The sequence below is a fragment of the Pollutimonas rozaliensis genome (genome assembly GCF_048751585.1).
Lineage (GTDB): Bacteria > Pseudomonadota > Gammaproteobacteria > Burkholderiales > Burkholderiaceae_B.
Genome location: NZ_JAZHOB010000002.1, coordinates 171,281 through 285,472, shown reverse-complemented (window position 1 = coordinate 285,472; position 114,192 = coordinate 171,281). Strand labels below are relative to the sequence as shown.

At 58.2% G+C, this 114,192-nt stretch carries 112 protein-coding genes, 4 tRNA genes and 1 pseudogene (2 of these 117 only partly in view); 41 read left to right on the top strand and 76 right to left on the bottom strand.

Annotated features, from left to right (window positions below; all coding sequences use genetic code 11):
• The 3 genes in view from V0R37_RS04590 to V0R37_RS04580 are tightly spaced (at most 8 nt apart) and all read right to left on the bottom strand, a layout consistent with a single transcriptional unit that may run on beyond the window.
• Positions 1–441, bottom strand: partial view of a deoxyguanosinetriphosphate triphosphohydrolase gene (locus V0R37_RS04590; RefSeq protein ID WP_420373369.1) — the start only. Its footprint begins 690 nt before the window's first position; the window shows 441 of its 1,131 coding nt (coding positions 1–441); the start codon lies at positions 439–441; the stop codon falls past the left edge of the window.
• A gap of 8 nt (positions 442–449) precedes the next feature.
• A complete protein-coding gene (gene aroB, locus V0R37_RS04585; protein ID WP_420373368.1) occupies positions 450–1,538 on the bottom strand; it encodes a 3-dehydroquinate synthase in 1,089 nt (362 codons plus the stop codon).
• Positions 1,535–2,146, bottom strand: coding sequence for a shikimate kinase (locus V0R37_RS04580; RefSeq protein WP_420373367.1), 612 nt, complete (start codon positions 2,144–2,146; stop codon positions 1,535–1,537). The genes aroB and V0R37_RS04580 overlap by 4 nt, the downstream gene beginning before the upstream one ends.
• 115 nt (positions 2,147–2,261) lie before the next feature.
• Between V0R37_RS04580 and V0R37_RS04575 the strand changes: the two genes are divergently transcribed.
• From V0R37_RS04575 to V0R37_RS04560, 4 genes are all read left to right on the top strand, one after another.
• On the top strand, positions 2,262–4,700 hold the full coding sequence (locus V0R37_RS04575; protein ID WP_420373366.1) for a penicillin-binding protein 1A: 2,439 nt from the start codon (positions 2,262–2,264) through the stop codon (positions 4,698–4,700).
• 20 nt (positions 4,701–4,720) lie between these two features.
• On the top strand, positions 4,721–4,930 hold the full coding sequence (gene lptM, locus V0R37_RS04570; RefSeq protein WP_420373365.1) for an LPS translocon maturation chaperone LptM: 210 nt from the start codon (positions 4,721–4,723) through the stop codon (positions 4,928–4,930).
• A 51-nt stretch (positions 4,931–4,981) separates the two neighbouring features.
• On the top strand, positions 4,982–6,250 hold the full coding sequence (gene lysA, locus V0R37_RS04565) for a diaminopimelate decarboxylase (RefSeq protein ID WP_420373364.1): 1,269 nt from the start codon (positions 4,982–4,984) through the stop codon (positions 6,248–6,250).
• A 232-nt stretch (positions 6,251–6,482) separates the two neighbouring features.
• Positions 6,483–9,398 (top strand): putative bifunctional diguanylate cyclase/phosphodiesterase, encoded by a 2,916-nt coding sequence (locus tag V0R37_RS04560; RefSeq protein ID WP_420373363.1) that lies wholly within the window; start codon positions 6,483–6,485, stop codon positions 9,396–9,398.
• A gap of 11 nt (positions 9,399–9,409) precedes the next feature.
• Here V0R37_RS04560 and V0R37_RS04555 read toward each other — a convergent pair whose 3' ends face one another.
• The 4 genes from V0R37_RS04555 to V0R37_RS04540 form a co-directional block, all read right to left on the bottom strand.
• A complete protein-coding gene (locus tag V0R37_RS04555; RefSeq protein ID WP_420373362.1) occupies positions 9,410–10,411 on the bottom strand; it encodes a GGDEF domain-containing protein in 1,002 nt (333 codons plus the stop codon).
• 261 nt (positions 10,412–10,672) lie between these two features.
• Positions 10,673–12,031 (bottom strand): c-type cytochrome biogenesis protein CcsB, encoded by a 1,359-nt coding sequence (ccsB, locus tag V0R37_RS04550; RefSeq protein WP_420373361.1) that lies wholly within the window; start codon positions 12,029–12,031, stop codon positions 10,673–10,675.
• Positions 12,032–12,042: 11 nt separating this feature from the next.
• Positions 12,043–14,103 (bottom strand): cytochrome c biogenesis protein ResB, encoded by a 2,061-nt coding sequence (locus V0R37_RS04545; RefSeq protein ID WP_420373360.1) that lies wholly within the window; start codon positions 14,101–14,103, stop codon positions 12,043–12,045.
• Positions 14,104–14,183: 80 nt separating this feature from the next.
• A complete protein-coding gene (locus V0R37_RS04540) occupies positions 14,184–14,885 on the bottom strand; it encodes a c-type cytochrome (RefSeq protein ID WP_420373359.1) in 702 nt (233 codons plus the stop codon).
• A gap of 154 nt (positions 14,886–15,039) precedes the next feature.
• Here V0R37_RS04540 and yihA point away from each other — a divergent pair, with 154 nt between their 5' ends.
• Positions 15,040–15,663 carry a ribosome biogenesis GTP-binding protein YihA/YsxC gene (gene yihA, locus V0R37_RS04535; protein ID WP_420373358.1) on the top strand — a complete coding sequence of 208 codons (624 nt, stop codon included), beginning with the start codon at positions 15,040–15,042 and terminating at the stop codon, positions 15,661–15,663.
• Positions 15,660–16,676, top strand: coding sequence for a porphobilinogen synthase (gene hemB / locus V0R37_RS04530; RefSeq protein WP_420373357.1), 1,017 nt, complete (start codon positions 15,660–15,662; stop codon positions 16,674–16,676). Before yihA ends, hemB begins: the two co-directional genes overlap by 4 nt.
• Before the next feature lie 493 nt (positions 16,677–17,169).
• Here hemB and dsbD read toward each other — a convergent pair whose 3' ends face one another.
• The 20 genes from dsbD to rplN all read right to left on the bottom strand — a co-directional run bounded on the left by dsbD (position 17,170) and on the right by rplN (position 28,571).
• Complete coding sequence (dsbD, locus tag V0R37_RS04525) at positions 17,170–19,125, bottom strand: protein-disulfide reductase DsbD (RefSeq protein WP_420373356.1); 1,956 nt, start codon at positions 19,123–19,125, stop codon at positions 17,170–17,172.
• A 40-nt stretch (positions 19,126–19,165) separates the two neighbouring features.
• Entirely contained in the window at positions 19,166–19,501 is a 336-nt protein-coding gene (cutA, locus tag V0R37_RS04520) for a divalent-cation tolerance protein CutA (protein WP_420373635.1), read from the bottom strand.
• Positions 19,502–19,645: 144 nt separating this feature from the next.
• Positions 19,646–20,029 carry a 50S ribosomal protein L17 gene (rplQ, locus tag V0R37_RS04515; RefSeq protein WP_130038177.1) on the bottom strand — a complete coding sequence of 128 codons (384 nt, stop codon included), beginning with the start codon at positions 20,027–20,029 and terminating at the stop codon, positions 19,646–19,648.
• A gap of 159 nt (positions 20,030–20,188) precedes the next feature.
• Complete coding sequence (locus V0R37_RS04510) at positions 20,189–21,178, bottom strand: DNA-directed RNA polymerase subunit alpha (protein ID WP_420373355.1); 990 nt, start codon at positions 21,176–21,178, stop codon at positions 20,189–20,191.
• 148 nt (positions 21,179–21,326) lie between these two features.
• On the bottom strand, positions 21,327–21,950 hold the full coding sequence (gene rpsD / locus V0R37_RS04505; RefSeq protein WP_420373354.1) for a 30S ribosomal protein S4: 624 nt from the start codon (positions 21,948–21,950) through the stop codon (positions 21,327–21,329).
• A gap of 11 nt (positions 21,951–21,961) precedes the next feature.
• Complete coding sequence (gene rpsK / locus V0R37_RS04500; protein WP_013743934.1) at positions 21,962–22,363, bottom strand: 30S ribosomal protein S11; 402 nt, start codon at positions 22,361–22,363, stop codon at positions 21,962–21,964.
• A 14-nt stretch (positions 22,364–22,377) separates the two neighbouring features.
• Positions 22,378–22,743: a 30S ribosomal protein S13 gene (rpsM, locus tag V0R37_RS04495; RefSeq protein WP_073104496.1), complete on the bottom strand. Its 366-nt coding sequence runs from the start codon at positions 22,741–22,743 to the stop codon at positions 22,378–22,380.
• Between the two features lie 35 nt (positions 22,744–22,778).
• Positions 22,779–22,892, bottom strand: a complete 114-nt coding sequence (gene rpmJ / locus V0R37_RS04490; protein ID WP_003805360.1) for a 50S ribosomal protein L36 — start codon at positions 22,890–22,892, stop codon at positions 22,779–22,781.
• Between the two features lie 32 nt (positions 22,893–22,924).
• Entirely contained in the window at positions 22,925–23,143 is a 219-nt protein-coding gene (infA, locus tag V0R37_RS04485; RefSeq protein WP_009523889.1) for a translation initiation factor IF-1, read from the bottom strand.
• Between the two features lie 7 nt (positions 23,144–23,150).
• Positions 23,151–24,476: a preprotein translocase subunit SecY gene (gene secY, locus V0R37_RS04480; protein WP_420373353.1), complete on the bottom strand. Its 1,326-nt coding sequence runs from the start codon at positions 24,474–24,476 to the stop codon at positions 23,151–23,153.
• Between the two features lie 9 nt (positions 24,477–24,485).
• Positions 24,486–24,926, bottom strand: coding sequence for a 50S ribosomal protein L15 (rplO, locus tag V0R37_RS04475; RefSeq protein ID WP_420373352.1), 441 nt, complete (start codon positions 24,924–24,926; stop codon positions 24,486–24,488).
• A gap of 11 nt (positions 24,927–24,937) precedes the next feature.
• Positions 24,938–25,123 (bottom strand): 50S ribosomal protein L30, encoded by a 186-nt coding sequence (rpmD, locus tag V0R37_RS04470; protein ID WP_264130576.1) that lies wholly within the window; start codon positions 25,121–25,123, stop codon positions 24,938–24,940.
• A 3-nt stretch (positions 25,124–25,126) separates the two neighbouring features.
• Entirely contained in the window at positions 25,127–25,648 is a 522-nt protein-coding gene (rpsE, locus tag V0R37_RS04465) for a 30S ribosomal protein S5 (protein WP_420373351.1), read from the bottom strand.
• Between the two features lie 15 nt (positions 25,649–25,663).
• Positions 25,664–26,029: a 50S ribosomal protein L18 gene (rplR, locus tag V0R37_RS04460; protein ID WP_264130578.1), complete on the bottom strand. Its 366-nt coding sequence runs from the start codon at positions 26,027–26,029 to the stop codon at positions 25,664–25,666.
• 21 nt (positions 26,030–26,050) lie between these two features.
• Positions 26,051–26,584, bottom strand: a complete 534-nt coding sequence (gene rplF / locus V0R37_RS04455) for a 50S ribosomal protein L6 (RefSeq protein ID WP_420373350.1) — start codon at positions 26,582–26,584, stop codon at positions 26,051–26,053.
• Positions 26,585–26,594: 10 nt separating this feature from the next.
• Positions 26,595–26,990 (bottom strand): 30S ribosomal protein S8, encoded by a 396-nt coding sequence (gene rpsH, locus V0R37_RS04450; RefSeq protein ID WP_420373349.1) that lies wholly within the window; start codon positions 26,988–26,990, stop codon positions 26,595–26,597.
• Positions 26,991–27,001: 11 nt separating this feature from the next.
• Positions 27,002–27,307 (bottom strand): 30S ribosomal protein S14, encoded by a 306-nt coding sequence (gene rpsN / locus V0R37_RS04445; protein WP_420373348.1) that lies wholly within the window; start codon positions 27,305–27,307, stop codon positions 27,002–27,004.
• A gap of 11 nt (positions 27,308–27,318) precedes the next feature.
• Positions 27,319–27,858: a 50S ribosomal protein L5 gene (gene rplE / locus V0R37_RS04440; RefSeq protein ID WP_420373347.1), complete on the bottom strand. Its 540-nt coding sequence runs from the start codon at positions 27,856–27,858 to the stop codon at positions 27,319–27,321.
• A 12-nt stretch (positions 27,859–27,870) separates the two neighbouring features.
• Entirely contained in the window at positions 27,871–28,191 is a 321-nt protein-coding gene (gene rplX / locus V0R37_RS04435) for a 50S ribosomal protein L24 (protein WP_264130583.1), read from the bottom strand.
• A gap of 11 nt (positions 28,192–28,202) precedes the next feature.
• Complete coding sequence (gene rplN, locus V0R37_RS04430) at positions 28,203–28,571, bottom strand: 50S ribosomal protein L14 (RefSeq protein WP_013743946.1); 369 nt, start codon at positions 28,569–28,571, stop codon at positions 28,203–28,205.
• A gap of 428 nt (positions 28,572–28,999) precedes the next feature.
• Here rplN and V0R37_RS04425 point away from each other — a divergent pair, with 428 nt between their 5' ends.
• The 9 genes from V0R37_RS04425 (at position 29,000) to V0R37_RS04385 (ending at position 41,193) form a co-directional block, all read left to right on the top strand.
• On the top strand, positions 29,000–30,427 hold the full coding sequence (locus tag V0R37_RS04425; protein WP_420373346.1) for an NAD-dependent succinate-semialdehyde dehydrogenase: 1,428 nt from the start codon (positions 29,000–29,002) through the stop codon (positions 30,425–30,427).
• Between the two features lie 201 nt (positions 30,428–30,628).
• On the top strand, positions 30,629–31,363 hold the full coding sequence (locus tag V0R37_RS04420; protein WP_420373345.1) for a TetR/AcrR family transcriptional regulator: 735 nt from the start codon (positions 30,629–30,631) through the stop codon (positions 31,361–31,363).
• On the top strand, positions 31,360–33,708 hold the full coding sequence (locus V0R37_RS04415; protein ID WP_420373344.1) for an acyl-CoA dehydrogenase: 2,349 nt from the start codon (positions 31,360–31,362) through the stop codon (positions 33,706–33,708). Before V0R37_RS04420 ends, V0R37_RS04415 begins: the two co-directional genes overlap by 4 nt.
• Positions 33,709–33,719: 11 nt before the next feature.
• Positions 33,720–35,012: an acetyl-CoA C-acetyltransferase gene (locus tag V0R37_RS04410; protein ID WP_420373343.1), complete on the top strand. Its 1,293-nt coding sequence runs from the start codon at positions 33,720–33,722 to the stop codon at positions 35,010–35,012.
• A 5-nt stretch (positions 35,013–35,017) separates the two neighbouring features.
• Positions 35,018–36,970, top strand: a complete 1,953-nt coding sequence (locus V0R37_RS04405) for a 3-hydroxyacyl-CoA dehydrogenase NAD-binding domain-containing protein (protein WP_420373634.1) — start codon at positions 35,018–35,020, stop codon at positions 36,968–36,970.
• Between the two features lie 134 nt (positions 36,971–37,104).
• Positions 37,105–38,376 (top strand): OmpP1/FadL family transporter, encoded by a 1,272-nt coding sequence (locus V0R37_RS04400; RefSeq protein ID WP_420373342.1) that lies wholly within the window; start codon positions 37,105–37,107, stop codon positions 38,374–38,376.
• A gap of 16 nt (positions 38,377–38,392) precedes the next feature.
• On the top strand, positions 38,393–38,917 hold the full coding sequence (locus V0R37_RS04395; protein WP_420373341.1) for a DUF4442 domain-containing protein: 525 nt from the start codon (positions 38,393–38,395) through the stop codon (positions 38,915–38,917).
• Complete coding sequence (locus V0R37_RS04390; RefSeq protein WP_420373340.1) at positions 38,914–39,507, top strand: chalcone isomerase family protein; 594 nt, start codon at positions 38,914–38,916, stop codon at positions 39,505–39,507. The genes V0R37_RS04395 and V0R37_RS04390 overlap by 4 nt, the downstream gene beginning before the upstream one ends.
• A gap of 24 nt (positions 39,508–39,531) precedes the next feature.
• A complete protein-coding gene (locus V0R37_RS04385) occupies positions 39,532–41,193 on the top strand; it encodes an AMP-binding protein (protein ID WP_420373339.1) in 1,662 nt (553 codons plus the stop codon).
• A gap of 100 nt (positions 41,194–41,293) precedes the next feature.
• Here V0R37_RS04385 and rpsQ read toward each other — a convergent pair whose 3' ends face one another.
• Genes rpsQ through rplC form a run of 10 tightly spaced genes read right to left on the bottom strand, consistent with a single transcriptional unit; the run spans position 41,294 to position 46,058 of the window.
• Entirely contained in the window at positions 41,294–41,575 is a 282-nt protein-coding gene (gene rpsQ, locus V0R37_RS04380; RefSeq protein ID WP_264130588.1) for a 30S ribosomal protein S17, read from the bottom strand.
• A gap of 1 nt (position 41,576) precedes the next feature.
• Complete coding sequence (rpmC, locus tag V0R37_RS04375) at positions 41,577–41,768, bottom strand: 50S ribosomal protein L29 (protein WP_013743952.1); 192 nt, start codon at positions 41,766–41,768, stop codon at positions 41,577–41,579.
• A gap of 9 nt (positions 41,769–41,777) precedes the next feature.
• Positions 41,778–42,194, bottom strand: coding sequence for a 50S ribosomal protein L16 (rplP, locus tag V0R37_RS04370; RefSeq protein WP_420373338.1), 417 nt, complete (start codon positions 42,192–42,194; stop codon positions 41,778–41,780).
• 2 nt (positions 42,195–42,196) lie between these two features.
• Complete coding sequence (gene rpsC / locus V0R37_RS04365; protein WP_420373337.1) at positions 42,197–42,994, bottom strand: 30S ribosomal protein S3; 798 nt, start codon at positions 42,992–42,994, stop codon at positions 42,197–42,199.
• 9 nt (positions 42,995–43,003) lie between these two features.
• Positions 43,004–43,333: a 50S ribosomal protein L22 gene (rplV, locus tag V0R37_RS04360; protein WP_165023276.1), complete on the bottom strand. Its 330-nt coding sequence runs from the start codon at positions 43,331–43,333 to the stop codon at positions 43,004–43,006.
• Between the two features lie 3 nt (positions 43,334–43,336).
• Positions 43,337–43,612, bottom strand: a complete 276-nt coding sequence (gene rpsS / locus V0R37_RS04355) for a 30S ribosomal protein S19 (protein ID WP_130011039.1) — start codon at positions 43,610–43,612, stop codon at positions 43,337–43,339.
• Between the two features lie 12 nt (positions 43,613–43,624).
• Entirely contained in the window at positions 43,625–44,452 is an 828-nt protein-coding gene (rplB, locus tag V0R37_RS04350) for a 50S ribosomal protein L2 (RefSeq protein WP_420373336.1), read from the bottom strand.
• Positions 44,453–44,749 (bottom strand): 50S ribosomal protein L23, encoded by a 297-nt coding sequence (gene rplW, locus V0R37_RS04345; protein WP_420373335.1) that lies wholly within the window; start codon positions 44,747–44,749, stop codon positions 44,453–44,455.
• Positions 44,746–45,366: a 50S ribosomal protein L4 gene (gene rplD, locus V0R37_RS04340; protein WP_420373334.1), complete on the bottom strand. Its 621-nt coding sequence runs from the start codon at positions 45,364–45,366 to the stop codon at positions 44,746–44,748. Before rplD ends, rplW begins: the two co-directional genes overlap by 4 nt.
• 2 nt (positions 45,367–45,368) lie before the next feature.
• Entirely contained in the window at positions 45,369–46,058 is a 690-nt protein-coding gene (gene rplC / locus V0R37_RS04335; RefSeq protein ID WP_420373333.1) for a 50S ribosomal protein L3, read from the bottom strand.
• A 346-nt stretch (positions 46,059–46,404) separates the two neighbouring features.
• Between rplC and V0R37_RS04330 the strand changes: the two are divergent.
• A pseudogene (locus V0R37_RS04330) lies at positions 46,405–48,527 on the top strand (TonB-dependent receptor domain-containing protein).
• On the opposite strand, the gene V0R37_RS04325 reads toward V0R37_RS04330, so the two are convergent.
• The 7 genes from V0R37_RS04325 to rpsL form a co-directional block, all read right to left on the bottom strand.
• Positions 48,524–49,357, bottom strand: coding sequence for a betaine/proline/choline family ABC transporter ATP-binding protein (locus tag V0R37_RS04325; RefSeq protein ID WP_420373332.1), 834 nt, complete (start codon positions 49,355–49,357; stop codon positions 48,524–48,526). The pseudogene V0R37_RS04330 and the gene V0R37_RS04325 sit on opposite strands and share 4 nt — an antisense overlap.
• Positions 49,354–51,324, bottom strand: a complete 1,971-nt coding sequence (locus V0R37_RS04320) for a glycine betaine ABC transporter substrate-binding protein (protein ID WP_420373331.1) — start codon at positions 51,322–51,324, stop codon at positions 49,354–49,356. Before V0R37_RS04320 ends, V0R37_RS04325 begins: the two co-directional genes overlap by 4 nt.
• A 127-nt stretch (positions 51,325–51,451) precedes the next feature.
• Positions 51,452–51,763 (bottom strand): 30S ribosomal protein S10, encoded by a 312-nt coding sequence (gene rpsJ / locus V0R37_RS04315; RefSeq protein WP_013743964.1) that lies wholly within the window; start codon positions 51,761–51,763, stop codon positions 51,452–51,454.
• Positions 51,764–51,818: 55 nt separating this feature from the next.
• Positions 51,819–53,012, bottom strand: coding sequence for an elongation factor Tu (gene tuf / locus V0R37_RS04310; protein ID WP_420373320.1), 1,194 nt, complete (start codon positions 53,010–53,012; stop codon positions 51,819–51,821).
• Between the two features lie 76 nt (positions 53,013–53,088).
• Positions 53,089–55,191, bottom strand: coding sequence for an elongation factor G (gene fusA / locus V0R37_RS04305; protein WP_420373330.1), 2,103 nt, complete (start codon positions 55,189–55,191; stop codon positions 53,089–53,091).
• A gap of 15 nt (positions 55,192–55,206) precedes the next feature.
• Entirely contained in the window at positions 55,207–55,677 is a 471-nt protein-coding gene (gene rpsG, locus V0R37_RS04300) for a 30S ribosomal protein S7 (protein WP_420373329.1), read from the bottom strand.
• Between the two features lie 135 nt (positions 55,678–55,812).
• Entirely contained in the window at positions 55,813–56,190 is a 378-nt protein-coding gene (rpsL, locus tag V0R37_RS04295; RefSeq protein WP_041682771.1) for a 30S ribosomal protein S12, read from the bottom strand.
• 423 nt (positions 56,191–56,613) lie between these two features.
• Here rpsL and V0R37_RS04290 point away from each other — a divergent pair, with 423 nt between their 5' ends.
• From V0R37_RS04290 to V0R37_RS04280, 3 genes are read left to right on the top strand one after another with little or no spacing between them, the layout of a single operon-like run.
• Complete coding sequence (locus V0R37_RS04290) at positions 56,614–57,327, top strand: response regulator transcription factor (protein ID WP_420373328.1); 714 nt, start codon at positions 56,614–56,616, stop codon at positions 57,325–57,327.
• Entirely contained in the window at positions 57,324–58,427 is a 1,104-nt protein-coding gene (locus tag V0R37_RS04285) for a FecR family protein (RefSeq protein ID WP_420373327.1), read from the top strand. Before V0R37_RS04290 ends, V0R37_RS04285 begins: the two co-directional genes overlap by 4 nt.
• A gap of 4 nt (positions 58,428–58,431) precedes the next feature.
• Complete coding sequence (locus V0R37_RS04280; protein WP_420373326.1) at positions 58,432–60,396, top strand: CHASE2 domain-containing protein; 1,965 nt, start codon at positions 58,432–58,434, stop codon at positions 60,394–60,396.
• Between the two features lie 69 nt (positions 60,397–60,465).
• Here V0R37_RS04280 and rpoC read toward each other — a convergent pair whose 3' ends face one another.
• From rpoC to V0R37_RS04190, 18 genes are all read right to left on the bottom strand, one after another.
• Positions 60,466–64,710 (bottom strand): DNA-directed RNA polymerase subunit beta', encoded by a 4,245-nt coding sequence (gene rpoC / locus V0R37_RS04275; protein ID WP_420373325.1) that lies wholly within the window; start codon positions 64,708–64,710, stop codon positions 60,466–60,468.
• The gene (gene rpoB / locus V0R37_RS04270; protein WP_420373324.1) at positions 64,710–68,822 is read right to left on the bottom strand and encodes a DNA-directed RNA polymerase subunit beta; all 4,113 of its coding nucleotides are present in this window, start codon (positions 68,820–68,822) and stop codon (positions 64,710–64,712) included. The genes rpoC and rpoB overlap by 1 nt, the downstream gene beginning before the upstream one ends.
• Positions 68,823–68,982: 160 nt before the next feature.
• Entirely contained in the window at positions 68,983–69,363 is a 381-nt protein-coding gene (gene rplL / locus V0R37_RS04265) for a 50S ribosomal protein L7/L12 (RefSeq protein ID WP_013743974.1), read from the bottom strand.
• 72 nt (positions 69,364–69,435) lie between these two features.
• The gene (gene rplJ, locus V0R37_RS04260) at positions 69,436–69,960 is read right to left on the bottom strand and encodes a 50S ribosomal protein L10 (protein WP_420373323.1); all 525 of its coding nucleotides are present in this window, start codon (positions 69,958–69,960) and stop codon (positions 69,436–69,438) included.
• A gap of 258 nt (positions 69,961–70,218) precedes the next feature.
• Positions 70,219–70,914 (bottom strand): 50S ribosomal protein L1, encoded by a 696-nt coding sequence (gene rplA / locus V0R37_RS04255; protein ID WP_420373322.1) that lies wholly within the window; start codon positions 70,912–70,914, stop codon positions 70,219–70,221.
• A gap of 2 nt (positions 70,915–70,916) precedes the next feature.
• Positions 70,917–71,348 carry a 50S ribosomal protein L11 gene (gene rplK, locus V0R37_RS04250; protein WP_264130606.1) on the bottom strand — a complete coding sequence of 144 codons (432 nt, stop codon included), beginning with the start codon at positions 71,346–71,348 and terminating at the stop codon, positions 70,917–70,919.
• Positions 71,349–71,415: 67 nt separating this feature from the next.
• A complete protein-coding gene (nusG, locus tag V0R37_RS04245; RefSeq protein ID WP_264130607.1) occupies positions 71,416–71,949 on the bottom strand; it encodes a transcription termination/antitermination protein NusG in 534 nt (177 codons plus the stop codon).
• 9 nt (positions 71,950–71,958) lie between these two features.
• Positions 71,959–72,339 (bottom strand): preprotein translocase subunit SecE, encoded by a 381-nt coding sequence (gene secE / locus V0R37_RS04240; protein ID WP_420373321.1) that lies wholly within the window; start codon positions 72,337–72,339, stop codon positions 71,959–71,961.
• Positions 72,340–72,389: 50 nt separating this feature from the next.
• Positions 72,390–72,465, bottom strand: a tRNA-Trp gene (locus V0R37_RS04235).
• A 94-nt stretch (positions 72,466–72,559) separates the two neighbouring features.
• The gene (gene tuf / locus V0R37_RS04230; RefSeq protein WP_420373320.1) at positions 72,560–73,753 is read right to left on the bottom strand and encodes an elongation factor Tu; all 1,194 of its coding nucleotides are present in this window, start codon (positions 73,751–73,753) and stop codon (positions 72,560–72,562) included.
• A 43-nt stretch (positions 73,754–73,796) separates the two neighbouring features.
• Positions 73,797–73,871: transfer RNA gene (locus V0R37_RS04225), tRNA-Thr, on the bottom strand.
• Positions 73,872–73,922: 51 nt separating this feature from the next.
• Positions 73,923–73,996, bottom strand: a tRNA-Gly gene (locus V0R37_RS04220).
• A gap of 40 nt (positions 73,997–74,036) precedes the next feature.
• Positions 74,037–74,123, bottom strand: a tRNA-Tyr gene (locus V0R37_RS04215).
• Positions 74,124–74,229: 106 nt separating this feature from the next.
• Entirely contained in the window at positions 74,230–75,150 is a 921-nt protein-coding gene (locus V0R37_RS04210; RefSeq protein WP_420373319.1) for a ParB/RepB/Spo0J family partition protein, read from the bottom strand.
• 25 nt (positions 75,151–75,175) lie between these two features.
• Positions 75,176–75,994, bottom strand: coding sequence for a ParA family protein (locus tag V0R37_RS04205; protein ID WP_420373318.1), 819 nt, complete (start codon positions 75,992–75,994; stop codon positions 75,176–75,178).
• The gene (gene rsmG, locus V0R37_RS04200) at positions 75,991–76,665 is read right to left on the bottom strand and encodes a 16S rRNA (guanine(527)-N(7))-methyltransferase RsmG (RefSeq protein WP_420373317.1); all 675 of its coding nucleotides are present in this window, start codon (positions 76,663–76,665) and stop codon (positions 75,991–75,993) included. Before rsmG ends, V0R37_RS04205 begins: the two co-directional genes overlap by 4 nt.
• The gene (gene mnmG, locus V0R37_RS04195) at positions 76,665–78,581 is read right to left on the bottom strand and encodes a tRNA uridine-5-carboxymethylaminomethyl(34) synthesis enzyme MnmG (RefSeq protein WP_420373316.1); all 1,917 of its coding nucleotides are present in this window, start codon (positions 78,579–78,581) and stop codon (positions 76,665–76,667) included. Before mnmG ends, rsmG begins: the two co-directional genes overlap by 1 nt.
• Before the next feature lie 393 nt (positions 78,582–78,974).
• The gene (locus V0R37_RS04190) at positions 78,975–79,181 is read right to left on the bottom strand and encodes a cold-shock protein (protein ID WP_128355911.1); all 207 of its coding nucleotides are present in this window, start codon (positions 79,179–79,181) and stop codon (positions 78,975–78,977) included.
• Positions 79,182–79,497: 316 nt separating this feature from the next.
• Between V0R37_RS04190 and V0R37_RS04185 the strand changes: the two genes are divergently transcribed.
• A complete protein-coding gene (locus V0R37_RS04185; protein ID WP_420373315.1) occupies positions 79,498–80,667 on the top strand; it encodes a methionine aminotransferase in 1,170 nt (389 codons plus the stop codon).
• Positions 80,668–81,135: 468 nt separating this feature from the next.
• Positions 81,136–81,756 (top strand): Fic/DOC family protein, encoded by a 621-nt coding sequence (locus tag V0R37_RS04180; RefSeq protein WP_420373314.1) that lies wholly within the window; start codon positions 81,136–81,138, stop codon positions 81,754–81,756.
• Between the two features lie 15 nt (positions 81,757–81,771).
• Here the strand turns inward: V0R37_RS04180 and V0R37_RS04175 are convergent, their stop codons facing one another.
• Both V0R37_RS04175 and mnmE read right to left on the bottom strand, forming a co-directional pair.
• On the bottom strand, positions 81,772–81,939 hold the full coding sequence (locus tag V0R37_RS04175) for a hypothetical protein (RefSeq protein WP_420373313.1): 168 nt from the start codon (positions 81,937–81,939) through the stop codon (positions 81,772–81,774).
• 415 nt (positions 81,940–82,354) lie between these two features.
• Positions 82,355–83,782, bottom strand: coding sequence for a tRNA uridine-5-carboxymethylaminomethyl(34) synthesis GTPase MnmE (gene mnmE, locus V0R37_RS04170; protein ID WP_420373633.1), 1,428 nt, complete (start codon positions 83,780–83,782; stop codon positions 82,355–82,357).
• A 152-nt stretch (positions 83,783–83,934) separates the two neighbouring features.
• On the opposite strand from mnmE, the gene V0R37_RS04165 reads away from it, so the two are divergent.
• The 4 genes from V0R37_RS04165 to V0R37_RS04150 all read left to right on the top strand — a co-directional run bounded on the left by V0R37_RS04165 (position 83,935) and on the right by V0R37_RS04150 (position 87,258).
• Positions 83,935–84,231: a YciI family protein gene (locus V0R37_RS04165; protein ID WP_420373312.1), complete on the top strand. Its 297-nt coding sequence runs from the start codon at positions 83,935–83,937 to the stop codon at positions 84,229–84,231.
• Between the two features lie 24 nt (positions 84,232–84,255).
• Positions 84,256–85,161, top strand: a complete 906-nt coding sequence (locus V0R37_RS04160; RefSeq protein ID WP_420373311.1) for a LysR family transcriptional regulator — start codon at positions 84,256–84,258, stop codon at positions 85,159–85,161.
• A gap of 145 nt (positions 85,162–85,306) precedes the next feature.
• Entirely contained in the window at positions 85,307–86,293 is a 987-nt protein-coding gene (locus V0R37_RS04155; protein ID WP_420373310.1) for a Bug family tripartite tricarboxylate transporter substrate binding protein, read from the top strand.
• A 29-nt stretch (positions 86,294–86,322) separates the two neighbouring features.
• Positions 86,323–87,258 carry a M14 family metallopeptidase gene (locus tag V0R37_RS04150; RefSeq protein ID WP_420373309.1) on the top strand — a complete coding sequence of 312 codons (936 nt, stop codon included), beginning with the start codon at positions 86,323–86,325 and terminating at the stop codon, positions 87,256–87,258.
• Positions 87,259–87,289: 31 nt separating this feature from the next.
• Here the strand turns inward: V0R37_RS04150 and V0R37_RS04145 are convergent, their stop codons facing one another.
• The gene (locus V0R37_RS04145; RefSeq protein WP_420373308.1) at positions 87,290–88,723 is read right to left on the bottom strand and encodes a catalase; all 1,434 of its coding nucleotides are present in this window, start codon (positions 88,721–88,723) and stop codon (positions 87,290–87,292) included.
• Positions 88,724–88,894: 171 nt separating this feature from the next.
• Positions 88,895–90,049 carry an iron-containing alcohol dehydrogenase gene (locus tag V0R37_RS04140; RefSeq protein WP_420373307.1) on the bottom strand — a complete coding sequence of 385 codons (1,155 nt, stop codon included), beginning with the start codon at positions 90,047–90,049 and terminating at the stop codon, positions 88,895–88,897.
• Positions 90,050–90,229: 180 nt separating this feature from the next.
• Between V0R37_RS04140 and V0R37_RS04135 the strand changes: the two genes are divergently transcribed.
• Positions 90,230–90,595, top strand: coding sequence for a hypothetical protein (locus tag V0R37_RS04135; protein ID WP_420373306.1), 366 nt, complete (start codon positions 90,230–90,232; stop codon positions 90,593–90,595).
• Here the strand turns inward: V0R37_RS04135 and V0R37_RS04130 are convergent.
• Complete coding sequence (locus V0R37_RS04130; RefSeq protein ID WP_420373305.1) at positions 90,561–91,133, bottom strand: hypothetical protein; 573 nt, start codon at positions 91,131–91,133, stop codon at positions 90,561–90,563. The two genes, V0R37_RS04135 and V0R37_RS04130, sit on opposite strands and share 35 nt — an antisense overlap.
• Positions 91,134–91,185: 52 nt before the next feature.
• On the opposite strand from V0R37_RS04130, the gene V0R37_RS04125 reads away from it, so the two are divergent.
• Entirely contained in the window at positions 91,186–91,539 is a 354-nt protein-coding gene (locus V0R37_RS04125) for a winged helix-turn-helix domain-containing protein (protein WP_420373304.1), read from the top strand.
• A gap of 32 nt (positions 91,540–91,571) precedes the next feature.
• On the opposite strand, the gene yidC is transcribed toward V0R37_RS04125, so the two are convergent.
• The 4 genes from yidC to rpmH all read right to left on the bottom strand — a co-directional run bounded on the left by yidC (position 91,572) and on the right by rpmH (position 94,174).
• Entirely contained in the window at positions 91,572–93,263 is a 1,692-nt protein-coding gene (yidC, locus tag V0R37_RS04120) for a membrane protein insertase YidC (protein WP_420373303.1), read from the bottom strand.
• Between the two features lie 124 nt (positions 93,264–93,387).
• Positions 93,388–93,621 (bottom strand): membrane protein insertion efficiency factor YidD, encoded by a 234-nt coding sequence (gene yidD / locus V0R37_RS04115; protein ID WP_420373302.1) that lies wholly within the window; start codon positions 93,619–93,621, stop codon positions 93,388–93,390.
• The gene (rnpA, locus tag V0R37_RS04110; protein ID WP_420373301.1) at positions 93,618–94,007 is read right to left on the bottom strand and encodes a ribonuclease P protein component; all 390 of its coding nucleotides are present in this window, start codon (positions 94,005–94,007) and stop codon (positions 93,618–93,620) included. Before rnpA ends, yidD begins: the two co-directional genes overlap by 4 nt.
• A gap of 32 nt (positions 94,008–94,039) precedes the next feature.
• Positions 94,040–94,174 carry a 50S ribosomal protein L34 gene (rpmH, locus tag V0R37_RS04105; protein WP_128355903.1) on the bottom strand — a complete coding sequence of 45 codons (135 nt, stop codon included), beginning with the start codon at positions 94,172–94,174 and terminating at the stop codon, positions 94,040–94,042.
• Positions 94,175–94,462: 288 nt separating this feature from the next.
• On the opposite strand from rpmH, the gene dnaA reads away from it, so the two are divergent.
• From dnaA to V0R37_RS04075, 6 genes are all read left to right on the top strand, one after another.
• On the top strand, positions 94,463–95,878 hold the full coding sequence (gene dnaA / locus V0R37_RS04100) for a chromosomal replication initiator protein DnaA (RefSeq protein ID WP_420373300.1): 1,416 nt from the start codon (positions 94,463–94,465) through the stop codon (positions 95,876–95,878).
• Between the two features lie 2 nt (positions 95,879–95,880).
• Positions 95,881–96,990 (top strand): DNA polymerase III subunit beta, encoded by a 1,110-nt coding sequence (dnaN, locus tag V0R37_RS04095; RefSeq protein WP_420373299.1) that lies wholly within the window; start codon positions 95,881–95,883, stop codon positions 96,988–96,990.
• Positions 96,991–97,082: 92 nt separating this feature from the next.
• Positions 97,083–99,536, top strand: a complete 2,454-nt coding sequence (gyrB, locus tag V0R37_RS04090) for a DNA topoisomerase (ATP-hydrolyzing) subunit B (RefSeq protein ID WP_420373298.1) — start codon at positions 97,083–97,085, stop codon at positions 99,534–99,536.
• Between the two features lie 436 nt (positions 99,537–99,972).
• Positions 99,973–100,242 carry a helix-turn-helix domain-containing protein gene (locus tag V0R37_RS04085; protein ID WP_420373297.1) on the top strand — a complete coding sequence of 90 codons (270 nt, stop codon included), beginning with the start codon at positions 99,973–99,975 and terminating at the stop codon, positions 100,240–100,242.
• Positions 100,243–100,316: 74 nt separating this feature from the next.
• Positions 100,317–100,772, top strand: a complete 456-nt coding sequence (locus V0R37_RS04080; RefSeq protein ID WP_420373296.1) for a hypothetical protein — start codon at positions 100,317–100,319, stop codon at positions 100,770–100,772.
• 111 nt (positions 100,773–100,883) lie between these two features.
• Positions 100,884–103,043 carry a nuclease-related domain-containing protein gene (locus V0R37_RS04075; RefSeq protein ID WP_420373295.1) on the top strand — a complete coding sequence of 720 codons (2,160 nt, stop codon included), beginning with the start codon at positions 100,884–100,886 and terminating at the stop codon, positions 103,041–103,043.
• Between the two features lie 13 nt (positions 103,044–103,056).
• On the opposite strand, the gene V0R37_RS04070 is transcribed toward V0R37_RS04075, so the two are convergent.
• The 3 genes from V0R37_RS04070 to V0R37_RS04060 form a co-directional block, all read right to left on the bottom strand.
• Positions 103,057–104,253 carry a hypothetical protein gene (locus tag V0R37_RS04070; protein ID WP_420373294.1) on the bottom strand — a complete coding sequence of 399 codons (1,197 nt, stop codon included), beginning with the start codon at positions 104,251–104,253 and terminating at the stop codon, positions 103,057–103,059.
• Between the two features lie 166 nt (positions 104,254–104,419).
• Complete coding sequence (locus V0R37_RS04065; protein WP_420373293.1) at positions 104,420–104,623, bottom strand: hypothetical protein; 204 nt, start codon at positions 104,621–104,623, stop codon at positions 104,420–104,422.
• Positions 104,620–104,778 carry a hypothetical protein gene (locus tag V0R37_RS04060; RefSeq protein WP_420373292.1) on the bottom strand — a complete coding sequence of 53 codons (159 nt, stop codon included), beginning with the start codon at positions 104,776–104,778 and terminating at the stop codon, positions 104,620–104,622. The genes V0R37_RS04065 and V0R37_RS04060 overlap by 4 nt, the downstream gene beginning before the upstream one ends.
• A 745-nt stretch (positions 104,779–105,523) precedes the next feature.
• Here V0R37_RS04060 and V0R37_RS04055 point away from each other — a divergent pair.
• The 6 genes from V0R37_RS04055 to dcd all read left to right on the top strand — a co-directional run bounded on the left by V0R37_RS04055 (position 105,524) and on the right by dcd (position 109,778).
• Positions 105,524–106,693, top strand: a complete 1,170-nt coding sequence (locus tag V0R37_RS04055; RefSeq protein WP_420373291.1) for a reverse transcriptase family protein — start codon at positions 105,524–105,526, stop codon at positions 106,691–106,693.
• Positions 106,686–106,895, top strand: coding sequence for a cold shock domain-containing protein (locus V0R37_RS04050; RefSeq protein ID WP_420373290.1), 210 nt, complete (start codon positions 106,686–106,688; stop codon positions 106,893–106,895). The genes V0R37_RS04055 and V0R37_RS04050 overlap by 8 nt, the downstream gene beginning before the upstream one ends.
• A gap of 337 nt (positions 106,896–107,232) precedes the next feature.
• Positions 107,233–107,733: a MerR family transcriptional regulator gene (locus tag V0R37_RS04045; RefSeq protein WP_420373289.1), complete on the top strand. Its 501-nt coding sequence runs from the start codon at positions 107,233–107,235 to the stop codon at positions 107,731–107,733.
• Between the two features lie 30 nt (positions 107,734–107,763).
• Entirely contained in the window at positions 107,764–108,084 is a 321-nt protein-coding gene (locus V0R37_RS04040; RefSeq protein ID WP_420373288.1) for a hypothetical protein, read from the top strand.
• Complete coding sequence (locus V0R37_RS04035; RefSeq protein WP_420373287.1) at positions 108,074–109,180, top strand: hypothetical protein; 1,107 nt, start codon at positions 108,074–108,076, stop codon at positions 109,178–109,180. Before V0R37_RS04040 ends, V0R37_RS04035 begins: the two co-directional genes overlap by 11 nt.
• Entirely contained in the window at positions 109,161–109,778 is a 618-nt protein-coding gene (dcd, locus tag V0R37_RS04030) for a dCTP deaminase (RefSeq protein WP_420373286.1), read from the top strand. Before V0R37_RS04035 ends, dcd begins: the two co-directional genes overlap by 20 nt.
• 487 nt (positions 109,779–110,265) lie before the next feature.
• On the opposite strand, the gene V0R37_RS04025 is transcribed toward dcd, so the two are convergent.
• A complete protein-coding gene (locus tag V0R37_RS04025) occupies positions 110,266–111,201 on the bottom strand; it encodes a LysR family transcriptional regulator (protein WP_420373285.1) in 936 nt (311 codons plus the stop codon).
• Between the two features lie 109 nt (positions 111,202–111,310).
• Between V0R37_RS04025 and V0R37_RS04020 the strand changes: the two genes are divergently transcribed.
• Both V0R37_RS04020 and V0R37_RS04015 read left to right on the top strand, forming a co-directional pair.
• Positions 111,311–112,516: a CaiB/BaiF CoA transferase family protein gene (locus V0R37_RS04020; RefSeq protein ID WP_420373632.1), complete on the top strand. Its 1,206-nt coding sequence runs from the start codon at positions 111,311–111,313 to the stop codon at positions 112,514–112,516.
• 44 nt (positions 112,517–112,560) lie between these two features.
• Complete coding sequence (locus V0R37_RS04015; protein WP_420373284.1) at positions 112,561–113,556, top strand: Bug family tripartite tricarboxylate transporter substrate binding protein; 996 nt, start codon at positions 112,561–112,563, stop codon at positions 113,554–113,556.
• A 75-nt stretch (positions 113,557–113,631) separates the two neighbouring features.
• Here the strand turns inward: V0R37_RS04015 and V0R37_RS04010 are convergent, their stop codons facing one another.
• Positions 113,632–114,192, bottom strand: the 3' portion of a protein-coding gene (locus V0R37_RS04010) for a LysR family transcriptional regulator (RefSeq protein ID WP_420373283.1). Its footprint extends 366 nt past the window's final position; the window shows 561 of its 927 coding nt (coding positions 367–927); its start codon lies off the right edge, out of view; it ends in the stop codon at positions 113,632–113,634.

Sequence of the window (114,192 nt, the reverse complement as noted above, 5' to 3'; positions counted from 1 at the left end):
ATTGAAGGCGGCGTAGCGCTCTTCAAGCTCGTCCACCACACGCAGGCTTTGCAGGTTGTGCTCGAAGCCGCCAGCCTTGGGAGCAAGCTCGCGCATGCAGGCGTTCAGCTCGTCCTGCCCGGCGTGCCCGAAAGGCGTGTGTCCCAGGTCATGGGCCAGTGATATCGCCTCAGTCAGGTCTTCATGCAGGCCCAGGTTCCGGGCCAGGGTGCGCGCTATCTGGGCCACTTCGATGCTGTGCGTCAGCCGCGTGCGAAACAGGTCGCCCTCATGGTTGATGAAGACCTGCGTCTTGTACTCGAGCAAGCGGAATGCGTTGCAATGAATGATGCGATCGCGATCCCGCTGGAATTGATTGCGGCCGATCGGCGCCGCCTCGGCATGCCGGCGCCCGCGCGTCTGCTGGGGGTGACATGCGTAAGAAGCCGGCGCCAGCATCATCGCCCGCCTTAGGCCGCCGCCGGAGCAGCGGTTTTCTCGAGGGTGCGCCGCACATGGTCCAGCGGAGCCGCCTGAAGGCGCGCCTGGCCGATTTCGGGCAAAAGGACAAAACGCAATTGGCCGCCCTCGGTTTTTTTATCGACCTGCATCAGGTCTATCCAACGCTCCGTACCCAGATCCGGCGGCTGGATGGGGCAGCCTATGGCCTGGACCAGCGCACGTACGCGTTCCACGCTTTCAAGGGGCAGGCCCAGGGCCAAGGCCGACAGTTCGGCGGCCTGCACCATGCCGCAGCCCACGGCTTCGCCATGCAGCCATTGGCCGTAGCCCATGCCGGATTCAATCGCATGGCCGAAGGTATGGCCAAAGTTCAGAATGGCCCGCAGGCCGGATTCGCGCTCGTCCTGCGACACGACATAAGCCTTGAGCTCGCAGGAGCGCTGAATCGCGTAAGTGATCGCCTGGGGCTCCAGGGCGCGCAAAGCCGCTGCGTTGTGCTCGCACCAGCCGAAAAACTCCGCGTCGATGATTAGCCCGTGCTTGATCACTTCGGCCAGCCCGGCGGAAACCTCGCGCGCCGGCAAGGTCGTCAAGACGTCGGTGTCGATCTCCACGGCTATAGGCTGGTAAAACGCCCCGATCATGTTCTTGCCCAGGGGGTGATTGATGGCGGTTTTACCGCCCACCGAGGAGTCGACCTGCGCCAGCAGGGTGGTGGGAACCTGGACGAATCGTATGCCCCGCATATAGCTGGCCGCGGCAAAGCCGCAGATATCGCCGACAACGCCGCCACCCAATGCGACCAGTACCGCCTTGCGATCCAGTTTATTGTGTAACAAGTTATCGAAGATCAGGTTCAGCGTCCGCCAGTCCTTATGCGCTTCGCCATCGGGCAGCTCGATGCGCAGCACGCGCTTGCCCGTGCGGGCCAGGGATTGCTCGACTCGCTGGGCGTAGTGCGATGCCACCGTCGGATTGGTGACGATGGCAATGGCCGTGGCATCGCCCGGTATGCTTTGCGCCAACGAGTCCAGGCGGCCCGCGGCCACATGAATGGGATAAGCGCCTCCGGGCGTATCGACCTGGACTGTGCTCATGGAAGTACCTCGTGTTGTTGAAGCATGGGAACAAGGACGCGCACGACCTGCGCCACCGGCATCACGCCAGTCTCGACAGTCAGATCGGCAACGCTTTCATACAGCGGCTCGCGCTGGGCAATCAGCTCGCTTATGCGCGCCTGCGGATCGGCGGTCTGCAGCAAGGGACGGCTGCGATCTCGCGCCAGGCGGCGAAACAGTTCTTCGGCGCTGGCGCGCAAATACACTACGACGCCGCGTTCTTTCAGGTAGCGCCGGTTCTGCGGCGACAGCACCGCGCCCCCGCCCGTGGCCAGCACAATGCCCCGTTTTCGGGAGCATTCGTCCAGGGCCGCCATCTCGCGCTTGCGGAACCCTTCTTCACCTTCGATGTCGAAAATCAAGGATACCCTGACGCCGCAGCGGGCTTCCAGTTCGTGGTCCAGATCCATGAACTCGCGATTCAGGATGCGGGCCAGATGGCGGCCTATCGTCGTTTTGCCCGCACCCATCATGCCGACCAGAAACACCGGCTGCTCGAAAGGCAGCAAGGTCGTTTCGGGTGGCTCGCAGGCACCGGCGTCGCGGACTCCCTGAATGGCGGGCTCGAAAGGTAAAGAATCATTCATTTGTGTATTATCCCACTTGCAACCTCGCCGCATGCCCCTACACTGCATTACTCGGTTACATTAACCTGATGCGCAAATCATAGTCTGATCACCGTTAGACTTAAAATCGCCCCTAATGAGTTCTTCTACCAATTCCCCTAAAAAAAATTCCGCCGCGACATCTTCGTGGATTGGCCGCTTTTTCCTCAAGGCTGCAATTTTTGCGGCGGGGCTGGGGCTGTGCGGCGCTTTGCTCGGCTCGCTTGCCCTGGCACTGGCCTGGCCCAATCTGCCCGATCTGAGCGCGATGATCGATTACCGGCCGCGGGTGCCCCTGCGCATCTACACGGCAGACAAGGTGCTTATTGGCGAATTCGGCGAAGAACGGCGCAACGTGCTGCGCTTCAACGAAATACCCGACGTCATGAAATCGGCCATTTTATCAGCCGAGGACGATCGCTTTTACCAGCATGGAGGCATTGACTGGATGGGCGTGGCGCGCGCGGTGGTTGCCAATCTGACGCATATGTCGAAAACCCAGGGCGCCAGCACCATCACCATGCAGGTCGCCCGGAATTTCTATCTGTCCTCCGAAAAAACCTATACCCGCAAGTTCTACGAGCTGCTGCTGACTTTCAAGATCGAAGCCACGCTGACCAAGGATCAGATTCTCGACCTGTACATGAACCAGATCTACCTGGGTCACCGTGCCTACGGGTTCGCGGCTGCATCGCGCACCTATTTCGGCAAGCAGTTGGCCGAGATCACGCCCGCCGAAGCCGCCATGCTGGCCGGCATTCCCAAGGCGCCTTCGCGCTTCAATCCCATTGCCAATTTCGACCGCGCCAAATCGCGCCAGGCCTATGTGCTGGGCCGCATGCGCAACCTGGGCTACCTGACCGAGCCCGAGTACCAGCAGGCCATGCAGCAGAAGATCATCATCCAGTCCGCGCCCGGCACGCCGGCGGGCGGCTACGCCATACACGGCGATTACGTTGCCGAACTGGCGCGGCAATTGCTGTATGGCGTATACCAGGACGATATCTATTCTCGCGGCTTCAATGTCTACACCACGGTCCAATCCAAGGATCAGGAAGTCGCCTATCAGGCGGTCAGGAACGGCATACTGGACTACACCCGCCGCGCGCCCTACCCCGGCCCCGAAGACACCGTGGATCTTCCGGCCGGCATCGAGAACACACCGGTTCAATTGGATGCCATTCTCGACGAGCTGCAGGAAAAATACCCTGACAATGGCGATCTTCTGACCGCCGTTGTGCTGTCGGCCAGCCCCACCAAGATCACCGTGGCGCGCACCTCCAACGAGATCATCGACGTCACCGACAAAGGAGCGCTGCGCATCGTGGCGCGCGGCCTGGTCAAGAATGCCAAGGACAAGGTCCGGATAGAACGCGGCTCGGTGGTCTATATCCACGAAAACGGCGATCACTGGGAAGTCATCAACCCACCCACCGTGCAGGCCGCGTTTGTGTCGTTGCGGCCACAGGACGGCGCGATCCAGTCGCTGGTGGGCGGGTTCGATTTCGAAGACGGCAAGTTCAACCGCGTAACCCAGGCCTGGCGCCAGCCCGGTTCGGCATTCAAGCCCTTCATCTATGCTTCGTCGCTGGAGCGCGGGCTCACGCCGGCCACGCAGGTATCCGACGAGCCCTTCACCCTGACCGCCGCGCAAACCGGTTCGAAGGCCTGGGCTCCCAAGAACTACGGCCGCACCTACGAACCCATGCTGACCATGCGCCAGGGCCTTTATAAATCCAAGAACATGGTGTCCATCCGTATCATGCAGGCGGTCGGCCCTAAATACGTCCAGGACTATGTCACCCGCTTCGGCTTCGACCGTGAACGCCAGCCGCCCGTCCTGCCCCTGGCGCTGGGCGCCGGCAGCGTCACACCCCTGCAATTGGCGGGCGCCTATGCGGTTTTCGCCAACGGCGGCTACCGCATTCCGCCCTATCTGATCGATCACGTCACCGACAGCAGCGGCAAGGTCATCATGCAGGCCAAGCCCACCATCGCCGGCGACGCGGCGGCGCGGGCCATCGATCCGCGCACCGTCTATGTCATGAACGATATGCTGCGCGGTGTGGCTACCTACGGCACCGGCGCCCGCGTGCATCGCGAACTCAAGCGCGACGACATCGGCGGCAAGACCGGCACCACGAACGACTCGCATGATGCCTGGTTCGCCGGTTTCACGCCCAAGCTGGTCGGCGTCGTCTGGATGGGCTACGATCAGCCGCGCTCGTTGGGCTCCAGCGAAACCGGCGGTGGAGCATCGCTGCCAATCTGGCTGGACTATATGCGCTATGCCCTGAAAGGCCAGCCTCAGACGCCACCCGGCCCCATTCCCGACGGGCTAAGCAAGATCGACGGCGAATTTTATTTCGCGGAATTCCCGCCCGGACAAGCCGTCGCCCGCGTGGGCTTGCCTTCGCCCAACGACATCCCCCTGGACGGCGGCGGCACGGACGGCATTACCGACCTGCTGAACCGGCTGACCGGTGGAAGCAGCCCGACCCGGCGCATACAACCGCCACCCGATGTGCCGTTCTAGACGGAAAATGGAGTTTTATCATGCAAGCGCCCCGCACCCCGACATCCGCCCACGCGGCACGCCGACTAGCAGCCTGTCTGGCTTTGCTTTCCATGCTTGCCGCCTGCGGCTACAAGGGGCCGCTGTACATGCCGCCTCCGCCAACCGACGAAACGCTTGCCGCTCCGCCCGCGCCTGCGCCGATTCCCGCGGCCGAGGCCGCCACGCCCGCCCCGATACAAGCGAAATAGGCTTCGGCCGCCCCAGCACAGCCTGACGAACCCATACCAATACTCACAACGATGACTGTAGCTCCTCATTTCCAATTCCTGAACGGTTCCCTGCACGCGGAACGCGTCCCCCTGGCCGACCTCGCCCGCGAACACGGCACCCCCTTGTACGTTTATTCGCGCCAAGCCTTGCACGATGCCTGGGATGCCTATCGGACAGCGGCCAGAGACCGCGATGTGCTGGTGTGCTACGGCATGAAGGCAAATTCCAACCTTGCCGTGCTCAATGAGTTCAAAAAGCTCGGCTCCGGCTTCGATATCGTTTCCGGAGGCGAGCTGGCGCGGGTGTTGGCCGTGGGCGGCGATCCCGCCCGCATTGTCTTCTCGGGCGTCGGGAAACAGGTATGGGAAATGAAAGCCGCGCTGGACGCCGGCGTCAAATGCTTCAATGTCGAATCGGAAGCCGAACTGCTGCGCTTGTCGCAGGTGGCCAACGACATGGGCAAAGTGGCGCCGGTATCGTTGCGCGTCAATCCCGACGTCGATGCGCAGACTCATCCTTATATTTCAACCGGCTTGAAAGAAAACAAGTTCGGCATCGATATCGACACCGCCCTGGCCGTCTACCAGCGCGCCGCGGCCCTGCCCGGCCTTGAGATCGTGGGAGTGGACTGCCATATCGGATCGCAGATCACCGAAGTCAGTCCCTACATCGACGCCTTGGGCAAGCTCATCGCCCTGATCGAATCGCTTGCCGGCATAGGCATTCACCTGAAGCACCTGGACCTGGGCGGTGGCATAGGCATACGCTATACCGACGAAACCCTGCTTTCACCCACAACCCTGCTGGACAAGGTCTTCCATGAACTGGACCGGCACGGCCTGGGCCATCTTCAGATCGTCCTGGAGCCGGGCCGCTCGCTGGTGGGCAATGCCGGCGTCCTGCTGACCACGGTGGAGTACCTGAAGCACAGCGAAGCGAAGAATTTCGCCATCGTCGATGCCGCCATGAACGATCTGATACGCCCTACGCTTTACGACGCCTGGCATAGCGTCGAATCGGTCAATCCGCGCGAATCCGATGCCGACACGCCCGCTTACGACATCGTGGGACCCATCTGCGAAAGCGGCGACTGGCTGGCGCGCGACCGCCGCCTTGCCCTACGGCAAGGCGATCTGCTGGCCATCATGTCAGCCGGCGCCTATGCCTTTACCATGGCCAGCCAGTACAACACGCGCCCGCGCGCCGCCGAAGTCATGGTCGATGGCGATCAGACATATGTGGTCCGCCCGCGCGAGACCCTGGCGAGCCTGTTTTCCGCCGAGATCACGCTGCCTTGACTCACGTTAGCCCTGGCGCTTGCCGCCTGTATAAAGAAACAAGCGAAGCAACCGTTAATATGCTGTAAGCCGAACGACTTATGCCTCGCGTCATACACCTGGGCAGATTCGACATAGGCGAATACCGCCCATGTCGTCGCGAACCAGGCGGCAGCAATAAAGTTAAGTTTTATGCTTCAGCGGCAACCTGGACGGGTAGTTTGCGGGCAAAAAAGGTCGGCCATCGTAGATCATGACGTTTTTAAACACGTTTTGCCATGCTTTTCCCAAGAAGCTCGCTAGCGCCTGCGGCCGGCTGGTCTATTATTTTTCCTTATATGCCGTGCCCGCCGGAATCGTGTTTTTCTCGGTGGCGGCCCTGCTTGTACTGAATAATCGCTATCCGCCCACCACCGGCACCCCGCTTCAGTTTCAAGTGTTCCCCGATCCGGGTTCCGCACATACGCCCGACACCGCATTGACCGCCCTGAAAAGGCGCGATCCCGTTTCGTCCGCCAGAGTCAACGGCCCCACGTGGTTCCTGGTCGACGTTCCGTCCGAGCCGGAGCTGGGCGAAACCGCCATCGACATCCCATCGCGGCTGACGCAGCACATTAGCTGTTGGAGCGCCTCCACCATGCGCTCGTTCGGCAGCGCCGACCAGGATCTTGCAACCGGATCCCTGCGCGCCTCGAAGCAAGGGTATTCCGTCATGCTCGGCCGCTCGGCGCTGCCGGCAAGCCTCATGTGCTTTGCGACGTTTGTCGACAAAGCCACTCTGACCGTGGATCTCTGGTCCATAACCGACCTGCGCAAATCCACCAGCCGCTTCGATCGCGGCGTAAGCCTGCTGGAAGGCGGCCTGCTGACCATCGCGCTGTTCATCCTGGTTATCGCCATCACCAACCGCGAATGGATTTACCTTTTGCTGGCCGCCTGGCTGGTCGGCAACCTGCGCCTGGGCGCCTTGGCCATGGGCTGGGATACCCAATGGCTGGGAAGAAGCATCCCGCTGGATTGGATGCCGTTCATCCGGCAGGTGACCGTCGCCTCTTACTATCTGCTGACCTATACATTGTTTACCCAGCTTTTCCGCGGCAGCCGCGGCGCCAGCTATCCCGCCCTGCTGCGGGCCGCTCAATGGGCCGGACTGGTACAGCTGGCTGCGGCATTCCTGCTGCCCTATGACCAGTTCAGGCCGCTGATGTGGCTGGTTTGCGGCTTTGGCATACTGGTGATGGCATTCCTGCTGGCGCGCACCGTCTACAAGACGCGTTCGCGGGTATGGATGTGGCATATCGTTTCCCTCAGCATGGCGCTATGCGTCATGCTGTCGGGCATTCTGCTGGTGGTTTTCGGCCGCACCCCGTTCGTCGATATATTCAACAGCGTCATCGCCCTGCTGCTTTCCAACGTGATGATCGCGCTAGCCGTCGCCGAACGGATGCGCGAGGACCGCAGGGAACGCATACGAGCCCAGACCGAACTGGTCAGCAACTATGCCGTTACACCCATAGGCATGTTTACGCTGGGATCCGATAACATTTTCCAGCGCGCCAATCCCGTGCTGGAGCAGATGCTGGGCTTTTCCCTGAACAGCGACACCGTCATCCATTGGACCGACTACTTCGAGGAACAGGACTGGCACAAGCTGTCGGAACAGACGCAGGCCGGACAGGAAGTCGAGATCAAAAGGCTGGATCCGTCCAATGACCCCGACCAGCCGCAGCACTTCGTTGTGCGGGCGGCCATTGCCGATGGCCGTATAGAAGGCTCGCTGCAAGACATTACCGCCCGCACCAAAACCATAAATCAACTGCGCTTGCTGGCGGACAATGATCCGCTTACCGATGTACTGAATCGGCGCGGCATAGAAAAAGCGCTGGATAAATCGCTGAACAGCCTTAAAGAGGGCGAACCCTGCGCCCTGGCCTATCTGGATCTTGACCACTTCAAGCGCATCAATGGGCTATTCGGCCATACCGCGGGCGACGAAGTCCTGAAGCAAGTGTGCCAGCGCATCAAGTCGACCCTGTCCGATTCGCAGCAGGTCGGCCGGATAGGCGGAGACGAGTTCATCATTCTGTTTCCCAACACCAAGGTTGGCGAAGCGCGCGAGACCGCCAAGCGAATCATAGAAGAGCTCAGCATGACCGCCTTTCACATCGGCACGCGCGCGTTTCAGATCAAAAGCGCGATCGGGGTCGTGGAAGTCAACCAGAGCATGAGCGCCAAGGACGCCATTTCGGCCGCCAACCATGCTTGCCGCGAGGCGCGCAAACAGCATCAAAGCGTGGTCGTCTACGAACAGGATTCGCAGGAATTGCTGGATCACACCGAAGAGCTGCGCCTGTTCGATCAGTTGGAGGGGGGCGATTCGCCGCGCGGCCTTTATCTGGAACTGCAGCCCATCATGTCGCTGAAAGATCCTTTGCAGTCCTTGAATTTCGAAGTGCTGCTGCGGGTGCGGGACTCCACCGGCGCATTGATTCCTTCCGGCAAGATCGTGTCGTCGGCCGAAGAAAGCGGCACCATCACCATCATCGATAAATGGGTGTTCTCGGCAACGCTTGAATGGCTGGCGAAACACGAAAAGCGGCTGAGCAAAACGCAGTTCATCAGCATAAATCTTAGCGGCGTGTCGCTCAACGACGATAAATTCATCGATGCATTCTTCGCGAATCTTGCGCACCACAGCCATCTCACCAAACGGCTTTGCGTCGAGATCACCGAAGGCGTCGCGCTGCAAGACCTGGACCGCACGCGGCAGTTCATGAAGCGCCTGCAACGCATGGGCGTGCGCATAGCACTGGACGATTTCGGCGCCGGCTATACCTCTTTTTCTTACTTGAAGGAGCTGCGCGCCGACGCCATCAAGATAGACGGCGCGCTGATAAAGGATATGCTGGCGAACGATACCAATATCGCCATCGTGCGCACCATCGTGGAGCTTGCGCGCAACCTGGGCATGAAGAGCATTGCGGAATGGGTGGAAGACAGCGCCACCCTGGAAGCGTTGCAGGATATGGGCGTCGACTATGTGCAAGGGTATATCGTGTCGAAATCGCGGCCACCCATAGACATTTTGAATGCCCTGACGATTACCGATTTGGTGTCGTCCCCCGAAACGCTGGCATTCATTCGCAAGACCGCGGCGCAAGCCCGCTGATAGAGCCCGCCTTATGCGGTGTAGGGGCTTCGGCCGGGCCGATTCCTTGCCGGTATCGGCTTTTTCCGTTTTTCGGCATACATGCGCTCATCGGCCAGGTGCATGGTTTTCTTCAGCGTACCGGCTTCCGATTTAAGCGCCATGCCTATGGATATCTTGATATCCTTTTGCGCAAGGGCCTGGCTTAGCCTGCCCATGAGCGATTCGGCGACCGCCGGCGTGGCATGTTGCACCACCACACCGAACTCGTCGCCGCCAAGCCGTCCGACGGAATCGGTACTGCGCAGCACCGACGAAATGGTCTGGGCGGTAAGACGCAAAAGATCGTCACCCGCCGCATGGCCCCGCGTGTCGTTCACGACCTTCAGGAAATCCAGATCCAGCATGACAATGGCGGCATCATCGTCCGTGCTGGAAGCCAGCGCATCGATATGCGCCAGGCGGTTTATCCAGCCCGCGCGGTTGAATACGCCGGTCAGCGGATCAATGAACGCATCGCGCTGCATTTCAATGACCATCTGCTCGGCCACATCCAGTTCGGCATGCAGGTTCACCACCAGCGCCATCGCCGCCACGCACAGGCTCAGGTTTTGCGCGCATAAAGCCAGTTGGGCCACCATGGGCTCGTAGGCAAGGCCCACCACGCAGCCCATGCTGTTGCCGCTGGATTCTTGAAGGCGGGCCATGATCAGATACCCCTTGCGCGGATCGGCGGGAACGCGCTTGGGCAGATGGAGGTGCTCCGTATCGGTGGTCGTCCTGTACTGGAAGCCGCCGACACATGCGCAATCGTGCCAGTTGCTTTCCAGAAGCACGCCCAGGGCTTCGGATGGAAAAGCGGTCAATGCCCCCCTTGCGGCCAATATGGCGCATGCATCGCCGTCTTGTCTTCCAACAAGCCAGCCGGCGATGGGCAAAAAAATCTGCAGTATGCCAAGTTGGGCTTCGAGTGCTTCGCTGGCCAGAATATTTGCCCGAGCCTTGATGCCAGGGCCTTCTTTGACTACCGACATAATTATTTTTTACAGCGAAAGAAGTTGGCCATGAGCGTGCAAATGCACGAAGTGGTCGCACAACGGCCTGAATGTCTCGACATTAAATTTTACAATATTCACATATATATGCCAGCATTATTTACGATCACGCTCGCATTCGCCGCTAACATGTAAGGCGGCGCAATGATCAGATACAAAACGCCGCGCCCCGGATCCTGAATGGGCCCGGGGCGCGGCGTGGTTGGAATTCTGTCGGTAGGGCCTGTAGAGCGCTGCGGCTTACAGCTCTCCGTAGGAATGCAGGCCGGACAGGAACATATTGACGCCAAGGAAGGCAAAACTGGTAACCAGCAAGCCGCCCAGGGCCCAATAAGCGGCCATCGTTCCGCGCAGCCCTTTCATTAGCCGCATATGCAGCCAGGCGGCATAGTTCAGCCATACGATGAGCGCCCATGTCTCCTTGGGATCCCACTGCCAGTATGTGCCCCAGGCATCGGCGGCCCACAGCGCACCCAGAATGGTGGCGACCGTGAAGAAGGCAAAACCGACCGCAATCGCGCGATACATGATGTCGTCAAGGATTTCCAGCGATGGCAGCTTGCTGGCGATGGGGCCGCGCAAGGCCAGGATGGAGCCGACGATAATCGCCCCTATCCCGAAATAAAGCATCCAGGTGGCGGAAAGCTCGCGGGAACCGAACACCATGGGTTCGGCGCACAGCACCGCGCCCAGCACGAACAGCGGGGCCAACTTGCCCCAGGAGCGGGTCTGCCCGTTCTCTTTGACCAGATAGGCGAAACCCACCATGGCGGCCAGCGAGAAGGTGCCATAGCCGATGAAGTTGGCCGGCACGTGCAGCTTCATCCACCAGCTTTTGAGTGCGGGCACCAAGGGTTGTATCTGGAAGGCATCACGCGTGAACGAATACCACAGCAGGAAGACCACGGCGGAGCTGATGACCAGCAGGACGAAACCGCCCAGCGCCCGGGTCGCATAGCGGCGTTCGTAATAAAGGTAGAACAGCGCGGTGATCAAGGCAAACAGCACGAATACTTCGTACAGGTTGCTGACGGGGATATGGCCGATGTCCGGACCTAGCAGATGGCCTTCACGCCACCGCACCAACAGACCGGTGACCCCGGCATACACGGCGCCCCAGGTCAGCACCGTGCCCAGCCAGGCGGCCGTCTTGCTGAAGATCCCGACCCAATAACAGATCATTGCCAGCACGAAAAGCGAACACATCCACAAGATGGCGGATTGCGAAGAAAACAGGTATTTCAGGAAAAACACGCTCTCGGCGCGCGTAATGTCGCCTTGCTCAAGTCCGCCCCCGCCGCTGTAAAGCCAGATGGCGAAAAGCGCGCTGGCCCCGGCGGCAACCATCAGCGTGCGCAGCGGCCGCCACAGCCATGCCATCCAGCTGAAGCCGGCCACGGCGCCGCAAAGGATGATCTTCTCGTAGTAGTCCATGCTTTGCTGGTAGTGCACCAGGACATACGCCGCGCCCACGGCCAGCGCCAGAAAGAACAAGATATCGGTCCAGTCGGGCTTGCCCCGATGGCCGCGCGAGTCGCCGCTGGCCGTCATGGACTCTTGCCACATCGGGGCGCTCGACGAAATAGTGGACTCGGACATAGAAAACCTCGTTACGTGGAGAGGCGCTTGAACGCCTCTTTGAAGCGATCGAACTCGTGATTGAAATCCAGAGTCCGTCGTTGCGATGTCATGGCCGCCATCAATTCGCTGCCCTGGGCGCTGGGCTTGATCCATATCCAGACGCGGCGGTCCCGGATGTAGAACATGGAGAAAACGCCTATGACCAGGAACAGGCAGCCCAGGTAAACCGTATTCTTGCCAGGACTGCGCGCCACCTGGAACACACTGGCCTCGATCTGTTCAAACCCCTTGAGCGTCATGAAAACCGGCGCGGGATAATCGGGCAGGTTGGCCAACGCCAGCAGGGACATCTGTATCCAGCGGTCGGCGGCCTCGCCCTCGGGGCCCTGGCGCGGCACAGGCGGCTGGCCAGCGCGTTCGCGCACGATGTCGCGCAATTCAAGCAAGGACAGCTGAATCATGGGCACGGCAAAACCAAGCACCTTTTCGCGATCCTGCTCGGGAACCCTTTCGATAATACCGTTAAATCCGGCTTTATAAAACGTTTCCAGGGCACCCTGGGCGGCCTTCTCAAGCAATGGACCCTGCAGATCGCCGTTGGCGTTCTTGGCGGCAAACCGGGCAGCAGCCTGCCGCACCAGCGCGGGATCGGCCAAAGCGGCCCGCAGATTCATGAACTCTACTACCGAATGGTCCGCATCAGCCGGAATCCTGATGTAGCGATAGGGTTGTGCGGCTGTTTCCCGCACTCCGGCCAGGAACACTTGGCTGCCATCGAGCATGATGGGCAGCATGTAATTCGTGAATTCGTGAGCCTGGCCGTCCCGGCCGATAATCCGGTATTGGACGCTGGGGCCCACGTTTTGCAGATGTTCGTTCTTTGCACCCGCCGCGCTGCCCGTGACCGCGGCGACATGATCGATGACGGCCTTGGGCTGCGGCTCGGCATCGCCGCTCATATTCTCGACATTGATTACCCTGAGGCCCGAAAATTCGACCTGCAAGGGTGCTTGGCTATTATCGCCGCCGACCGTTATATCGATGCTTTTCCCAACCGTGCCGTCAATGGCGAAAGGCCGGCTGGCCGCGCCCTCCAGGGGATAGCCGACCAATTGCAGCGTGCTGCCGCCATCGTCGAAACTGGACTGGTAAACCGTCACGCCTTTGTAGCGCAAGGGTTCGTTGACCTCGATGGTTTGGCTGAACGACTTTCCGGTATCAGGGTCGGTCACTTCCACTTCGCTCTTGAAGCTGCTGGGCATGCCGGTGGAATAGTAGTCGACCAAGAACTTGTTCAGCTTCAGGGTGAACGGCAGCGGCTGCACCAGCACCCCATCATCCACACTGACGATGCCGCTGCTGCTTTGCGCCCCTTCGGGCACCAGCATATTGGCCCTGAAACTGGGATTGCGCGCCGACAGCAAGCCGGACTCGGGCACCTCGGAAATCAGCATGTTCTGCGTGATGGGTTGCTTGCCGCCCAGCCAGACCTGCATGCGCACGGGCAGCTCGCTATCCAGCAAGCCGCCTATGCAGATCACCACTATCGCGGCATGGGCAAAGATATAGCCCAGCCGATTGGCGCTGCCTTTCTTGGCGGCCAGCATCGCTCCGTCGCCTTCCTGCCTGACCTTGAACTTGTATCCCTGGGACGTCAGCCATTGCTGCATGCGCTCCAGGTTTTGCGCGGGCGCCGCCGGCGATGTGGCCTCGATCCGGTGATGGAATGAACGCAGGCTGCTGGCGCGGACGTATTCCCGGAATGACTGGGCGTCGCGGACCATTTTCGGCGCATTGCGTACCAGGCAGATGGTGGTCGAAACGACCAAAAAGGCCATGATAAGCAGGAACCACCAACTGTTATAGATGTGCCAGATCGAGAACTTGTCGAACAAGGCAAACCAGAACGGTCCGAACTGATCGATGTAGTTGCTGGCGGCCTGGTTCTGTTGCAGGACTGTACCGATCAGGCTGGCGACGCAGATGAACATCAGCAAGCTGACCGCAAAGCGCATGGAGCCCAGCAGTTCAATGACGTCTGCGCCAAGGCGGCGCGTGGAAGAAGGATGATTCACTGAAGCAGGCTTCATAAAAAAGGGGATGCCACCAATAGCGTCCCCTGTATTTTAGACTTGTCGCCACGGAAAGTATTCCGCGGCTATTCCGGCCATCAACGCAAGCCGGCGGCGTAATCGGCCACGGCGGCGATGTCGGCGTCCGACATGCGGTCGGCGATTTCATGCATGATGGTGTTGTTGGCACGGTCGCCGCTACGGAACAACTTGAGCTGCTCGGCAATATAGGCCGGATGCTGGCCGGACAGGCGGGGGAAGGCGCCAGGAACGCCAGCGCCGTTGGGCGAGTGGCAGCCGGCACAGGCGGGAACCTTGCGGTCTGGCAGGCCCCCGCGCCAGATATGCTGGCCGCGTTCCATGGTAGCCTCGTTGCTGGCATTGGCGGCCGTCTTGGGATCCAGTGGCTGCAGCGTCAGGTAATAGGCGATGTTCTGCCTGTCTTCGGCCGTCAGTGCGGCCGCGAAGGCGGTCATGACCGAATTGGCCCCGCCCGGGCCACGGCGCGCCGGCGGTGTCTTGTCGTCTTTGGGAGCGAAATCAACCAGTTGCTTCACCAGGTATTCATGCGGTTGGCTGGCCAGATTCGGATTAGCGGGGATCGTGCTGTTGCCGGCCGCGCCATGGCAGCTGGCACAGGCCAGGATGCCTCGCGCGGGGTCGCCGTTGGCGTACAGTTGCTCGCCCTTGGCGGCATCGGGCTTGGCCACGGCCACGTCGGCGGCATAGGCAAGTGAAACTACGGAAGACCCCAGCAGCAAGCCGCTGGCAACTACGATTCTGGAAAGCATACGCTTCATGAAGACCTCGACGATCGCTATTCGATCCGGGTGCCGTAGACACCACGATGACAATATCACTTCCACCCAAAGCAGGCTTCAAGGAAAATGACGCAACTGTTTCAAACCTGCGATTATACAATAGCGTTTAAATTAAACCGATCTAGGTAACCCTGTGTCCATTTTGCATCGCGCTTCATTCACCGTTTCCGCGGCCCGCCTTGACCAACTGCCGGCGCCCACGACGGCCGAAGTCTGTTTTGTTGGCCGATCCAATTCGGGCAAGTCGTCCGCCATCAATGTGCTGACCAATCAGCGCCGCTTGGCCTTTTCCAGTAAAACGCCGGGGCGCACGCGCCTGATCAACCTCTTCGGCATCCCCGATCCGGTCGAGCCCGGGGCCTTTCTGGGCTTCCTGGTGGACCTTCCGGGCTATGGCTATGCCTCCGTGGCGCGCGAGGCCCGCGAGGAATGGGCCGACGTCCTGGGCGGCTACTTGCGCAATCGTCCCTCGCTGGCCGGAATCGTCCTGCTTATCGACATCCGGCGCGGCGTGACCGAGCTGGACCGGCGCCTGGCCGACTGGATCGCCCCCTCCGGCACGCCCGTGCTAGCCCTGCTGACCAAGGCCGACAAGTTCCCCTACGGCCAGCGCATCAAGGCGGTGGCCGCGGTAAGAAAGGAACTGGCCGATATCGGCGCCCTTAATGCCATGCCGTTTTCCGCCACACACCGCCTTGGCCTGGATACCGCCACCGCGCAAATCGAAAACTGGATTTCTCCTAAGGTCGTACCATGACTTCTTTCATTCTTTCCGCCGACTTTCCCGCGGCGCGCCCGCGCCGCAACCGCCGTGATGAATTTTCCCGCCGCCTGGTGCGCGAAAATGCATTGACGGCGCACGACCTGATTTACCCGGTTTTCGTCATGGAAGGCCAGGGCATACAAGAACCCGTTCCCTCCATGCCCGGCGTGGTCCGCTATTCGCCCGACACGCTGCTCAAGGCGGCCGAAGAATGCGTGGCGCTGAACATCCCCGTCATTGCGCTGTTCCCGGTCATCGATCCCGGCCTGAAGACGCCGGACGGCAGCGAAGCCGCCAATCCGCAAGGCCTGGTGCCTCGCGTGGTGGCCTCGCTGAAGCAGCGCTTTCCAGAACTTGGCGTACTGACCGACGTGGCGCTGGATCCCTACACCAGCCACGGCCAGGACGGCGTCATCGACGAGGACGGCTACGTGCTGAACGAGCCCACCGTACAGATCCTGACGCGGCAGGCCCTGGTGCAGGCCCAGGCCGGCGTGGACATCGTAGCGCCCAGCGACATGATGGACGGCCGCATCGGCACGATACGCCAGGCTCTTGAGGCCGAAAAGCACATCTATACCCGCATCATGGCCTATTCAGCCAAGTACGCCAGCGCCTTCTACGGCCCTTTCCGCGACGCGGTCGGCTCGGCCGCCAATCTGGGCAAGTCCAACAAGTTCACCTACCAGATGGACCCGGCCAACCGCAATGAAGCACTGCGCGAAGTGGCCGCCGATATCCGCGAAGGCGCCGACATGGTGATGGTGAAGCCAGGTTTGCCCTATCTGGATATCCTGCGCGACGTCAAGAACGCATTCGGCATGCCCACGTACGCTTACCAGGTCAGCGGCGAGTACGCGATGATCAAGGCGGCGGCGGCCAATGGCTGGCTGGACCACGACAAGGTGATGATGGAATCGCTGCTGGCCTTCAAGCGGGCGGGCGGCGACGGGATTCTTACTTATTTCGCGATTGCGGCGGCCAAGCTGCTGAAGGAACGCGGTTAGGCGCTGCTTTGCCCGGCGGCGAACTACTGCGCCGCTTCTTGCACGGAACGACTGGCGAGGTTGTGCCTCCTTTGATTTCTTAAGCGGCAAGATTTTCTCGCCCAGCTTGCCCGGTTTCTTGAACGGCGCAGCTGGCAGGCCAAGGCCGTACTCCCATCGCTGCGGCTTGCTCAAAGGTCGTCCGGTCCCGGCCCGCCAGCCGCACATCTACTTAATGCAGCCTGTGGAGTGGCGGGGGCCGGGCTGCGGCGACTTTCGGGGCCGAGCGAGTCGCTCGCGAAGGGAGCCCGAATGGGCGGACGAGCTAGGCGATGCGGTGTTCGGCGCGCAGGCGCCGAACCGGTCACGAGGAGCAAAGCCCGGCCCCCACCACTCCGCAGGCGTCACTAGAAATAGACACTGAGACACTGCGGCCAGACCACGGAAAAAACCCAAAAAAAACGCCCAGGCAAATACCCGGGCACACTTCGATAGAACAGAAACAACGGCTACCTCAACCGCCCGCCAGAACCCGATCCAACACGGCTCCAAAATCGTCCGCATTCTTGAACCCCACAACGCGCTGGTTTTCCATCTGCCGACCGTTCGCATCGAAGAAAATAATCCCCGGCGGCCCGAACAGATTGAAGCGCTTCAGCATGGCCCGGTCATCATCCGTATTCTTGGTGACATCCGCCTGCACCAGCAACAACCGCGACATCTGCGCAGCGACACCCGGATCGCTGAACGTGAATTTTTCCATCTCTATGCAGGACACGCACCAGTCCGCATAAAAATCCAGCATCACCGGGCGATTCGTATTGGCCAGCAGATTGTCCAGCTCCTGCACCGAACGCACCTGAGTAAATTGCTTCTTGACCGCATCCAGATCCAAACCGGCGACCGCAACCCCTGCCGGCTGCCCCATCCCGGCAAAAGGCGCCAGCGGCCGCAACAGTTCGCGTCCGCCCGCCGCCATGCCCACGATCAACACCGCCGCCCACAAGGCCAGCAGCAGACCCAAGGCCTTGTTGAGAAGGCGGCCCGCACTGGCGCCCGCCGGCATGGCCTCGAAGGCGCCCAGCATGACGCCACCCCACAATGCCAGTAAAGCCCAGCCCAGGATATTCAACCAGCTCGGCAATATGGAAATGACCATCCACCAGGCCGTCGCCAGCAGCAAGATGCCGAATAGGCGCTTGACGCCGTTCATCCAGGCTCCCGCCTTCGGCAACAGCAAGCCTGATGTCGCCCCAACGGCAAGCAGCAGCAGGCCTTCACCCCATGCCATCGCGAACAAGGCCGTCCCCCCCAGCACCAGGTCGCCGGTTTGGGAAATGAAGAGCAGTACACCGGCCAACGGCGCCGCAACACACGGCCCGACAATCAGCGCCGAAACCATGCCCATCAGGAAAACACCGCCGTAGCGGCCTCCGGGCAAGCGGGCCAGCCGTTGATTGAGCGCCGATTGCATGGCGGTGGGTGCCTGCAAGGTAAACACATCGAACATCGCCAGCGCCAAGACAGCCAGCAGTATGGCAAACAGGCCCAGCACCCATGGTGTCTGCAGCCAGTTTGCCAGGCTTGCGCCAATCAAGCCCGCCGCCACGCCCAACACCGTGTAGACGATGGACATTCCCAACACAAACACCGCCGCCAGCGACAGGCCGCGCCAGCGCGATATTTTCTTCTGCTCGCCCGCGTCGCCGGCCAGTATTGCCAGCAGTATAGGCACCATGGGCAGGACACAAGGCGTAAAGGACAATAACAGGCCCAGCAACAAGGAAAGCAAGATGATTTCAAACCAGCCCGCATCGGCCAGGTACTCGGCAAATCCGGTATCCCCCAATTGCAGGGCGCTGCCCATGCCCGCGCGGCTTGCAGTCCCCGCTTCCCCGGCGAGCTGGGCCTGCGAGCGGGGTTCCGGCACGCTGGCCACCACATGCTGCCCTTGCGCCTGATAGCCGTCCGCCACGGGCGCCAGCTGGATTTCCTTGGTCATGGGCGGATAGCACAGCCCCGCGTCGGCGCAGCCCTGGCTGGTGACCGACAGGGTAAAGGGCTGTTGCTGCCCAGGCTTGAGCGGCAGGCGCACGGTGACCTGGCGGTAATAGACCTCCAGGTCCTTCTCGAAGGTGGGATCGTACTTGACGATGCCGGCGGGATAGACGGGCTGGCCCAGAACGGACGAGGCGGTGCCGGGCGTAACGGCGAACTCGAAACGCTCGCGGTACATGTAGTATTTGGGCGCGATCTTGAAATGGACATCAAGCGTGTCCGGCGACTGCGTGGCGACCGACAGCACAAAGGCCGCATCTGGATCCAGGAAATCCTCTTCCGCCTGAGCCGGCCCGGCGCCCAGCGACAACGCGGCCAGCAACAGCACGGCGAACACAAGCGCCATCAGCGCAAATAGATTGTGGGCAGTCTTGCCCGAGTACTTCGGCAAGTCGCCGGTGTGTGCTCGCATTATGTTTTCGGCCAAGGGCACGTACCGCATAAAATTTCCTTTAAACCTGCACTTGCGCCCGTACCCATTCCAGATAGCTCGCAGAACCGCCCAGAACCGGCAACACCAGCATTTCCGGGACCTCGTAAGGGTGTAGCGTCATCAAGCGTTCCATAAGGGCCTGCGCCCGCAATCCGGTTGTCTTGATGGTTATAGGTATTTCTTCCGTACCTTCCAGCTCACCTTGCCACATGTACATAGACAAGCCGGACGCGCCAAGGTTCACGCAGGCGGCCAGATGTTCCTCGACCAGCACATGCGCAATGCGTTTGGCCAGCAGCATGTCGGGCGCATTGCTCAGGATCACGACAATATCGTGGGCCGCAAAAGACGACAGCGCCGGAATGCGTTCATCAGCCTGGCGGCCCGGCGGCAAAAGGGAACTCACGGATATCATCCTGATAAGTCATTGCAGATCAACGATTTTACCGTGGACAAAAAAAACGGGCCAACGGCCCGTTCTTGTGTGCTGCTCCAGCCTTTATTCGGCTTCGACCTCTTCGACTTCAGGGCGATCGACCAGCTCCATGAACGCCATGGGTGCATTGTCGCCTTGGCGGAAGCCCATTTTCAGGACGCGCGTGTAGCCGCCGTTGCGCTCTTTGTAGCGAGGGCCGATTTCGGCAAACAGCTTGATGACCGCATCGCGATCGCGCAAGCGGGCGAATGCCAGGCGCTTGTTGGCCAGGGTAGGCTCTTTGCCCAGGGTGATGAGGGGCTCGACCACGCGGCGAAGTTCCTTGGCCTTGGGCAAGGTGGTCTTGATGGCTTCGTGGGTAAGCAGCGAAACGGCCATGTTGCGGAACATGGCAAGACGGTGACTGCTGGTGCGATTGAGTTTACGCAAACCACTACGGTGACGCATGATGATTTCCTTTGAATCTAGGTTGGCCAGCGGAACATTCCGATGGCTATCCGGCTCTTCTATCAGCTGGGCTGCGGGCCGGGAAAGGGCGAGACTTTACCACATATGGAAAGTCCCGTTTACCGCCACCGGCTTGCCTGGGCAAGCCGGCTTACTTCTTTAAGGACGCTCAAGGCCCAGGGGAGGCCAGTTTTCCAGCTTCATGCCCAGGGTCAGGCCGCGTGCAGCCAGCACTTCCTTGATTTCATTAAGCGATTTGCGACCCAGGTTAGGCGTCTTGAGCAATTCGTTTTCGGTGCGCTGGATCAGATCGCCGATGTAATAGATATTTTCGGCTTTCAGGCAGTTGGCCGAGCGAACGGTCAGTTCCAGATCGTCGACAGGACGCAGCAGGACCGGATCGATCTGCGGCGCGCCGCGCGACGGCGTGGTGTCGTATGCATCGCCAGCGCCTTCCAGGGCGGCAAAGACCGAAATCTGGTCCATGAGGATGCGGGCCGATTGGCGCACCGCTTCTTCGGGCGAGATGACGCCGTTGGTCTGGATGTCCAGCACCAGCTTGTCCAGGTCGGTGCGCTGTTCCACACGAGCGCTTTCAACCGAGTAGCTGACACGGCGCACGGGGCTGTATGACGCGTCCAACACGATACGGCCGATGGTGTGCGTGCGGTCATCCGACAGGGCGCGCACGTTGCCGGGCACATAGCCTCGACCCTGCTCAACCTTGATCTGCATTTCCAGCTTGCCGGCTTCGGTCAAGGTGGCGATGACGTGATCGGGATTGATGATTTCGACGTCGTGGGGCAATTCGATATCGCTGGCCAGGACGATGCCGGCGCCTTGCTTGCGCAGCACCAGCGTGACTTCTTCGCGGTTATGCAGCTTGAACACAACGCCCTTCAGGTTCAGAAGGATGTCGACGACGTCCTCGCGCACGCCGGCGATGGTGGAGTATTCGTGAACCACACCGGTCATCTGGACTTCGGTGGGCGCATAGCCCGTCATGGACGACAGCAGGATGCGACGCAGGGCATTGCCCAGTGTATGGCCATAGCCGCGTTCGAACGGTTCCATCACGACCTTGGCGTGATTCTTGCCTACGGGCTCGACTTCGATAGAACGGGGTTTAAGAAAACCTTGTGACGACATGAGTGTTCCTTTTCAATACCCTCGGCTCGTTACACCGATAAGGCTGACGGACAAGCCGGCGAACCGGCGCTTGCATCGCAAAGCCCACTTCCGGCAAATGCCGAAGAAGTGGGCCAATACGACGTTATGGCAATAACGCTGACAACAATTAGCGCGAATACAATTCGACGACCATCGACTCGTTGACGTCGCGGGCGACATCGGCACGGTCGGGGGCTTGCTTGAAGACGCCGGACAGCTTGCTGGCATCGACTTCAACCCACTGAGGCAAGCCTTGGCCGGTGGCCAGGTCAAGCGATTCGCGGATACGCGATTGCGCTTTCGCCTTTTCGCGGATCGAGATGGTATCGCCTGCCTTGACCAGCATGGAAGCGATGTCGGCGGTGTGGCCGTTCAGCTCGATGGCGCGGTGATTCACCAACTGGCGTGCTTCAGCGCGCGTGGAGCCGAAGCCCATGCGATACACGACGTTGTCCAGACGCGATTCCAGCAATTGAATCAGGGTCTCGCCAGTGTTGCCACGGCGACGCTCAGCTTCAACGAAGTATTTGCGGAATTGCTTTTCCAGAACGCCGTACATGCGCTTGAGCTTTTGCTTTTCGCGCAGCTGCAGGCCGAAGTCGGATGTACGGGCACCGGAGGTGCGGCCGTGCTGACCAGGCTTGGACTCGAGTTTGCACTTCGAGTCGAGCGAGCGGCGGGCGCTCTTCAAGAACAAATCTGTACCCTCGCGACGCGAGAGCTTGCATTTAGGTCCAATATAACGTGCCAAGATGCTTCCCCTTAGATGCGACGGCGCTTGGGCGGACGGCAGCCGTTATGCGGCACCGGCGTGATGTCTGAAATGCTGGAAATCTTGATACCCAGCGCATTCAGCGCACGCACGGACGACTCACGGCCAGGACCGGGGCCCTTGATGCGGACTTCGAGTGTTTTGATACCGTATTCCAACGCCACGCGTCCGGCCGATTCGGCTGCAACCTGAGCCGCAAACGGAGTGGACTTGCGCGAGCCCTTGAAACCTGCACCGCCAGACGTCGCCCAGGACAAGGCGTTGCCCTGGCGATCGGTAATGGTGATGATCGTGTTGTTGAAGGACGCATGAACGTGCGCGATGCCGTCCGATACGCTCTTCTTGATTTTCTTGCGTACGCGCGATGCGCCGCTGTTGGAAGCTTTCGCCATCTTCTATTCCTCGATTATTTCTTCAGGGAAGCAGCAGCGCGACGCGGCCCTTTACGGGTGCGGGCGTTGGTACGGGTGCGTTGACCACGTACAGGCAGGCCACGCTTGTGGCGCATGCCCCGGTATGTTCCCAGATCGATCAAGCGTTTGATCGACAGTTGTACTTCGCGACGCAAATCACCTTCTACCGTGAACACGCCGACGTGTTCGCGGATACGCTCGAGTTCGGCGTCAGTCAGATCTTTCACTTTCTTGGAAAGTTCGATGCCCGAAGCTTCGCAAATTTTGCGGGCGCGGGTACGACCAATACCAAAAATAGCGGTAAGTCCGATTTCGGCGTGTTGATGCGGCGGAATGTTGATGCCAGCAATACGGGCCATGACTGTTCCTTGTTAAATCCGTTGCGTTTCGGCGATTAGCCTTGACGCTGCTTATGACGTGGGTCGGTGCAGATGACGCGCACCACGCCGTGACGTTTAATGATCTTGCAGTTGCGGCAGATCCGCTTTACCGATGCCATTACCTTCATGGGTTGACTCCTAGTTTCCTTTAACCGGCCGCTTATTTAGAGCGGAAGACAATTCTGGCGCGAGACAGGTCATAGGGCGTGAGCTCCACTGTGACCTTGTCACCCGGCAGAATCCGGATGTAATGCATACGCATCTTGCCCGAGATGTGGCCCAGAACTACGTGGCCATTTTCCAGCTTGACGCGAAAAGTTGCGTTGGGAAGGTTCTCGAGAACCTCTCCTTGCATTTGTATGACGTCGTCTTTTGCCATTCTCTTTTTACCGCATTGGCAGTCCCGCACCCTTGAAGTTGGCCTTCTTGAGCAGCGAGTCGTATTGGTGAGACATCATGTAGGCCTGAGCCTGAGCCATGAAATCCATGGTCACCACCACGATAATTAACAGAGAGGTTCCGCCGAAGTAAAACGGTACATTCCAGCGCGCCTGCATAAGCTCGGGCAACAAGCACACCAAGGTTATGTAGATGGCTCCCGCCAGCGTCAAACGCATGAGTATCTTGTCGATATAGCGAGAGGTTTGCTCGCCAGGACGGATACCTGGAACAAATGCGCCGCTTTTCTTCAGGTTGTCTGCGGTTTCGCGGCTATTGAACACCAGAGCCGTGTAGAAAAAGCAAAAGAAGATAATTGCAGCGGAATACAACGTAATGTACAGCGGTTGGCCCGGCGACAGAACGGCGGCCAGGTCTCCCAGCCAACGCATATTGGGATTGCTGGAGAACCAGCTGGTCACCGTCGCGGGCAGCAAGATGATCGACGAAGCGAAGATGGGGGGAATGACACCCGACATATTCAGCTTCAGCGGCAAATGCGAGCTTTGTCCGCCGTAAATCTTGTTGCCCACTTGACGCTTGGCGTAGTTGACCGTGATACGGCGCTGGCCGCGTTCGACGAATACGACGAAGTAAGTAACGGCCACCACCAGCACAAAAATAAACAGCGCAGACAGCACGGACATCGAATCGGTGCGGACCAAGTCGAGCAAGCCGGCCAGGGCACTGGGCAGGCCCGCCACAATACCGGCGAAAATCAGTATGGAAATACCGTTGCCCATGCCGCGTTCGGTAATCTGCTCTCCCAGCCACATGATGAACATGGTGCCGGTAACCAGCGTGACCACCGTGGTAAAGCGGAACATCATGCCCGCGTCGATGACCAGGCCCGGCTGCGATTCAAGGGCAACCGAAATGCCGACCGCCTGTATCAGCGCCAGAAACACAGTGCCGTAGCGCGTGTACTGGGTGATCTTGCGTCGGCCCGATTCGCCTTCCTTCTTGATCGCTTCCAGGGTGGGAACCACGACCGCCATCAATTGCATGATGATGGACGCGGAGATATACGGCATGATACCCAGCGCGAAGACGGAGAACCGCTCCAGCGCGCCGCCGGAGAACATGTTGAACAAGCCCAGGATACCGCCCTGGTTTTGCTGGAACATCTCGGCCAGCGCATCGGGGTTGATTCCCGGCACGGGTATATGCGTTCCCAATCGATAGACCACCAGGGCGAGCACCAGGAACACGATACGGCGCTTGAGATCGCCGTACCGGGAGCCTGATTTACTCTGTGCCTGAGCTTTAGCCACCGTTACCCCTTAAGCCAGCGAGCCGCCGGCAGCTTCGATTGCAGCGCGTGCACCAGCCGTTGCGGCGATCCCTTTCAGGACGACCTTGCGAGACAATTCGCCGGACTTGATGACTTTGGCGTAGCGTACGGCCTGGCCCACGATGCCCGCTTGCTTCAGGACTTGCACGTCGATTTCGTCGACAGGCAGGCGCTGGAGGTCGGACAGGCGGACTTCAGCCGACAGATGCTGGCCCAGGGGCGTGAAGCCGCGCTTGGGCAAGCGGCGTTGCAAAGGCATCTGACCGCCTTCGAAGCCGACCTTGTGGAAGCCGCCGGTACGCGATTTCTGACCCTTGTGGCCACGGCCGGCGGTTTTACCCAGGCCCGAACCAATGCCGCGACCGACGCGGCGCCTGGCGTGCTTGGCGCCTTCGGCTGGCTTTAGCGTATTAAGTTGAGTTTCTGACATCCCGATTCCTTTCAGGCTTCCGAGACGGTAACGAGGTAATCCACCTTGCGGATCATCCCACGCACCTCGGGCGTATCGATCAACACACGGCTGCTGTTAATCCGGCCCAGACCCAGACCACGCACGGTGGCGCGATGGGATGCTTTGGTGCCGATAACAGAGCGCACGAGAGTTACTTTGATTTGCTTCTGTGCCATGACTTACCCCAGAATCTCTTCTACCGACTTGCCACGCTTGGCGGCCACTTCGGCAGGAGTCGAGCAGGCACGCAAGCCGTTGAGCGTTGCGCGGACCATGTTGTAAGGATTGCTGGAGCCCAGGCTCTTTGCAACCACGTTACGGACGCCCATCACTTCGAAGATAGCGCGCATCGGGCCGCCGGCGATAACGCCGGTGCCTTCCGCCGCCGGCGAAATGAGAACCGTCGAGGCGCCATGCTTGCCCACCACAGTGTGGTGCAGGGTGCCGTTCTTCAGGGCGACCTTGAGCAGACCGCGGCGTGCCTGTTCCATTGCTTTTTGTACAGCGACGGGCACTTCACGGGCTTTACCTTTGCCCATGCCGATGCGGCCATCGCCATCACCTACCACGGTCAGCGCAGCGAAGCTCATGGTGCGACCACCCTTGACCACTTTGCTGACGCGATTGACCGCGATCATTTTTTCACGCAAGCCGTCGTCGTTTTCTTTTTCGGCGGAATGCTTGCCTTGTGCTTTAGCCATTTGACAATTCCTTGCTTAGAATTTCAAGCCGGCTTCACGCGCGGCGTCGGCCAACGCTTTCACGCGGCCATGGTAACGGAAGCCCGAACGATCAAAGGCAACCAGCTCGATGCCGGCTGCTTTTGCTTTTTCGGCTACGCGCTTGCCGACCAGGCTGGCGGCGGCAACATTGCCACCGTTGACCTTTTGGCTGGCCAGATCCTTGCGCACTTCGGGCTCGAGCGTGGAAGCGCTGACGAGCACACGATCGCCTTCCGGCGAAATGATGTTCGCGTAAATATGCAGGTTCGAGCGGTAAATAGAGAGGCGATGAACTCGCAGCTCGCTGATTTTCCGACGGGTCGAAACCGCACGACGCAAACGGGAGATTTTCTTGTCCATAATTCGTCCTTGCCTGCGCGCTTATTTCTTCTTGGTTTCTTTGATGATGACGCGTTCATCGGCATAACGCACGCCTTTGCCCTTGTAGGGTTCAGGTTCGCGGTAAGCACGAATTTCAGCAGCCACCTGGCCAACAACCTGCTTGTTGGAGCCTTTGACGACGATCTCGGTCTGAGTGGGACACTCGACCTTGATACCGGCAGGCATGCTGTGAACGATGTCGTGAGAAAAACCAAGCTGCAACTTCAATGCGTCGCCCTGGACTTGGGCGCGGAAACCCACGCCGACCAGATTAAGACGACGCTCGAAGCCTTTGCTGACGCCCGTTACCATATTGGCAACCAATGCGCGCACTGTGCCCGACATGGCCTTGGCCTGGCGGGATTCGTTGGCAACAGCAAATGTCAGTTGACCATCTTCTTGACGAACGACGACGTCGCCGGTCAAGTCTTGTGTAAGTGTGCCCAGAGGGCCTTTGACTACGATCTGGCCTGCGCTGATCGTGGCTTCCACGCCCTGAGGCACGGGGACTGGGTATTTAGCAATACGTGACATGTGATTCTCCTTATGCCACGTAGCACAACACTTCGCCGCCCACGCCGGTAGCGCGAGCCTTGCGATCGGTCATGACGCCGCGTGGCGTCGACACGATAGCCACGCCCAAACCATTCATGACTTGAGGAATGGTCTTGCTGCCTTTGTAGATGCGCAGCCCAGGACGCGATACGCGGTCGATACGTTCGATGACCGGACGGCCAGCGTAGTATTTCAGGGTGATCTCCAGGACAGGCTTGGCCTTGTCGCCGGCGACTTGGAAGTTGTCGATATAGCCTTCGTCTTTCAGCACGGCAGCAATGGCTACCTTAAGCTTAGAGGAGGGCATGCTGACCGACGTTTTATTGACTTGCTGCGCATTGCGCACACGGGTCAACATGTCGGCGATGGGATCGCTCATGCTCATGTGTATTTCTCCTACCAGCTGGCTTTGGTCATGCCCGGCACTTCGCCGCGCAGCGCCATTTCGCGCAGTTTGTGACGAGTTAAGCCGAACTTGCTGAAAACGCCGCGCGGACGACCGGTGACAACGCAACGATTGCGTTGGCGGGTCGGGCTGGCGTTACGCGGCAGTTGTTGCAGTTGCAAGCGAGCCTGGTAGCGCTCTTCGTCAGTCTTGGACTGATCGTCGATGATGGCCTTCAGTGCAGCGCGCTTGGGCGCAAATTTTTCTGCCAGCTTGGCGCGTTTGATATCGCGATTGATGAGTGAAAGTTTAGCCACGTCATCGCCCCTTAATTGCGAAACGGGAAGCTGAAGGCGGTAAGCAGCGCCTTGGCTTCGTCGTCGGTCTTGGCAGTAGTGGTGATGCTGATGTTCATACCACGTACGGCGTCGATTTTGTCGTATTCGATTTCAGGGAAAATGATTTGCTCTTTCACCCCGATGTTGTAGTTGCCACGTCCATCGAATGCACGACCCGAAATACCACGGAAGTCGCGAACGCGCGGCAATGCCACGGCGACCAGGCGGTCCAGGAATTCGTACATGCGGCGGCCACGCAAGGTGACCATGCAGCCGATGGGGTAGTCTTCGCGAATCTTGAAACCCGCGATAGCCTTGCGCGTCTTGGTGACGACAGGCTTCTGGCCAGCGATCTTGGTCAGGTCCGAGACAGCATGCTCGATGACCTTCTTGTCGGCAACAGCCTCGGATACACCCATGTTCAGGGTGATCTTGGTGATGCGCGGCACTTCCATGACGCTTTTGTATTCAAACTTGCTTTGCAGGTCGGCCATGACCTTGCTGCGGTAAAACTCTTGTAAACGAGCCATGTTCTTCGCCCCTTAAGCCTTGGCGCCAACGACTGCGCCGCTGGAACGGAATACACGGACCTTGCTGCCATCAACCACTTTCACCCCAACGCGATCGGCCTTGCCGGACTCGGGGTTGTAAAGGGCCACATTGGAAATGTGGATGGGCATGGTCTTGTCGATGATGCCGCCTTGGGTTCCCGCCATGGGATTCGCCTTGACGTGCTTCTTGACGACGTTGATGCCTTCGACCAGAACGTGATCGGCGTCGACACGTTGCAGAACGGTGCCGCGGCGCTTTTTGTCGCGACCGGTCAACACGATGACCTCGTCGCCTTTACGGATTTTTTCCATGTCTTGGCTCCTTACAGCACTTCTGGAGCCAGGGACACGATCTTCATGAACTTCTCTGTACGCAATTCGCGCGTGACAGGTCCGAAGATACGGGTACCGATGGGTTCCAGCTTGGCGTTGAGCAACACAGCGGCATTGCCGCCGAACTTGATCAGCGAGCCGTCTTTACGGCGAACGCCCTTAGCGGTGCGAACCACTACTGCGTTGTATATTTCGCCTTTCTTGACGCGTCCGCGAGGGGCCGCATCTTTGACACTAACTTTGATAATGTCACCGATTGCGGCATAGCGGCGCTTCGAGCCGCCTAACACCTTGATGCACATGATGGAGCGTGCGCCAGTGTTATCGGCCACGTCTAGCGTGGTCTGCATTTGGATCATGATTTTTCCTGTTCCAACTTAGCCGCACTGCCCCGCTATTTGTTAGCGGCGCCATACAGCCAGTTTTGGTCCCGTCAGACTCAAAAACGCAAAGCGCGCCACCTGTTTGATCAGGCCTTAACGCTTGGCACCCGTGAATCCTGGGTTGAAATCGTGCTAAAAAACTTTGCCTTGGAGCCCCGCAATGCCCGTTTGTCCGGCCTTGCAAGCTTCCATGCAGCTATAGTCTTGCGGCTAAAACATATGGGTTTCTGCCAGCAAGTCTAGTATGGTATTCTATTTTTTCCGGTCTTGCAAGCACGCCAGCGCGAATTACCAGATGCTGTCGTGTTTTGGCCTCAGGAAAGCCGCTGCCTCCGCGCTTTGCGCTGGTCGGCGTTTATCCGACCCACCCCTTCCACCCGTAAAGAAACAAGGAAGCGATAAGCATGTACGAGACGTTGGCATTATATATAGATGGCGAGTTCCTTAGCGGCGAAGGCCGCAAGACCGAAGAGATCAGCAATCCGGCCACCCTGGACGTGCTCGGCCAGTTGCCCCATGCCTCCACCGCCGATCTGGACCGTGCCCTGGCCGCCGCCGCGCGGGCATTTGAATCATGGCGCCATAGCTCACCCATGCAGCGCTCGGAAATCCTTCGCAAGGTGGGCCAGCTATCGCGCGACCGCGCCCAGGAAATCGGCCGCAACATGACCCTGGATCAAGGCAAGCCCTTGGCCGAGTCCGTGGGCGAGGTCATGGCTTGCGCCGACCACGCCGACTGGCATGCCGAAGAATGCCGCCGCATCTACGGCCGCGTCATTCCTCCGCGCAGCCCCGAGGTCCGCCAGATCGTCCTGCGCGAGCCCATCGGCGTTTGCGCCGCATTCACGCCCTGGAACTTCCCCTACAACCAGGCCATACGCAAGGTTTGCGCGGCCATCGGCGCCGGCTGCACCATCATCCTGAAGGGCCCGGAAGACTCCCCAAGCGCCGTCATGGCCATCGCGCGCATGTTCCATGACGCGGGCTTGCCGCCCGGCGTGCTCAACATCGTGTGGGGCGTGCCCAGCGAGGTCTCTGAATACCTGATCCGTTCACCCATCGTGCGCAAGGTTTCGTTTACCGGTTCCGTGCCGGTGGGCAAGCACCTGGCCTCGCTGGCCGGCGCACACATGAAGCGCGTCACCATGGAACTGGGCGGCCACTCTCCCGTCCTGGTGTTCGATGACGCCGACATCGGCCGCGCCGCCAAGCAGCTGGCCCGCTTCAAGGTCCGCAACGCCGGCCAGGTCTGCGTCTCGCCCACGCGCTTCTATGTTCACGAGAAGGCTTATGACCAGTTCCTGGAAGTGTTCGTGAACACCCTTAAAACCGTCAAGGTGGGCGACGGCCTGGAGGCCGACACCCAGATGGGCCCGCTGGCCCATGCGCGCCGCGTGCCCACCATGACCAAGTTCGTCGAGAATGCGCTGGAACTGGGCGGCAAGGTCGTGCTGGGCGGCGAACGCCTGGATCGCACCGGCCACTTCTTCGCTCCAACCGTGGTCACCGACCTTCCCGAGCACTCCATGCTGATGACCGAGGAACCCTTCGGACCCATCGCCCCCATCGCCCGGTTCTCGGACACCGATGATGTCATCCGCCGCGCCAACTCCCTGCCTTTCGGCCTGTCCTCCTATGTCTTCACCAATTCGCTGCAGACGGCAACCAAGGTATCCAACGGCATCGAGGCCGGCATGGTCAATATCAACCACTTCGGCAGCGCATTGCCCGAAACCCCCTTCGGCGGGGTGAAGGACAGCGGCATAGGCAGCGAAGGCGGCACGGAAACCTTCGACGGCTATCTGGTCACGAAGTTTGTAACGCACGTTTAGCGCACTCGCGCCGTAGCGACCGCCGTATCCGCATTCCGGATACGGCGGTTTTTTTATTCCTATTGCCCTCTGGCCGGCGTGCGGCTTCCTGGCATAAGGCCATTCACTAGGACAAACCCCAGCTTTCATTTTGCTTACGCCAGGCGTAAATTCAAACAAACGTTTGAACTAGTACAAAAACCCTAAACCAGACAGAGACCCATGGCCGCCTCCCGCTCCTCCAATACACGAGACACCATTCTTGATGCCGCGGAACATTTGTTCGCTCACCAGGGACATGACAATACCTCCATGCGGCAGATTACCGCGGCGGCCGGCGTCAACCTTTCAGCGGTCAACTATCACTTCGGATCCAAGGACGGCCTCGTCCAGGCCGTCTTCCAGCGCCGCCTGGCAGCCCTGAACGATGAACGCCTGGCGCTGCTGAACGCGTTGGAAGATCAGGCGCGCGGGCAGCCCTTGAAACCATCGCAAATCGTCGAGTCCTTCTTCGGCCCGCTGGTTCGCCATGCATGCGGAGCCAGCGACAGCCAAAAGGCATTCGTGCCGCTGCTGGAACGCAGCATGTCCGATCCCGGCGGCTTCATACGTGCCGCGATCATCGATGAACATTCGGAAGTGCTGGATCGTTTCAAGCAGGCTCTCTTGCTATCTCTGCCCGACGTGCCCGAAGAGGAAATCGTCTGGCGCTTCCAGTTCATGCTGGGGGCAACGTCTTATGCCATCACCGGCACGGACGACTTGCGCACGGCCATGAACTGGCCCGGCACGCAAAACGACAAGGACGACGCCACCCGCCTTCTGCTGGACCGGCTGATGAGCTTTCTGCTGGGGGGCCTTAGGGCGCCGCTGCCGGGCTCGGAAGCATCCGCCCTGTATGCCAGGCATGAGCAGGACGCCAACGCAGCAACGCATAAACCCAGGAGCCTTTCATGAGCGCCGCATTGGCCATGCTGGCCGCCATCCTTATCGCTGGTGCCATCGCGCTGGGCCTGCGCCCCGTGCGCGAGGCTTTGCTTACCAAACGCATCTTCACCCTGTATCGCAAGATACTGCCGCAAATGTCCGACACCGAACGGGAGGCCCTGGAAGCCGGCACAGTCTGGTGGGAGGCCCAGCTCTTTCGCGGCAAGCCGCAATGGTCGGCGTTGCATGCGATTCCAAAACCCATGCTTACACAGGAAGAACAGGACTTCCTGGACAACGAGGTCGAGACGGTATGCGGCATGATCGAAGACTGGCAGGTCACCCAGGAGCTGTTCGACATGCCGCCGGCGGTATGGCAGTACATTAAAGAAAATCGCTTCCTTAGCTTGATCATTCCCAAGGAATACGGCGGCCGGGGCTTCTCGGCGCTGGCGCACTCGCAGGTCGTCACCAAGCTGTCCACCCGCAATTCAGCCTTGTCGGTCACGGTGATGGTGCCCAATTCCCTGGGCCCCGCCGAGCTCCTGCTGAACTACGGCACCGAAGCGCAGAAAAACCATTACCTGCCCCGCCTGGCGACCGGACAGGAAATTCCCGCCTTTGCCCTGACCAGCCCGTGGGCGGGTTCCGACGCCGCGGCCATTCCCGATAGCGGCATCGTTTGCAAGGGCGAATGGGAAGGCAAAGAGGTGCTGGGCATGCGGGTCAGTTGGGACAAGCGCTACATAACGCTGGCGCCCGTGTGTACGCTGCTGGGCCTGGCCTTCCGCCTGTACGATCCGGACGGCCTGCTTGGCGACAAGAAGGACCTGGGGATCACCTGCGCGCTGGTGCCCGCCAGCCATCCCGGCGTCGAGACCGGGCGCCGGCACTTTCCGCTGAATGCCATGTTCATGAACGGGCCCACGCGCGGCAACGATGTCTTCATGCCGCTGGAGTTCATCATCGGCGGACGGGAAATGGCCGGCCAGGGTTGGCGCATGCTGATGGAGTGCCTGGCCGCCGGCCGGTCCATCTCGCTGCCGTCGTCGTTCACCGGCATGGCGAAGATCACGGCGCGCGCCGTCGGCGCCTACTGCCTGGTGCGCAGCCAGTTCCGCACTCCTATCGGCAAGTTCGAGGGCATCGAAGAGGCGCTGGCGCGCATAGGCGGCAATACCTACCTGATCGATGCCGCGCGGACCATGACAGCCACCGCCGTAGATATGGGCGAGAAGCCGTCGGTCGTGTCGGCCATTGTCAAATACCACCTTACCGAACGCGGCCGCAGCGTGGTCAACGACGGCATGGACATCATCGGCGGCAAAGGCATCTGCCTGGGGCCTTCCAATTTCCTGGGCCGCGCCTATCAGCAGATCCCTGTAGGCATTACCGTGGAAGGCGCCAACATCCTTACACGCAGCCTGATCATTTTCGGGCAGGGCGCCATACGCTGCCACCCCTACGTGCTGGCGGAAATGCACGCCGCGCGGCATCCCGATGCCGATCAGGGCCTGCATGATTTCGACCGCGCTTTCTGGGGCCACATACGCTTTACGATGGGCAATGCGCTGCGCGCGCTTGGCCACGGCCTGACCGGCGCAAAGCTGGTAAAGATAGATGCCGATGTCGCTCCGGAGATGGCTGAGTACTATCGCCAGCTAAGCCGCTATTCCAGCGCCTTCGCCGTCCTGGCCGATACGTCCATGCTGGTGCTTGGCGGCTCGCTGAAAATGCGCGAACGCCTGTCGGCCCGCCTGGGCGACATCCTGTCGCAGATGTACCTGGCCTCGGCAACGCTCAAGCGTTTCGAAGACGAAGGCCGGCTGGCGGAGGATGCGCCGCTGGCCCACTGGGCCGTACAAGATGCGCTCTACCGGCTTCAGGATGCGTTCGACGGCGTTCTGGCCAACTTTCCCAACCGCCTGGTCGCAGGCGTGTTGCGGGTTCTGGTCTTTCCTTTCGGGCAGCCCTTCCGCTTGCCCTCCGACAAATTGGGTCAGGCGGTGGCGCGCCTGCTCATCCGGCCCAGCGCCGGGCGCGACCGCCTGACGCGTGACTGCTACGTTCCCAAGGACACCCAGGATCCGGTCGGCGCCATCGAGGCGGCGCTGGCTGCCACCCTGGAAGCCGAGCCCATAGACGCCAAGATCCGCCAGTTCGAAAAAAGCGGCCGGCTGGATGACGACCCCAAGGCGAACGTGCGGGATATTGCCGAAGCCGTTCATGCCGCGGGCGGCATCAGCGACGATGAATACGAAATCGTCCGCCGCCGCAATGTGCTGCGCGACCGCGTCATCGCTGTGGACGACTTTCCCTTTGATCTGTCCAGCGCCGCGAAGCCCGATGCGGCCCCGGCGCGCAAAGTCGCTTAAGGATGGCCGCCATGGCATTTGAACCGGTATATATCGTGGATGGCGCTCGCAGCCCCTTCCTGAAAGCACGCAATGCGCCAGGCCCTTTTTCGGCGTCCGACCTGGCCGTCCAGGCGGGACGAGAGCTGCTCCTGCGGCAATCCTTCGATCCCGAGAATCTGGACGAAGTCATTATCGGCTGCGCCGCGCCGTCGCCCGACGAAACCAACATCGGCCGAGTGATCGCGCTGCGTCTGGGCTGCGGGCATAAAGTGCCGGGCTGGACCGTCATGCGCAACTGCGCCTCAGGCATGCAAGCTCTGGATTCCGGCATCATGTCCATACAAACCGGACGCTCGCAGCTGTTGCTTGCGGGAGGCGTCGACGCCTTGTCGCGGGCGCCGGTCCTGTTTACCGACGAAATGGTGAATTGGCTGGCGGCCTGGGGGAAAAGCCGCGGCATCGGCCAAAAGCTGGCCACCCTGAAGACGTTGCGGCCCAAGCATCTTGCCCCGGTCATCGGCCTGCTCAAGGGGCTTACCGATCCGGTCATCGGCCTGTCCATGGGACAAACCGCCGAAAATCTTGCCCACCGCTTCGGTATCGGCCGCGCGGCGATGGACAGCTATGCGGCGCAAAGCCATCAGCGCGCGCTGGACGCCCAGCGGGCCGGCGCCTTTCACGAGATCGTGCCGCTGGCGGACCGGAACGGCAAACTGTACGCGCAGGACGATGGCGTGCGCAGCGACTCCACGCCGGCCAGGCTGGGCCAGTTGAAGCCCGTATTCGATAAGCCATGGGGCAATGTCACAGCAGGAAACAGCTCACAAGTCACCGATGGCGCAGCCTTGCTGATCCTGGCATCGCGGGCCGCCGTCGAGCGCTGGCAACTGCAGCCCATAGGCCGCATAAGCGATGCGCAATGGGCCGCCCTGGATCCCGCCGTTATGGGCCTGGGGCCGGTGTTTGCGTCCACACCCATACTCCAACGCAACGGGCTGGGCCTGAACGACCTGGATCTCTGGGAAATCAATGAAGCCTTTGCCGCCCAGGTTCTGGGCTGCATGGCAGCGTGGAATGACCAGGCTTGGTGCCGGGAACACCTGGGGCGCGACGCCTTGGGGGCGCTGGATCCGGAGCGACTGAATGTGGACGGCGGGGCCATCGCCCTGGGCCATCCAGTAGGCGCTTCAGGAGCGCGCATCGTGCTGCACTTGCTTAACGCCTTGCATGCAAGAAAACTCAAGCGCGGAATCGCCGCCATATGCATAGGCGGCGGCCAGGGCGGGGCCATGCTCGTGGAAACATGCGAAGGAAGGGGCTGATCATGATGAGCGCATTTGAATCATTAGGCCTTGCAAACTTTCACTGCCGCATCGACTCCGACAATGTCGCCTGGCTGGCCATAGACTGTGTCGACAGCCCGGTAAACCGGCTCTCCGCCGACGTGCTTCACGAACTGAGCCAGGCGCTCGATGTCTTCGATCGAACGCCTCCCGCCGGCGTCGTTATCCACTCCGCCAAAGAGGCCGGCTTTATCGCCGGCGCCGATATCGACGAATTCGCCGGCCTGGACACGCCCGAGAAAGGCATGGAACTGGTTGCACGCGGGTGGACGCTGTTCGACCGGCTGGCCCGGGTGTCCTATCCCACTTTGGCGCTCATACGCGGCCATTGCCTGGGCGGTGGCCTGGAGCTGGCCCTGGCCTGCCGCTATCGGCTGGTGGTCGATCAAGCCGATACCTCGCTGTCGTTGCCCGAGGTCATGCTGGGCATCTTTCCCGGGTGGGGCGGCATGCTGCGGCTGCCGCAGGTTGTAGGCGCGCCCCTTGCCCTGGACATGATGCTTAGCGGACGCCCGCTGGATGCGCGTAAAGCCGCCCGATCGGGCCTGGCCGATGGTCTGGTGGCGCCGCGCCTGATGACGCAGGCCGCCCGGACCATGGTGCTTGGCGGCAAGCCGCGCCGCCGGGCCGCCGGCATGCCGGCATTGTTGAATCATGCGCTGGCTCGGCCCCTGGTGCTGCGGCAGACTCTCAGGAAGCTTGACGCCCGCGATCCCCACCAGCATTACCCCGCCCCCCGCGCCATCGCGCGCATATGGGCGCGGCACCATGGCAACGCCTTGAAGGCGCCCCAGTTGGTCGACCAGCTTATTCGCTCCAGCACGGCGCGCAATCTGTTGCGGGTATTCCGCTTGCAAGAGCGCTTGAAAGCCTTTGGAAAACAAGGCCGCGCGTTACCGGCCGCGGGACACATACATGTCATCGGCGCCGGCGTCATGGGCGGCGACATTGCCGCCTGGTGCGCGCTGAAGGGCTTGACGGTCACACTGCAGGATCAGGACCGCGAGCGCGTCGCGATCGCACAAGGCCGAGCTCAAGCCTTGTTCGCGCGCAAGAAGAAAAACCCTCGCGAAGCCCGCGCGGCCGCTGACCGGCTGATTCCCGATGTTCATGGCGACGGCGTTCGCCATGCCGACATCGTCATCGAGGCCATCACCGAGAACGCGGATATAAAACGCGGCCTATATGCGCAGATAGAGCCCCGGATGAAGCCCGGCGCCATCCTGGCCACGAATACGTCCAGCCTTTCGCTTGAAGAACTTCGCACCGGATTGCATTCTCCCCAGCGTTTCATCGGCATTCATTTCTTCAATCCTGTCGCCAAGATGCCCTTGGTGGAAGTGGTGGAAGCCGATGGCATCGACCAGAGCGTGAAAGTCGCCACTTATGCCTTTGTGGGCCAGATCGGCAAACTTCCGCTGCCCGTGCGAAGCACGCCGGGCTTCCTGGTCAATGCCGTGCTGGCACCTTATATGCTGGAGGCCATGCGCTGCGTGGACGAAGGCATCAGGCCGGAAACCGTCGACGCCGCCATGCTGGCCTTCGGCATGCCCATGGGTCCTATCGAGCTGATCGACACCGTAGGCCTGGACATTGCGCGCGATGCGGGCCAGGCGCTTACCGGGCAGGCGGACACGCCCGCCTGCCTTCAGGAGCGTCTCGATGCGGGACAACTTGGCCGCAAAAGCGGACAAGGCTTCTACACCTGGAAAGGCGATAAGCCGACCAAGCAGGCTGCCGGTGCCGTGCCGCCCGATCTGGCCGAGCGCCTTATTACCCCTTTGATAGAAAAAACCGCGGAGCAGGTAGATGCGGGAATCGTTGCCGATGCGGACCTTGCGGACGCGGGCGTTATTTTCGGCACCGGTTTCGCGCCCTTCACCGGCGGCCCCTTGCATTACCGCTCCCGTGGGTCAGGCACGGCGCCTGCTTCCTGAGCCGGAAGCTTGATCGGCGGCGCCCGGTTCATCAAAGCAAACGCAGTTCCATAACAACAAGAAAGTCTTTTTTATATCGGTGTGAAATGTGTTCCAACCGGAGGTGACATATGAAAGCAGTCAGGTCGTTACGTATGATTTCGGCAATCGTATTGGGCTTGGGCGCCGGTGGCGCTCATGCCGCGGGTTTCCAATTGCTCGAGCAGAATGCCAGCGGCATCGGCAACTCTTACGCGGGTTCGGCGGCCATCGCCGAGAATGCCAGCACGATCTTCTTCAACCCCGCCGGCATGACTCGCCTGCCCGGCGTCAATGTATCGGCCGGAGCGGCCGCCATCCGGCCATCGTTCAAATTTTCAAATAAGGGAAGCACCGGACTGGGAGGCACACCTGGCATTGGCGGGGACGGCGGCGATGCAGGCTCGCTGGGCGTGGCTCCCAACGCCTATATTTCTTGGGAGCTCAACCCCGATTGGTACCTGGGGCTAGGCATCGGCGCCCCATTCGGCCTCAAGACAGAATACGACGACAACTGGGTTGGGCGCTACCATTCCAAGAAGTTCAGCATCGAAAGCATCAACATCAATCCATCGATCGCTTATAAGGTCAATGAACGATTGTCCATCGGCGCCGGGGTGAACTGGATGCAACTCGATGCGGATTATCAGCGCGTCGCCCCCTTTGCCGTCGGACCGGGTCCTACTTATGTCGGCGACCTGAATGCCAAGGTCAAAATGAAAGGAGATGCCTGGGGTTGGAACCTTGGCGTGCTGTATCAGGTCACGCCCGCTACGCGCCTGGGCTTGTCTTATCGCTCGAAGGTAAAGATCGATGCCGATGGCGATACGACATTGACCAACCGTAGCGTGACCAATCCCTTAGCCGTCGCTGGCATTCCCAGGCCGGTAAACGCCAGCGCCAATGTGGAACTTCCCGATACGGCCATTTTCAGCATCGTGCATGACTTGAATAGCCAATGGCAGCTTCTGGCCGATGTATCCTGGACGGGTTGGAGCAGCATCAAATCGCTGGACATCCAGAACAGCGGCAATGTGCCCGGCGACCGTCTGGATCTGCGCTTCCGGGATACTTGGCGCGTCGCCCTGGGTGCCAATTACAAGCTCAACCAGCAGTGGACATTCAAGGGAGGCGTGGCCTGGGACCAATCGCCGGTGCACGATCCCAAATACCGCCCCACCTCGCTGCCCGACAATGATCGCTACTGGGTATCCGTAGGCGCCCGGTACAACTTCAACGACCGGACCACGGTAGACATCGGCTATGCCCATTTGTTCGTCAAGAGCACATCCATCGACAACGATACAGCGGCGGCAAAGGGCACGGTCCGAGGCGACTACAAGTCCAACGCGAACATCATAGGCCTGCAGGTATCGCATCGCTTCTGATTTCTGGTCCGCCGCCATGAAGCTCTCTACGCTCAAGCGGATTCCGCCGCCGTGGCGCGCAAGGGCCATGCGCCTGGGCTTCAATCTCAATCCGGCCTTCCGTGGAACGGGAGGCCGGGTCGATTATGTATCGCCCGATCTCCTGCATGTGCGTATCCGCCTGCCTTTGACGCGCAGGACCCGCAACTTCGTCGGTTCGCTGTACGGGGGCTCGCTGTTCGCCGTTACCGATGGCGTGCACGTGGCCATGCTGCTGGCCAGCCTGCGGCGGGATGTCATCATATGGGACAAGGCTGCGGCGATACGCTATCGGAAACCGGCCTACGCCACGCTGTACGCAGACTTTCGCCTAGGCCGCAAGGATCTGATTGAAATCTGCCGGGAACTCGACAACAATCACGAAACGTCGCGCAAGTTCACCATAGAATTGAAGGATAAAGCCGGCATCTTGTATACCGTCGTGGAACGCTTGGTGTACATTGCCGACAAAGCGTATTACAAGCAAAAAATGCTGGTTCAGAAGCCCGGAGTTCAAACATGAAATATCGGTCCCGCTTTAAGGTCTTTCTTCTTGGCCTCTTGCTGATCTCCGGCGTGCCGGGGCCGGCCCCCACCGCCGACGCCATGCAAGCAAGCGGCGTCCAGGTGCCGGAACAGGTTTCCGTCCAATCGCATCTCTTGACCCTGAACGGCGCCGGCGTGCGCGAACGCTTCATTTTCGACGTGTACGTAGCCGCCCTGTACACCACGATAAAGGGCCTGGATACGTCCACCATCATCAATAGCAGCGAACCGCGCAGCCTGCGGCTGACGCTATTGCGCAGATTGGATGGCGCAACCCTGGTAAGCGCCCTTAACGACGGGCTGAAAGACAATAGCACCGAGCAAGAGCTGCGCGAGTTGCAACGCCCCATAGAGCAATTCACCGCCATCGTCGACGCCGTGGACGAGGGCGTGCCGGGTGATACCATAGCTTTGGACTTCAACGCCCGCCACGTAACCGTGATCTTCAATGGCCGCAAGTTGGGTGCGGTGGAAAGCCCCGGGTTCATGGCGGCGCTGCTTCGGGTCTGGCTGGGCGACAGGCCTGCGCAAAGGTCGCTCAAGAAGGCCCTGCTGGGACAACAATAAACAAATTTATAGGGGGATCGTCTTATGGAACCGATCTGGCTGGAACACTACCCGGCGGGCATTCCGGCAGACATTACCGACGAAGCCGCCCGCTACGATTCGCTGGCGGCCCTGTTCGAAGAAAGCTGCGCCAGTCATGCGGGCAATACCGCTTACTTGAGCATGGGCGCCAGCATGACCTACGCCCAACTGGAAGAAAGCTCCAGGCATTTCGCGGCCTGGCTGCAATCCGTCGGAGTCGGGAAGGGCGACCGGGTCGCGCTGATGATGCCCAATCTGCTGCAATACCCGGTATGCCTGTTTGGCGTTCTGCGCGCCGGCGCGGTAGCGGTCAACACCAATCCTCTATATACCGCGACCGAGCTTGAACACCAGTTGCGCGACTCGGGTGCGGAAACCATAGTCATCGCCGAGAACTTCGCCCATACGCTGCAGCAGGCCCTGCCCAATACCAGCATCAAGCGCATCGTCGTGACTTCGCTCGGCGAAATGCTGGGCCCGGTGAAGGGGCTGCTGACAGACCTGGTCGTGCGCCATGTCAAGAAGTTGATACCCGCGTATCAGCTGCCCGACACGCAGCGCCTGAAACACGTATTGTCCCTGGGACGGCAGGCGGCTTACAACCGTCCGGAGCTGACCCACAAGGACCTTGCCCTGCTGCAGTACACCGGCGGCACGACCGGGGTCGCCAAAGGGGCCATGCTGACTCATGGCAACATGGTATCCAACGTGTGCCAGGCCCATGCCTGGGTCAAGCCCTACCTTACCCATAGCGACGAATGCATCGTTACCGCTCTACCGCTGTACCATATCTTCGCCCTCACGGCCAACTGCCTGACCTTCCTGAAACTGGGCGCCAGCAATCTGCTTATCGTCAACCCGCGCGACATCCCCGCCTTCGTCAAGAGCATGAGACAGAACCGGTTTACGGCGCTCACCGGCGTCAATACCCTGTTCAACGCCTTGCTTAACAATGCCGACTTTGCCAAGCTGGATTTTTCGTCGTTGCGCCTGACTCTGGGCGGCGGCATGGCGGTCCAGGAAATCATCGCCCAGCGCTGGCTGAAAGTTACGGGCAAGCCTCTTGCCCAAGCCTATGGGCTTACGGAAACGTCCCCCGCCGTCACCATCAACCCGCTGGACAAGAAAGAGTTCGACGGTTCCATAGGCTTGCCTGTGCCCTCCACCGAGATCTCCATCCGGGATGACCACAGCCGCGACCTGCCGCAAGGCGAAAGCGGGGAAATCTGCGTGCGGGGGCCCCAGGTAACACCCGGGTATTGGAATCGCCCCGACGAGACCAGTAAAACCTTCGATTCGGACGGCTTCCTGCACACCGGCGATATCGGCTATGTGAACGAGCAGGGTTATATTTTTATTCTGGACCGCAAGAAAGACATGATCTTGGTGTCGGGCTTTAATGTCTATCCGAACGAAGTCGAAGCCGTGGCCATGGAGCACCCCGATGTGCTGGAGGCGGCCGCCATAGGAGTGCCCGACGAGCACTCCGGTGAAGTGGTCAAGCTGTTCGTCATTCGCAAGAACGAGCGCCTGACAGAAGAAGAGCTCATCAGGCATTGCCGCAACAAGCTTACCGGGTACAAGGCGCCCAGGCATGTGGAGTTTCGCAAGGATCTGCCTCGCAGCAATGTGGGCAAGATACTGCGACGCAAATTAAAGGAATAGGTTCGGCAGACGCAAAAAGGCCCCGGAGATCCGGGGCCTTTTTGCTGCCTATCGCGGCGAGTCGAATCCAGCGCGGCTGGCCGCCCTGGATCGAAGCACCTTAGATAACGCGTGCGGCTTCGAGCAAACGCACAACAGTCCACGATTTATCGCGGGAGATCGGACGACCTTCCGCGATTTCAACCGTATCGCCTTCGTTGTACTGGTTGGTTTCATCATGCGCCTTGTACTTATTGGAGCGGACGATGATCTTGCCAAAGACGGGATGCTTGACGCGGCGCTCAACGCGAACCACGACAGTCTTGTCCATCTTGTTGCTCACAACCTGGCCAACGAGGGTACGCTGGCGCTTTGCCGGTTGGGTATTTTGAGTTTCGCTCATCTTACTTTCCTGCGTTCTCAGTCATGATGGTGCGGACACGCGCGATATCGCGACGGACTTTACCAATCTGGCTGGTATTGGAAAGCTGCTGAGTGGCACGCTGCATACGCAGGTTGAATTGTGCCTTCAGCAGGCTCTCGAGCTCTTTGCTGAGCTCGGTGGCGTCTTTGGAACGGAGTTCGCTGGCTTTCATAAGGTCTCCTTAAGCTCCGATATGACGCGACACGAAGGTCGTGGCAATGGGCAGCTTAGCGGCGGCCAGGCGGAAAGCTTCACGTGCAAGCTCTTCGCTTACACCTTCCATTTCATACAACACCTTGCCGGGTTGAATTTCTGCGACCCAGTATTCAGGATTGCCCTTACCGTTACCCATACGGACTTCTGCAGGTTTCTGCGAAATCGGCTTGTCCGGGAAGATGCGGATCCAGATACGGCCGCCACGTTTGATGTGGCGGTTGATCGCACGACGAGCAGCTTCGATCTGGCGTGCGGTAAGGCGGCCACGACCCGTGGCCTTCAAACCGAACTCGCCAAACGATACTTGTGCACCGCGAGTAGCCAGGCCCGTGTTGCGGCCCTTTTGCTCTTTGCGGTATTTTCTGCGTGACGGTTGCAGCATGTTTATTCTCCTTCAGGCGCGGGCGCAGCCGTTGCTGGCGCAGCGTCTTTGCGAGGACCACGACCGCGTCCGGCGCTAGGACGGCGACCGTCGGGCCGCTCGCCACGGGGGGCGCGGCGCGGACGACGCTCTTCGTCGCGAGGAGCCGCGGTCTCGGGAGGCATTTCGCCGTTAGGCAGCATGTCGCCCTTGTAGACCCAGACTTTGATACCAATAATGCCGTATGTCGTTTGCGCTTCGGACGTACCGTAATCGATATTGGCGCGCAGGGTGTGCAGGGGCACACGGCCTTCGCGATACCATTCGGTGCGAGCGATTTCAATACCGTTCAAGCGGCCCGCGCTCATGATCTTGATACCTTGGGCACCCAGACGCATTGCGTTCTGCATGGCGCGTTTCATGGCGCGGCGGAACATAATGCGCTTTTCGAGCTGTTGCGCGATGGAATCGGCGACCAGCTGAGCGTCGGTTTCAGGCTTGCGAATTTCTTCGATATTGACGTGCACGGGCACGCCCATCAGGCGCTGCAGATCAGCCTTCAGGCTTTCGATGTCTTCGCCGCGTTTGCCGATTACGACGCCCGGACGAGCCGAGTAAACCGTAATGCGGGCGTTCTTGGCGGGACGCTCGATGATCACGCGACCTACGGAGGCGCTTTTGAGTTTCTTCTTCAGGTATTCGCGAACGCGGATATCTTCAGCCAGCATGCCGCCGAAGTTCTTGTCGTCGGCGTACCAGCGCGAAGTCCAGTTGCGGTTAACCGCGAGGCGGAACCCAATCGGGTGTATTTTCTGTCCCATTGTGACTCCTTAAGCTCCGACTTTGACCACGATGTGGCAAGTCTGCTTCTCGATACGGTTACCGCGGCCTTTTGCACGCGCGGAGAAACGCTTCATCGATTGGCCCTTGTCAACATAGACTGTGGTGACCTTGAGTTCATCGATATCGGCGCCGTCGTTGTGCTCGGCGTTGGCGATCGCGGACTCAAGCGCTTTCTTGAGGATGCCCGCGGCCTTCTTGGGTGTGAATGTCAGGATATTCAGCGCCTGGGCAACCGACTTGCCGCGGATCAGATCCGCTACAAGACGTGTCTTCTGGGCCGAAATATGGACTCCACGGATAATTGCAGTAGTTTCCATCACTTACCTCTTGGACTTCTTGTCCGCGGCGTGACCCTTGAACGTACGGGTCAGCGCGAACTCGCCGAGCTTGTGGCCGACCATGTTCTCGTTGATATAAACGGGAACGTGCTGGCGGCCATTGTGCACAGCAATCGTCAGCCCAATGAACTCGGGCAGGATGGTGGAACGGCGCGACCAGGTTTTGATCGGCTTTTTCTCTTTGCCTTCGACGGCCGCATCGATTTTTTTGATCAGATGCGCATCGACGAATGGGCCTTTTTTGATCGAACGTGACATGTTGTTCGCCCCTTACTTGCGCTTGCGGCGCGAGACAATCATATTGTCTGTGCGCTTGTTACGACGGGTTCTGAAGCCCTTGGCCGGTGTGCCCCATGGGCTGACCGGTTCGCGACCTTCACCAGTACGTCCTTCACCACCACCGTGCGGGTGATCGACCGGGTTCATGGCAACGCCACGCACCGTAGGACGGACACCACGCCAGCGCATGGCACCGGCTTTACCGATTTGACGCAAGCTGTTTTCTTCGTTTCCGACTTCGCCTATGGTTGCACGGCAGTCGATGTGAACGCGGCGGACTTCGCCGGAGCGCAAGCGCACCTGGGCATAAGTACCTTCGCGCGCCATCAGCACAGCCGATGCGCCAGCGGAGCGGGCCATCTGTGCACCTTTGCCCGGAAGCATTTCGATGCAATGGATGGTGGAACCGACCGGTATGTTGCGGATGGGCAGCGTGTTGCCCGAGCGGATGGGAGCATCCAGGCCCGACAACAAGGTTGCGCCAACTTCAAGGCCGCGAGGAGCGATGATGTAGCGACGCTCGCCGTCTGCGTAGCACAGCAATGCAATGTGCGCAGTACGGTTGGGGTCGTATTCAAGACGCTCGACCTTCGCTGGAATACCGTCTTTGTTGCGACGGAAATCAACCAGGCGATAGTGCTGCTTGTGGCCGCCGCCGCGGTGGCGAACGGTGATGTGACCGTTGTTGTTACGGCCCGAACCACGCTTTTTCTTTTCGAGCAGAGCTGCGAACGGCTCGCCTTTGTGCAGATCAGGGCTTACGACCTTGATCATGCCGCGGCGACCGGCCGAAGTCGGCTTGACTTTTACGAGTGCCATTTACTTCACCTCCGTAAAGTCGAGTTCCTGACCGTCTTTGAGCGAGACATATGCCTTGCGCTCGTTACGGCGGCGACCCATGAAACGGCCAAAACGCTTTTCCTTGCCCTTGGTGTTCAAAACCTGCACGGACTCGACTTCAACCTTGAAAAGGAGTTCGATGGCAGCCTTGATTTCGGGCTTGGTGGCGTCGGCGCCGACGCGGAAAGCGATTTGCTGATTTTTTTCGGCAACAAACGTGGCTTTTTCAGTCACGATGGGAGCCAGGATAACTTGCATTAAGCGTTCGGCGTTCATCCCAACATCTCCTCGAGTTGAGCGATAGCCGGCTTGGTGATCAGCACTTTCTTGTAGTGGATCAGCGACAGCGGATCGGCATAACGCGGTTCAACCACGGCAACGTGCGGCAGGTTGCGCGTAGCGAGATAAACGTTTTCGTCGAGCACGTCGGTAATGATGAGCACCGATTCCAGGCCCATGCTTTTCAGCTTTTCGGCTGCCAGCTTGGTCTTGGGGGATTCGAGTTCAAAAGTGTCGACCACGGCGATGCGATCTTCGCGAGCCAACTGGGAAAGGATCGCACGGATACCGGCGCGATACATCTTCTTGTTGACCTTGTGCGAGAAATTCTCTTCGGGAGAATTCGGAAACGCACGACCGCCTCCACGCCAGATGGGCGAGGAAGTCATGCCCGAGCGGGCACGGCCGGTGCCTTTCTGGCGCCACGGCTTCTTGGTGCTGTGCCTGACGGTGTCGCGGCCTTTCTGCGCGCGGTTACCGCTGCGGGCATTGGCTTGAAACGCGACGACGATCTGGTGTACCAGCGCTTCATTGAAGTCGCGGCCGAAAATCGTATCCGGAGCGGCAACGGTGGAAGCGGATTGACCCTGGTCATTCAGGAGCTTGAGTTCCATGATTAGGCTCCTTTCTTGGCCGACATCTTGATGGCGGGACGCACGACGACATCGGAGTTCTTGTGGCCGGGGACAGCGCCCTTGACCAGCAACAAGCCGCGTTCGGCATCGACACGCACGATGTCTAGGTTTTGAACGGTACGGGTAGCATCGCCCAGGTGACCCGACATTTTCTTGCCGGGAAAAATACGACCTGGATCTTGCGCCTGGCCGATGGAACCCGGAACGCGGTGCGAACGCGAGTTACCGTGCGAAGCACGTTGCGAGCTGAAGTGGTGGCGCTTGATGGTGCCGGCAAAGCCTTTACCGATCGTGGTGCCAGTGACGTCAACTTTTTGTCCTGCTTCGAAAACGCTTTCCACGGCCACAACCGAACCGGCCGAAAATTCGGCGGCTTTGGCGGGGTCGAGACGGAATTCTTTGAGGATGCTACCGGCTTCGGAGCCGGCCTTTGCGTAATGCCCAGCTTGCGGCTTGGTCACGCGGGATGCGCGACGGGTACCGTAGGCTACTTGCACAGCCGCGTAACCATCGATTTCTGGCGACTTGACCTGGGTAATGCGGTTGTTCGACACGTCCAGTACTGTCACCGGGATGGACTCGCCTTCCTCGGTGAAAATACGGGTCATGCCGACTTTACGCCCCACGAGTCCCAGCCGATAGGCGGCAGGCGTAGGTGTCGAGTTCGACATCGTTTTCTCCATTCCCGACTGCGATTGGTCGGGGCTAATTACCGTGCACTTTGAATACCGTTACCGCATCGTTGCGGTGCAAGCACCGCGCCCATACTGTAGCGGCCCTCGCCGCGCACATGAATTCTTAAAAACCAAAACTTTTTTGGTTAAGCGTAGCACTTTAGCATGTAATGCCCATACCTAGCAAGCCGTCTCTTGGTATTTACCCCAAAGCCGCTTGATTCTTGCCGGAAAGCCACAGTTGCGCCTGATCCGGGGATAGCCGCCCACAGCGCAATTCTTCCCCAATTAGCGGCGACGACCCGGGAACCGTCTTGATGGCCGGCCATCGACCAGGAAAATAATGTTATGTTATAACATTGCATTTTTAATCATCGGACTCCCCGATCTCATCGAACCGGAAAACCCATGCCATCCAGATTCCGACCGCTAGCCGCAGGGCTCGCCCTGATCTTCAGCCCCGTCCTGGCCGCCCAGCCGGACATTCCGCAAGACGACCGCAAAGCCGCAGCGCAAACGCTGGACGCCATCACGATATCCGCCAGCCCCCTGGGGCTTACCGAGGACACCATCGCGAATCCGGTGGAAACGCTGGACGGCGCTTCCCTGGTTCTAAAGCGGGAAGCCACGCTTGGCGACACGCTGAACGGCATGCTGGGCGTACACGCCGATACGTTCGGCGCCGGGGCCAGCCGCCCGGTCATACGCGGCCAGTCGGCTCCACGCGTCAAGATCCTGTCCGACGGCTCGGAACTGATGGACGCTTCAGGGGTCTCGCCGGACCATGCAATTACCAGTGAGCCCATGCTGGCGCGCCGCATCGAGGTTCTGCGCGGGCCCGCCACCTTGCTGTACGGCGGCGGCGCCATAGGCGGCGTGGTAAATGTCATCGATGACAAGATTCCGGAGGCCATCCCCGAAAAAGGCGTGGAAGGATACGCCGAGCTGCGCGGGTCGACAGGTTCCAACGAACGGGCCGCCGCGACCGGCATCACGGCGGGCAAAGACAACTTCGCCATCCACGTCGAGGGCCTGCGGCGGCATTCCGACGATTACAAGGTGCCCGACTGGCCCGACGGAAAACTGAAAGGCTCATTCGAAGAAAGCACCACAGGCAGCGTCGGGATGTCCTGGATAGGCAGCCGCGGCTTTATCGGAGTGGCCTATACCAATACACGCAGCGAGTACGGACTGCCCGGCCACAATCACGAATATGAATCCTGCCATCCGCACGGCAGCCACCTGCATTGCGGCGGCCACGATGGCGACGATCATGGTCATGACCATGAACACGAGCACACGGAAGCGGCTCCCTTTGTACGATTGAAGAACGAAAGAATCGATGTGCGCGGCGAGTATCGGGAGCCATTGGCCGGCATCCGCAAGATTCGCGTGCGTGGCGGCCTGACCGATTACCAGCATCAGGAGATCGAAGGCGCCGCCGTTGCAACCACCTTCAAGAACCGAAGCTACGACGCCCGCGTGGAATTCGAACATGAGCCCATTGCCGGATGGCGCGGCGTATTCGGCGTGCAAGGCTCGCGCAGCGACTTCAGCGCGCTGGGGGAAGAAAGCTTTCTACCCAAAACCATTACGAAGAACCTGGGTGTCTTCCTGCTTGAAGAATATCGGCTGAGCGACTGGCGGTTCGAAGTCGGCGCCCGCCAGGAACGGCAGTCGGTCACCCCTCAGGGCACGCAGCCCAGATCGGCGCTTAGCGGGACATCGCTATCGACGGCGGCCATCTGGGATTTCGCTCCCATGTACTCGCTTGCCTTGTCCGTATCGCGTTCGCAGCGTTTGCCCACGGCCCAGGAGCTCTATGCGGACGGTATCCATCTGGCCACAAACACCTACGAGATCGGCAACGCCGACCTGAAACAGGAAACCTCGCAGAATGTCGACTTGACGCTGCGCAAGCATGCCGGCGATGCACGCTTCGCCGTCAGCGTGTTCTTCAATCAAGTGAAGAACTATATCTACGCCGATACACTGGATCGCCATGAGGATTTCCGGCTGATCGAGTACGCACAGCACGATGCCCGGTTCATGGGTGTCGAAGCCGAGGCAAGCTATCGCTTCAATCCGTATCTGACCGCCTCGGTGTTCGGCGATATGGTGCGCGGCAAGCTTACCGGCAAGGACGGCAACCTGCCGCGCATTCCCGCAGTCCGCGCGGGGGTTCGCCTTCAGGCGCGTCTGGGTGGGGACTGGTCATCGAATGTCGAGGCGTATCGTGTCTTCCGCCAGGACAGGCTGGCCGGCTACGAAAGCGAAACGCCCGGGTACAACATGCTTAATCTAGGCATTGAATACGACGGCCGGGCCGGCGCCCTGGATTACACCGCCTACCTTCGCGCCACCAACCTGGCGAATCAGCAGGCATTCAACCATGCCTCTTTCATATCGTCCGCGGCTCCCCTGCCGGGAAGGCGTGTAATGCTGGGCCTGCGCATGTACTACTAAGATACGGCGCCTGCGCCGCGCCGGACCACAAACCGCTCCACGTACTCATTGGCAGGGTGATTGCGTATGTCGTCCGGCGTTCCCACCTGCTCCACCTTGCCATCGCGAAGAATCACGATATGCTGGCCCAACCGCAAGGCCTCTTCGATATCGTGGGTGATAAAGACAATGGTCTTTTGCAAACGCTGCTGAAGGGCAAGCAGCTGATCCTGCATATCGTAGCGAATCAAGGGGTCGAGAGCCGAGAAGGCCTCGTCCATCAAGAGGACTTCGGCGTCGATAGCCAGCGCGCGCGCCAGGCCGACACGCTGCTGCATGCCTCCCGACAGCTCATCCGGATAGCTTTTTTCGTATTCCGACAGCCCCACCCGCTCCAGCCATTTCAGGGCTGTTTTTCTGGCCTGGATGCGGGGTTCGCCTCGCACATTCAGGCCGAAAGCGATATTGTCGATGACGTTGATGTGCGGCAGCAGGCCGAAGCTTTGAAACACCATGCTGACGGTATGGCGCCGCAGTTCCCGCAGCTGCGGCATGGTCAGGGCCAGGATGTTGCTGCCGTCGATCAGGATTTCTCCCGCGGACGGATCGATCAAGCGATTCAGATGCCGGACGAGGGTGGATTTCCCCGATCCCGACAAGCCCATGATGCACGATATCCGGCCTTGAGGGATGGCCGCGCTTACACCGGCCAATCCGACATTGCATCCGGTTTCCGCCTGCACGGCGGTTTTGTCGGCGCCTTGCCGGAGCAACTGCACGGCTTGCGCCTCTTTGGCGCCGAATACCTTATATACGTCCCGGATTTCAATTTTGATCGGCAAAGAAGTCATGGCTGCTCCCGGGTTTGCGGCTTGCGGCCTGTACGGCGCGGCTTGCCGTAGGCCTGTGTAATACGATCGATGACGATGGCCAGTATGACGATAGCCACTCCGGCTTGCAGCCCGCGCCCAACATCCAGCGTCTGAATGCCCGCCAACACATCTTCTCCCAGCCCGCGCGCGCCTATCATCGACGCCACCACCACCATCGATAAGGCCATCATGGTGGTTTGATTGATGCCGGCCATGATGCTGGGCCGCGCCAAAGGCAGTGTCACCCGGATCAGCATCTGCCATCGCGTAACGCCAAATGCCTGCGCCGCCTCCATGACGTTGTGATCGACCTGGCGCAAACCCAATGTCGTCAGACGTATCAGAGGCGGCACGGCATAGATGATGGTGGCAAACAGGGCCGGCACCTTGCCCAGGCCGAACAGCATCAGCACCGGAATCAAATAGACGAAGCTGGGCAGGGTCTGCATGACATCCAGCACGGGCGTGAACACGCGGCGCAGCAAGCCGCTGCGAGCGGCCACGATGCCAAGCGGCACGCCGATCACGATGGAGATGGCAGTCGATACAAGCACCAGCGAGAAGGTTTGTATAAGCTTTTCCCAAAGACCCACCGCTCCGATCCCATACAGGCAGACAACATACAAGATGGTGGCTACCGGCTTGCGTGTCGCATGCCAGGACAACAGTGCCACCAGCAACAGGAACAGCCAGGGCGGTATGGCCATCATGCTGCGTTCCACGGGCAGCAGTACCGCGGTCAGCATGAAATCGCTGGCCTGGCGAAAAACGTCGCCGTAAGCCTTCACGATGCCCATCAGATGTCTGTTCACAAACGCAGCGGCGGACCAGTCTGGAAAGATGTCCTGTTGCCCGGCAGTGCCGGCCGCCAAGGCGGTGCCGCTATCGCCCCGCCCGGCATCGGTTGCCGTCACGCCCAGTTCCGCATTGATGCGGCGTGCCACTTCAGGAGGAACCCACGCATGCCAGACTTCAGGATGTTCGCGAAGAAAGCGATCGGCCATGGCTTCGCCGCCCGTTCGCGTTTCCGTCATGACAAGAATCATGCGATTAAGCAGCGCGGGCTCGAACTGGATTTTCTTGAAGAGCGCCATGATCTCGGGGTTGACCTTGGCGAAGGGCGCGGAGGCCGCAATTGCCAGCCGCGCCGCCAGGAAATCGGACGAACACAGCCGGCCTTCGCCGCTGACGATGGCATCCCAGCAAGTTTTGTTGAAAGGGTCCTGGGCGATCTTGTGGAACTTGTACTTGGCCATCAGGCCCGCCGGCTGCCAGTAGTAGAACAATATGGGCCTGCCCTGGTCGTACGCGGAACTGATGGCGGCATCCAATGCCGCCCCTGTGCCTGCCCGAAAGTTGGTGTAATCGTCTTCCAGGTCGTGCAGCTGCAGCAAGCGGCTGTTGGTCTTTTCGCAAACCCAGCCCGATGGACAATTAAGGAAACGCCCCTTGGCCGGATCCTCCGGGTCGGTGAACAGGGATTTGTATCGCGTAAGGTCCCGCCAGCTTTTCAAGTCTGGCGCCGTCGCGTCGATACCTCGCTGGGGGTCGCCATGGACGACGTAATCGGGCACATACCAGCCTTGCTCCGCGCCGCCTGCCAGCGTATCGCCCACGATCTGTATGTCGCCCTGGCGCAACGCTGTTTCGATAATGGCCGAGCGGCCGGACCATATCTCGGCGATGATCTGCACGTCGTTCTGTGCAAGCGCCGATTCCAGAGCGGCGGGGGTGCCCGGCACGATCTCGGTCTTGCAACCGTAGCCCGCGCTTAGCAGCCTGCTAACGACGTGCGTGGTAAATGTAGCGCTTTCCCAATTGAGGTCGGCCAGCTTGACCGCCCGACCCTCGTTGCAGGACGCCCCCTGTGCATAGGCCGCAGCGGGGAAAAACATGAACGCCATGGCGAGCGCCGCTGCTCCAAGAACTCCGTGCCATCGGCTCATGAGCCAGCTCCTTGCGATTTTTTATGATCAGGTCTGTCCGCGGCTTTCGCCATGCACAATGCAAAACGCCATGCTGTTTCGAGCATGGCGTTTTTAACCTATTGCGCCTACGGCGCTCGCATGCAGCTTACTGCAATGCGATTTCCACGTCCACACCTGCGGGCAGGTCCAGGCGCATCAGGGCATCGACGGTCTTGTCCGTGGGATCGACGATATCCATGAGGCGTTGATGAGTACGCATTTCGAACTGGTCGCGCGAAGTTTTGTTGACGTGCGGCGAACGCAGGACGTCGTAACGACGGATACGCGTAGGCAGCGGCACTGGACCGCGCACCACGGCACCCGTGCGTTTGGCTGTTTCCACGATTTCGGCGGCCGATTGATCGATCAGCTTGTAGTCAAACGCTTTCAAGCGGATGCGGATTTTCTGGTTTTTCATGGGAATTCCTAAAGAACGAATTAGACAGGGGGCAATATTGCCCCCTGGCAAGCACTTACTTGATGATGGAGGCGACCACGCCGGCACCCACGGTACGGCCACCTTCGCGGATCGCGAAGCGCAGGCCCTCTTCCATGGCGATCGGCGCAATCAGGCTGACCTTCATCGACACGTTATCGCCCGGCAGAACCATTTCCTTGTCGGCCGGCAGCTCGATCGTGCCCGTCACGTCCGTCGTACGGAAGTAAAACTGCGGACGATAGCCCTGGAAGAACGGCGTATGACGGCCACCCTCGTCCTTGGACAGAATGTACACCTCGGCCGAGAAGTCCGTGTGCGGCTTGATCGAACCGGGCTTGGCCAACACCTGGCCGCGCTCAACGTCTTCGCGCTTGGTGCCGCGCAGCAAAATACCCACGTTGTCACCCGCCTGGCCCTGGTCCAGCAGCTTGCGGAACATTTCCACGCCCGTGCACGTCGTCTTGACCGTGTCCTTGATGCCGACGATCTCGATTTCCTCGCCCACCTTGACGATGCCGCGCTCGATACGACCGGTCACCACCGTGCCGCGACCCGAGATCGAGAACACGTCTTCCACAGGCATCAGGAACGTGCCGTCCACCGCGCGCTCGGGCGTGGGGATGTACGTGTCCAGCGCCTCGGCCAGCTTCAGAATCGCTTCCTTGCCCAGCGGACCTTCGTCGCCATCGAGCGCCAGCTTGGCCGAGCCCTTGATGATCGGGGTGTCGTCACCCGGAAAGTCGTACTTGGACAGAAGTTCGCGCACTTCCATTTCCACCAGTTCCAGCAGCTCTTCATCGTCGACCATGTCGGCCTTGTTCAGGAACACGATGATGTAAGGCACGCCCACCTGGCGCGAGAGCAAAATGTGCTCGCGCGTTTGCGGCATCGGGCCGTCAGCGGCCGAAACCACCAGGATCGCGCCGTCCATCTGCGCCGCACCGGTAATCATGTTCTTGACATAGTCAGCGTGGCCCGGGCAGTCAACGTGCGCGTAGTGGCGCGCCTGCGTTTCGTATTCCACGTGCGAGGTGTTGATCGTGATGCCGCGCGCCTTTTCTTCGGGCGCCGCGTCGATCTGGTCGTAGCCCTTGGCTTCGCCCGACCCAAAGGCCTTGGCCAACACCGTCGTGATTGCCGCCGTAAGCGTCGTCTTGCCGTGGTCAACGTGCCCGATCGTACCTACGTTTACGTGCGGTTTGGTCCGTTCAAACTTACCTTTTGCCATGATTTATCCCATCAATGTTTTCAAGGAAACAAAAAAATTTTACCTGCCCGCGCCATGGCGGGCAGGAACTGGTTTATTACTTGCCACGTGCGCTGATGACTTCATCAGCGACGTTCTTCGGAGCCTCGGCATAATGCTTGAACTCCATGGTGTAGGTTGCGCGACCCTGAGTCTGCGAACGCAGGCTGGTCGAATAACCGAACATCTCGGCCAAAGGCACTTCGGCTTTGATGATCTTGCCGCCACCGGGAATGTCGTCCATGCCTTGTACCATGCCGCGACGGGAGGACAAATCGCCCATGACCGTACCGGCGTAGTCTTCCGGAGTTTCGACTTCAACGGCCATCATGGGTTCGAGCAGCACAGGGCTGGCCTTGCGCATACCGTCCTTGAAAGCCATGGAAGCGGCCATGCGGAACGCGTTTTCGTTCGAGTCCACATCGTGGTACGAACCGAAGAACAGCGTTGCCTTGACGTCGACCACCGGGTAGCCGGCAACAACACCCGCAGGCAGTGTTTCCTGAATACCCTTGTCGACGGCGGGAATGTATTCGCGAGGAACCACACCGCCCTTGATGGCATCCACGAACTCGTAACCACCGCCGGGAGGCAGGGGCTCGAGCTTGAGCACAACGTGACCGTACTGGCCGCGACCGCCGGACTGCTTGACGAACTTGCCTTCGATTTCTTCGCAGGTCTTGCGTATGGTTTCGCGGTAGGCAACCTGAGGTTTGCCCACGTTGGCTTCCACGCCGAACTCACGACGCATGCGGTCGACCAGCACTTCCAGGTGCAGCTCGCCCATGCCGGAAATAATGGTCTGGCCCGATTCTTCGTCGCTGCGAACGCGGAAAGAAGGATCTTCCTGTGCAAGGCGCGAAAGCGCAATGCCCATTTTTTCCTGGTCGGCCTTGGTCTTGGGCTCCACGGCCTGTGAAATCACGGGCTCGGGGAACTCCATGCGCTCCAGAAGGATGTGCTGACCGACGTCGCACAGGGTTTCGCCCGTGGTCACGTCTTTCAGGCCGACCACCGCGGCGATGTCGCCCGCCAGAACTTCCTTGATTTCAGCACGGTTGTTCGCGTGCATCTGCAGGATGCGGCCGATGCGTTCCTTTTTGCTCTTGATCGGGTTGTAGACGGTTTCGCCCGAATGCAGGACACCGGAGTAAACACGCACGAACGTCAACTGGCCCACGAACGGATCGCTCATGAGCTTGAACGCCAGCGCCGAGAACTTGGCATCGTCGGAAGCGGGCAGGCTGATTTCGTTGCCGTCGTCGTCCACGCCTTGCACCGGAGGAATATCCACCGGGGAAGGCAGGTAGTCGACCACCGCATCCAGCATGCGCTGCACGCCTTTGTTCTTGAAGGCGGTGCCGCACAGCATGGGCTGGATTTCGCCGGCAATGGTGCGTGTGCGCAGACCCAGATTGATTTCCGCCTCGGTGAGCTCGCCCGTTTCCAGGTATTTGTTCATGAGCTCTTCGTTGGCTTCAGCAGCGGACTCAACCAGTTTTTCACGCCACTCGTTGGCCTGGTCGACCAGGTCGGCCGGAATATCGATGTATTCGAACTTCGTGCCCTGGCTGGCTTCATCCCAGATGATGCCTTTCATGCGAACCAGGTCGACGACGCCTGTGAAGGTGTCTTCGGCGCCGATCGGGATGACGATAGGCACGGGATTGGCTTTCAGGCGCAGCTTGAGCTGGTCGTAGACCTTGAAGAAGTTCGCGCCGGTGCGGTCCATCTTGTTGATGAACGCCAAACGCGGCACACCGTACTTGTTGGCTTGGCGCCACACGGTTTCCGACTGGGGCTGTACGCCGCCTACGGCGCAATACACCATGCATGCGCCGTCGAGCACGCGCATGGAACGCTCGACTTCAATAGTGAAGTCCACGTGTCCCGGGGTGTCGATGATGTTGATGCGGTGCTCGGGACGATCGCCAGCCATGCCTTTCCAGAAAGCAGTAGTGGCAGCCGAGGTAATGGTAATGCCGCGCTCTTGCTCTTGTTCCATCCAGTCCATGGTGGCGGAGCCTTCATGGGTCTCGCCAATTTTGTGATTGACGCCGGTGTAGAACAGGATGCGCTCGGTCGTGGTGGTTTTCCCTGCATCGATGTGCGCAGAGATGCCAATATTGCGATAGCGCTCGATTGGGGTTTTGCGGGCCATGATTGTGTCCTTAGATTACCAACGGAAATGGCTGAATGCCTTGTTGGCCTCTGCCATCTTGTGCGTGTCCTCACGCTTCTTCATTGCCCCTCCGCGACCTTCGGATGCGTCAAGCAATTCACCGGCCAGGCGCAGTTCCATCGACTTTTCACCGCGCTTCTTGGCTGCTTCACGCAACCAGCGCATGGCGAGCGCCAGGCGGCGCACAGGGCGCACTTCAACCGGCACTTGATAGTTCGCGCCACCGACACGGCGGCTTTTCACTTCAACGATAGGCTTGATGTTGTTAATCGCGGTGTTGAACACCTCGATGGGCTCTTTGCCAGTTTTAGCCTGTATCTGGTCGAACGCGCCGTAGATAATACGTTCGGCGACGGCTTTCTTGCCAGACAACATAACAACGTTCATGAACTTGGCGAGCTCTACGCTGCCAAATTTGGGATCGGGGAGAATTTCACGTTTGGGAACTTCGCGACGACGAGGCATTTTTACTTCCTTGTGACAGTTCAGTTGAACCGCTATATGCGGCCACGACCATTCATTTGAATGATCACTTACATGCTATGGGCCCATGCCCATGGCTGCACTGATGCGACCAGACTTGCTGGACTAGGGAAAAACTTAGGCTTTTTTCGGACGTTTTGCGCCGTACTTGGAGCGGGACTGCTTGCGGTCTTTGACGCCTTGCAAGTCGAGCGAACCACGAACGATGTGGTAGCGCACACCCGGCAAGTCTTTGACACGGCCGCCGCGAACAAGAACCACCGAGTGTTCTTGCAGGTTGTGGCCTTCGCCGCCGATGTACGAAATGACTTCGAAACCGTTGGTTAGACGCACCTTGGCGACTTTACGCAAAGCCGAGTTAGGTTTTTTAGGAGTGGTGGTGTACACCCGAGTGCAGACACCGCGACGCTGCGGGCAGTTTTCGAGCGCTGGGCTCTTGCTGCTCTCGCGGGAGACTTCGCGCGGCTTGCGCACGAGTTGGCTAATGGTTGGCATGACCTTTACGCATCCTGTGTTTACGAATTACGTACTTGCGTACTTTTACGTATAAGAGTTAAGCGCCTGTTGCCCAATACAGCTGGCAACTTACGGCGGTTTGCGCAAAAACCGCCTGACACGAATATCACGTAAAAGAGCGGGTCTTGCAGCAAAGCTAGCAGGCAGCCCAGGCAGTGTAGCGGCCCGGACTACTAACTTCTTGGATTACTTCTTTGGGTTACCCAAGGGATTTTGGCAAAGAAATCCCTTAAAGTAAGCTCGCCATCGTAACACGGCAAATAGCGGGCAGTCAACATTTGCAATGTCAAGCCCCTGCTTCGAGGAGCCTTGATGCAAATCGGCCACGGCCGCTTCGCTCGACACTACAGGGTCGGTATCGTAACATTGGCGCCAACTGTATAAAAAGCTCTGCGCCTCCCCATGAATATCGCTTCCGTTGAAGACGACCCGGATCAGGGTCGGCTGATACAAAACATTCTCGCCAATGCCGGCCACGATTGTTCCCTATTTACGACGGGCAACGAGTTGCTGGCTGTGCTGCCGCGCGGACCGGCTTTCGACTTGCTCCTGATCGACTGGGAGCTGCCCGACATCAGCGGCCTGGACATTGTCCACTGGGTGCGCAGTAATCTGGGACAGGCCATGCCTGTCATGCTGATCACCAACCGGACACAAGAGGAAGAGCTGATTACCGGCCTGCGAGCCGGCGCCGACGATTACATGAGCAAGCCCATACGCAGCGGCGAACTCGTCGCCCGGGTCGAGGCCCTGCTGCGCCGATACAACGCCGTGCCCCAGCAACAATCGCCCTTCCAGTGCGGCGCCTACGAAATCGACCCGGCCTCCGAGGCCATCCTGCTTGGCGGCCGCAAAATGGAGCTCGCGCCCAAGGAATTCGAGCTTGCCCTGCTTCTGTTTCGCAACCCCGGCCGCCTGTTTTCCCGCGACGTCCTGAGCATGGCCGTCTGGAACCGCGAAATTCCGGCCACCTCCCGCACGCTGGACACGCACCTGTCCAACCTTAGACGCAAGCTCCAGCTCCGTCCCGAGCACGGCGTACGGCTGAACTCCTCGTACGCCCTGGGCTACCGCCTGGAGCTGCTCAACGACAACCTCGGCCCTGAGACTCCATGATTCCTTCCCCATCCCCGCTCCGGCTCCTTGGACACCTTGCCTTGATGCTTGCCAGCCTGATTCCGTGTGCGGTTATGGGCCAGCCTTCCGGCGCCCATGGCGACAATTTCCTGTATCGGGTCATGACCGGCGACACGCTCATCGCGCTGTCGGAGCGCTTTACCGATAAGGCCGACAACTGGGCGGCGCTTCAATCGCTGAATGCCGTCCAGGAACCCACTTTGCTTCCCATCGGGCTAGAACTGAAGATTCCGTTCTCTCTTATTCCCGAACTGCCCGCGCAAGCCAAGATAACCCATCTGGCCGGACAGGCCTCGGCCGATAATCGCCCACTCAAGATCGGCGACTCCTTAAGCGAAGGCCAGACGGTCGCCACCGGCGAAAATGGCTTCCTTACCCTGACCCTTGCCGACGGCAGCACGCTTACCGTCCCCGCCGCCTCTTCGCTGTCGGTCGAACGCTTGCGGGTATTCAAGGGCACCGGGCTGACGGATACCGTCTTCACCATGCGCCAGGGCTCGCTTGAGTCCGTGGTGGCGCCGGCGGATACGGGCGTGGGGCGATTCGAGATTCGCACGCCCGTCAGCATCACCGGTGTGCGGGGCACCCGCTTGCGCGTCCACACTCAAGCCAGCGGAGCCCAGAGCGAGGTGCTGGAAGGTTCGGCCCGACTGGACGCTTCCCAGGGGCGCAATGCCAATCTGCGCCAGGGTCAGGGCGCAGCCATCGATTCCAGCGGGCGCCTGCTGGGCGTACGCCCCCTGCTGCCCGCGCCGGAACTGACGCCCGCCAGCCGGGGCCGTTCCGGCTGGGTCATTGCTTTTCCCCCTGTCCAGGGCGCCAGCGCCTATTTGCTGCGGGTTTCCGCGGACCCGCAAGGCAAGCAGCTTTTTTCCAGCAAGCGCTTTGATGAACCGCGGGTTACCTTCAGCGCGCCGGGCGCTGGAACCTACTATGCCCTTGTGCGGGCAGTCGACGCCGACGGCATCATGGGCCGGGACGCCAGTCAGTCCTTCCCGGGACGCTTGCTGCTGAACACGTCCGACGGTCAACCCGTCTCGACCGGCTTCGGCCAGTTTGTCTTCCTGTCAGATCGTTAAGCGCATGCCGGATACGGCGCACCCGGCAGGCACACAGTTCTGGGGCGACCTTCAGCGCCGGATACGCAACGAATGGCTGGCGGTCACATTTGGACTGGCCATACTGACCATGGCGCTAAGCTATTTCAGCAACGGCCTGGGATTGGCACGGCTGGATCACGCCTTTTACGACAAGGCCCTGGCCGCCGCCGCCTATTCAACCGACGATGCCGATATCGTCATTGTCGCCATCGACGACGGCAGCATCGACCACATCGGCTACTGGCCCTGGCGCCGCAGCCTGCATGCGCGCGTGCTGGATTCCTTGCATCAGGCGCGCGTAGTGGGCCTGGACCTGGTGCTGAGCGACGCCAACCCGGCTTACCCGCAAGACGATGCCCTGCTTGCGCAGGCCATACGCAGGCATGGCAAAGTCGTACTGCCGCAAGTCATACAGAACGACGGGCAACAAGTGCTGGGACCGGTGGACGGGCTCGCCGAGGCGGCGGCATCCTTGGGATACATCAATATTCAGGCCGACGGCGACGGCACCATCCGATCGATCGCCTTGCGCCAGAATCTTGGCCCTGGAAGAAGCGCCAAGCATTTTATTACCGCCATGCTGTCCGTGGCGCCGCCGGATCCCCAGGCCCAGGCGGCCATCCTGGCCAAGGGAGTTGATGATTTGCTCATTCCCTATGCCGGCGTTCCCGGCCATTTCACCATTTACTCCTACGCCGCCGTGCTGGACGGCCAAATACCTTCCACCGCATTCAAGGATAAGTATGTGTTGCTGGGGTCTTGGGGTTCCGGACTTGGCGATGCGTTTCCCACGCCTCTTTCGCGACAAGGAGAAGCCATGTCCGGCGTGGAGATTCTTGCCAATGCGCTGCTTGCCGCTCAACACGATAGCTGGATCCGGACTCCCCCGCCCTGGCTCGCCGCGCTATTGGCCTGCCTGCCCGTGTTGCTGGCTTGCGTTGCATTGCGCCGCCTGTCGCCGCGCCGGTCCTTTCTGGGAGTAATGGCCGTGCTGCTGCTGGCCTTCGCAAGCAGCTGGCTGTTGATGCGCTACGGCAGGGTGTGGATTCCAATTACCGCCAGCCTGATCGGCGTCGCGCTGGCTTTGCCCGTATGGAGCTGGCGCAGCCAGGAGGCATCGCTGCAGCACATCGATCAGGAGCTCCTGGCCCTGGAAGCCGAACGGCAAGCGCCGGACGACGCAGCTCCGATCCCGCCGGCGGCGCGGCTCGACGGGTCGCTTTCGGCGCGCGTCACCCAGCTGCACGGCGCCATTGCACAGCTGCGCACGGCTCACCGAAAACGTGATGAGACGCTGCGCTTCCTGTCCCACGACATGCGCGCGCCGCAGGCCTCGATTCTGGCGCTGACGCAATTGCAGCAGAATCCTGAAACCGCGTTGCCGCAAAAGGAATTCCTGCGGCGTATCGATGTCTACGCCGGCAGAACCTTGGGCCTGGTCGACGGTTTCGTCCAGCTGGCGCGCGCCGAAGCGGCGCCTCTATCACGCCAGCGCATCGATCTGGTCGAGCTGGTGGGCCAATGCATCGATGAGTTCTGGGCGCAAGCCCGGCAAAGAAGCATCAACATCCATTTCAGCCGGCATCCCGATGCGGCATGGGTGACGGGCGACCTTTCCCTGCTCCAGCGAGCCTGCTGCAATCTGCTCGACAACGCCATCAAGTTCAGCGCGGATCACACTCTCGTCATCTGCAGCATCGAACGGGACAAGGAGGCATGGCTGCTGGCTGTCCAGGATCACGGACGCGGCATGAAAGCGGATCAGCAAGCGGCCTTGTTCATGCCTTTCAGCCGCATCGCGCAAGAGGCTATGGGCAATCCGCAAGGGACCGGCCTGGGGCTGGCCTTCGTCGCAACCGTGGTCAAGCGCCACGGAGGATCGATCGCCGTCGAAAGCCGGGAAGAGGCCGGCAGCACATTCCAGCTGCGGCTGAGCGCATCGGCTTAAGAGGGACAAGGGGCAACAAAAAACGCCAGGCATAAAGCCTGGCGTTTTTTGTACTGCGGAACTGCGTGCTTACTCGTCCGTGGAAGCGGCGGTGTCGCCGGACTCCGATCCTTCGTGAGCCTGCACCGTTTCAGCTGGCGCGTCCTCGAAAGGATTGGCCATGGCGCGCGCGGCTTGACGTTCGGCCGCTTCGTGGGCCTCTTTGTCCTTGCGTGCCATGTGGTACGACATGCCTGTACCGGCGGGGATCAAGCGGCCAACGATCACGTTTTCCTTCAGGCCGCGCAAGTCGTCGCGTTTGCCCATAATGGCGGCTTCGGTCAGTACGCGCGTGGTTTCCTGGAAGGAAGCGGCCGAGATGAAGGAATCGGTCGACAGAGACGCCTTGGTAATACCCAGCAATACGTTGTCGTAGGTGGCTGGAATCTTGCCTTCGGCTTCCATGCGATCGTTTTCGTTCAGCAGCTCGGAACGTTCGACCTGTTCACCGGTGATGAAGCTGGTATCGCCCGCGTTCGTGATATTCACACGACGCAGCATCTGGCGAACAATCACTTCGATGTGCTTGTCGTTGATCTTCACGCCCTGCAAGCGATACACGTCCTGGACTTCATTGACCACATAGCTGGCCAGACGTTCGATGCCTTGCAAGCGAAGGATGTCATGCGGATCGGCGGGGCCGTCCACAATCATTTCGCCCTTGTTCACCACTTGGCCGTCGTGGACCAGAACCTGCTTTTCCTTGGGAATCAGGAACTCATGGCTCACGCCGTCCAGGTCGGTGATGACCAGACGCTGCTTGCCCTTGGTGTCCTTGCCGAACGACACCGTACCCGTGACGTCCGCCAGCATGCCGGCATCCTTGGGCGAACGGGCTTCGAACAGCTCGGCCACGCGCGGCAGACCGCCGGTAATATCGCGCGTCTTTTGCGATTCCTGAGGAATACGCGCCAGGACCTCGCCGATGGAAACCTGCTGTCCATCGCGAACGGTAATGAGCGCGCCGACCGGGAACGAGATATTGACCGAGTGATCCGTGCCGGCGATCTTGACCTCTTCGCCCGCTTCGTTGATCAGCTTGATCTGCGGACGCATCATGGTCTTGCCGCCGCGCGTCTTGGGCGTAATCACGACCAGCGTGGACAAGCCGGTGACTTCGTCCAACTGCTTGGCAACCGTGACGCCTTCTTCGATGTTCTCGAAGCGAACCAGTCCGGCGTACTCGGACACGATGGGGCGTGTCAGCGGATCCCAGTTGGCCAGGCGCTGACCGGCCTTCACGACATCGCCGTCGCCCACGGCGATGGTGGCGCCGTAAGGAATCTTGTGGCGTTCGCGTTCGCGGCGGTTGTCGTCGAAAATGACGATCTCGCCCGAACGGGAAATAGCCACGCGTTCGCCCTTGGCATTGGTAACGTAACGCAAACCGATGGCAAAGCCGATGGTGCCGGCCGATTTGGTCTCGACCGAACTGGCCATGGCGGCACGCGAAGCGGCGCCGCCGATGTGGAAGGTACGCATCGTAAGCTGCGTGCCCGGCTCACCGATGGACTGGGCGGCAATGACCCCCACGGCTTCGCCGCGGTTGACCAGATAGCCGCGGCCCAGGTCGCGTCCGTAGCAATGCGCGCACAGGCCGTGGCGCGTTTCGCAGGTAAGGGGCGTACGCACCTTGACTTCGTCGACGCCGATGCTGTCGATGAATTCGACCAGGTCTTCGTCCAGCACGGTACCGGCCACGACCGCGGTTTCCTGCGTGTCGGGGTTGACGATGTCCACGGCGGCCACGCGACCCAATATGCGGTCGCGCAAGGGTTCGATGACTTCACCGCCCTCGACCAAAGCCTTCATGGAGTAGCCGCGCGTCGTGCCGCAATCGGATTCGGTAATGACCAGATCCTGGGTCACGTCGACCAGACGGCGAGTCAGGTAACCCGAGTTGGCCGTCTTCAAAGCCGTATCGGCCAAGCCTTTACGCGCACCGTGAGTCGAAATGAAGTACTGGAGTACGTTCAGTCCTTCACGGAAGTTGGCGGTAATGGGCGTTTCGATAATCGACCCATCCGGCTTGGCCATCAGGCCGCGCATGCCGGCCAGCTGGCGGATCTGGGCGGCGGAGCCGCGGGCGCCCGAATCGGCCATCATGTAGATGGAGTTGAACGATTCCTGGCGCTCTTCTTCGCCGTGGCGATTGACGACCGGCTCGGTGGCCAGTTGTTCCATCATGGCCTTGCCGACTTTATCGCCGGCCTTGCCCCAGATGTCGACCACGTTGTTGTAACGCTCTTGCGACGTAACCAGGCCCGACGAGTACTGCTTGTCGATTTCCTTGACCTCTTTGCTGGCCTGCGCAAGGATGTCTTCCTTGACCGAAGGGATCAGCATGTCGCTCATGGCGATGGAGATCCCCCCGCGCGTTGCCAGGCGGAAGCCCGATTGCATCAGCTTGTCGGCGAAGATGACCGTGGCGCGCAAGCCGCAGCGACGGAAGGACTGGTTGATGAGGCGCGAGATTTCCTTCTTCTTGAGCGGGCGGTTCAATACCGAGAACGGCAAGCCCTGAGGCAGGATTTCCGACAGCAAGGCACGGCCCACCGTGGTCTCGAAGCGCTTGAGCACCGGCTGCCATTCGCCCTGCTCGTCTTTCTCGTATTCGTTCAAACGAACCGTGACGCGGCTCTGCAGCTCGACTTCGTGGTTATCGTAGGCGCGCTGGACTTCGGCCACATCCGTGAAGAACAGGCCTTCGCCCTTGCCGTTGATACGCTCGCGCGTCGTGTAGTACAGGCCCAGCACGATATCCTGCGAAGGCACGATGGACGGCTCGCCGTTGGCGGGGAACAGGACGTTGTTCGACGCCAGCATCAGGGTGCGCGCTTCCAGCTGGGCTTCCAGCGACAGCGGCACGTGCACAGCCATCTGGTCGCCGTCGAAGTCGGCGTTGAACGCCGCGCAGACCAGCGGATGCAGCTGGATGGCCTTGCCTTCGATCAGGACCGGTTCGAACGCCTGGATGCCCAGGCGGTGCAGCGTGGGCGCCCGGTTCAACATGACCGGGTGCTCGCGGATGACTTCCTCGAGGATGTCCCACACCACCGGCTCCTGGCTTTCGACCAGTTTCTTGGCGGCTTTGATGGTGGTGGCCAGACCCATCATTTCAAGACGATTGAAAATGAAGGGCTTGAACAGTTCCAAAGCCATCAGCTTGGGCAGGCCGCACTGATGCAGCTTGAGCTGCGGACCCACCACAATGACCGAACGGCCGGAGTAGTCGACGCGCTTGCCCAGCAGGTTCTGACGGAAACGGCCGCTTTTGCCCTTGATCATGTCGGCCAGGGACTTGAGCTGGCGCTTGTTGGCGCCCGTCATGGCTTTACCGCGACGGCCGTTATCCAGCAGCGAATCGACCGATTCCTGCAGCATGCGCTTTTCGTTGCGCAGGATGATGTCGGGCGCCTTCAATTCCAGCAAACGCTTCAGGCGGTTGTTGCGGTTGATGACGCGGCGATACAGGTCGTTCAGGTCGGACGTGGCGAAGCGGCCGCCATCCAGCGGCACCAGCGGACGCAGGTCCGGGGGCAGCACGGGCAGCACTTCCATGACCATCCACTCGGGCTTGATGCCCGACTTCTGGAATCCTTCCAGCACCTTCAGGCGCTTGGAGATCTTCTTGATCTTGGCGTCGGAAGACGTGGCCTTGAGTTCGGCGCGCAGGGTTTCGACGTCGCGATCGATATCGATCGTGCGCAGAAGCTCGCGCACGGCCTCCGCACCCATCAGGGCGTGGAAATCGTCGCCGTACTCTTCGGTCTTGGCCAGGAAGTCGTCATCGGACATGATCTGGCCGCGCTTGAGCGGAGTCATGCCCGGCTCGATCACGCACCATGCTTCAAAATACAGCACGCGTTCGATGTCGCGCAGGGTCATGTCGAGCACCATCCCCAAACGGGACGGCAGGCTCTTCAGGAACCAGATGTGCGCAACGGGGCTGGCCAGTTCGATATGGCCCATGCGCTCGCGGCGCACCTTGGCAACAGTGACTTCGACACCGCATTTTTCGCAAATGACACCGCGATGCTTCAGGCGCTTGTACTTTCCGCAAAGACATTCATAGTCTTTGATCGGGCCGAAGATCTTGGCGCAGAACAGGCCATCGCGCTCGGGCTTGAAAGTACGGTAGTTGATGGTTTCCGGCTTGCGTACTTCGCCGTAAGACCACGACCGCACTTTTTCAGGCGATGCGATGCCGATCTTGATGGCATCGAATTGCTCGTCTTGCGAGACTTGCTTGAATAGATCGAGTAGCGCTTTCATTATTTACGCTCCAAATCCATGTCCAGGGACAAGGATCTAATTTCTTTGACCAGAACATTGAACGACTCTGGCATACCGGCGTCGATGACGTGGTCGCCCTTGACGATGTTCTCGTACACTTTGGTGCGGCCGGAGATGTCGTCGGACTTGACGGTAAGCATCTCTTGCAGCGTGTACGACGCGCCGTAGGCTTCCAGGGCCCAGACTTCCATTTCGCCGAAGCGTTGACCGCCGAACTGCGCCTTGCCGCCCAGAGGCTGCTGAGTGACCAGCGAGTAGGGTCCGGTCGAACGGGCATGCATCTTGTCGTCCACCAGGTGATGCAGCTTCAGGTAGTGCATGTAGCCGATGGTGACCGGGCGTTCGAATTGTTCGCCCGTGCGGCCGTCGAACAGCCAGGCTTGCGTACGCGTCGAAGTCAGCTTCAGGTTCTCCGCGATGTCGTCCGGATAGGCCAGCTCGAGCATCTTGGTGATTTCCTCTTCGGTCGCGCCGTCGAAGACCGGTGTCGCCAAAGGCACGCCGTTTTTCAGGTTGCGGGCCAATTCGATGATTTCGTCATCGGTCAGTTCGCTGATACGGGCGCCGGCGCCGGTGCTGTTGTAGACCTTTTCCAGATAGCTGCGCAGGTTCTTGACCTGAACGGCTTTCTCGTCATCGAGCATATCGGCGATGCGGTGACCGACGCCCTTGGCCGCCCAGCCCAAATGGACTTCGAGCACCTGCCCGACGTTCATCCGGGAAGGAACACCCAAGGGGTTCAGCACGATGTCGGCGGGCGTGCCGTCGGCCATGTGCGGCATGTCTTCGACCGGGGTGATGCGGGAAACGACACCCTTGTTTCCGTGACGGCCGGCCATCTTGTCGCCAGGCTGCAGGCGGCGCTTGACGGCCAGGTAGACCTTGATCATCTTGAGCACGCCCGGAGGCAGCTCATCGCCCTGCGTAAGCTTCTTGCGCTTCTCTTCGAAGGCCAGGTCGAACTGATGGCGCTTCTGTTCGAGCGATTCCTTGGCTTGTTCCAGCACCAGGGCATGCGCTTCGTCGGACAAGCGGATGTCGAACCACTGCCAGCGATCCAGATCGACCAGGTAGTCCTTGGTCAGGGCCGTGCCCTTGGCCAGCTTGCGCGGGCCGCCGTTGACGGTCTTGCCGACCAGGAACTTGCCGATACGATCGAAGGTATCGTCTTCAACGATGCGCAACTGGTCGTTCAGGTCCTGGCGATAGCGGCGCAACTCGTCGTCGATGATGGACTGCGCGCGCTTGTCGCGTTCGATGCCTTCACGCGTAAACACCTGAACATCGATGACCGTGCCGATCATGCCCGAAGGCACGCGCAGCGAGGTGTCCTTAACATCGGAGGCTTTCTCGCCGAAAATTGCGCGCAGCAGTTTTTCTTCCGGAGTCAGCTGGGTTTCGCCCTTGGGCGTTACCTTGCCGACCAGCACGTCGTCGGCGCGCACTTCGGCGCCGATATAAACGATGCCGGAATCATCCAGGCGATTCAGCTGCGTTTCCGCCAGATTGCTGATGTCGCGCGTGATTTCTTCCGCACCCAGCTTGGTGTCGCGGGCGACGACGGTGAGCTCTTCGATGTGGACCGACGTGTAGCGATCGTCGGCCACGATCTTTTCCGAGATCAGGATGGAGTCTTCGAAGTTGTAGCCGTTCCAGGGCATGAACGCGATGAGCATGTTCTGACCCAGGGCGAGTTCGCCCAGATCGGTCGATGCGCCATCGGCCAGGACATCGCCGCGGGCGACCTGATCGCCGCGCTTGACGATGGGACGCTGGTTGATGTTGGTGTTCTGGTTGGAACGGGTGTACTTGATGAGGTTGTAGATATCAACGCCCACTTCGCCGGCGACGTTCTCGTCGTCGTTCACACGGATAACCACGCGCTCGGCGTCGACGTGATCCACGATGCCGCCGCGTATGGCTTGCACGGTGGTGCCCGAGTCGACCGCAACGGTGCGCTCGATACCGGTGCCGACCAGAGGTTTCTCGGGACGCAGGCAAGGCACGGCCTGGCGCTGCATGTTGGCGCCCATCAATGCCCGGTTCGCGTCGTCGTGCTCAAGGAAGGGAATGAGCGAGGCGGCCACGGAGACGATCTGCGAAGGCGCCACGTCCATGTAGTGCACGTTGGACGGCGCGGTAAGCATGGTTTCGCCAGCTTGGCGGCAAGCCACCAGGTCGTCCACGAATCGGCCTGCTTCGTCAAGCTCGGCGTTGGCCTGGGCGATGACGTAGTTGCTTTCCTCGATGGCGGACAGATAGTCGATCTGTTCGCTGACCTTGCCGTCGATGATCTTGCGATACGGCGTTTCCAGGAAGCCGTATTCGTTCAGGCGCGCGTATAGCGCCATCGAATTGATCAGGCCGATGTTCGGGCCTTCCGGCGTTTCGATGGGGCATACACGGCCGTAGTGCGTAGGATGCACGTCGCGCACTTCGAAGCCCGCGCGTTCGCGGGTCAGACCGCCAGGGCCCAAGGCCGAAACGCGACGCTTGTGCGTGATTTCCGACAGCGGGTTGGTTTGGTCCATGAACTGCGACAACTGGCTGGAACCGAAGAACTCCTTGATGGCGGCCGAAATTGGCTTGGAGTTGATCAGGTCATGCGGCATCAGGTTCTCGGTCTCGGCCTGGCCCAGGCGTTCCTTGACCGCGCGCTCGACGCGCACCAAACCGGCGCGGAACTGGTTTTCGGCCAGTTCGCCCACACAACGCACGCGACGATTGCCCAGGTGATCGATATCGTCGATCTGGCCGCGTCCGTTGCGCAGCTCGACCAGGACCTTGATCGTTTCCAGGATGTCTTCGTTGGTCAGCGTCATGGGACCGGTGATGTCTTCACCACGGCCCAAGCGGCTGTTGACCTTCATGCGGCCCACGCGCGACAGGTCGTATGCTTCTTCGCTGTAGAACAGGCGCTGGAACAGGGCTTCGACGGCGTCCTCGGTGGGAGGCTCGCCGGGACGCATCATGCGATAGATGGCAACGCGAGCCGCCATCTGATCGGCGGTTTCATCGGTGCGCAACGTTTGCGAAATATAGCCGCCGCGATCCAGATCGTTGATGTACAGGGTCTGGATATTGCGGATGTTGGCGGCGCGCAGGTCGGCCAACGTGGTTTCGGTGATCTCGTCGTTGGCATTGGCGATGACTTCGCCGGTTTCCGGATTGACCACGCCAGTGGCCAGCACGCGGCCCAGCAGGAAGTCCTCGGGCACCGACACAAGCTCGACCTTGGCGGCCTCCAGGTCGCGCAAATGCTTGGCATTGATGCGCTTGTCTTTTTCGACGATGACCTTGCCGGAGCGGTCGGTGATGTCAAAGTGAGCGACCTCGCCTTTCCAGCGCTCGGCAACGAACTCCAGCATCCCGCCTTCGTTGTGGATTTCGAAGTTGTCGAAATCGGAGAAGTGGGCAAGGATGGCTTCCGGCGTCATGCCGATGGCTTTCAGCAGAATGGTCACAGGCATCTTGCGACGACGGTCGACACGGAAGAACAGAACGTCCTTGGGGTCGAATTCGAAGTCGAGCCATGAGCCACGGTAGGGAATCACGCGCGCGGAGAACAGCAACTTGCCCGAGCTGTGCGTTTTACCGCGATCATGCTCGAAAAATACGCCGGGCGAACGGTGCAGCTGCGACACGATGACGCGCTCGGTACCGTTGATGACGAAAGAGCCGGTATTGGTCATGAGCGGAATTTCGCCCATGTATACTTCCTGCTCTTTCACTTCCTTGACTGTCGGTTTGCTGACTTCGCGATCCATCAGGACCAGGCGCACCTTGGCACGCAGCGGAGAAGCATAGGTAAGGCCGCGCAGCTGGCATTCTTTGACATCGAATACGGGTTCGCCCAGCACATAGCTGACGAACTCCAGGCGCGCCATCTGATTATGGCTTACGATAGGAAATATTGAACTGAAAGCCGCTTGCAGGCCTTCATCTTTGCGTTTGGAAGGTGTAGTATCCGCCTGCAAAAATGTTTTAAATGATTGCAGTTGAGTCGCCAAAAGGTAAGGGACGTCCTGGACGTCTTCACGCTTGGCGAAGCTCTTGCGTATGCGCTTTTTTTCGGTGTACGAATAAGGCATGAGCACTCCGACTCGAGGGTTACATGGGCCGTCAACCACGGCCCTGGTTTACGACTCCAGAAAACCCGACTCGGATAAAAAACCGGAACGGAATCGCAAGTTTTCTGGAAACGCAAAAGCCCGGGAGGGCCTAAACCATCCCGGGCAAGCGTAAAAAGTCTTACTTGAGTTCGACTTTTGCGCCAGCTTCTTCAAGCTTCTTCTGTGCAGCTTCGGCGTCGGCTTTGGCCAGGCCTTCCTTGACGGGCTTCGGTGCGCCGTCAACCAGATCCTTGGCTTCTTTCAAGCCCAGGCCGGTGATTTCACGCACGGCTTTGATGACGCTGACTTTGTTAGCGCCGACTTCAGCCAATACAACGGTGAACTCGGTTTGCTCTTCAGCAGCGGCGGCAGCGCCGCCAGCGGCGGGAGCAGCCACAGCCACGGCGGCGGCAGCAGCCGACACGCCAAATTTTTCTTCCATTTCCTTGATCAGCTCGGACAATTCGAGCACGGTCATGCTAGCGATAGCGTCAAGGATTTCAGCTTTGCTTAATGCCATTTTAAGAACTCCAAATATTGATAAATGCCAGGGTTGGTTGTCGCTCGGTTCGACGAAATCCGAAAGGACTGCTTACGCAGCGGCCTTTTGATCGCGCACGGCCGCGAGGCCACGTGCGAATTTGGTCGGAACTTCGTTGAGCGTACGCACAAATTGCGTGACGGGTGCTTGCATCGTACCCATAAGTTTCGAAAGCAACTCATCGCGGGAAGGCATGGTGGCCAAGGCCTTCACACCATCCTGGGTCAAAAGGCTGTTGGGCAATGCCCCGCCTTTGATAACCAGCTTTTCGTTGGTCTTTGCGAAACCGGCAAGTACTTTTGCCGCCGAAACCGGATCGGCGCTGATCCCATAGATCAGCGGACCGGTTAGCTGAGCGGAGAGCTCCTCGTAGGGAGTTCCTGCAACAGCACGGCGAACCAGCGTGTTTTTGAGAACACGCAGATACACACCCGACTCACGCGCAGTTTTGCGCAATACGGTAACAGAGGCGACGTCCAGACCACGGTACTCGGCGATAATGATCGATTGGGCCTTGGCGACTTCCGCCGAGACTTCTTCGATGACTACCGCTTTCTCTTTACGATTGAGACTCACGGTTTGAACACTCCATCAAAAGACACAAGAGAGGGTCTCTTGCATCAACCGAATGCGGCGCACCTGGTCGAGTTCTTCAGTGAAACAAGAATTCTTCCATGGGACGCCGTCTGCGCTGGAACCAAACTGCAAGCAGTCCGGAATTAAGCTCTGCAACGCTTGCACGAATGCGAATCGCGGCAGGGCTCCAGCGGTCTTTGACAGCAATGCCTGGAATTTCCAGGCACAGCCCAAAGTTCTTTTTTCCCGAGGGCTTTATTAAGCCGTCAGGGAAGCTATTTCTACGCGCGCACCGCCGCCCATCGTGGACGAAACGGCCAGCTTGCGCAGGTACACACCCTTGGCAGCGGTAGGACGGGCTTTGTTCAGCGCGTCGACCAGCGCGGCCAGGTTGGTTTGCAGTTGTTCGACGCCGAACGAAGCACGACCGATGGTGGCGTGAATGATCCCCGCCTTGTCGGTGCGGTACTGGACCTGACCGGCCTTGGCGTTCTTGACGGCGGTGGCGACGTCGGGAGTAACCGTGCCGACCTTGGGGTTGGGCATCAGGCCGCGGGGACCAAGAATCTGGCCCAGCGCGCCGACGATACGCATCGTGTCGGGCGAAGCGATCAGGATGTCGAAATCGATTTGACCGCCCTTGATGGTTTCAGCCAGATCTTCCATGCCGACGATGTCGGCGCCCGCCGCCTTGGCGGCTTCCGCTTTTTCGCCTTGGGCGAAAACAGCGACGCGAACCGATTTGCCGGTACCGGCGGGCAACACGACCGAGCCGCGTACGAGCTGGTCGGATTTCTTGGGATCGATGCCCAATTGCACTGCCACGTCGATGGACTCATCGAACTTGGCGGTAGCCGTTTCCTTGACCAAAGCCAGGGCTTCGGAGACGGGGTAGAACTTGTTGCTATCGATCTTGGCGGCAATAGCGGCCGCGCGTTTGCTCAACTTGGCCATGCTTACACCCCTTCAACCGTGATGCCCATGCTGCGGGCGCTGCCGGCAACCGTGCGAACGGCTGCGTCCAGGTCGGCCGCCGTCAGGTCGGGCGACTTGGTCTTGGCGATTTCTTCGGCCTGAGCGCGAGTCAGCGTGCCAACCTTGTCGAGATTCGGACGAGCCGAGCCTTTTTGCACACCGCTGGCCTTTTTGATCAGGACGGTGGCAGGCGGCGTCTTCATGATGAAGGTGAAGCTCTTGTCTGCGTAGGCGGTGATGACAACGGGAATCGGCAGACCGGGCTCCAGGCCCTGCGTCTTGGCGTTGAACGCCTTGCAGAATTCCATGATGTTCAGACCGCGCTGACCCAGCGCCGGACCAATGGGGGGTGAGGGATTAGCCTTACCAGCTGGTACTTGCAGCTTGATAAAGCCGACGATTTTCTTCGCCATGCTTTGCTCCTTGCGGGTTCAAACGCCGTCCGGCACTAGACCGATCCGGCTCCCCGGGGTTGAAAATTCAGGTTTTTTCGACCTGACCAAAATCGAGTTCCACCGGTGTGGCGCGGCCAAAAATCGTGACCGATACCCGCACCTTGCTTTTCTCGTAGTTTACGTCTTCGACATTGCCGTTGAAGTCGGCAAAAGGACCTTCCTTGACGCGGACCATTTCGCCCACTTCGAAGAGGATCTTGGGCTTGGGCTTCTCGACGCCCTCTTCCATCTGCGAAAGGATTTTCTCTACTTCGCGATCGGAAATCGGAGCGGGGCGATTGCCTGAACCACCCAGGAAGCCGGTAACCCGGTTCGTGTTCTTTACCAAGTGCCAGGTTTCATCGGTGAGATCCATCTCGACCAACACGTAACCGGGGAAGATGCGCCGTTCAGTAATGGACTTTTTACCGCCCTTTACTTCGATGACTTCTTCCGAAGGAACCAGAATACGTCCAAAGGAGGATTCCAGCCCTTCGCGTTCGATACGCTCTACGAGCGCCTTATGCACGCTTTTTTCCATTCCGGAATAAACGTGAACAACATACCAACGCTTGCTCATGTGTGTCCTTTATTTCCAGCCTAGCAGCAGGCCATAGATGACCCACTCCAGACCTTTGTCGACGACCCACAGCAAGAGTCCCATTGCCGCGACGAACAGGAAAACGATGCCCGTCATTTGCGTAGATTCTTTACGCGTCGGCCAGACAACACGCTTGACTTCATTATAGGAGTCGCGGCCAAAGCTCAATGTGCGGCGGCCGGGCTCACTGAACCAGGCAACCAGGGCGGCAACGACCAGGCTGCCCAGGAATACGCCAACGCGAACGATGGTGGCCTGGTTCTCGAGCATCGAGTAGCCGACGATACCGGCCACGATAACAAGCACCGCCAGACCCAGCTTGACGCGATCTGTGCTACTGCTAACGGTTTCTACGTTGCTATTCGACATATTCCGGCATGTGGCGCCACGTGTGTGCGGCTGCGATGAGACTGACTGTGTGGCAGGGGCAGTAGGAATCGAACCTACAACCTTCGGTTTTGGAGACCGACGCTCTGCCAATTGAGCTATACCCCTAGACCCTGAGCGCGATGCACCGGCAACGGCTGCTTCGCCTTGTACAGCAAAAGCGGAAGAGCGCGCCATGCGCTCGTCCGCCTACAACTTGAACTTACTTGATGATGGAGGCGACCACGCCGGCACCCACGGTACGGCCACCTTCGCGGATCGCGAAGCGCAGGCCCTCTTCCATGGCGATCGGCGCAATCAGGCTGACCTTCATCGACACGTTATCGCCCGGCAGAACCATTTCCTTGTCGGCCGGCAGCTCGATCGTGCCCGTCACGTCCGTCGTACGGAAGTAAAACTGCGGACGATAGCCCTGGAAGAACGGCGTATGACGGCCACCCTCGTCCTTGGACAGAATGTACACCTCGGCCGAGAAGTCCGTGTGCGGCTTGATCGAACCGGGCTTGGCCAACACCTGGCCGCGCTCAACGTCTTCGCGCTTGGTGCCGCGCAGCAAAATACCCACGTTGTCACCCGCCTGGCCCTGGTCCAGCAGCTTGCGGAACATTTCCACGCCCGTGCACGTCGTCTTGACCGTGTCCTTGATGCCGACGATCTCGATTTCCTCGCCCACCTTGACGATGCCGCGCTCGATACGACCGGTCACCACCGTGCCGCGACCCGAGATCGAGAACACGTCTTCCACAGGCATCAGGAACGTGCCGTCCACCGCGCGCTCGGGCGTGGGGATGTACGTGTCCAGCGCCTCGGCCAGCTTCAGAATCGCTTCCTTGCCCAGCGGACCTTCGTCGCCATCGAGCGCCAGCTTGGCCGAGCCCTTGATGATCGGGGTGTCGTCACCCGGAAAGTCGTACTTGGACAGAAGTTCGCGCACTTCCATTTCCACCAGTTCCAGCAGCTCTTCATCGTCGACCATGTCGGCCTTGTTCAGGAACACGATGATGTAAGGCACGCCCACCTGGCGCGAGAGCAAAATGTGCTCGCGCGTTTGCGGCATCGGGCCGTCAGCGGCCGAAACCACCAGGATCGCGCCGTCCATCTGCGCCGCACCGGTAATCATGTTCTTGACATAGTCAGCGTGGCCCGGGCAGTCAACGTGCGCGTAGTGGCGCGCCTGCGTTTCGTATTCCACGTGCGAGGTGTTGATCGTGATGCCGCGCGCCTTTTCTTCGGGCGCCGCGTCGATCTGGTCGTAGCCCTTGGCTTCGCCCGACCCAAAGGCCTTGGCCAACACCGTCGTGATTGCCGCCGTAAGCGTCGTCTTGCCGTGGTCAACGTGCCCGATCGTACCTACGTTTACGTGCGGTTTGGTCCGTTCAAACTTACCTTTTGCCATGGCTGACTCCTGACTGTGGAATTGAGCTATAAATAAAAATGTTTGGTGCCCATGACGCGGATCGAACGCGTGACCTCTCCCTTACCAAGGGAGTGCTCTACCACTGAGCCACATGGGCGACTATCTTGTTGCTTTCGCTGCGTTCGCAGCGAATTCATAAAATCGTTACTGGAGCGGGTGAAGGGAATCGAACCCTCATCATCAGCTTGGAAGGCTGTTGCTCTACCATTGAGCTACACCCGCGAAAGATTCATTTCACCCAAAGGCCTGGATACCCGCATGCTGGTGGTGGGAGTTGGATTCGAACCAACGTAGACGCAAGGTCAACAGATTTACAGTCTGCCCCCTTTAACCACTCGGGCATCCCACCAAAAGCGAACTCCGAATTATGCAGGGTTTTTCTGCACTTGTCAAACTGGAAAAACGCGTGACAGCGTAAGCGCGGTCCGGCGTTTTGGAGCCGTACAAGCCCTGGACTAGGCGTCCATCAAACCCGAAAGCCCTTGGCGTTCAAGCAAAGAGTTAAGGTGTTCCCATCCGTGGAAATCTATCTGCAGCTGGCCCTTGTTCTTTGCTCCGATTTTCAGGCTTACCTTGGTGCCCAGGTGATCCGACAAGGCTTCCTCGAGGCGTTTCACATCGCCTGACTGAGCCACCGACTTTGCTGCCGACCTGGGCTGCTTGTCATCGGCTTCGCGCAGGGTCCGGCCGATGAGCTTTTCGGTTTCACGCACAGACAGGCGTTTGGCAATGACTTCGTTGGCCAGCAGTATTTGCGTGGCGGCATCCGTTGCCAGCAAGGCACGGGCATGACCCATGTCGATGTCTCCGGCCAGCAGCATGGTCTGGACGGGACCCGTCAGGTTCAGCAGGCGCAGCAGGTTGCTGGTGGCCGAGCGCGAACGGCCTATCGCCTGCGCGGCCTGTTCATGCGTCAGTCCGAATTCATCCAGCAGCCGTCGAACGCCATGCGCCTCTTCCAGGGGATTCAAGTCTTCCCGCTGGATGTTTTCGATCAGCGCCATGACCGCGGCGTTTTCGTCGGGCACCTCGCGCACCAATACCGGGACTTCCTTCAAGCCGGCCAGCTTGGCGGCGCGATAGCGTCTTTCGCCCGCGATAATCTCGTACTTGCCCGCATCCTTTCCATCCAGCGGACGAACCAGAATGGGCTGCATTATTCCCTGAGTGCGGATGGAGTCCGCAAGCTCATTCAGCGCACCCTCATCCATGCGCGTCCGCGGCTGGTACTTGCCGGCGCGCAACGCGTCGACTTTCAGGACGGACGGCAGCTTGTCTTCGGCATCGGCCCGGCCCAGGCTATTGATTGCCGGCGCATCTTCCCCCAGCAATGCATCCAGGCCGCGCCCCAGGCCTTTAGGTTTTCTTGTTGCCATAGTATGTATTCCTTTTCTGATTCGTTTAGCCGCGCGGCCGTGCCTGCTGACGCAAGGCCTCCTTTTTTACGCGACTGATGAGCTCATTGCCGAATTCAATGTACGCCTTCGCTCCGCGGGAACTCTTGTCATAGACGATGCCGGGCAAGCCATGGCTGGGCGCCTCGGCCAGGCGCACGTTACGCGGTACGACCGCTTTGAATACCTTATCGCCGAAATGCGTTTCTATCTGTGCTGAAACCTGTTGCTGCAGCGTTACGCGCGTATCGAACATAACACGCAGCAGTCCGATCAGTTGTAATTCGGGGTTGATATTACGATGCACGCGCTTGATGGTGTTGACCAGATCGGACAAACCCTCCAGCGCGAAATACTCGCACTGCATGGGTATGATTACGCCGTGCGCCGATGCCAAGCCGTTGAGAGTCAGTAGAGATAGGGTCGGCGGGCAATCGATAAGCACGAACTCATAGTCCTCGAGGATCAGCGCGATAGCCTGTTTGAGCTGCTGCTCGCGCCCTTCCATCTGGATAAGATCGATCTCGGCGCCGGAAAGCTCGCGATTGGCCGGCAACACATCGTAGCCCCCCGCTTCGGACCTGACACGCGTCTGCGCGATGGTGGCGTCGCCGATCAATACCTGATACAGATTCTGTTCCACCTTGTTCTTGTCAATGCCGCTTCCCATCGTGGCATTGCCTTGCGGATCCAGGTCGATCAGAAGGACCCGCTTGCCCAAGGCCGAAAGCGCCGCCGCCAAGTTGATCGCCGTGGTGGTCTTGCCCACGCCGCCTTTTTGATTGGCAATGCAGAACACATTGGCGGTGGACGTTATTTGGTTCATAGGGTTCCTTGTTGGCTCATCCAGACCAGGCAGCGCTGGGCATTCAATTCCGGTACTAACAACGACTGTATCCGACTGACGCGCCAATCGGTTTGGCGATGCAAGGCATCGATTTCCTCGACTGGCTCACGGCCCTTCATGGCCAGCAGACAACCGTCTTTGGCAACATGCCGACCCGCCAAGCTGGCAAAGTCGACAAGCGACGCAAATGCCCGAGAAACAACGATATCGGCATCATATGGAGCAAGCGTTTCAACCCGCTGATGCACCGCTTGCAGATTGGGCAAATGCAATGCGCCGGATATCTGGCGGACAAAAGCCATTTTTTTTTCGACAGCATCTACACAGCGCAGCGACCAGCCCGGCTGCATGATAGCCATAACCGCACCGGGTAGGCCAGCACCAGACCCCACATCAATAATGACAACATTTTCTACTGTTTTTTTATACAGTGTTTGAGTAAGCGGCGGCAGCACCGCCAGGCTATCGAAAATATGCTGTATCAGCATCTGCTCGGGGTCTCGCAGAGCCGTCAAATTATAAGTGCGATTCCAACGTTGCAGCTGATCAAGATAATTCAGTAAAGCGTCCCGTTGATCAGGAGTGATGCCCAAGCCCAGCGCATGCGCGGCTGCTTCCAGGCGTTGCCCGTAATTATCCCGAGAGCCCATTACGCCGCTTTTTTCTGGTAATGCATACGCTTGATATGTATCAGCAGCAAGGATATCGCAGCCGGAGTAACGCCCGATATCCTGCTGGCCTGCCCCACCGTTTCCGGCTTGGCGACCTTGAGCCGTTGCCTTACCTCTATGGATATGCTGCTTATGGAATCGTAGTCGATATCCGCAGGAATAATCTGGCCCTCTTGAGCCGCTTGTTTTTCAACCTCTTCCTGTTGCTTGTTTACGTAGCCTTCATACTTGACCTGGATTTCGATTTGTTCCGCGCTGACGGGTTCTTGTACCCCCGGGCCGGCCAGCAAACTGCCATCGCTTTGCGGGACCTTCATCAATGCGTCATAGCTGACCTGTGGTCGCTTGAGCAGGTCATAAAGCGAATATTCGCGCTCGACCTGTTTTCCCAGCAACGCCTCCGCGGTATGCACCGCCAGCGTCCTGGGATTGATCCACGTGGATTTCAGACGCTCAATTTCCGCCGCTACCTGATCCCGTTTTCGGCTGAACACATTCCACCGCAAGTCGTCGACCAAACCAAGGCGGCGTCCTTGCTCCGTCAAACGCATATCGGCATTATCTTCCCGCAGGCTTAGGCGATATTCCGCGCGCGAGGTAAACATACGATAGGGTTCGGTTACCCCCCGGGTTATCAAATCATCCACCAGCACGCCAAGGTAGGCTTCATTCCGCTTTGGATACCAGCCCTCAAGGTCTTGCGCCTTTCTGGCAGCATTTATCCCTGCCAACAAACCTTGCGCTGCCGCCTCTTCATAACCAGTGGTTCCGTTAATCTGTCCAGCAAAAAATAAACCCTTTATCGCCCGGGTTTCCAATGTGGCATGGAGTTCACGTGGATCGAAGTAATCATATTCGATGGCATAGCCCGGACGCATGATGACGGCATTCTCCAGCCCGGGCAGGGTTCGAACCAGGGCAAGCTGTATATCAAACGGCAAGCTGGTGGATATCCCATTCGGATATATTTCCTTGGTGCTCAAGCCTTCCGGTTCCAGGAAAATTTGATGGCTGGGTTTATCCGCAAAGCGATGGATTTTATCTTCAATAGACGGGCAGTATCGTGGACCAACACCCTCTATAGTTCCCTGATCGCTATACATGGGCGAACGATCCAGGCCCGACCTGATTATTTCATGAGTCTGTTCATTGGTATGCGTAATCCAGCAAGGAAGCTGCTCTGGATGCATGGCCGCCGTACCCATATAGGAAAAGACAGGCACCGGTTTGCTATCGCCTGGCTGCTCTTCCATTTTGCTGAAGTCGATACTGCGAGCATCTATACGAGGAGGAGTTCCCGTCTTTAGCCGGCCTTGAGGCAACTTCAATTCTTTCAAACGTTGGCCTAGAGAAATGGACGGTGGGTCGCCTGCGCGTCCCCCTGAATAGTGGTCCAGTCCCACGTGGATCAATCCGTTTAAAAAGGTACCCGCCGTCAGCACTACCGACCTGGCCCTGAACTTCAGACCGATTTGAGTGACTGCCCCAGCCACGCGATCGCCTTCCAAAATCAGATCATCCACCGCTTGCTGGAAGATTGTAAGATTGGGTTGATTCTGCAGCACAGTGCGAATGGCTTTCCGATACAAAGAGCGATCTGCTTGAGCACGCGTAGCCCGGACAGCGGGGCCCTTGGAACGATTCAATATTCGAAATTGAATTCCCGCATGGTCCGTGGCCAATGCCATGGCGCCACCCAATGCGTCCACTTCCTTTACCAAATGTCCTTTACCTATCCCTCCTATCGAAGGATTGCAGGACATCTGACCCAAGGTTTCCATATTGTGGGTTAGCAGCAGGGTAGAGGCTCCTGTACGGGCCGAAGCCAACGCAGCTTCGGTCCCGGCATGACCGCCACCTACGACAATCACATCAAACGTGTCCGGATAATCCATTTCTTTCGCTCAAGCGAGGTAAACATATAAACCTCATTATACCGCCGTGAAATTTGAGGTTCCACGTGGAACATAGTATTTAATGTAAGCACTAGCCATGGCATGTTTCACGTGAAACAACTTTGAGACTTGGCGAATGGATGTTTCACGTGAAACAGTTGTCCGGGATTGATTAGGGCTATTGAAGAGTGCAAAAATGTGTGGATAACTATGTGGGCAAGCTGTGAGTAATATGTGAATAATGATTTGGCACGCCTGGACTGATAAAGTCGTTTCGAATGGATAGGATGCCCTCCAAATGATCCACTTAAGCAACTGCAATAAAAAACGCCCGATCTTACGAAAGGGCGTTTAGTAATCTGTGCGCTGAACGCTACACAAATTTAGCTGAGATTACAAAGGGCGAATCTCGGCAGCTTGCGGACCTTTAGGACCGTCTTTGACTTCAAATTCAACTTCCTGGCCCTCATTCAGGCTGCGATAGCCGCGGCCTTCGATTGCCGAGAAATGCGCGAACACGTCGGTGCCGCCTTCATCGGGAGTAATAAAACCGAAGCCTTTATCGGCGTTGAACCACTTGACTTTGCCCTTTTGAGCCATGATGTATAGCGTCCTAAAAATAAACAAAAATGCAATTAACCAAGGACGCTGACACGTAACAGACTTCACCAGTTTAGATCCGCATATTTATTTAGACCTAAAGCTTCAATGATTACTAACCGCAAGACCCGCGCACTACTTGATTACAAAGCAAATGAGAGCATAACCACGCTTGTCTTCTTTATCAAATACTTGTTTACCCCAGTGTGGTATTTTTCCGTCATGCATCGCTATGCCGCATTGCGGCTCTTATTCTGGACTACTTTATCTCCGGAATCCTTATCCCTATTAATCCACTGCCCTTATATCCAAGAACATGAACTTTCAATCCAAGCTGCCCGACGTAGGGACCACTATATTTACCGTGATGAGCCAACTGGCCGTTGATCATAATGCGATCAATCTTGGGCAGGGCTTCCCTGATTTCAATCCCGACGAGGCATTGCTGGATCTGGTAACCCTAGCCATGAAAGAAGGGCACAATCAATACCCGCCCATGGCCGGGATCCTGGCATTGCGTGAAGCGATATCGTCCAAGGTTGAAAACCTGTATGGGCGCCGATATGACGCCGCAACAGAGATAACCGTGACCAGCGGAGCGAGCGAAGCGCTGATGGCCAGCATCCTGGCCTTTGTACACCAGGGGGATGAGGTCGTCATAATCGAACCGTTCTATGACCTGTATATACCCGCCATTCAGCTGGCGGGCGGACGTCCGATTATCGTTCCCATGCTGCCGCCAACCAAACAAACACCGCAGTACCAAGTGGACTGGCAGGAAGTACGAAAAGCCATTACGCCTAAAACCCGAATGCTTATATTGAACTTCCCGCATAACCCCACAGGCATTAACTTGAAAACGGAAGATCTGGATGCCTTGGAATCCATCGTTAACGAGACAGGCATATTGCTATTATCGGACGAGGTATACGAACACATCGTATTTGACGGACAAATACATCAAAGCCTGTCGCGCCGTGAAGCACTTGCAAACAACGCTATAGTAATTTCATCATTTGGAAAGACCTATAACGCCACCGGCTGGAAAATCGGCTACTGCTGCGCTCCCAAATGGATGTCATCCGAAATCCGGAAGGTGCATCAATTCATGGTTTTCACGGTTACGTCTCCCATGCAGGTCGCTTTGGCGCACTATATGCAAGACCCGGAACCTTATCTAAACCTGTCCGCCTTTTATCAACAAAAGCGGGATAGGCTTTTTGAAGGGCTTGCATCGACCCGCTTTTCGCCCGTGAAAAGCGAAGGCACTTTCTTCCTTCTGGCCGACTACAGTGCCATATCCGATATGCCGGAAGCGGAATTCGCCAAATGGATGACCACAACGCATGGCGTAGGCCTGATTCCCGTATCCGCCTTCTATCGCCAGCCCACCGCTGTCGAATCCAATCACCGCTTGGCCCGTTTTTGCTTTGCAAAGCGTGACTCAACCCTCGATGCCGCTATCGAGAAATTAAGCCGCGTCTAACTCGGCGCCATCCAGTTCCAGGCCCGCTCTTGCGGGCTTTTTTTCATCCAACGAAACGAAGTATACATGTCGTTATTCAGGCAGGTAGTGCGGGTTGAGCAGCTCTTCGATGTAGCAGTTCTTTTATCTTTTCTATATATAAAGACTACTGATAATGGGTGTCTGTGGATAACTTGCATAAGTGATACTTCGTCTTAGGATTCAATCGCTTAGCTGCTTTTTTTGATTGGCATAAGTGGGCTTTCTTATGTGGAGGAAAACTGCACAACTTTACGGGGCTTCAAAAAAACAGGGCTTATTCCTATTCCGTCCACAGGCTATGCACACAAGGGCTTCCCAGTAGTTATCCACAGTTGCGGCCGCAGATTTCGGCGTCCATTTATTTTGTATTTAAATGTAAATAGTTTGAAGACTACCCTCTTTCAGAGGGTCTACAATGCGCGGACAGCGTGTCCCCACAGGTGGCGCATGACGACTAGATACGACGTGGCTGGCGTGCAAGGCATGTTCGAACCCGGCTCGGACGAGCTTGTGCTGGCCAACAAGCTTGGCATCGTCGATCCCTCGGATATGGACGAGGCCGAATTGGTGTTGCTGCAAAAGCTTTATGAATCCGTCCTCCAAGAGCATCTGCCCACCGGGCGGCTTACCGCGCATCATCTAAAGGTATGGCACCGCCGCTGGCTGGGAAACGTCTACGCGTGGGCAGGTCAGTTGCGCTATGTCAATGTAAGCAAGGACGGTTTTCCGTTCGCTCCCGCTGCTCAACTGTCCAGGCTGATGGCTGCCTTCGATCGAGAGCAGCTAGGCCGCTACACCCCGTGCACGGGGTTTGATAGCCAGGAATTGACGCGGGCAATAGCCGTTACCCATGTGGAATTTATTCTTATGCATCCGTTTCGTGAAGGGAATGGGCGGATTTCACGCTTATTGGCCGATGTCATGGCGGTACAGGCAGGCCATGGCCCTTTGGATTACAGCAGTTGGGAAACCAATAAAAGCGACTATGTATCCGCGATACAACTAGGCTTGGGTCATAACTATGAGCCGATGATGCATTGGGTAACCCGGGCGTTGGAAACAGACTGAGGGCTGTTTGCGCGCTTAGGCGGAAGGCGCCAGGTTAAGTTGCTGGAACTTGCTGGTCTGGGCCTTTAGCAAGGCTTCGAGTTCTTTTACGGACTGTCCTGTTTCAATGGCCGTCGAGCTTGCCACTGCGCGGATGATGCGCGTTTGAGCGGGCTTGGGAACGGCTACGGGTTTGGATTTCATTGAATCTAAAAATAGGAAGACTTTATCGATTATAGCCTTTCAATGACCGGGCAAGAAGTTTGGCAAGCATCCAATGCCATAGGTGTCATTCCCACGCCACAGTGGGCAATCGCTTGTTGTTTTAGTTGTTCATTATTCTTTTATATATAAAGACTACTGATAATGGGTGTCTGTGGATAACTGGCATAACTGTGTTTATGCATGTTATTTCAAAGGTTTATCGAAGTATTTGATTGCGGATAAGGTCTGTCTTCAAGGTGGATCAAAACTGGACAACTTTCGAAGGCATCGAATGGGAAGCGCTTGTCCCTTATTCATCCACACCTTATGCACACGGTTTTTTGCGGCAAGCGAATAGGCCGGCATTGTGGAAGCAGTCTGCGCCGCAACAGGCAATTCCTGTTTGAATCATGCATCACTTTCCGATGCAGAAGCTGGAAAATATCTCGCCCAACAAGTCGTCGCTGGTGAATTGGCCGGTGATCGAACTGAGCTCTGCATGCGCCAGGCGCAACTCTTCGGCGAAAAGGTCCAGAACGCGATCGTTATGGCTTGCGTGTTCATTGGCTAGTGCAAGATGTTCGCCGGCGTTGTTCAGGGCGCTTAAATGGCGTTCCCGCGCGAGCCAAGGGGATTCGGCGCTGGGATTCCAGCCTGCAATCTCCAGAAGTTTTTGCCGCAGGGCATCCAAGCCAGCACCGGTTTTCGCGGATATGCCCAGGGCCTGCTCTGGAAGGGTGTTGCCGGGAACATCCGGGCCGGGCCATGCCTGCTGATTGGCGCTGTGATGAGCCTGGGCAAGAAAGGGCGCCTGATCCGATTTTTCCAGCAGGTCGACTTTGTTGAATACCTTCAGCACAGGCGTGCGGGCCGGCAGGCGTCGGGTAATGGCGGTATCGAGCACATCGTTCCGGGCTCGGGCGTCCTGCAAATGGATAATGACATTGGCCTTCTCGATTTCAGCCCAGGTACGGGCAATGCCTATGCTTTCCACCGCATCTTCGGTCTCTCGCAGGCCGGCGGTATCCACGATATGCAGGGGAACGCCTTGTATATGAATTTGCTGGATGACCTTGTCGCGGGTGGTGCCGGCAATGGGTGTAACAATGGCGACGTCGTCGCCGGCCAGGGCGTTGAGCAAACTGGATTTGCCGACATTGGGCTGGCCGGCCAGCACGACATGCAGGCCTTCCCGCAGGATCATGCCTTGCCTGGCCTGCTGCGTTAACGCGTACAAGTCGCTGCGCAAGCCTTCCAGGGTTTCGCGCGCCTGGTACTTTTCCAGGAAATCGATTTCTTCTTCGGGAAAGTCCAGAGTAGCTTCGACCAGCATGCGCAGATGCACGATGCGGTCAGCCAGGGTGTTGACCTGAGCCGAGAAGGCGCCGCTAAGCGATGCCATGGCGCTGCGTGCGGCCGCTTCGGACGAGGCATCGATAAGGTCCGCTACCGCCTCGGCCTGGGCCAGGTCCAGCCGTTCGTTAAGAAACGCCCGATGGGTGAACTCGCCGGGTTCAGCATGCCGAAGTCCGAACTCTTTGCCCATATCCAGACAGTGATCGAGCAGGCGGCGCAACACGGCGGGTCCTCCATGGCCCTGAAGCTCGATGACGTCCTCGCCGGTATAGGAGTGGGGCCCTTTGAAAAAGATCGCGATGCCGGCGTCGATGGCCTGACCATTCTTGTCTTTGAATGGCAGGTAATGGGCGTGCCGGGGTCTAAGAGAGGCATCGAACAAGCGGGACAAAAAAGCATCCAGCGATCTGCCGGAAATCCGTACAACGCCTATGCCACCGCGCCCTGGAGCGGTGGCTATGGCAACAATGGGTTCATGAGAGCGCAGGGGCATGATTGACGATGGGCCGGAGAAGGAAAAAGCGTACTAATATAGTATCTGGACAAGTTTATCTTGAACCTTGACACGTCGGTTCCCGCCAGCATAGGCGGGTGGACGCGAGCCAACAAGAAACCATTACAAGAGCACAGGAAAGCATCATGCCATATTTGATCGAGACCTTTGACAAGCCGCATACGCAAGCATTAAGACAGGCTTTGCGCGACAAGCATCTGGACTACCTAGAGGAAAACAAGAAGTTGCTGCTGGCCTGCGGCGCCAAGCTTGAGGACGACGGTACGGGCGGCACAGGCAGCGTTTATATTGTGGATGTCGAGACGCGGGCCGAGGCGCAGGATTTTGTCAACGCCGATCCGTTTGCGATCGGCGGACTATTCGAGCGCATGGCAATCACCCGCTGGCGCAAAGCCTATCTGAATGGCGAATCCTACTTGTAATGCTTGCCGGGCGGGATGCAGGCCATGCCGCAGTTGAAGCTGCTTGAAGATTTTATTGCCCTGGCCAGGGCGGGAAGCTTCTTGCGGGCGGCGGAAGCGCGTCATGTCACGCATCCGGCGTTCGGGCGGCGCATTCGTGCGTTGGAAAGCTGGGCGGGCGTTTCGCTTGTGGATCGGTCCCAGCTGCCGGTGGTACTGACGGAACAAGGAGAGACGCTGCTGAAGACAGCCTGCCAGGTTGTTGAACAGCTTCAGCGCGTGCGCAATCAGATCTCCGCGCAGGGCGGCGAGTCTCAAAACCTTCTACGCGTGGCAGCGGGACGGAGCCTGGCGCGCACGCTGGTATCGGACTGGATTGCACGCCTGCGTAAGAGCCGTCCCGCAGTGCTCGCACCGACGACGCTGGTGGATATTTCCACCGGCATGATGGCCGATATGTCGGCCCTTCTGGCACAAGGCAAGGCTGACTTTTTGTTTTGCTATGAACATCCCGCCTGGTCGGTGGAACTCCAGCCCGACAACTATCAACACATGACCTTGGTAACCGATAAGCTGGTGCCGGTCAGCCAGGCGATTGCACAAGGGAAGCCACGCTATTCCCTGGATGGGCGGGGTTCCCTGCCGCTGATCTCGTATTCCAGAGGGCTGGCGATGGCGCGTATTGCGGGTGATCGGATCGAGAACATGCCTTATCCCCTGGTCTCTTCGATGCGTTGCGACTCTCTGGATGCGATGCTCGGGACGGTGTCCAACGGTTTGGGCATTGCCTGGTTGCCCTGGTCCATGGTTGCCGCGGATTGCAAGCGCGGCAGCCTGATCATGCTGGGAGGGCGTAGCGAACAGATAGCCTTTGAAGTGCGCCTGTATCGTCCGCGCAGCCGGCTTTCCGATGTGGCCGAGGCGGTGTGGAAAGCAATGGAGAAAGGATAAGCAGGGCGACAAGAACAAGCAGATTATTTTATTAAGCACAATCTTGTGCCGAAACGGCACATGCGTGACAAGTGGTGTGGCCAGAATACGGGCAAGAAACCGATGATGGAAAGTCGGCTTCATGACAATAAACTGGAGACATACCATGAAGTATTCATTCAAGCGCAGCGCGTTGGCCGTTCTTGCGGCTTCTTCATTCCTTTTGGCGGCAGCGTCGTCTGAAGCGGCCGACTACCCCTCGAAAGCGATCAGCATCGTTGTAGGCTATCCCGCCGGAGGCAGCGTGGATTTTACGGCACGAGTGTTGGGCGAAGCCTTGTCCGAGCGTCTGGGGCAAAGCGTGGTTATCGAAAACATGGGCGGAGCGGGCGGCACCATTGGGGCCAATAGAGTGGCTCGCGCCACAGCCGACGGCTACACGCTGCTTGTCGGCTCCACCAACGAGATGGTCATTGCCGGGATGATCAATAGCGCGGTGCGCTATGACGGCCTGAAGGATTTCACCCCTATCGGGATGATCGCGGCCCAGCCCATGATGCTGGCCGCGTCCAAAGAATCGGGTATCACGAACGCCGCCCAGTATCTGGACAAGCTGAAAAAAGGCCAGCGTGGCGACTATACGTTTGGTTCCTCGGGCGTGGGTACGGCGCTGCACCTGGCGGGGGAAATGATCAACGAATCGACCCAAACCCATGCCGAGCATGTGCCTTATCGCGGTGTGGCGCCGTTGCTGACGGACCTGGTCAGCGGGCAGCTCGATTACGGCGTCTTTGTCATGTCTTCCGGCTTGCCTCATGTAAAGTCGGGCAAAGTCGTGGCATTGGGTGTTACCGAGGCCCGGCGCTCTCCGGCGGCGCCGGATATACCCGCGCTGTCCGAAACTCCCGGATTCGAAAAAGTGGATATCAATGTATGGTTTGGCCTGTACGGCCCCGCCGGCTTGCCCGACGATGTCGTGGCCGTGTTGCGCACAGCCCTGGACGAAATCCTGCGGCAAGATAAATTCCGGGAGAAACTGGCTGCCAGCGGCGCCGCCTTGTATAAGCCCGGCATGAACGCCAGAGAATTCCAGATCGCGGAAACAGAGAAATACTCCCGCCTTGTCCGTATGGCAAAGATTGAGCGCCAGTAGCTCCGCATCCCGTCCATTGAAGGTTGAATATGAGTTTTGAGCTTCCCTATCCCGACTTGGCGCAAGAGCGCCAAGGCAACACCGGCACCCCGGGCGTCTGGTATTTCGATTCGGGCGCGCCTGGCCGCACTCTCATGATCACATCGCTGATTCATGGCAATGAACTATGCGGGGCATGGGCGCTGAAGGCCGTGCTTGCCAGTGGGCTGCGGCCTCAAAGCGGCGCATTGATTCTGGCCTTTTGCAATCTGGACGGCTACGATCGTTTTGACGTTCGGAACCACGACGCAAGCCGGTATCTGGACGAAGATATGAACCGCGTCTGGCTGGACGAGCGCCTTGCCGAAGCCGGCAATCGCGAGCGTCGGCGCGCCGCCCAACTGCTGCCATGGGTGAGGCGCGCCGATAGCTTGCTGGACTTGCATTCCATGCACGAGCCCGGCAAGCCTTTACTGTTGACAGGCTTGCTGCCCCGCAATATTGCACTGGCCCGCAAACTGGCGGCGCCTGAATATGTGATTGCCGATGCCGGGCATAAGGACGGTGTACGGCTGCGCGATTATGGGCGTTTCGGCGATCCGCAAGACGATGCCTGCGCTTTGCTGATCGAGTGCGGCTACCACGGCGACCCGGCTTCCCGGCTGGTGGCGCTTGATATGACGGCGCGCATGCTGCGCGAATCGGAAGTGGTTGCGGCCGACCGGATTCCGCAAGAGTGGTTCCAGCCCAAGCCGTCCACGCAGCGCATACTGGAAGTGACGGGAGCGGTCGTTGCCCCGTCCATGGACGTCCGCTTTGCCCAGGATTGGCAGAGCCTGGAAACATTGGCCAGAGAAGGGGATCTGATCGGCTGGATGGATGGCCAGCCGATCACGGCTCCGTATGACAACTGCACCTTGATCATGCCGTCCCTTAGGCAGTTGCGCCCCGGGGTAACCGTTGTGCGTTTGGCCAAAGAGTACTGATAGCACCGGCGTGGCCGGTGCCACGGCTTTATCAGCCCAATGCCTTGATTGCGGCAGCCACCCCTGCGCCGTAGGCCGGGTCGGCTTGGGTGCAATGCTGGATATGGCGTTCCTGGACGTCTTTGGATACGCCGGCAATGGCGCGAGCGGTGTTCTCGAACAAGGCCTGTTTTTGCTGATCGTTCATCAGGCGGAACAGGTTGCCCGGCTGCGAGAAGTAGTCGGTGTCTTCCCGGTGGTTCCAGTGATCGGCCGCGCCTTCAATGGACAGGGGCGGTTCGCGGTAGTCGGGCTGCTCTTGCCATTCCCCCTGGGTATTGGGCTCGTTTCCGGTAATGCCGCCATGGTTGCCGTCGACCCGCATCGCGCCATCGCGGTGATAGCTGTGGAAGGGGCATTTCGGCGCGTTGACGGGAATCTGGTGATGGTTGACGCCCAGGCGATAGCGCTGCGCGTCGCCGTAGGAGAACAGCCTGGCCTGCAGCATCCGATCGGGCGAGAAGCTGATGCCGGGAACGACGTTGGCAGGTGTAAACGCGGCTTGCTCGACTTCAGCAAAGAAGTTCTCGGGATTGCGGTTCAATTCCATCGTCCCGACTTCAATCAACGGATAGTCGCCCTTGGGCCAGACCTTGGTCAGGTCGAAGGGGTTCAGATGATAGCTGCTTGCGTCTTTTTCCGGCATGATCTGGACATACACGGTCCAGCGCGGGAAATCCTTGCTTTCGATGGCTTCGAACAGGTCGCGCTGAGAGCTTTCACGGTCTTTGCCGACCAGTTCACACGCTTGGGCGTCGGTCAGGTTCTTGATGCCTTGCTGCGTCTTGAAATGGAATTTGACCCAGAAGCGTTCGTTCTGGGCATTGATGAAGCTGAATGTATGGCTGCCGAACAGGTGCATGTTGCGAAAGCCAGCGGGAATGCCGCGATCGCTCATGACGATGGTGACTTGGTGCAATGCCTCGGGCAGGCCGGTCCAGAATTCCCAGTTGTTCTGCGCGCTGCGCATGCCGGTCCTGGGATCCCGCTTTACCGCGTGATTCAGGTCGGGAAACTTCAAAGGATCGCGAAAGAAGAATACGGGGGTGTTGTTGCCGACCAGATCCCAGTTGCCCTCTTCGGTATAGAACTTCATGGCGATGCCGCGGATGTCGCGTTCCGCGTCGGCGGCTCCTCGCTCGCCGGCCACGGTCGAAAAGCGGGCGAACATCGGCGTTTGCTTGCCGATTTCGGAAAAGATCCTGGCCCGTGTGTATTGGGTAATGTCGTGGGTAACGGTAAAGGTGCCGTAAGCGCCGGCCCCTTTGGCGTGCATGCGGCGTTCAGGGATGACTTCGCGATCGAAATGCGCCAGTTTTTCCAGAAGCCAGACGTCTTGAAGCAAGGCGGGTCCGCGCGGTCCCGCTGTCTGGATGTTTTGATTATCGACGACTGGCGCGCCGGCGGCGGTAGTAAGTTTTTTCATTGGAGCCCCCTTGGAAAAAATGACATAGGCTGAGCACGCGCGCCCTGTGGCACTGGATGCTTTGAAGGAGTCTACCGGCAGACAGGGAAATAGTAAAATTGATTGATTGTCTTGTGTTAATAGTTATTTACTATTTGTGGTTCATGGCTGCTGTTTGTCGCCTCTGGTTCATTAGAATGCGGCGGCGTAAATTGCATAAGCATCTTCTTCCAGGACATCCCGCGGGTTATTGCCAAGCAAGCGAGTCTGCTTCATGCCTTCCCGCGCCATATGGCGCAAATCCGTCTGCTTGACGCCCACTTCGCGTAAGGTGCGCTCTATGCCGGTGGCCTGCGTGAGGTTTTCCAGATGAATGATGAAGGAATCGGTTTTAGCCTCATCGCTGCCCGCGCAGTCCGGTACGATAAGTTCAGCCAGCTGTGCATACAGTGCGGCGGCATTGGGTGCGTTGAAGCGCAACACATGCGGCAGAACCAGGGAGTTGGACAAGCCGTGCGGCACATGGAAAATGCCGCCTATTGGATAGGCCAGGGCATGGACGGCCGCGACGGGAGAATTGGCGAACGCCTGGCCAGCCAGCATGGCGCCAAGAAGCATGGCTTCACGCGCGGCCAGGTCTCGTCCGTCGCCGCAGGCGCGCAGCAAGTTGCCGGATAATAATTTCAGCGCTTGCAGGGCCAACATGTCCGACACCGGATTTTTAAGATGCTTGCTGGTGTAGGCCTCGATGGCGTGGACCATGGCATCGATGCCGGTGGCGGCGGTGGCCTTGGCGGGCAGCCCCAAGGTAAGACGAGCATCCAGTATGGCCATGTCGGCATACAGCGTGGGCGAAACGACGCCCGATTTGGTTGTTTCGCCGGTGGTAACGATGGATACGGGGGTAACCTCGGATCCGGTGCCCGCGGTGGTGGGAATCTGCACCAGCGGCAGACGATTGCCCCGCACATTGCCTATGCCGTACATTTCGGTCAGCGCCTGGTCGCCGCCCAGCAATACGGACAGCAGCTTGGCGACATCCATGGACGACCCGCCGCCAAGGCCGACAATGACTTCGGCGCCGGATTTACGGGCAAGCTCGGCGGCTTCCAGGACGATATGCTCCGGGGGGTCGGCAATGACGTCATCGATGACATGGGTCTGCCAGCCGGCCGCGCGCAGGCTGGCCAGCGCCTTGTCCAGCAAGCCGCTGTGATGCAGATAGTGGTCGGTGACCAGACATAGGCGGGTGTGTGGATAGTGTTCGCGCAGCAGCGGACCAAGATTATCTGTAATCCCGGCTTCGACAATGATGCACGGGACCGTGCGGAATTCGAATTTCTTCACTTTGCTGTCTCCTGTTGGCCGCGAAGGGCGATCCGCGACTTTGCCCTTTGGACATCATGATATATCCGCCAGGAAACATCTGTCCCATCTCTTTTAACGCTGCGCGGTTGTCAGGCGAACGACCGTGTTTCATTTTGTTATATAATTTATAACAATGCGAACCCCCGATAAGGAACAGCAGTGGGACAGCACAGCAATGATGCCGAGGACGCGTTATTTAAAGGGGCTGATTCGTCCGGAATCTCCGATGAAGGACCCTGGAGCCCAGAGCTGCGCCTTCATATGGAACGGCAGTGCGAGATGTGGGCCGATATAACCGTCAAGGTCGAGCGCAATGCCGGCGTTCTGGGTACCGCGGGCATGAGGCTGTATTCCCCCGACGAACGAAATGCGCTGGCGGCGATGATGGCCAACATGAGGCAACTGCTGGATCGGGTCAATGGCGACCTGGGCCGGTCGATAGAAGCCATGCACGCGCGGCTCGATGCCGCCTTGCAAGCGTACGATACGTTTATCGCCCGTTCCGGTTCCGGCTTGCGGACTTGACGCGGCCGCTTAGATGGTTCGCGGCCAGCTTCATGGCGTATAGAACAACGAGAATGCCCGCCAAATCGCCCGCGAGCATCACCAAGACTTGTTCCCAATTGTCCGCCGGCCCCCAAAACAGAAACCATAAGTGGTGGAGCAAGGCATTGATCGTTGCGCAGGCTGCGGCACAAATCAGCAGCCGTGCCGAGGTCAGGTTGGACAGCGACGCCTGTAGAAGGAAAACCCGGCGGGCCAGCAAATAAATGAGATAGGGGCCCCCCGCCGATATGGCCGAGCCTGCCGCCGCCCTGATAAAATCACCGGGGAAATAATAATAGACGCAGGCAAGCCAGGACGCGATCAATATGCCCAGCGCACCGGCGCCTCCGAACAGCAGGGTGCATAGCAAGCGCACTCCGGCGGGAAGATATATCCAATTGATCCCCCGAGTATATTCCGAGCCTGTGAATGCCAGCTCATTCAGAGCCAGCACGAGCAAGTAGATCGCCGCCGTGCCGACAATCATGCATAGGAATAGGGCAGCTTGTTGTTTCATTGACTCATGTCCGGCGGCGACTATTGCAAAGGTTTACCACGATATTAAGCACATGAACGAAAATACACGCCCGGCCGATATCTATTTGCGTTTCCTGAGTTTGGCCGAGGCTTTGCGGGGGCTTCCCTCGCTGGATCCGCTGGAGGAGCGGATTCTTTCCTTGGTGGCCCGCAAGGCGCAAGAGGCCAGTCGCCTGTCGGTACGCGACATCATGGCGATAGACAGCCTGGGCTCACCGGCTACCATTCATGGCCGGCTTAAGTCGATGCGCAAGAAGGGATGGATAGAGCTTGCCGATACAGAGGACGCCAGGCGCAAGCGCGTTGCGCTGACGTCGGCGGCGTTGCGCCACTTCGACAAGCTGTCCACATGCATGGTCCAGGCGGCAAAAACCCGCATCGAGTGATGCGGGTTGCATGACATGGGCCTGTTGGCCCGTTACCGCGCGGCAGCCGCGGTTTCCTTATCCAGCTTATGCATGATGTAGCGCTGCTGGGCAATCGACACGGCGTTGTTAACGCACCAGTACAGGACCAGGCCGGCGGGGAAGAAGAACATCATGCCGCCGAAGACCAAAGGCATGATCATCATGATCTTGGCCTGCGTGGGATCGGGGGGCGTGGGATTCAGCTTGATCTGCAGGAACATGGTCGCCATCATGAAAGCAGGCAGTATGAACCAGGGATCGCGCACCGACAGGTCGTGAATCCAGAGTATCCAGGGGGCGCCTCGCATTTCAACGCTGCCCAGCAGCACCCAGTACAGGGAAATGAACACCGGTATCTGCACCACCATGGGCAGGCAGCCACCCAGTGGATTGATTTTCTCGGTACGGTACATTTCCATCATGGCCGCGTTCAGCTTGGCCTTGTCGTCGCCGAATTTTTCACGCAGGGCCTGCATGCGCGGCGTTACCTGCTTCATCTTGGCCATGGAACGATAGCTGGCGGCGGACAGCGGGTAAAAGACCAGTTTGATCAGCAGTGTCAGCACCACGATGGTCCAGCCCCAGTTGCCCAGCATGGCATGCAGCCAGGTCATGACCTTGAACAAAGGCTTGGCGATGATGGTAAGCCAGCCGTAGTCGACCACCAATTCCAGGCCGGGAGCCAGTTCGCTCATGGCTTTTTGGTCTTGCGGGCCGACCCAAAGATTCGAGTCGACGGCGATGTGTTCGCCGGGCTGAATGTTGCCCACGCTTTCGATGGAGCGGATCGCATACAGATTGTTGGACAGGCGCAAGGCCTCGTTGTGGCGGACCTTGCCCTCGGGCGGTACCCAGGCGGATGCGAAGTAGTGCTGCACCATGCCGATCCAGCCGTTATCCGCTTGTTTGACGTAGCCCGACTTGCCCTTGTCGATATCCGAGAAGGTGATCTTCTGGAATTTTTCTCCGGCCGAATACAGGGCGGGGCCTGTGAACGTGCTGTAGAAGGAAGAGGTGTCGGAGGGATCGTTGCCGTCGCGCGCCAATTGCAGGTACAGGGAGGGCGTTATAGGGGCCGTGCCCACGTTATAGACATCATGCTGCACGCCAATGTCGTAGCGGCCCTTGTGCAAGGTATAGGTCTTTACGACCTTGACGCCATCGCTTTCCGCTTCGAACACGACCTTCAGCGTTTCGCCGTTCAGGACCGTGTCTGTGGAAACCAGCCTGAAAGGCGTCAGGTGGGTGGGATAGCTTTGGCCGGAGGGAGCTCCGACGATGCCTGTCTGCGCCAAGTATACGGAATGGGCGGAATTGTCGAGCAGGACCATGGGCTCGTCCTTGGAGCCCGGGGCCGTGTACTTGACCAGTTCCGCCTTGACGAGCTGGGCGCCCTGGGTGTCGAAGGTAAGGTTGTAGACATCTGTCTTGACCTGGACCTTTTCGGACGAATTGACAGGCGCTTGCGCACCGCTGCCCGGTACCGTGTTGTCGGCGGCGGGTGTCGTTGCCGCGGCAGGCGCGGCGGACGGGACGCTAGGATCGGCGGCGGCGCCTGGCGCTTGCGCGGGAGCCGCTGTCTGCGTAGCGGTAGAGCTCGTTCCGAAGAGCGAGGGTTTACCGTTATGCACTTGCCAGTTGTTCCAGAGCAGCAAGAGCGAAAGGGAGAAAATCATCCAGAGGACGGTGCGTCGGATATCCATAGCGCCTGTTTTTGAGTTAAAGCTGAACAAAAGCTCAACAGTTTAACGTAGCTCAGCTGAATCTAAGATGAGCGAAGAATAATGCAAGAAAACTACAAAGCCGGACGTTCGAGGCAAGCGGGATTCAGCGATGCTTGTGATCGGGGGCTGGCACCGGATCGTATCCTCCCGCACACCAGGGATGACACCGGCCGATACGGCGCGACGCCAACCAAAAGCCTTTCAGCGCCCCATGTTTCTCGATGGCTTCTATTGCATAGAGGGAGCAGGTAGGGGTGAATCTACAGCTCCTGCCAATCCAGGGACTTAAAAAATAGCGGTAAAACCGGATGGGAGCGATAAGTAAAGACTTGATCATCGCAGAGCCTGCTTAAGCAAGGCATCCGCTTCGACGCGCACCTGCTTTTTAAGTTCCGTCAGGCTTGCCGGCTGTATTTTAGTATGGAGCCTGAAAACCAGATCGCAAGCAGGCAAATCGCCCCGTTTTTGCCGGAAAGCCTCCCGGATAACCCTTTTTATGGCATTGCGGACAACCGCCTTCGCGGCAAAGCGCTTGGCGATGATGAGTCCCAGCCGGGCGTATCCATGTGGTTCCTGGTCCTGGGAACGGCGTGGCGTCATTACAACGAACAACGCCCCTCTGGCAAGACGTTTACCCTTTAGGGCCGACGCGTATTCCGAGGGGCTGTGTAAACGAGCGCAGGCGGGAAACGTGGCTCGAATGGATGCTGTCGCACCAGCCATGGGCTTGCCAGCCGGCGCTTTAAGCGGCAGGCTTAAACGGCCAGCTGCTTACGGCCTTTTGCGCGGCGTGCATTGATGACGGCACGGCCACCGCGGGTTTTCATGCGTACGCGAAAACCGTGGGTGCGCTTGCGGCGGGTAACTGAGGGCTGGAAAGTGCGTTTCATGGAAAATCCAAAATAAAAGAGCTGCCAAGGACTTGGAGTGCCGTCGACGAGCTCGACAGCGTTGTGTCGCTTTGTGTTTTACCGACGGCGGCTTGCCCGATGGGTCGGGCTATTGCCAAGCACTAGCCAAGCCTTGGGGTTAAAAATTTGGTAGTGAGCCCGCCATTTCATCAAATTTTGATAGTTTAGTCAAATGGTTAGCGCTATTACTAAGGGTTGTTCTTGCCTTACCTTGTGGATAACTACCGCCGCGACAGGGTAGAATCGAGGTTTACAGAAGTGGTGGACATGAAAGATTTTTGGCAGACTTGCGTCCAGCGACTGGAGCAGGACCTACCTCCGCAGCAGATTAGCGCCTGGATACGCCCCTTGGTTCCGCTTGCGTTCGACGAGACGCAAGCGGTGCTGCGCGTTTCCGCGCCCAACCGCTTCAAGCTGGACTGGGTGCGCAAGAATTTTTCGCACCAGATCGAAACGCTGGCCACAGAATGGTACGAGCGGCCTGTGCAGGTGGCTTTCGAATTGGCCAGTGCCTCGGGGGCGCCCCGTTCGGCGCCGGTGCCGCCAGCACCCCGATCCGTCGGCCTGGCGCCTGCCAGCGCCTCCAGCCTCAATGTGGCCGCGCCTTCGCAAGCCCCCCAGGCATCCGCCGCCGCCGCGGCCGCGGAGCTCGTACACGATCGCTCGCGCCTGAACACCGACCTTACCTTCGATAACTTCGTCACCGGCAAGGCCAACCAGCTGGCACGCGCCGCCGCATTGCAAGTGGCCGAGAATCCAGGCGTATCCTACAACCCGCTGTTCCTGTATGGCGGCGTGGGCCTGGGCAAGACCCACCTTATTCATGCCATCGGCAACGCCTTGCTGGCCAACGGCAAGGGTACGCGCATCCGCTACGTGCATGCCGACCAGTATGTCTCCGATGTGGTCAAGGCATATCAGCGCAAGGCCTTTGACGAATTCAAGCGCTACTACCATTCGCTGGATCTCCTGCTGATCGACGATATCCAGTTTTTCGCAGGCAAGAACCGTACCCAGGAAGAGTTCTTCTATGCGTTCGAGGCCATGGTCGCCCAGCGCAAGCAAATCATCATCACGTCCGATACCTACCCCAAGGAATTGGCCAATATAGACAGCCGCCTGATTTCCCGCTTCGATTCGGGCCTGACCGTGGCCATCGAGCCGCCCGAACTGGAGATGCGCGTCGCCATCCTGTTGCACAAGGCCGACAGCGAAGGCGTGACCATGCCCGAGGAAGTCGCTTTCTTCATCGCCAAGCACCTGCGCAGCAATGTGCGCGAACTGGAAGGCGCCCTGCGCAAGGTGTCGGCCTACGCGCGCTTCCATGGCCGCGAGGTGCTTACCGTCGATGTTTGCAAAGACGCCCTCAAAGACCTGCTGTCGGTATCGAACGGGCAGATCACGGTCGAGAACATACAAAAGACGGTGGCCGATTTCTACAAGATCAAGGTGGCCGACATGTATTCCAAGCGCCGGCCCGCCAACATTGCCATGCCGCGTCAGGTGGCCATGTACCTGGCCAAGGAACTGACGCAAAAGAGCCTGCCTGAAATTGGCGATTTGTTCGGTGGGCGGGATCACACGACCGTACTGCACGCAGTGCGAAAAATTGCCGATGCAAGGTCCAAGCAGACCGAACTCAACCACGCTCTTCACGTACTAGAACAAACCTTAAAAGGATAACCATGCAACTCGTACAAGCGACTCGTGATGCATTGCTCAAGCCACTATCGACGGTAGCTGGGATTGTCGAAAGAAGGAATACATTGCCCATCCTGGCAAATATTCTTTTGCGTAAAGAAGGCAAGAATGTGGCGTTCATCGCCACCGACCTCGAAGTCCAGATCACGACGCATGCCGAGTTCGGCATTGGCGATGCCGCCGAGTCCACGACCGTGGCTGCCCGCAAGCTGCTCGATATCCTGCGCGCTTTGCCGGACACCGGCGATATCAAGCTTGGCCAGACCAGCGGCAAGCTGTCTGTGCAAGCCGGAAAAAGTCGTTTTGCATTGCAGACCATGGGCGCCGCCGAGTTTCCCACGCTGGCCCAGCCGGAAAAATGGGATGTGTCTTTTTCCCTCCCGCAAAAAACGCTCAAGCATTTGTTCAACATGGTGCATTTCGCCATGGCGCAACAGGACATCCGCTATTACCTGAACGGTTTGTTGTTCGTGTTCGAGCCGGGCTTTGTCCGCGCGGTGGCCACCGATGGCCACCGTCTTGCCCATAGCGGCACGGTGGTCGAAGGCATAGAAGGCAAGCACGATGTCATAGTGCCGCGCAAAACCGTGCTCGAAATGCAAAGGCTGCTTGGCGATACCGAAGAACCCGTGTCCATCGACGTCGCGACCGGCCAGATACGTTTCCGCTTCGGCGATGTCGAACTTGTGTCCAAGCTGGTCGAGGGCAAGTTTCCGGATTTCACCCGCGTCATTCCCAGCAACTATACCCGTCACTTTTCCATTGGCCGCGAAACCTTGCAGGGCAGCCTGCAGCGCGCGGCCATCCTTACCACCGACAAGCTCAAAGGCGTACGCCTGCAGCTGTCCGACAACCAGCTCAAGATTTCCTCTTCGAACGCGGAGCAGGAAGAGGCTCAGGAAGAAATCGATATCGATTACAGCCACGAGCCCCTGGATGTCGGCTTCAACGTCAGCTATCTGCTCGATGTCCTGGCCAACGTCAAGACCGATACCATCCAATGGTCGGTCCAGCCCGATGTCAATGCATCGGCGCTGATCACGTCCCCCGAAGACGATCAGTTCAAATACGTTGTCATGCCAATGCGCATTTAAGTCCCACGAGTCCAATGTCGCAGGAAGCGTTCGGGCCGCCGGGCCCGGGGCGTTTCAATAGCCGCAAGGCTTATATAAGGTTTTCATAAACTATGTCAGATCAAACCACGAATGCCGCCGCCGCAGCCGGATATGGCGCCGATTCCATCAAGATGCTCAAAGGGCTCGAGGCTGTTCGCAAGCGCCCGGGCATGTACATTGGCGACACGTCCGACGGAACAGGCCTTCATCACATGGTTTTCGAGGTCGTCGACAATGCGATCGACGAAGCATTGGCGGGTTATTGCGACGATATCGTCGTAACCATCCATGCCGACAACAGCATATCGGTCAGCGACAATGGGCGGGGCATACCCACCGCCATCCACAAGGACGACGAGTTCCATCGCAGCGCGGCCGAGATCGTGATGACCGAGCTGCATGCCGGCGGCAAGTTCGACCATAATTCGTACAAGGTTTCGGGCGGCCTGCACGGGGTGGGCGTATCCTGCGTGAACGCATTGTCCGAATGGCTGCGGCTGACCATTTCGCGCAACGGCCATGTTCACGAGATGGAGTTCCGCCGCGGCGAGCGCGTCGAGCCGCTGGCCGTCACGGGCGACTCCGACGCCACCGGTACCCGGGTGCAATTCCTGGCGGACGGCCAGATCTTCGAAAACATCGAATATCACTACGAAATCCTTGCCAAGCGCCTGCGCGAATTGTCCTTCCTGAACAATGGCGTCAAGATCCGCCTGCTGGACGAACGCAGCGGCAAAGAAGAAAACTTTGCCTTCCTGGGCGGCGTAAAAGGCTTTGTCGAATACATCAATCGCAGCAAGACCGTGCTGCACGGCAATGTGTTTTCGGTAAGCACGCAATCCACCGTGGGCGATACCGACATCGGCGTCGACGTGGCCATGCAATGGAACGACAGCTATACCGAAACGGTGCTGTGCTTTACCAATAATATTCCGCAGCGCGACGGCGGCACCCACCTGACCGGCCTGCGCGCCGCCATGACGCGGGTATTGAATAAATACATCGCCGACAACGAGATGGCCAAGAAGGCCAAGGTCGACACCACCGGCGACGATATGCGCGAAGGCCTGGCCTGCGTCTTGTCGGTCAAGGTGCCCGAACCCAAGTTCAGCAGCCAGACCAAGGACAAGCTGGTGTCCAGCGAGGTTCGCCCCGCGGTGGAAGAAGCCGTGGCCCGTACCCTGGAAACCTGGCTGCTTGAGAACCCCAACGACGCCAAGGCCTTGTGCAACAAGATCGTGGAAGCCGCCCGTGCGCGCGATGCCGCCCGCAAGGCCCGCGAAATGACGCGCCGCAAGAGCGTCCTGGAAGGCGCCGGCCTGCCGGGCAAGCTGGCCGATTGCCAGGAAAAAGACCCCGCCCTTAGCGAAATCTACATTGTCGAGGGCGACTCGGCAGGCGGTTCCGCCAAGCAGGGCCGCGATCGCAAGTTCCAGGCCATCCTGCCTTTGCGCGGTAAGGTCCTTAACGTTGAAAAAGCGCGCTTCGACCGCCTGATATCCAGCGAGCAGATCACCACCTTGATTACGGCGCTGGGCACCAGCATCGGCCCTGACTTCAATATCGACAAGCTGCGCTATCACCGCATCATCATCATGACCGACGCCGACGTCGACGGCGCGCACATCCGTACCTTGCTGCTGACCCTGTTCTACAGGCAGATGCCGGAACTGGTCGCGCGCGGCTACGTGTACATTGCCCAGCCGCCCCTGTACAAGGTGAAGGTCGGGCGCGAAGAACGCTATCTGAAGGACGATGCCGAAGAAGCGCAATTCATGCTGCAGGTGGCATTGAAGGATGCCTCGCTGGTGGTGAAGGAAGGCGCCGAGCCCATCAGTGGCGATGCGCTGGCCGAATTGGCGCGCCAGTACATTGCCGCCGATGCCGTGATCAACCGCCTGTCCCGCTATACCGACATGGCGGCGCTATCGGCCATGGCTGAAGGGGTCGAGATCAATCTGGACGATGCCGAGCAGGCCGCCGCGTCGGCCAAGCGCTTGCAGGATGCCATCTACGATCCGTCGGTGCCCAACGGTGTCAGCGTGGCCGTCGATGAGAACGAAGAGCAGAACTCCTGGCGACTGATCCTTAGCCGCATGCATCATGGCAATGTGCGGGTCAGCGTCTTTGATCGCACTTTCGTGCGCGGCGCCGACTACATGGCCCTGGCCAAAGCGGCCCAGACTTTCACGGGACTTATGGGCGTGGGTGCTTTGGTGGCCCGCGGCGAGGGCGACAAGCGCAAGGAGAAATACATCTCCGACTTCCGCGAGGCGATGCAGTGGCTGCGCGGCGAGGCCGACCGCAGCATCAGCAAGCAGCGCTACAAAGGCCTGGGTGAAATGAATCCGCAGCAGCTATGGGAAACCACCATGGATCCCACGGTGCGCCGCCTGTTGCAGGTCAGGGTCGAGGACGCCATCGCGGCCGACGAGGTCTTTACGACCCTGATGGGCGACAACGTCGAGCCGCGCCGCGCGTTCATCGAGTCCCATGCCTTGCAGGCGGGGAATATTGACGTGTAAGACTTGTCGATACTCATAATTAGTGAAAAATCTGTAGCAGTACAGATTTGTGAGCGGGCTCCGATACCTACAGCGGAGCCCGTTTCTTTTTGGCGGTATGTGTCAAGGCATTCGCCCTGCCAAACAAGCAGCCAATCGAGTCATCTTCCCAGAGACCAAAAACTCAGAAGGGGATGGCCCTAACTCATTAAGAAACATATGGTTTCAAAATATGAATGGGGGACGAGCAAACACGACCCACTCCATTATGAAGACTGGCTCTGCAGTGAAAAACTATGCTATTGATTTTTAATATAAAAATCCGGTAAGAACATTTTGTGCATGAGTTAATTTAACTCATATTAGCTATCGATTTTTATTGTTCGATAGCCTATGACTTGTACGTTTTTCCTATATTGCATAGACTCAAAACTTCCACAACCTGTTTGATCCCGACATGCATATGGACGCTATCGAACTGCTCTATCGCATACGGCGTGTCGGGCATACGCAGGTCAGCCTCGCTCGGAAGCTGGGGGTCAGTCGTGCTGTTGCCAACGATGTGATCCATGACCGAAGCAGTTCGCAGCGCGTGGCTTTTTACATTGCCCAGGTGGTCGGAACTGACATACAGCGGCTCTGGCCTGATCGCTATAAAGAGTTGCCACAACCTCACCACGCGGGCACACACCGTAGCACAAAGGAGGATAACCGACCGGAGAAATAAAAAACCGAGCCACTTTCGTCGCTCGGCTTTTGCCCCTTGGAAAAGGGAATACAAAGCATTGGCGGCACCCTCGCATGATCTACGAAGATGAAATCCTGGATCAGGCTTGGAGTCAAGCCGGAGAACCCCCGAAGCACGATGTCCTGGCAGATTTCATACCCAACTACCAACAGACAGGCCGTTCGCGCAAACGGATCGTGTACTACACACAGCCAGCACCACAGGGTGAAATAGGCGCGTATTACGACAGGGTAGATGCCATCACCAACACCATGCGAACCAACGGCATTGATTTTGACGTTCCCGTCAGTTACCGTCGAGAGCGTCTGTCATGGTCTACGAGCGTCCACCTCGTCGTGCCGCTAGAGGTGCATGATGAGGTCCAGCTCAGGGTCGTGGCTGATCTTGGCGAGCGGCTGCTCCAGGGCAAAACAACGCTTGAGCAGGAGTTTCGGGGGTATTGCTATGGCCGTGAGCAGTGGCTCGCAGAATGCCCAACCATGAAAGAGGATTTGCGGCTTAAGGTCTGAAGCCACTAAGTCGGACAAGCAGTGCAGTATTTCTACGCTGTGAATAGATGGCGCTTGCGTTTTGGTATATGGCTGGTGTGACGCGACAGCATCGTTTCCTGGGAGACAGGTGTGACGAAGACCGTGCGAGCTGAACAAGAAATTTTTGACGAGTTGGCTCGGCTCTGCTCGTCGCCTGGCTACGCACATGCCATTGCCTATTTCTGCTCCCGCGACAACCTGATCCGGTATTCAGGAGAGATGAAGGCCGAGGATATGCGGCATCTTTTCTCGAAAAGCCGACTGATTCGCACTGAAACATCCACCCTCATCGGGCTAATGCTCAAAAGCCCGATTGACTACACACTTCCCCCACCCTCAGTCCTGGAAACGTACATCGGAGCTACAGAGGCGCTGTTGGAGGAAATGCACCAAGCGATTTCGGCTTCTTTTTGGCAGAGCATTGATCCCACTAGAGTAGCTGAGGCTGGCTTCAATCCTTTCACAACCGGCGCTGCGTTGCGCGAGCCTATCTTTTACGGTGGCGAGTCCGCATACAGCTTCCAGTACCGCGATTTCTCAACCGTAAAGTATGCGAACGATGATCCATGGCTCATTGCCAATAAAGGCTTCTCGATCCAAGAGGCGCGTGATGTCGTCTTTGCTGTTTCCCGATTGCAAGATGAAAAACCTACCACCGTCATGCACGACATGCATGGAAAACCCCAAGAAACGTGGACCTCGCTCCCCGGTTATGCGTTCTCAGTGGAAGAAATCGCTAACTACGGGCACATAGACCCAATCACCGTCGATAGGGTCCTCTCCGCCTTCGCGATCCCATCAGGTGAAAAGAACGAACAGTTCAAGGCCCTACACGATTTCAATATTGCTAATGCTAGTCCGCTCATCCGTATGCCGGAGGGCAATTTTCTGCTGTTCCATATCTACAGCCTCGTGGAAGCGCTATATGAAGGGCCGTTCTACTGGATGGGTGCTGACAAGGCCTATATCAGTACAGCGATGCGAAACCGTGGTGCTTTCGTGGAACAGTTTGCTGTTGAACGGTTGCAGCAGGTATTTGGTGCGGAGAACGTATTTGCCAACATCGACATCTACGAATCGAAGGGCACCAAGCTCTCTGAAATAGATGTATTGGTACTATTTGGCAACCGTGCTCTAGTCCTGCAAGCCAAATCTAAACGCCTGACGCTTGAAGCACGAAGAGGCAATGATTTGCAACTCCAGGACGACTTCAAGAAGAGCATTCAAGACTCCTGCGACCAAGCCTATCTCTGCTCGAAGTCGATTGAGGAAGGAGCGTGCGTCTTCAAGGATAGTGCCGGAAACCCTATAACGCTACCGAAAAATCTCAAGCGTATTTATGTGGTTTGCCTGGTATCTGACCACTATCCAGCATTGAGTATTCAAGCTCGTCAATTCCTAAAGTTCACAGCCACTGAGACGATTTCACCTCCCTTCGTCATGGACGTTTTCGCCCTTGATGCAATGACCGAAATGCTCAGTTCTCCGCTGCACTTTTTGAGTTATGTAGATCGTAGAACGGGATACACCGAAAAATTGCTGGCGTCGCATGAGCTAACGATCTTGTCCTATCACCTGAAGCAGAATCTTTGGGTGGACGATACACACACCATGGTCATGCTAGACGATGATATTTCTGCTGACCTGGATCTCGCTATGTTGGTTCGGCGCGAAGGCATCCCTGGTAGGGATACCCCCGAAGGTATCTTGACTCGATTCGGTACGACGGCGCTAGGGAGCATGGTCAAGGCAATCGAAGCCCGACCTGACCCCGCAACTATCGACCTCGGATTCACATTGCTGACACTCAGCGAGAACACTGTGCTTGAGATCAGTTCAGGGATTGATCTGCTTACCAGGAAAGGCGTCGCTGACGGCAAGAATCACGATGTCACGGTGGGTCTGGGGAGTGGCAACACCGGCCTCACCATTCACTGCAACAACGATCCGATTGATATTGCCGGTCCGACGCTTCGAAGGCACTGTCGTGCACGGAAATACACCCAACGTGCCCAGACTTGGTTTGGGGTCTGTCTGCGACCAAGTGATCAGGCGCTACGTTTCGGGCTCAATCTGGACTTCCCATGGGAGCAAGATGACGCCATGGACGTGCTAACGAAGCACATGAGTAAATCGTCAAACTTGAAAGCCCTGCTTCACAAAACTGCGAAGGCCAAAACCAAAGTCGGTCGCAACGACCCATGTCCGTGCGGTAGCGGTAAGAAGTACAAGAAGTGTTGCCTTGGCTGACAAGTACTTATGTTCAAGGAGCCCACTTGGTGTCCTTGAAATAGCCAAGTTCCGCCTGGATCTGATCGACCTTCGCGGTTTCGGCTTGGTCCCATTCTGGCATGTGCAAGTAGACGATGTCAGAAGAGTGGCCTCGTTTTCCCGCTTGAGGCCTGTCTGTAGCAATACCAACGACTGTTTTCACTGAACTGCATCGGCAACGAACGACAAGACAACGCAACGCGAGTTCGCGGGCACGCAGTTCCCGATCCGCCGAACCACCTGTTGTAAAAACGAACGCAGTTTGGCAGTCCGCCATAACAACCCTCGCTGCTACATGTTTGGTAGTTGGTAGCAAGAACTCCAGAAAGGCATCTGCCAGATTGGCACGGTGACAACGAGGTTGCATCGCCATCGAAACCAGTGCGAGTTCGTTTTGCGTAACCTCCTTGCGGAACATATCAAGCATTCCATCCGTCAGGAGGTCTTCAGCAAAATGCTCGATCAGTCGATCCCAAGCATAGGAAGATTCAAGGTCCTTATTCCGTGAAAGGTAGGCAGGGTGTTTGACCAGAGCTTCCCAGATACCTTCCTGGATCAACGCTAGTGCGGGCTCTCCCGTGCCTGGATCGAACAAGCCAAAGTCTTCACCATTCTGAACATAGAGTGCAAGCAAATCCTCCGCGCCAGAGCCAACGAAGATAGGCCTAGCGCCGCGTTCAAAGATGCTTTCGACAGCCGACAGGTAACGAACAAAATCTGTGATTGTCGTAAGCTCGCTGAAGAAAGATTTCAAACTGAACTCGTCAAGTAAGTGGACAAACCCATGTCCAAAATCACCCCACTTCAATGGGACATTCCCTCTGCCGCCCAGGGAGACCGTGATTCGATGAAAGCGGCGGTCAGCCTGCGGTGCCAGTACGATCTCTCGTCCATCATTGCGGATTACGTGTTCGGCGACACGAAGCCAACGCTCGGCCCCCCAGATTTGCTGGACCGATTTGTCAATAGCGGCCTTCTGCCATCGTTCCCAACCTACGGCGTTCCCGGTGTCACGGAACTCAATCTCTTTCACAGAGATGATGATGATGTGCGGGCCACACACCACCAAGCAGTCACACAGTTCTTTCCCACCTTTGCCTATTGGGTTCGAGTGCGTCCACAGCCTCATGAAGCTGCTGGCACTCATGTCGTTGACCAAGCGTTCAGAGGGTGTGAGGCCTTCATTCATGCGAGATACCCGTACATGGATGATGATGTGTTACTCGTACTCTGCTGCCTGAGCCTGTTTTTCCTGCCGCTGTGTGTCCTGGACACGTATCCACATAGCGAATGCAGCAGCCCCGCCGACCCCAGCACCACGATGGAGGTGCCTAAAATAAAGCCTTCCGTCAGACTCATGCCGACGCACCTCCCCATCGCTCTTGCGCCCAGTCGCTGGAGAAAAATCCAGCCAGGCCGCCGCCATAGAACACGGCGAGCACCAGCAACAGGTAGGTTGCTTGCATCGACGTCGGCTGCTGCCAAGCCATCACACCTAACGGCAGGGCCAGCCCCACGCACCAGGCAATGATTGGTCCCCATGGGAGCTTTGCTGTCATCGCTGTACCTCCCGTCGTTCGCCACATCGTTCGATTTTGTCGGCGGTGGCGATCAGCCACGCTCCTATCTGGCTGCCGCATTGGGAAAGCAAAACACCAAGGGCCATCAGGCCCAGCACAAACCCCACTCCTACCGAGGAAATCGTCAAAGTCATTAGTCGTCCTCTCCCCTATTGTCAGCGTCCTGCTATCAAGCAGAAGTGCTGGTAGTAAATCACCCACGCGCATGTGGCTCTACTCATATTTTCGGATTTCATCGCCATGAGGGCAAGCGCCCCCAGAGTGCGCTGAAGCTCCGGCACACAATGAGTGTGCCCCGAGCAACTCTGGCTGCCCTTTTTCACCAAACCAGGTATTACTACAGCCATGCTCCATCTGACATAACCCTGTAAGGGTTCCCTTGTAATTAAGATACATTTGGTTTAATCTTGTGTCGTCTGGGAGGTTCTCCCAGTTGCGTGCTGTCATTGTTCCAACACAGTGTTAGAGCGTCCGTGTTGCATTCGCAACGATCTTCGGATCGCTACCAGGGAGGTCACCCCGGCGCAGACGTATAAGCGCCCCTCGTCCTACCTGCTTCTGTTGTCAGGCATAAATGGTGGTGAGTTAGCGTTATAGCCGGTACTTCCGCTCTTTCTTTAGCTTCATTAGTGAACTCTGAATGGCAGTTGTCAGCATTGTGCTACAACATTAACTTGGAGTATTAACTATGAAGTGCTTTATTGATGTTTGTTGGGACAGCCAGTGTCGCAGCTTGGAAAACTGCGGCATGATGATGCAAACCGGTTTTAATGTGCGACTCGGGATTAGTATGCGTGTATCACGCATCGCTTTATTCCTGAGTGGTTTATTCAATTTATTGAATTAACCGACTCACTTCCCTTTCTCTCTTCGAGTCGTATGGATAGAATTATTTTTGCCTCGACGCCAATTGCTTCAAGAGAGGCCTTAGCAAAAACTCTAAGCATAGATAAGCACGTTCTGCTCGATTTTGAACAGAACGCGAGGTCGTATTACCAGTTCTTTGAAAGACCGAAGAAGCATGGTGATGGAAAGCGAAGCATAACAGCACCAAAACCCGCACTGATGCAGATTCAGCGGCGTATAAATTCGCGTATTTTTTCGTGCTGCAAATTTCCTCGCTATTTACATGGTTCCATCAAGGACATCGCCGCCCCGAGAGATTTTTTGACTAATGCGAGCGAGCACATAGCAGCAGACCACATAATAACCCTTGATATTAGAAATTTTTACCCTTCCATTAAACGAGAAGAAGTTTTTAAGATATTCAAGTATTTGCTTAGGTTTACTGACGAAGTGGCTGACTCGCTTACTTCATTGGTAACTTTGAACGGTTCTGTACCACAAGGGGCACCTCCAAGTAGCTTTATAGCAAATATGGTTTTCTACGACCGTGAACCAAAACTAGTCGAAGAGTTTGTTCGGTCAGGTGTTCGTTACACTAGGCTATTAGACGACATTACACTTAGCTTTTCCAATCGCTTCTCAAGTGAAAAACTGAAGAAAAATGTGATCGGTAAGGTCCGAGTAATGTGTTCAGAGAAGGGCTTTAAGCTCCATGACGGAAAACAAAGAATCCACGCCCTGGCAAAATCACCAAACCCGGCGATTGTTACTGGCATATCAATAAGGAATGGCAGAGCAGGGTTGCCACCAGCTTATAGAGATAAAACACGGGCGAAAGTACATCATTGTGTGCAACGGTACGCAGCAGGTCAGCAAACCTCAGCCGAGTATCACCAGCTCCACAATTCAGCTTTAGGTGATGTCACGCTGTTGAAAAGACTGAAATACAAATGTGCAGAAGTCTATGCTGAAGATTTGCGGTCATGCATGCCAATATATAGTTCCAAGAAGGCTCGACAATTGGAACGGGCGTGCGAAGACCTTGCAATAAAAATGCGACCAAACTCGGTAGCTATGCTGACTCGCCGCTTCCATGTACTGATGCACTGCCTAACAATTTTGCACAGAACAAGGCCCCATAAAGCAAGTACCCTTCGAAAACTTTTGCGCACTTCCTATGCAAAAGCAACATCAAATGGATGAAACCGGCACAATCAAAGTTGTTGATATTTTGAAAGGGTTCGGCTTTATCACCCCGATGAGGGGGCGTGAAGTGTTTTTCCATGTGAGTAACTGCTCTGCTAGCATCCTACAGTTGAAGGTAGGGGATATGGTCAGATTTCAAATCGTTGGCCAGGGTAAAAGGCGACGAGCCATCAACGTAAATCCAGCCGAAGTCGCTTGATTCGGGCTCAAGAAGGACAGCCAGAACCTACAATAGCGAAACAACTTCACCTAGATCCATCTGAAGACTGAGCGCCTGCTAAACCCGCACATATCAAGAACTAACCCTCTTAGGTGGGTAGGCGGTTAGCGTTCGACAAATCTTTGTGTTTGTCCAGAGAATGCAGCACCTTGATGCTCAGTGCAGTCACAGGCTTTCCAAAATTTCTTCAGTAATTGTGAGAAAAATTCCGCGTTTTTTCAGTAATTATGAGAACACGGCTGCTTGCAGTCTCACAATTAACGCCATGGTGCTATTTTTCTTTTCTAATTAGGTGTTTAGAGCTAGACTATGTTCTATGGATGAGATCCTTACGATCAATTTGAAGATGTACTTTTCAGCGAAGGAAGCGGCTCAGTTTTCGCGCATTTCGTTGGCGATGGTCAATTATCTCTGTAGGCATCGCTTGGTTGTTCCTGCGGTCGGACGAAAGCGTGGTAGAGGCATTGAGCGCAAGTACAGTTTTGGCGACCTTGTTATTCTCCGGTCGGTTGCTAAACTGCTTGAGGCGGGTGTTTCGATTCTTCGACTAAAGAAGGCGCTAACCAATTTGAGGCGGTTGCATGCAAACATTACTCAGGATGGGATGCCCGCATCATTTCTGGTGACCGATGGGAAGGATGTCTACTTCAGGCAGGGCTCCGGTGTCTTGGAGCTTTTGGCTAGTGGACAGTTTAGTTTTGCTTTTGTGCTTGAGGTCGAGTCGGTGCGGCGAGATGCCGTTGCTTTTTCCAAGGGATGCATTCAACATGAGAATAAGAAGAGCGTTGCAGAGAGGCGGGTTGCTATCCAACGTTAATCAGAGTGTCGTGAGATCTAGGAGGATGACATGCTAGCAGCAGCTCCTGAACCTAACAGCGGGCTAGGATTGATACAGGTCGTTCTGACCTCTATCATTGGCAAGCCGGAAGTAGAGGTTTCTGAGCCTCTCAAAACTCATGTTTTCGAGGTTCTCCAGGCAGCATCGGTGGTAGCAGCTAACCCGACTGCCATTAACTCAAGAACTCCCTCGGAGGCCTTGGAGCTTGCATTACGTATGCGCGGCCGACAGGATCTGTGGCAGAAATTTTCTGAAATTCATTCCTTTAACGGAATTCGCGCCGATGTTGCTGAGCAACTCTTGATGTCTCTTCGGTCATATGCTGCTTAAGGCGAACCTCCGATTATTACTTGCCCAACTCGATAGCCTTTCTGAAACTCCGTATTTCACATCCCAGCTCGACACTTACATTCGAGAGTTACGAGAGGTTCTTCGTGCGCTGTTGTCTAAAGTTGCAGCGCAACCAATGGCTATTAATGAAGACCTAGCTCACTTCATCGCGCATGAGGTTTGGCGGCTCACGCAGTTCCTTACAGGAAGTACGACTAAACAGATTCCATATGAGGTTGTGTATGCAATAGGAAAGGCGGCCGCTGAATGGGGGGCGCGAAGGTTATTAATTACGACGGCCATTGTTCAGGAAGCAAATTTTTATTTTCACGGGAGTAGGAGAGAGTTTTTTAATAGTGTCGAACAAGAGTTGGGCATAAAAATCTCACATCAACCAGTCCAGATTGCTCTTCCATACATATACCGCCACAAACCTCTATTCTGTGTGCCGTTATTCCATGAGTTGGGCCATTTCATCGATACGAGCAATGATGTGGTTACCACTTCGTTGTTCAGGCACCCGGAAAGCGTGGGGCCAGACTTACCGGATCTTCCATCAAGTGAAGAAATAGCGAAGGCACCAGATGAAAAAAGAAAGGCCTTGGCTCAAGTAGTAAAGAGCCATAGGGCCGAATACTTTGCTGATTTGATTTCTGCGGCCTATGTAGGGGAAGCCGCACATGGTTTTCTGGGAGAATTTATTCCGAACCAAGCTGCCTCTTTATCTCATCCTAGCTCAGCATCGCGCTATCAACTCATGTCGGATTTTCTTTCCGGCAAGCCCAATCCAATCCTCGATATGTTCCAGCAAACGCTAAGTACACGTGGGCTACCCGCATTGGCGGTACGTTTTCGACTGCCCGACGTTGACGACACTTTTGGAAATGTCAGGCCTTGCAAGCTGGAGTCTGACGCCGATGTTTTTGGTGCATTTGCTGCTGGCTGGGGGTTCCTGAGTCGTATGAATAACAAGCCAACAGGCTTGTGGGCCAGTCTACCGGTTGAGGACATTGAAAAGGTTACAAACGATTTGATCGAGAAGTCGATTCGAAACAGGATGATTTCGGAGGGGTGGGATGAAGCTACTAACCCGTGATGAAATTCTTCAGTCTCTTAGCAATGATGACCCTAACACCCTATTTCTTGATCCGTTGCTGACTATGGATCAGGTTGGGTCTGTCACGGTTGATCTCCGGCTTGGTTATGATTTTCTAGTCTCGATTTTGACAAGAAAGCCTGCTATTGAGCCGCGTCCTTATGACCATGAAAGAAAACGAGGTATAGACTCCTATTTCCAAGAAACCCGACGACGTACTGGCGAGCGATTTATTCTGTATCCACATCAAGTAGTTCTAAGTACAACCTTAGAGTTTCTCTCGCTACCAACAGATGTATTTGCTGAGGTTTCTATTCGCAGCAGTTATGGCAGGCTTGGCGTAGGAGTTTCTACATCAATGCAACCTGGGTGGAGGGGGACGGTTCCTCTTGAGCTTTTTAACCACGGAAATACGCCCGTCGAAATGGTGGTGGGGAGCCGCGTCTGTCAAATTCATCTTTATCAGATTGGTGGCGAAGTTGATTATGTTGATGGGGGTGCAGCTCGAAAGTACTTCGGCACTGTCAGGCCAGGGGTATCGCGCGCGGATAAGGATGAGGAGTTGGGAGTGCTAGCGCGGCTCGCTGAGCAAAACTAACTTATGCTTTTCGTGCGTGTTCAATTTGGAATGAGTGGCTGTACGGCGTTTAATGCCGCCGTCTGCGTTGGTCGCCGAGAACCAGACTGTTTTCTGGCATCCTGTGTCTTTTCTACGGAAATTGCAGAAGCCCTAAATACGTCTTTCAGCAAATTAGCTTGGCGCTAATAGGCTAGGTTTGTTCTAGCGTCTGGCTAAGGAGTCGAGAGGTGTGGAAAAACTTTTATGAGCGTAGCGATGAACTACTGGATTTCTTATCTTGCTTGGATATTTCCTTACCAGGTAGGAAAATCTAAAAAATGGGACAAATCAAGGGGAGGAGTCTCATTTCAAGTTTCCAACCCATTGATTTTGTAAATCGCCAATCTAAGTTCAAATCAGATCCTACAAAGACTGTGGATTTGCGTGGGACGCTTGCATTTTCCAGACAGGACTTGGCAATGTTCGTCTCATCGCGAGCCCATGGTTTGTAGATTCAGGGCGCAATCTATGGCACAGCGCTATCGCCAACGTCCCCCGTCTTGCGCATCGGCCTGGTGATGCCCAATCTGTCTGACAGAAAGTCGATCAAGGTCCGGATCGCGCGCGACTGATAGCGATGCGGCGTATACAGCAAGTACATATGGCTGCGATCCATGGTCAGTTCAAAGTCTTCCATGCACGTTACGACCAGGCCATCGCGCACAAGGTCGTCCACGACGTAGTCCGGCACGACGCCCAGGCCTATGCCTGCCAGGATGCATTCCCGCAAATAGGGAAAGCTTCGCGATAAAAGCGTGGGGCGCAGGCGTATGTCGCTTTCCCGGCCGTTGGCGACCGCGGACAGATGCGCGCGTCCCGTGATCCCCCCGGTGGTGATGACGGGAGCCTGGCTTAGCATTTGCAATGTGCTGGGCAGGGTATGGGCGCGTGCCCAGTCGCTGGAGGCGCAGACCACGTAGCGCAGCGGCCCTAGATCGCGTCCAACCAGCAAGGGTGGAGGCTTGGACAGCACGCTTATGGCTACATCGACACCATCGCGAATCAGATTCTCCATGACGTTTTCCAATCGGACGTCCAGGACGATGCCGGGATAGAGTCTTTTGAAATCAATCAGCCAGCCGCCCATGACCAGTTGCCCGTAACCGGTGGGAATGCTAAGGCCGACCCTGCCGGTGAGTTCGGCGACATCCCGTTTCACCGCCTCCTTCAATAGCGCCGATTCGCTGACAATGTTGCGGGCATGCTGATATATAAGTTCGCCGGCGCTGGTCAGTTCATTGCCTTGCGGGGTGCGGCGCAATAGTTCGGCGCCCAGCGACTTTTCAAGGCTGGCCAAGTGATAACTGACGTTGGCGCGAGACATATTGAGCGAGCGCGCCGCTTGGCTGAGGTTGCCGCTGTCGACGATTTCGACAAAGATGGTTAGAGATGACAAATCCATGGCTTATGGTCAAATAATTTTGACATGGTGTCAATGGCTATGGGGATTGCCAACGCCTCGGCGGCATAGATAATGAATATCATCATCGACGAAGAGAGTCTGGAGGAAGCTGGTAGTGCAGAATCAACAACCGCTGGCGGGGATACGTGTACTTGATCTTTCGCGGGTCTTGGCTGGGCCGCTATGCGGTATGGCGCTGGGCGACCTGGGCGCGGACGTCATCAAGGTGGAGCACCCTGAGCGCGGGGACGATACCCGCGACTGGGGTGTCCGTGTCGGCAGCCGGAACACCTCTTATTTCAACAGCGCCAACCGCAACAAGCGGTCCATGTGTCTGGATCTCCAAACCGAGGAAGGGCAGAATCTTGCACGCCGCTTGGCGGCTAAATCCGACATTGTGATCCAGAACTTCAAACATGGCGGTGCGGAGAAACTGAACCTGGGCTACGAACAGCTTCAGGCGCTGAATCCGCGCATCATCTATTGTTCGATTTCGGGCTATTCCCCCCTAAGCCCCGAACGCGGGCGCCCCGGCTACGACCTGGTCATTCAGGGCGAATCCGGAATCATGGCGATGAATGGCGAAGAAGGCCAGGGCCCGCTGAAGTTCGGCGTGGCCGCCGTTGACATGTTCACCGGCATGCACGCCGTGCAGGCCATACTTGCTGTACTGTACGAGCGGGTAAGCACGGGCCGGGGTCGCCACATCCAGATGGCGCTTTATGACCACGGGCTGGCCGTGACATCCTACTATGGCCTGGCGGCCAGGCTTGGTGGCGAGGATCCGCCTAAATTCGGCAATTCCCACCCGGCCATCGTGCCCTACGGGGTCTTCGAGGCAAAGGACGGCCCGTTGGTGATCGCCGTGGGCAACAATGGCCAATTTCGCCAGTTCTGCGAGCAGGTCATCTTGCGGCCGGACCTTGCCGCTGATCCGCGCTTTGAAAAAAACACCGATCGCGCCAAGCACCGCGAGATCCTGCTGCCCATATTGGAAGAGAGCATTCGCGGTCATCGGCGAGCCGATCTTATCGAGCGCATGCAGAAGGCCGGTATCCCATGCGGCGAAGTCCAGGGCCTGTACGATGCTTTGGAGTCTCCTCGGACCGAAGCGGCGCGAATGCTGCACCGCTACGAGGACCCCGAGGCGGGTCCCCAGGCTATTCATGCCCCAACTTACGTGATCGATGATGCACGCGCCCCTGTACGACACAACCCGCCCCATTTTGGGCAACACACGTCTGAAGTGCTGCAAGAAGTGCTTGGCATCGACGCAGACACCCTGCATTCCCTGAAGGCCCGGCGGATCATTTGAGTTTCCGCCCTAAAGACACAGACACCGACATTAGGACAATCACCATGGCTCATTCCTCTCATTTCTCCCGCCGTACCTTCATGAAGGTATCCGCTCTTTCCGCCCTGACCGCCGCGACCTTGCCGCTGCCTGCCCTGGCATCTTCATGGCCCGGCAAGCCTGTGCGCATGATTGTGGCCTTTCCGGTCGGCGGACCGACTGACACCATCGCCCGCCTCATCGCGCATAAGTTGTCAGAGCGCCTGGGCCAGACCATCATCGTTGATAATCGCCCAGGCGCTTCGGGCTCTGTGGGCACTTCGCAATTCATCCGTTCGCGCGCCGATGGCTATACGATTTCGATGTTTGGCATGCCGGCGCTGATTGCGCCTATCGTCCATCGCAACAACCTGTATGACGTGCGCAAGGATTTCACCTGCGTCGCCACGGTGTACGACCTGCCCTACGTCATCGTCGTCAATCCCAAATTGCTGCCGGATGTGAATGACCTGCAGCAGCTTATTGCCAAGACCAAGACCGAGGAAATCAACTATTCGACGCCCGGTGCGGGCAGTATTGCCCATCTGGCCATGGAGCAGTTGAAGGGCCTGGGTGGCTTCGAGATGCTGCACATTGCCTACAACGGCAGCGCGCCCGCCATCACCGATCTGCTGGGCGGCCATATCTCCGTCATGATGGCGGATATGATCGCCGCCATGCCTCATATCCAAAGCGGCTCCCTCAAGGCCATCGCCCTGGGCTCCGGCACTGGCCAGGCCTTCCTGCCAGAGGTGAAAACCATTGCCGAGCAAGGCTTCGCTGGTTTCGACGCGAGCTCATGGAGCGGCATAGTCGTTCCGAACAGTACGCCGCAGGAAGTCTCGGATCGGCTCAACAAAGAACTGAGCGGGTTATTGGCCGATCCGGAATTGCAGAAACAAATGATGCAGGTTGGTGCACTGGCGACCTACGAGCCGGCTGACAAGATGAAGACACGCTTGAACTCGGAATACGATCGCTGGAGCAAGGTCGCCAACGAGGTGGATCTCGGGAACTCCTGATCCGCGTCTGGATGGATTATTCCGGAAGGGGCCGCCGTAAGGTGGCCCCTTTGCACACTAGCACTTGACGCCCCATCACGCATCGTTTGTACCGCTATGATCCAATGCCACGGCTCCCGCAAGCCGTAGCGTCTCGCACAAGGCCGGCACGGCGGGGTTGAGGCAATCCTTGCGGTAGGCCAGATACAGCGTCGATCGCAAGCTATGTTCGGCCTGTAGCGGCAGGTATTTCACGCCTCCCGGCCGCAGCTCGCTGACCGAGGCGGGCACCACCGCCGCGCCGATGCCGGCCTCGACCAGCGCCAGCAGGGTGGGCAGCAGGCTCTCCATGACGTAGTTTGGCGCCAGGCCGTTGCGCTCAAACAGCGATGCCAGCAGCGTGTGGAAGTACAAGGAGGTCTGGCGCGCAAAGCCGATGAGTGGCTCCGTTGCGAGCTCCGCAATGGGAATGCTGTCGCGCGATGCCCAGGCGTGCTGTATGGGAAGCGCAACCACGAGCGGCTCGCTGTCTACCGGCTCGCGGTGCAGCTCGTCGTCTTCGCTGTCCCCGGAGTGGCGCAGAAGGGCGACGTCCAGCCGGTCCTGAACGAGCAGCGTGTGCAGGCGCCCGGTATCGGCCTCGGTCATGGACAGCTG

Bases quoted from the DNA above. Each gene is read 5' to 3' on its own strand.
- aroB (WP_420373368.1), bottom strand. From the start codon at position 1,538: ATGAGCACAGTCCAGGTCGATACGCCCGGAGGCGCTTATCCCATTCAT.
- V0R37_RS04580 (WP_420373367.1), bottom strand. From the start codon at position 2,146: ATGAATGATTCTTTACCTTTCGAGCCCGCCATTCAGGGAGTCCGCGAC.
- V0R37_RS04575 (WP_420373366.1), top strand. From the start codon at position 2,262: ATGAGTTCTTCTACCAATTCCCCTAAAAAAAATTCCGCCGCGACATCT.
- lptM (WP_420373365.1), top strand. From the start codon at position 4,721: ATGCAAGCGCCCCGCACCCCGACATCCGCCCACGCGGCACGCCGACTA.
- lysA (WP_420373364.1), top strand. From the start codon at position 4,982: ATGACTGTAGCTCCTCATTTCCAATTCCTGAACGGTTCCCTGCACGCG.
- V0R37_RS04560 (WP_420373363.1), top strand. From the start codon at position 6,483: ATGACGTTTTTAAACACGTTTTGCCATGCTTTTCCCAAGAAGCTCGCT.
- V0R37_RS04555 (WP_420373362.1), bottom strand. From the start codon at position 10,411: ATGTCGGTAGTCAAAGAAGGCCCTGGCATCAAGGCTCGGGCAAATATT.
- ccsB (WP_420373361.1), bottom strand. From the start codon at position 12,031: ATGTCCGAGTCCACTATTTCGTCGAGCGCCCCGATGTGGCAAGAGTCC.
- V0R37_RS04545 (WP_420373360.1), bottom strand. From the start codon at position 14,103: ATGAAGCCTGCTTCAGTGAATCATCCTTCTTCCACGCGCCGCCTTGGC.
- V0R37_RS04540 (WP_420373359.1), bottom strand. From the start codon at position 14,885: ATGAAGCGTATGCTTTCCAGAATCGTAGTTGCCAGCGGCTTGCTGCTG.
- hemB (WP_420373357.1), top strand. From the start codon at position 15,660: ATGACTTCTTTCATTCTTTCCGCCGACTTTCCCGCGGCGCGCCCGCGC.
- dsbD (WP_420373356.1), bottom strand. From the start codon at position 19,125: ATGCGAGCACACACCGGCGACTTGCCGAAGTACTCGGGCAAGACTGCC.
- rplQ (WP_130038177.1), bottom strand. From the start codon at position 20,029: ATGCGTCACCGTAGTGGTTTGCGTAAACTCAATCGCACCAGCAGTCAC.
- V0R37_RS04510 (WP_420373355.1), bottom strand. From the start codon at position 21,178: ATGTCGTCACAAGGTTTTCTTAAACCCCGTTCTATCGAAGTCGAGCCC.
- rpsK (WP_013743934.1), bottom strand. From the start codon at position 22,363: ATGGCGAAAGCTTCCAACAGCGGCGCATCGCGCGTACGCAAGAAAATC.
- rpsM (WP_073104496.1), bottom strand. From the start codon at position 22,743: ATGGCCCGTATTGCTGGCATCAACATTCCGCCGCATCAACACGCCGAA.
- rpmJ (WP_003805360.1), bottom strand. From the start codon at position 22,892: ATGAAGGTAATGGCATCGGTAAAGCGGATCTGCCGCAACTGCAAGATC.
- infA (WP_009523889.1), bottom strand. From the start codon at position 23,143: ATGGCAAAAGACGACGTCATACAAATGCAAGGAGAGGTTCTCGAGAAC.
- rplO (WP_420373352.1), bottom strand. From the start codon at position 24,926: ATGTCAGAAACTCAACTTAATACGCTAAAGCCAGCCGAAGGCGCCAAG.
- rpmD (WP_264130576.1), bottom strand. From the start codon at position 25,123: ATGGCACAGAAGCAAATCAAAGTAACTCTCGTGCGCTCTGTTATCGGC.
- rpsE (WP_420373351.1), bottom strand. From the start codon at position 25,648: ATGGCTAAAGCACAAGGCAAGCATTCCGCCGAAAAAGAAAACGACGAC.
- rplR (WP_264130578.1), bottom strand. From the start codon at position 26,029: ATGGACAAGAAAATCTCCCGTTTGCGTCGTGCGGTTTCGACCCGTCGG.
- rplF (WP_420373350.1), bottom strand. From the start codon at position 26,584: ATGTCACGTATTGCTAAATACCCAGTCCCCGTGCCTCAGGGCGTGGAA.
- rpsH (WP_420373349.1), bottom strand. From the start codon at position 26,990: ATGAGCATGAGCGATCCCATCGCCGACATGTTGACCCGTGTGCGCAAT.
- rplE (WP_420373347.1), bottom strand. From the start codon at position 27,858: ATGGCTCGTTTACAAGAGTTTTACCGCAGCAAGGTCATGGCCGACCTG.
- rplX (WP_264130583.1), bottom strand. From the start codon at position 28,191: ATGGAAAAAATCCGTAAAGGCGACGAGGTCATCGTGTTGACCGGTCGC.
- rplN (WP_013743946.1), bottom strand. From the start codon at position 28,571: ATGATCCAAATGCAGACCACGCTAGACGTGGCCGATAACACTGGCGCA.
- V0R37_RS04425 (WP_420373346.1), top strand. From the start codon at position 29,000: ATGTACGAGACGTTGGCATTATATATAGATGGCGAGTTCCTTAGCGGC.
- V0R37_RS04420 (WP_420373345.1), top strand. From the start codon at position 30,629: ATGGCCGCCTCCCGCTCCTCCAATACACGAGACACCATTCTTGATGCC.
- V0R37_RS04415 (WP_420373344.1), top strand. From the start codon at position 31,360: ATGAGCGCCGCATTGGCCATGCTGGCCGCCATCCTTATCGCTGGTGCC.
- V0R37_RS04410 (WP_420373343.1), top strand. From the start codon at position 33,720: ATGGCATTTGAACCGGTATATATCGTGGATGGCGCTCGCAGCCCCTTC.
- V0R37_RS04405 (WP_420373634.1), top strand. From the start codon at position 35,018: ATGAGCGCATTTGAATCATTAGGCCTTGCAAACTTTCACTGCCGCATC.
- V0R37_RS04400 (WP_420373342.1), top strand. From the start codon at position 37,105: ATGATTTCGGCAATCGTATTGGGCTTGGGCGCCGGTGGCGCTCATGCC.
- V0R37_RS04395 (WP_420373341.1), top strand. From the start codon at position 38,393: ATGAAGCTCTCTACGCTCAAGCGGATTCCGCCGCCGTGGCGCGCAAGG.
- V0R37_RS04390 (WP_420373340.1), top strand. From the start codon at position 38,914: ATGAAATATCGGTCCCGCTTTAAGGTCTTTCTTCTTGGCCTCTTGCTG.
- V0R37_RS04385 (WP_420373339.1), top strand. From the start codon at position 39,532: ATGGAACCGATCTGGCTGGAACACTACCCGGCGGGCATTCCGGCAGAC.
- rpsQ (WP_264130588.1), bottom strand. From the start codon at position 41,575: ATGAGCGAAACTCAAAATACCCAACCGGCAAAGCGCCAGCGTACCCTC.
- rpmC (WP_013743952.1), bottom strand. From the start codon at position 41,768: ATGAAAGCCAGCGAACTCCGTTCCAAAGACGCCACCGAGCTCAGCAAA.
- rplP (WP_420373338.1), bottom strand. From the start codon at position 42,194: ATGCTGCAACCGTCACGCAGAAAATACCGCAAAGAGCAAAAGGGCCGC.
- rpsC (WP_420373337.1), bottom strand. From the start codon at position 42,994: ATGGGACAGAAAATACACCCGATTGGGTTCCGCCTCGCGGTTAACCGC.
- rplV (WP_165023276.1), bottom strand. From the start codon at position 43,333: ATGGAAACTACTGCAATTATCCGTGGAGTCCATATTTCGGCCCAGAAG.
- rpsS (WP_130011039.1), bottom strand. From the start codon at position 43,612: ATGTCACGTTCGATCAAAAAAGGCCCATTCGTCGATGCGCATCTGATC.
- rplB (WP_420373336.1), bottom strand. From the start codon at position 44,452: ATGGCACTCGTAAAAGTCAAGCCGACTTCGGCCGGTCGCCGCGGCATG.
- rplW (WP_420373335.1), bottom strand. From the start codon at position 44,749: ATGAACGCCGAACGCTTAATGCAAGTTATCCTGGCTCCCATCGTGACT.
- rplD (WP_420373334.1), bottom strand. From the start codon at position 45,366: ATGGAACTCAAGCTCCTGAATGACCAGGGTCAATCCGCTTCCACCGTT.
- rplC (WP_420373333.1), bottom strand. From the start codon at position 46,058: ATGTCGAACTCGACACCTACGCCTGCCGCCTATCGGCTGGGACTCGTG.
- V0R37_RS04325 (WP_420373332.1), bottom strand. From the start codon at position 49,357: ATGACTTCTTTGCCGATCAAAATTGAAATCCGGGACGTATATAAGGTA.
- V0R37_RS04320 (WP_420373331.1), bottom strand. From the start codon at position 51,324: ATGAGCCGATGGCACGGAGTTCTTGGAGCAGCGGCGCTCGCCATGGCG.
- rpsJ (WP_013743964.1), bottom strand. From the start codon at position 51,763: ATGAAAAACCAGAAAATCCGCATCCGCTTGAAAGCGTTTGACTACAAG.
- tuf (WP_420373320.1), bottom strand. From the start codon at position 53,012: ATGGCAAAAGGTAAGTTTGAACGGACCAAACCGCACGTAAACGTAGGT.
- fusA (WP_420373330.1), bottom strand. From the start codon at position 55,191: ATGGCCCGCAAAACCCCAATCGAGCGCTATCGCAATATTGGCATCTCT.
- rpsG (WP_420373329.1), bottom strand. From the start codon at position 55,677: ATGCCTCGTCGTCGCGAAGTTCCCAAACGTGAAATTCTCCCCGATCCC.
- rpsL (WP_041682771.1), bottom strand. From the start codon at position 56,190: ATGCCAACCATTAGCCAACTCGTGCGCAAGCCGCGCGAAGTCTCCCGC.
- V0R37_RS04290 (WP_420373328.1), top strand. From the start codon at position 56,614: ATGAATATCGCTTCCGTTGAAGACGACCCGGATCAGGGTCGGCTGATA.
- V0R37_RS04285 (WP_420373327.1), top strand. From the start codon at position 57,324: ATGATTCCTTCCCCATCCCCGCTCCGGCTCCTTGGACACCTTGCCTTG.
- V0R37_RS04280 (WP_420373326.1), top strand. From the start codon at position 58,432: ATGCCGGATACGGCGCACCCGGCAGGCACACAGTTCTGGGGCGACCTT.
- rpoC (WP_420373325.1), bottom strand. From the start codon at position 64,710: ATGAAAGCGCTACTCGATCTATTCAAGCAAGTCTCGCAAGACGAGCAA.
- rpoB (WP_420373324.1), bottom strand. From the start codon at position 68,822: ATGCCTTATTCGTACACCGAAAAAAAGCGCATACGCAAGAGCTTCGCC.
- rplL (WP_013743974.1), bottom strand. From the start codon at position 69,363: ATGGCATTAAGCAAAGCTGAAATCCTTGACGCTATCGCTAGCATGACC.
- rplA (WP_420373322.1), bottom strand. From the start codon at position 70,914: ATGGCCAAGTTGAGCAAACGCGCGGCCGCTATTGCCGCCAAGATCGAT.
- rplK (WP_264130606.1), bottom strand. From the start codon at position 71,348: ATGGCGAAGAAAATCGTCGGCTTTATCAAGCTGCAAGTACCAGCTGGT.
- nusG (WP_264130607.1), bottom strand. From the start codon at position 71,949: ATGAGCAAGCGTTGGTATGTTGTTCACGTTTATTCCGGAATGGAAAAA.
- secE (WP_420373321.1), bottom strand. From the start codon at position 72,339: ATGTCGAATAGCAACGTAGAAACCGTTAGCAGTAGCACAGATCGCGTC.
- tuf (WP_420373320.1), bottom strand. From the start codon at position 73,753: ATGGCAAAAGGTAAGTTTGAACGGACCAAACCGCACGTAAACGTAGGT.
- V0R37_RS04210 (WP_420373319.1), bottom strand. From the start codon at position 75,150: ATGGCAACAAGAAAACCTAAAGGCCTGGGGCGCGGCCTGGATGCATTG.
- V0R37_RS04205 (WP_420373318.1), bottom strand. From the start codon at position 75,994: ATGAACCAAATAACGTCCACCGCCAATGTGTTCTGCATTGCCAATCAA.
- rsmG (WP_420373317.1), bottom strand. From the start codon at position 76,665: ATGGGCTCTCGGGATAATTACGGGCAACGCCTGGAAGCAGCCGCGCAT.
- mnmG (WP_420373316.1), bottom strand. From the start codon at position 78,581: ATGGATTATCCGGACACGTTTGATGTGATTGTCGTAGGTGGCGGTCAT.
- V0R37_RS04190 (WP_128355911.1), bottom strand. From the start codon at position 79,181: ATGGCTCAAAAGGGCAAAGTCAAGTGGTTCAACGCCGATAAAGGCTTC.
- V0R37_RS04185 (WP_420373315.1), top strand. From the start codon at position 79,498: ATGAACTTTCAATCCAAGCTGCCCGACGTAGGGACCACTATATTTACC.
- V0R37_RS04180 (WP_420373314.1), top strand. From the start codon at position 81,136: ATGACGACTAGATACGACGTGGCTGGCGTGCAAGGCATGTTCGAACCC.
- V0R37_RS04175 (WP_420373313.1), bottom strand. From the start codon at position 81,939: ATGAAATCCAAACCCGTAGCCGTTCCCAAGCCCGCTCAAACGCGCATC.
- V0R37_RS04165 (WP_420373312.1), top strand. From the start codon at position 83,935: ATGCCATATTTGATCGAGACCTTTGACAAGCCGCATACGCAAGCATTA.
- V0R37_RS04160 (WP_420373311.1), top strand. From the start codon at position 84,256: ATGCCGCAGTTGAAGCTGCTTGAAGATTTTATTGCCCTGGCCAGGGCG.
- V0R37_RS04155 (WP_420373310.1), top strand. From the start codon at position 85,307: ATGAAGTATTCATTCAAGCGCAGCGCGTTGGCCGTTCTTGCGGCTTCT.
- V0R37_RS04150 (WP_420373309.1), top strand. From the start codon at position 86,323: ATGAGTTTTGAGCTTCCCTATCCCGACTTGGCGCAAGAGCGCCAAGGC.
- V0R37_RS04145 (WP_420373308.1), bottom strand. From the start codon at position 88,723: ATGAAAAAACTTACTACCGCCGCCGGCGCGCCAGTCGTCGATAATCAA.
- V0R37_RS04130 (WP_420373305.1), bottom strand. From the start codon at position 91,133: ATGAAACAACAAGCTGCCCTATTCCTATGCATGATTGTCGGCACGGCG.
- V0R37_RS04125 (WP_420373304.1), top strand. From the start codon at position 91,186: ATGAACGAAAATACACGCCCGGCCGATATCTATTTGCGTTTCCTGAGT.
- yidC (WP_420373303.1), bottom strand. From the start codon at position 93,263: ATGGATATCCGACGCACCGTCCTCTGGATGATTTTCTCCCTTTCGCTC.
- yidD (WP_420373302.1), bottom strand. From the start codon at position 93,621: ATGATCAAGTCTTTACTTATCGCTCCCATCCGGTTTTACCGCTATTTT.
- rnpA (WP_420373301.1), bottom strand. From the start codon at position 94,007: ATGGCTGGTGCGACAGCATCCATTCGAGCCACGTTTCCCGCCTGCGCT.
- rpmH (WP_128355903.1), bottom strand. From the start codon at position 94,174: ATGAAACGCACTTTCCAGCCCTCAGTTACCCGCCGCAAGCGCACCCAC.
- dnaA (WP_420373300.1), top strand. From the start codon at position 94,463: ATGAAAGATTTTTGGCAGACTTGCGTCCAGCGACTGGAGCAGGACCTA.
- dnaN (WP_420373299.1), top strand. From the start codon at position 95,881: ATGCAACTCGTACAAGCGACTCGTGATGCATTGCTCAAGCCACTATCG.
- gyrB (WP_420373298.1), top strand. From the start codon at position 97,083: ATGTCAGATCAAACCACGAATGCCGCCGCCGCAGCCGGATATGGCGCC.
- V0R37_RS04085 (WP_420373297.1), top strand. From the start codon at position 99,973: ATGCATATGGACGCTATCGAACTGCTCTATCGCATACGGCGTGTCGGG.
- V0R37_RS04080 (WP_420373296.1), top strand. From the start codon at position 100,317: ATGATCTACGAAGATGAAATCCTGGATCAGGCTTGGAGTCAAGCCGGA.
- V0R37_RS04070 (WP_420373294.1), bottom strand. From the start codon at position 104,253: ATGAATGAAGGCCTCACACCCTCTGAACGCTTGGTCAACGACATGAGT.
- V0R37_RS04065 (WP_420373293.1), bottom strand. From the start codon at position 104,623: ATGACAGCAAAGCTCCCATGGGGACCAATCATTGCCTGGTGCGTGGGG.
- V0R37_RS04060 (WP_420373292.1), bottom strand. From the start codon at position 104,778: ATGACTTTGACGATTTCCTCGGTAGGAGTGGGGTTTGTGCTGGGCCTG.
- V0R37_RS04055 (WP_420373291.1), top strand. From the start codon at position 105,524: ATGGATAGAATTATTTTTGCCTCGACGCCAATTGCTTCAAGAGAGGCC.
- V0R37_RS04050 (WP_420373290.1), top strand. From the start codon at position 106,686: ATGGATGAAACCGGCACAATCAAAGTTGTTGATATTTTGAAAGGGTTC.
- V0R37_RS04045 (WP_420373289.1), top strand. From the start codon at position 107,233: ATGGATGAGATCCTTACGATCAATTTGAAGATGTACTTTTCAGCGAAG.
- V0R37_RS04040 (WP_420373288.1), top strand. From the start codon at position 107,764: ATGCTAGCAGCAGCTCCTGAACCTAACAGCGGGCTAGGATTGATACAG.
- V0R37_RS04035 (WP_420373287.1), top strand. From the start codon at position 108,074: ATGCTGCTTAAGGCGAACCTCCGATTATTACTTGCCCAACTCGATAGC.
- dcd (WP_420373286.1), top strand. From the start codon at position 109,161: ATGAAGCTACTAACCCGTGATGAAATTCTTCAGTCTCTTAGCAATGAT.
- V0R37_RS04025 (WP_420373285.1), bottom strand. From the start codon at position 111,201: ATGGATTTGTCATCTCTAACCATCTTTGTCGAAATCGTCGACAGCGGC.
- V0R37_RS04015 (WP_420373284.1), top strand. From the start codon at position 112,561: ATGGCTCATTCCTCTCATTTCTCCCGCCGTACCTTCATGAAGGTATCC.